This window comes from Pseudomonas sp. PAMC 25886, assembly GCF_000242655.1.
In the GTDB taxonomy this organism is placed as follows: Bacteria; Pseudomonadota; Gammaproteobacteria; order Pseudomonadales; family Pseudomonadaceae; genus Aquipseudomonas.
Genome location: NZ_AHHC01000050.1, coordinates 505,738 through 616,363, shown reverse-complemented (window position 1 = coordinate 616,363; position 110,626 = coordinate 505,738). Strand labels below are relative to the sequence as shown.

Here is a 110,626-nt window from a genome sequence, read left to right as displayed (position 1 = left end):
CACCGCACTTTTTCCCATTCTTCCGATCTATCTCTGTCCCGACCACACTAATTCCCGCGTGGACAGCAGACCCAGACCTGGTGCCGATGGATCGCACGTTACTTGTTTTTATCACCCGATGGATGCGCCAGCCGCTGTTGCTGGCGGCGGTTTTGATGCTGTGCGCCAACGGTTGCAGCCAGCAACAGGGGCGTGATATTGCCAAGCAGTTCAGCAACGGCAAGCCCGATGAATTCTTCCAGACCAGCGTCGATCGTATGGCCACCCTGGGCATGCGCGACAATCTGCAAAGCCTGTATTTGCTGATGAGCAAGCTCTACCTGCGCAACCCCAACCAATGGCGTCAATCGGGTTACACGGACGCTGTAACCGCCGCCCGGCAAATCCGTCAGGCCATCGAACTTCGCCAGCCGCTGCCCGCCCTTGGGGATCGCCGTGACCTGGTGGCGCTGAGTTACTCCTTGAGCCCGGAGTTTCGCGGCGATCGGGCGGGCGCCTTTATCTACGCGATTGGCAGCATGCTCGTGACTGCACACGGCGGGCGCACCGAGTTCTATATAACGGACTCGATCAACCCACAGTTCGTCAGCAATGCCGCGCGTAACATCGAGAAGGCAACCTGGCTGCTCAGCCAGCGCCAGGATGCCAATGGCTCGCTGTTGCTGTTCTCCAACGAGATCTCGGAGGCGGGCAGCAACCTCAGTTTCGCGGTCGAGTTCGGCAAGATCGTCGCGCGTCTCGACCTGTTGACCCAGATGCTCGACGAACGCTATCGACGCATTGGCCTCAACTACGCGCAGAGCCTGTTGCTGATGAATTTCCTGCCGGTGCAGTAACGCGCCGCGTACTCAACGACGCCCGGTCCGTGTGCTCACATCCACCCACACCGCCAGCACCAGGATGCTGCCCTTGACGATCATCTGCCAATAACTGTCCACGTCGAGCATCGACATGCCGTTGTCCAGGCTGCTGATCACCAGTGCACCGAGCAAGGCGCCGTACACGGTGCCCGAGCCGCCGCGCATCGACGTGCCGCCGATGAAGCAGGCCGCGATGGCGTCCAGTTCGCCCATGTTGCCCGCCGACGGTGAACCGGCGGCCAGGCGTGCAGTGTTGACCAGCCCGGCGAGGGCGCACATCACGCCCATGATTCCGAAGATCCACAGCTTGACCGCCTGCACGTTGATCCCCGACAGGCGCGTGGCTTCCATGTTGCTGCCCACCGAGTAGATGCGGCGGCCGAACACGGTCTGGCTGGTGACGTAGCTGAACACGCCCAGCAGCACCAGCAGGAGCAGCACCGGCACGGGAATCCCGTCGTAGCTGTTGAGGGTGTAGACGAAGCCGGCCAGTACGAAACCGATCAGCACCACGCGCACGCTGTCGCGCAGCATCGACGGCAGCGCCAGCCCGTGCAGGGCGCGGTTGTGGCGTTGGCGCCAGGTCAGGAATACCGCCAGCCCGAACAGCAACACGCCAAGAATCACCCCCACCACCGTCGGCAGATAGCCCTGGCCGATGTACACCAACTCGGGCGATACCGGTGCAATCGTGGTGCCGCCGGTAATGCCCAGCAGCACCCCGCGAAACGCGAGCATGCCGCCCAGCCCGACGATGAACGAGGGGATGCGCAGGTACGCGGTCATGTAGCCGTTACCCAGGCCGATCAGCAAGCCGCAGAGAGCGACGATGGCCAGGTTGAGCGGCAGCGGAATGTGATAGACCACATCCAGGATCGCCGCGACGCCGCCGAGCAAACCGAGCATCGAGCCCACCGACAGGTCGATCTCGCCACTGATGATCACCAGCACCATGCCGCAGGCCAGGATGCCGGTGATGGACATCTGCCGCAGCAGGTTCGACAGGTTGCGCGGGGTCAGGAAACCGCCTTCGGTCTGCCAGCTGAAAAACACCCAGATCAGCACCACGGCGATCAGCAGGGCGAGCATTTTGTAGCGGGTGAAAAGCTGTTTGACCTGATTCATTTACGCGGACTTCCGATCATTATTATTGTCATGCCCGTTCGGTTGGCTGAGGGCGGCGGCGAGCACCTGTTCCTGGGTCAGGCCCTGGTTGATGAAGTCGCCGCGTAACTGGCCTTCGCCGATCACCAGCACCCGGTCGGATACGCCCAGCACCTCGGCCAGTTCCGAGGACACCATGATGATCGACACGCCTTCGGCCGCCAGCGCGCCCATCAGTTTGTAGATCTCATATTTGGCGCCCACGTCCACGCCACGGGTAGGTTCGTCGAGAATCAGCACCCGGGGTTGGGTCAGGAGCATTTTCGCCAATACGGCTTTCTGCTGGTTGCCGCCGGAGAGGCTGGTGATCGGCAGGAACGGGTTGGCGGTCTTCAGGTGCATGCGTTTGATTTCCTGCTCGACGCTGCCCAGTTCTGCCTCGGCGTCGATACGCGTCAGGTGCGAGAAGCTGTCCAGCACCGCCAGGGTAATGTTTTGCCCCACGCCCAAATCCGGGACGATGCCCTGGCGCTTGCGGTCTTCCGGGACCATGCACAACCCCGCGCGAATCGACTTCAGCGGCGTGCGGGTATCGATGGGTTTGCCCTCCAGCCACACCTCGCCTTCATAGCGCCCGGGATAACTGCCGAACAGCGCCGACACCAACTCCGTGCGGCCCGCGCCCACCAGCCCGGCGATGCCGAGGATCTCGCCCCGGCGCAGGCTGAACGAGACATCGTCCACGCGCTTGCGGCCCGGGTTGTCGACGTCATAGCAGGTGATGTTGCGCGCCTCGAACAGCACCTCGCCCACCGTGTGAGGTTCGGTGGGGTAGAGGTTGCTCATCTCACGGCCGACCATCTGGGTGATGATGCGCGACACGTCCATGTCGGCCATGGGAGTGGTCGCGATGTGTTTGCCGTCGCGGATCACCGCGATGGTGTCGCAGATGGCCGAGACTTCATCGAGCTTGTGGGAGATGTACACGCAGGCAACGCCTTTGGCCTTGAGGCCGCGGATGATGTCCAGCAGCACCTCGATTTCCGAGCGGGTGAGGGCCGAGGAGGGTTCATCCAGGATCAGCAGGCGCGCCTGCTTGTTCAGCGCCTTGGCGATTTCCACCAGTTGCTGATAGCCGCCGCCGTATTGCGAGACGGGCAGGGCGACGTTCATGTCCGGCACTTTCAGTTCGCGCATCAGGGCTTCGGCGCGGTGCATCATGGCGGGGTAGTTCATGCGCCCGCCGGGCAGTGTCAGCTCGTGGCCCATGAAGATGTTTTCGGCCACCGAGAGGTCGGGCACCAGGGTCAGTTCCTGGTGGATGATCACGATGCCGCAGGCTTCGGTTTCGGCGATGGAATGTGCGCGCAACGGTTGGCCATCCCAAAGGATTTCGCCGTCCCAGGTGCCATGGGGATACACCGCCGACAGCACTTTCATCAGGGTCGATTTGCCGGCGCCATTCTCGCCGCACAACCCCACGCATTCCCCGGGTTTTACCTTGATGTCGATGCCATTCAGGGCTTTGACGCCACCGAAGGTTTTGACGATGTTGTTCATTTCCAGCAAGTAGTCGGACATGGCGGGCACTCATTCCACAGCGAAAAGGCGGGGTGGCATGCAGGAGCGGCCTCAAGCCGCTCCTGCAGTGAGCCGTACGCTTACTGCCCGGCGATTTGCGCTTTGGTGTAGAACCCGTCTTCTTCCAGCACGTTGACGTTGTCTTTGGTCAACGCGGTCGGCTTGAGCAGGATGCTCGAGACCTGTTTGCTGCCGTTGTCGTATTGCGAGTTGTAGGCCGGTTTCTCGTCCCGCACCAGTTGCACCGAGAGCTTGGCCGCCTCTGACGCCAGCAGCTTCAGGGGCTTGTAGACGGTCATGGTCTGGGTGCCGGCGATCACGCGCTTGATCGCGGCGAGGTCGGCGTCCTGCCCGGAGACCGGCACCTTGCCCGCCAGTTTTTGTGCCGCCAGGGCCTGGATCGCGCCGCCGGCGGTGGCGTCGTTGGAGGCGACGATGCCGTCGATCTTGTTGCTGTTGGCGGTCAGGGCGTTTTCGACAATGCTCAGGGCTTCGGTGGGGTTCCATTCCTTGACCCATTGCTGGCCGACGATCTTGATGTCGCCCTTGTCGATGGCAGGCTGCAGCACTTTCATCTGACCCTGGCGCAGGATCTTCGCGTTGTTGTCGGTAGGGGCGCCGCCGAGCAGGAAGTAATTGCCTTTAGGCTGTGCGTTCAATACGCCCTGGGCCTGCATCTCGCCGACCTTTTCGTTATCGAAGGAGATGTAGGCGTCGATATCGGCGTTCAAAATCAGCCGGTCATAGGACAGCACTTTCACCCCGGCTTTCTTCGCTTCGGCCACCACGTTGTTCAGCACCGTGGCGTTGAACGGCACGATCACAATCACATCGACGCCCCGGGAGATCAGGTTTTCGATCTGCGAGATCTGCCGCTGCTCGTTGGCATCCGCCGACTGCACATAGACCTTGGCTCCCAGTTGCTCGGCGGCGGCGGTGAAGTAATCACGGTCGCGGGCCCAGCGCTCAAGGCGCAGGTCGTCGATGGAAAAGCCGATTTTCGGATGGGCTGCGTCAGCCATGACCGAGTTGGAAAGCAGTGCCAGAACGCTGGTGAATAAGACAGTTTTCAGGTGTTTCATGATGGTGAGTCCCTTTTATTGTTGTTTAGACGCACTTCTGGACCTGGAGCGTGTTGCACACGAAACGCTAGAGCGTAGCGGTCATGGGTAGATAAAGCGATTCACCACGCCTTCGAGCATCTCCTGGCGGCCGCTGACCGCTTGCGGGTTGAGTTGGTGGCTGAAGGCATGCTCGGCCAACGACTCCAGGCTGAAGTCGCCGCCGAGCACGGCGCGGCCGAACGACTTGTCCCAGCCGGCATAACGCTGGGCCTTGAACTGCTCAAGGGCATCGTTCTGCACCATGGCGGCTGCGCGTTCCAGGGACAGCGCCAGCACATCCATCGCGGCCACGTGGCCATGGAACAGGTCAACTTCGTCGAGGCTTTGACGACGCACCTTGGAGTCGAAGTTGTAGCCGCCGCCTTTGAAGCCACCGGCCTTGAGCACCTCGTAGGTCACCAGGGTCAGTTCCTCGACGCTGTTGGGAAACTGGTCAGTGTCCCAGCCGTTCTGCGGGTCGCCACGGTTGGCGTCGATGCTGCCGAAAATGCCCAGGGAAGCGGCGGTGGCGATTTCATGGTGGAAGCTGTGGCCGGCGAGGGTGGCGTGGTTGGCCTCGATGTTGACCTTGATCTCTTTCTCCAGGCCGAACTGGTGCAGGAAGCCAAATACGGTGGCGGTGTCGTAGTCGTACTGGTGCTTGGTCGGCTCCTGCGGCTTGGGCTCGATAAACAGCTCGCCGGTGAAGCCGATTTTGTATTTGTGCTCGACCACCATGCGCATGAAGCGCCCGAGTTGCTCGCGCTCGCGCTTGAGGTCGGTGTTGAGCAGCGTCTCGTAGCCTTCGCGGCCGCCCCACAGTACATAGCTGGAGCCCTTGAGGCGGTGAGTGGCGTTCATCGCGCTGAACACCTGGGCTGCCGCATAGGCGAACACTTCCGGGTTCGGATTACTGGCGGCACCGGCGGCAAAGCGCGGGTTGCTGAAGCAGTTGGCGGTGCCCCACAGCAGCTGGATGCCGGTCTGTTCCTGATGGTGTTCGAGCTGGTCGACCATCCGTGCAAAGTTGTCGCGGTATTCCGCCAGGCTTGCGCCTTCGGGGGCAACGTCGGTGTCGTGGAAGCTGTAGTAATCGATGCCCAGCTTGGAGAAAAACTCGAACGCCGCCTCGGCCTTGCCGCGCGCCACCTGCAGCGCTTCCCCCGGTTGCTGCCAGGGCCGCTGGAAGGTGCCGGAGCCGAACATGTCACTGCCAGGCCAGACGAACGTGTGCCAATAACACGCGGCCATCCGCAGGTGCTCGCGCATCGGTTTGCCGAGGATCAGCTTGTTCGCATCGTAGTGCCGGAAGGCCAGGGGAGAGGTGCTATCAGGGCCTTCGTAGAGGATTTTTTCGACAGCGGGAAAGTAGGGCATCGCCAGATCCTTGTTGTTATGAGTACACGTTAACCTTGCCTCGATACTAGCAACGGCCCCCGGCCAATCGATTATGAAAATCACCAGAGCGGGGTTCGATTTTGAGTGGCTTTGGGCGCATAGTTGGGCGATACCTCGCCAGGAGCCGCCCCTGTGAAAACTGTCCCGCCTGTGCACCGGATCGCCCTGCTGTTCAATGGCAATAAGATCTACGATCGCGGCATCATCACCGGGATCGGCAACTACCTGAGCAGCACGCGGGTGTCGTGGGATCTGTTTCTGGAGGAGGATTTTGTGTGCCGGCTCAAGGGCATCGAGCGTTGGCATGGCGACGGCATCATTGCCGACTTTGATGACCCGGCGATGGGCCCGGCGTTGGCGGGGGTGCATTTACCGGTGGTAGCGGTGGGCGGGTCTTACGAGGATGAACGGGCTTACCCCCGGCATATCCCGTACGTGGCCACCGACAATTTCGCCCTGATCAGGCTGGCCTATGAACACCTGATCGAAGCCGGGCTGACGCGCTTCGCCTGCTTTAGCCTGCCGGAAGCGGATATCAACCGCTGGGCCCAGGAGCGCGAAAAAGCCTTCCGCCGCCTGCTGGAGCGCGATGGTTTACCCGTGGAGGTGTATCGCGGGTTGGGTACCAGCGCGCCGCTGTGGGACTCGGCGGTGGAGCAACAGATCGCCTGGCTGCACAGCCTGCCCAAGCCCATCGGCATCATCGCGGTCAGCGACGCCCGCGCCCGGCAGTTGCTGCAAGCCTGCCTCACGGCGGGCATCCCGGTGCCGGAGCAAGTGGCACTGATCGGCATCGACAACGACCCGCTGACCCGCACCCTGACCCGCGTGCCGCTGAGCTCGGTGATCCAGGGCACCGAAAAAATGGGCCGCACCGCCGCGCGCCTGCTGCATCAGATGCTGCACGGCATGCCCTCGGCAGGCAGCCAGATCCTGGTGCCGCCGGAAGCCGTCAACGTACAGACCTCAAGCCTGCACCAACCCCTCGGCCATCCCTACGTGATGCAGGCGTTGCACTTCATTCGCCAGTACGCCTGCCAGGGCATCAAGACCGCCCAGGTCGCCAACTACGTCGGCGTGTCGCGCTCATCCCTGGAAGCGCATTTTCGCAGCGAACTGAACCGCAGCGTCCACGACGAAATCCTGCGCTTCAAACTCGCGGCGGCGGTGGCCAGCCTGGAAAATACCGGGGCGGGCATCGCGGATATCGCCTACGACTGCGGGTTCAAATCGGCGCAGTACCTGCACACGGTGTTCAAGCGCGAGTTCGGGTGTACGCCGAGGGAGTATCAAGTGGGGCAGCTTGAACGCGATTCGAGCGATGTCATTTCTTTGTCGCCTTGAGTCCCTATTTTGTCCTGAGCCTCGCTCCAGAACTTCAAGGGATTGAATCGTCTTATGCCGACTCTTACACGCAGGACACTGCTGCAAGCCGCCGCTATCGGATCCGCCTACACCCTGTTGCCCGACTCCATTCGCCAGGCCCTGGCGATCCCCGCCAACAACCGCACTGGCACCATCATGGACGTCGAGCATGTGGTGATCCTGATGCAGGAAAACCGCTCGTTCGATCACTACTTCGGCACCTTGCCCGGCGTGCGCGGGTTCAGTGACCGCTTCACCATTCCACTGCCGGGCGGGCACCGGGTGTGGGAGCAGCAGGGCGTGGGGCGGCGGATTTTGCCCTATCACCTGGACAGTTCCCGTGGCAACGCCCAGCGGGTCAGCGGCACGCCTCATTCCTGGGTGGACGAGCACGCCGCCTGGGGCAGTGGCCGGATGCATGCCTGGCCGACGTTCAAGACGCCCACCTCGATGGGCTACTACCGCGAGCAGGAAGTGCCGTTCCAGTTCGCCCTGGCCAACACCTTCACCTTGTGCGATGCCTACCATTGTTCGGTGCACGCCGGCACCAATCCCAACCGGCTGTTCCACTGGACCGGCACCAACGGCCCGACCGGTGCGAACGTCGCGGCGGTGGTCAACGAGTGGGACGGCCCCGGTGCGGTGAGCGTGGGCTACACCTGGAAAACCTACCCCGAACGCCTTGAAGAAGCGGGCGTGAGCTGGAAGGTTTATCAGTACTTGCCGGATAACTTTGGCGATAATCCTTTGGCCGGTTTTCGCCAGTTTCGTGCGGCCAGCGTTGCGGCTGGCAACCCCGCGGTGCCACCGAAGGACTTCAAGGACTTCGTGCCCTACAGCGACCCATTGAATGCCCGCGTGCCGCTGTACAAGGGCAACGGCAACACACTGCCGGCGGTCAGCGGCAGCGACCTGGAAGCGATCATCCAGGGCTTTCGCAAGGACGTGAACGACGGTCACCTGCCGCAGGTGAGCTGGCTGGTGGCCCCGGCCGATTACTCCGAACACCCCGGGCCTTCCAGCCCGGTGCAGGGTGGCTGGTTCACCCAGGAAATCCTCAAGGCGTTGACCGCCAACCCGGAGGTCTGGAGCAAGACCGTGTTGCTGGTCAACTACGATGAAAACGACGGTTTCTTCGACCACGTGCCGTCACCATCCGCACCGTCCAAACGGCTGGACGGCAGCTTTGCCGGCAAGTCCACGGTGAAGTTCGACAGCGAGATCTTCACCCATCCGGCGCCACCCGGTTCAACCGAGCAACCCGCGCCCGACGGTGGGGTATACGGGCCCGGTCCACGGGTGCCGATGCTGGTGCTGTCGCCGTGGAGCCGGGGCGGTTGGGTCAACTCCCAGGCGTTCGACCACACCTCTGTGCTGCAATTTCTGGAAAAGCGCTTCCACGTGCGCGAACCCAATATCAGCGCCTGGCGCCGGGCCGTATGCGGCGACCTCACGTCAGCCTTCAACTTCGTCAACCCCAACACCGAAACCCTGCCGCCGCTGCACACCATCAGCCGCCAGGCCGCCGACACCCTGCGCCAACGCCAGGAACAACTGCCCCAGGTCGCCGTGCCAACCGTGGGCCAGCAACAGGCACCGTTCCAGGCCCGCATGGCGCGGCCCTCCCGGGCGCTGCCGTACCAGTTGAATGTCGAGGGTTCAGTTGACCGTCGCGCCGGTTCCGTGAGCCTGGACTTCTTCAACCATGGCGAACAAGGGGTGGTGTTCCACGTCTACGACCGCCTGCACCTGGATGACATACCCCGGCGCTACACCGTGGAAGCCGGCAAGCACCTCAGCGACACCTGGCAAGTCGCAGGGGCCTACAAGCTCTGGCTGTTGGGGCCGAATGGCTTCCACCGTGCATTCAAGGGGAATCTGCTGCGACGTGAGCCCGAGTTATCCCTGGCCTATCACGGCGATACGTTGCTGCTGACCCTGGTCAACCCTGGTAAGCGCACCGCGTCGGTGACCATCGAGCGCTGCCCCTACACCAAACAAGGGCCCTGGTTGCTGGAGATTGCCGGCGGCAGCACCGTGCAGCGCACGTTCTCGTGCCAGCCGAACGGTGGTTGGTACGACTTCAAGTTGCGTGACGAACACGGTTGGGTGCGGCGGGTGGCGGGGCGGATTGAAACCGGCGCGCACAGTATCAGCGATCCGTTGATGGGTAAGCGTGGGTAAGGGCGATTTCGTAAGCCCTTTCCCTGTTTACTGTAGGATCAGGGCTTTCCCCCCCAGCAGCGCTTGAAACAAAAACCACTCGGCCATAGCCTCACGCTTTTCCTGAAACTGAGGCCCTGCAGTGGGTAAGCGAAAAACGGTTTGGCCCACGGAGCGGGAAGTTCGACTGCGCTTTATCCTGCTGGCAATCATTGAAACCGCCTGCCATCGAGGCGTTCCCATCGAGCGGCTGTTGCTCTCTTACATCCTGCTGCGCAACAAGCCGAGCCCGGAGCAGTTGTGGGGGGCAATCAGCGACACGTTGCTGCTCGACGAGATGCGCGGCTTTCGCTTTGAGCCCGGGTCGGAAGCCGATCAGTTGATGCGCAAACTGGGCGATGATGCTGATGCTGCAACGAAAGGGATTGGAGCCTGAACGGTTCCAATCCCTTTTTGGTTTACGGCTTGCCCGCCACCAGCTTCGGCGTGCGCGGCGGCACCAACCGCTTGCTCCCTGTCGACTCATACGCCGACGCCAATTGCAGCAGCGCCGAATCGTCATACGCACGGCCGGCAAAGGTCAGCCCCACCGGCATGCCGATATCCGCCATAACGCCCATGGGCACCGTCACGGTCGGCACACCGAGGTGGCGGATGGCGAGGTTGCCGTTGGCCACCCACACCCCGTTGCTCCAGGCGATATCCGCCGAGGCCGGATTCACATCCGCATCCGCCGGACCCACGTCGGCGACGGTGGGGAAGATCACGGCGTCCAGCCCCAGCGTGTCCATCCAGTCTTCAAGGTCGATGCGTCGTGTCTGTTCCAGGCCGCGCAGGCCGTCGGGCACGGTGCTGATCTTGTCCCACGGCGTGATGCCGCGCTCGGCCATGCGCACGTACTCGTCCATGCCGGCGGCCAGGTCGTCTTCGCGGTTGGGCAGGGTGCCGGGGTCGTGGGGGAAGATTTTCGGGCCGTCGACATCGGCCAGGCGGTTCAGCGTGGGGTCGTTGTTGGCGCGCAGGAAATCATCGAACGCCCAGGCCGACAGTTCCCACAATTCATCGTGGAGAAATTCCTTGGACACCAGGCCACGGGTAAACACTTTCGGCGCGCCGGGGCGGTCGCCTTCGCAATTGGAGACCAGCGGGAAATCCACTTCGACCACTTGAGCGCCTGCTGTTTCGAGGGCTTTGCGCGCGGCTTCCCAGAGGTCAATCACCGAGGCCCGGGTTTTGATTTGCTGGCCGGTGGGGCCGCCGATTCCCGGGTTGTCGCTGGTGCCGGCTTCGGGGTCGGCGTTGATGTACATGCGCGGCACGCCGAAGCGTTTGCCGGCGAGTGCATCGCCGGTCGCGGCCAGGGCGCCATAGGACTCTGGGCGTACCGAGGCCACGCCGGGGATCGGCACCCAGGGTTGCATCCGCCACAGGTCGCCGCGTGTGTCGGGGTCTTCTGCGACTACCACGTCGAGCACTTCAAGCAGGTCGGCCATGGTCCGGGCGTAGGGCACGACAACGTCCATGGTCGGGGTCAGCGGCCAGTTGCCGCGCACCGAGATCACCCCACGGGACGGGGTGTAGGCGCACAGGCCATTGTTGGAGGCCGGGCCGCGTCCGCTGGACCAGGTTTCTTCCGCCAGGCCAAATGCCGCGAAGCTCGCCGCGGTGGCGGTGCCGGCGCCGTTGGAGGAGCCCGAGGCGAACGGTGCGGTGAGGTAGTCGGCGTTGTACGGGCTCTCGGCCCGACCATACACGCCGCGCTGCATGCCGCCGTTGGCCATGGGCGGCATGTTGGTCTTGCCCAGGCAAATGGCGCCCGCTGCGCGCAGCCGCTCGATGGTGAACGCATCGCGGTAAGCGGTCAGGTTCGCGAACGCCGGGCTGCCGGAAGCGGCGGTGAGGCCCTTGACCAGATAACTGTCCTTGGCTGTATAGGGAATGCCGTCGAGCGGCCCCAGGGTTGTGCCGCTGGCCCGGCGAGCATCGGCTGCCCGGGCTTCCTCCAGCGCTTGCGGGTTGCGCACCACTACCGCGTTGAGGGCGGTGGGCGTGTTGGGCGCGTCGTAGGCGTCGATCCTGGCGAGGTAGGCCTCTACCAGCTCCACCGCCGTGGTCTGGCCGGACTCGAGCGCGGCGCGCAGTTGGGCAATGGAAACTTCGGTTACTTCGATCACGTGGTTATCGCCGGGTGCAGAAAAGGGGAGGGCTTGAGTGCTGACTCAATCCGTTCAGTGAAAGTAGCTTACTGATAGATTTTTCGTAGCGCCAGAGCATGGCATCCCTTACTGTGGCCCCTCAATTCCCTTATCGATAACGGTGCTGTTTATGTCTGATGAAGTGCGGCTTGTCGTCATCATCAATACCCAGCCTGGGCGGGGCGCGGACCAGTTGGCCGCGTTTGCCGGGCTCGCTCCGCTGGTGCGGGCCGAAGCGGGTTGCATCCAGTACGACCTGCATCCGGTGGAAGGCAACAGCGACAGTTTTGTGTTGATCGAGACGTGGGCGTCAAAGGCAGCGCTCAAGGATCACCACGCAGCGCCCCACATGCTGGAAGCCGCGAAGCACAACCCGACATTTCGTGCCGGCCCCTCCAACGTTCTGGTGCTGGAACCCGCCGTCCAGACGCTCTGACTTCAATCCGGTGGCTCAAGGGTTTATCATGGCCCCTTCATTTTTTGCTGCCCGGAAAGATTTCGATGTTGTTTACAAGGACTGTCATGGCGAGCGCACTGCTCGCCGTTCTGGCCACCCAGGCCCACGCGTCCAACCTGGACCTGACCTACGAGGCCCCCGTCCTCAGCGCTGTACCCCTCACGCCGCAGGCTGAGCCCAAGCCACGTTTCCCGGTCAAAAGCCTTGCGCCGGTGACCGTGGAAAACAGCTGCACCGGCCGCGAGTGCACCTACGAAGGCGACATCAGCCTGCCCCGTGAGGAGCAGACTGTGCGGCGCATTTCCATCGGTATTCAGTAAGCCCTGCGGGCGCCTCAGACAATCCCGTACCGAGGTGCCGGTTTGCCCGTCTGCGTGGCCGCAAACAACGCGCCGCGCGCGGCATCGTAGGTATCCCATAACCCGCCATCGGCCACCGACGGCCAGGTGATCGACTCGCCCTGGTCAAGCCCGGCCAATGCCGCGTCCACCAGATTTTCAGTGGTCATGACCGACTCTTTTTGCAGTGCGGAAAGCGGAATGCCCGACTCGTCCCAAATCTCGGTGGCGGTGGACGCCGGCAACACGATCTGCACCTTCACTCCGGTTTCTGCCAGCTCTGCCTGCAAGCCACGGCTGAACGCCAGGACATAGCTCTTGGTGCCGCTGTAGACGGAACTGACCGGCAGCGAGTGCACGCCCAATACCGACGCCACGTTGATGATCACACCTTCCTTACGCACCAGCATGCCGGGCAGCGCTGCGTGGGTCAGGCGGGTGAGGGCGGTGATGTTCAGGGCGATCTGGGTCATGGAGTCCTCGACCGAGGACTGTGCCAGCGGGTGCAGGCGGGCCAGGCCGGCGTTGTTCACCAGCACCTGAATCGCCGGGTTGCCGGCGAGCAGGCTTTCTACGCGGGCCAGGTCCGCGGGGTTGACCAGGTCGGCGCCGATCGTCTGCACCTGACGTCCGTGGGCCTGGGTGATCTTCGCCGCCAGGGCTTTCAAACGGTCTTCACGGCGGGCGACCAGGATCAAATCGTAGCCGCGAGCCGCCAGTCGGTCGGCATACACCGCACCAATACCGGAGGACGCGCCCGTGATGAGGGCAACTTTTGTGGAAGCGGGGGTCGACATGAACGGCTCCAATAGATGAGTACTCAACCAATATTGTTGAGGGCTCAAGTTATAAGCTTGGGATTTGTCCTTGTCAATGGTTTAGTACTCAATCATTCTAGCGCCATGGAGGAGCTGAAAATGCCAACAGAGAAGATCAACACCGATAAAGCACGCGCCGACCTTTTGGATTTGCTGGGCGACGTGGCGTGCACCAACAACGCCCTGCGCCGTGCCGCCAGGCGCTTGGGGCAGCTGTATGACGAAGCGCTGGCGCCGATTGGCCTGAAGGCCACGCAGGTCGGCTTGCTGGGTGAAATCACGCGGTTGGCGGCGGTGGATGAGCAGGGTGGGCCGACGTTGCAGGAACTGGCCGGACGCCTGGCGATCCTGATGTCGGCGCTGACCCATGCCATGAAGCCGCTGGTGCGCGACGGGATTGTCGAGCTGCGCCCGGACGCCCTGGACAAGCGCACCAAACGTTGCGTACTCACACCCAAGGGCCAGGCGCTGTTCAGTGAGGCGCTGGTGTACTGGGCCTCAGCCAATAACCGGGTGGAGGACGTGTTGGGGCATGATTCGGCGGCGCAACTGCGGGGCATGGCGGATCATGTTGCCTCCGAAGAGTTTCTGGCGGACTACCACAGCCGGTCAGTCCCGGCATAAGCCAGATCCTTTCGTTATTAGACAGACGCCATTCGCCCATCCGATGCTGAGCCCCTCTCGATCAGGGGCTTTCCATGACCACTCCACGCCAACTGAAACTGGGTGCGTTCATGCGCCCGGTCAGCATCCACACCGGCGCCTGGCGCTATCCCGGCGCTTACCGCGACGCCAACTTCAACTTCACGCACCTCAAGCAGTTTGCGCAGACCCTGGAGAAGGCGCGTTTCGATGCCTTCTTCATGGCCGACCACCTGGCGCTGCTCAACATGCCCATCGAGGCGTTGAAGCGCAGCCACACGGCCACCTCATTTGAACCGTTCACCCTGTTGTCGGCCCTGAGCCAGGCCACCGAGCACATCGGCCTGGTGGCAACGGCCTCGACCACGTACGACGAACCGTTCCACATCGCCCGGCGCTTCGCGTCCCTGGACCATTTGAGCAACGGTCGCGCCGGCTGGAACATCGTCACCACTGCCAACCCGGATGCCGCGCAGAATTTTGGCCTGGAACAGGCCTACGCCCACGACGAACGCTACGCCCGGGCGCGGGAGTTCTACGATGTGGTGACCGGCCTCTGGGACAGTTGGGCCGATGACGCCTTCATCCGCGATGCCGACAGTGGCGTGTACTTCGACCCCGACAAGCTGCACACCCTCAATCACCAGGGCCGCTATCTCAACGTGCGCGGCCCGCTGCACATTGCCCGGCCGGTGCAGGGCTGGCCGGTGATCGTGCAGGCCGGTGCCTCGGAGCCCGGGCGGCAACTGGCGGCAGAAACCGCCGAGGTGATTTTTGTCGCGCCGGGCACGCTCGAGGAGGGGCGCAGGTTCTATGCCGATATCAAGTGCCGGATGCTGGCGGTGGGGCGGCATCCCGACCACCTGAAGATTCTGCCCGGGGCGTTTGTGGTGGTCGGCGATACACAGGAAGAGGCCCGCCGAATTCGTGCTCACCTCGACAGCCTGGTGCATTACGAAAGTGCGATTGCCTCGCTGTCGATAGCACTGGGTACCGACGCAACCCAGTTTGATCCTGACCACTACCTGCCGGCGATTCCCGAAACCAACGGAAGCCAAAGCTCCCGGGAGCGGGTGCTGGCGCTGGCTGATCGGGAGCAACTGACGGTGCGCCAACTGGCCCAGCGCCTCGGCGGGTATGCCGGCTTGTCGTTTGTCGGCACGGCCCACAGCATTGCCGATGAGATGCAGCAGTGGCTGGAGGAAGAGGGCAGCGATGGCTTCAACATCATGTTCCCGTGGCTGCCGGGCGGCCTCGATGATTTTGTCGCCAAGGTAGTGCCCGAGTTACAGGGGCGCGGGATCTTTCGACGGGAGTACGAAGGCTCTACCCTGCGGGAAAACCTCGGGTTGCCGCGACCGGCGAACCGATTTTTCGCCGGGTGACCGGGTATTTTTACCCTGGTTAGATCGTTTATTTCCTTCTGATTGGAGGCCATTCCCCAAACGCATATCCATCGCGCCGGTTCAGCCCCGATAACGGAGCTGTCCGGCGTGATCGCGTCATAGGGTCTGTTATCACGGAATTATCGGCTGCCTCGCTCCGATAAATCCCCATCCAGCATCTATTCTTGCTGCTGGGCCAGCGCCTTGCGCCGTTGTACGGCATCTCTAGAATCGGCCCCAGAACTTACTCATTTCCTGTCGATTACGGAGTTTCGAACATGATGAACGCCATGCAGATGCCAATGAACAACGCGATGCCTATGATGCCGATGATGGGCATGCCGATGATGATGGCCACCATGACCTGCAAGATGACCGACGAGGCCATGATGTGCACCATGAAGCCGGCCGCGGGCATGGACATGGCGATGTTCAAGAACAACGCCGAAATGATGGCGATGATGATGAACTGCGGCATGCCGATGATGATGCAGTGCGCCAACATGTCGATGATGTGCATGTCTGAAGACGGCATGGCGATGATGAACAGCATGTCTGCCATGAACATGCCGATGATGATGCCGATGGGCATGCCTATGCCGATGATGAAGTGCATCATGGAATGCAAGATGGAAGCAGACTGCATGACCTGCAAGATGATGCCGATGCCGGGCATGAGCATGGACATGATGAACAACTGCTGCATGCTGATGATGAAAATGATGAACGACTGCGCCATGCCGATGATGATGAGCTGCAACGGCATGCCGATGATGTGCTGCACCTGCTGATTCGTTTGGCGTGAAACCAGAAAGCCCCGGCGAGTGCTGGGGCTTTTTGCGTTTCAGTCCAGCCGTTCCGGGTAGGTGATCACCAGGAACGCCACCGCCTCACTGTCTGCGGGGTTTCGGTAGCGGTGGGGCTGGTCGGCGTAGAACAAAATCGAGTCACCGGTGGACAGCAGGTAGCGTTCTTCGTTGACGCTGACTTCCAGCACGCCCTGGGCCACCACCAGGTTTTCCTGGATGCCCGGCCCATGGCCCTCTGAAATCTCCTCGCCGAGGGCCTTCAGGCGTATCTCGTAGAACTCCGACTGGCGCGCCATATCGTAGGGAAACAGCGCGCGGCTGATAAAGGTGCCATCGGCACTCACCAGGCGTTTGCTCTGTTGCGCCGGCAGCAGTTCAACCCCTTCGAACGCACGGTTTTCCAGGAAGGCCGCCACCGACACTTTCAAACCCTTGGCAATCTTGCACAGCACTTTGATCGACGGCACGCTGCGCCCGGATTCAATCTGCGCGAGCATCGCCCGGCTCACGCCGCAGTTGCGTGCCAGGGCATCCAGCGACAGGTAGCGTTTACTGCGCAGGCGTTGCAGGTTATGGGCGACGCACTGGCCGATGGCGTCGTCGTCGCCGCTGTTGCAGTCTTTGGATTTGGAGGGGAGGTCGGGCACTTCGGGAATCGCATGCAGGAAATTCATCGCCTCACGCCCGGCGGGTATCGCTGGAGGAGGTGACTTGTGCGGTAAACACCGCGACCCCGGCCCGTGCCGCGTACATCGCCCACATCAACTCAGCCGCTGCGCGAGCCTGGCGGCGTTTGCGGTGGAGGGTGAAATCGATGACGGTGGCAGATGCTTGCATGACGTAAATCTCTGGGGACTCAATGGCCCTACAGTAATCCGTACTACTTATTTCCATAAATACTGAGTTTGCATTTGGTAATTCGATTTTGGACTTAACGCCGAATCACGGCTGTCCGTTCATTAGGGGTGACCCGGAGAGCCTCACCGGCATCCCACCACAGACCTTGCGCCGGACCAAGCCCGTCGCAAAAACGAATTCCAAGGATTTACCCCCATGCCCCCCGCGTTTCTGTTCCCCGCCCGAAAAGCCTGGCCCTTGCTCGGCTTTGGCGCTGCCCTGAGCTTCAGCCCGGTCTCCCAGGCCGACGACACGCTGCAACTGGCACCCGTCGAAGTCAGCAGCGCCGAACTCAGCGCCGATGAACTGGCTCAGGCTCAACTTAAAAGCGTGCCCGGCGCCACCAACTACATCGACATGGGCAGCGTCGACCAGGGGCGGGTGAGCACCAACGAGGACGTGTTCAAATACCAGGCTGGCGTGTACGCCAAGGCGGCGAACAACGAAGGGGTGAAACTTTCGATCCGTGGCTCGGGCATCAACCGTGGCCCGGGTGCCCACGCTTCCGGCCTGTACGAGACCTTCGACGGCCTGCCGCTGACCGGCCCGGGTGGCACGCCCTACGAGCTCAAGGACCCGTTGTGGCTCAGCCGCGTTGAAGTGCTGCGCGGCGCCAACGGGTTTGACCAGGGCGCCCTGGCCCTGGGCGGGGCGGTCAACTACGTGACCCATACCGGCTACGACGCCCCCACGTTGCAGGTGCGCTACGAAGCCGGCAGCCATGGCTACGGCCAGCGGGAAATCAGCTCGGGGCAGGTGCTGGGGGACGCCGACTACTACATCAGCCTTACCGACTCGCACTACGACGGCTTCCAGAACCACAGCGCCGGCAGCGGCAAAGGCATGGCGGCCAATTTTGGCTACCGCTTCAACCCCGACCTGGAAACCCGCTTCTACTTCCGCTACCGCGAAACCGACAACGATTCCCCCGGCAAGCTGACCCGCGACCAGATCAGCCACGATCCACGCGCCGCTGCCGCCCTCAACGTGGCGCGGGATTCGAAACGCACGCAGCCGGGCTCGACCTGGATCGCCAACAAAACCACCTTGCACCTGGACGACAACGCCCGGGTCGAGGTCGGGCTGGCGTATCACGATTACCCGATGGACCTGCGCGAGGGCACCAACCGCCTGAAGGTCGCGTACACCGACGTCAGTGGCACCGTGAATTACATCCGCCAGGACACGTTGTTCGGGCGCGACAGCAAGACCACCCTCGGCCTGCGCACCACCCAGGCGATGCCGAATAACGGTGGCTCGGAGTTCGTACGGATCCCGACCGGCAATACGGCTGGCTACGCGCCCGGCACCAAGACCCGCGACTACAGCTACCTGGGTTCCGACAGCGTGCTGCATATCGGCAATGACCTTGAGTTGGTGCCGGACCTTTGGCTGACCACCGGCCTGGCGGCGATCTACACCCGTCGTGAAACCGAAGTCAGCTACCCAGAGACCCACACACCGGTCAGCCAGCACGATTGGGATTACGCGCCACGGGTGGGCCTGCGTTATGACTTCAGCCCGCAACTGCAGGTGTACGGCAACCTGAGCCGTTCGGTTGAGCCGCCCCATGCGTGGTCGATGATCTGGGGTTCCAATCTGTATTTCCCCAAGGGCAGCGGCCCGGCGAGCGGCCTGCAACGTGAAGGCGTGAAACTGAAAAACCAGACCGCCACCACCCTGGAAGTCGGTGGGCGCGGTGAAGCGTGGTTCGGCCAGTGGGACCTGGCGCTGTACCGTTCCGAGGTGCGCCACGAACTGCTCAGCGTTGAAACCCAGGCCGCAACGTCCACCACGTCCGCAATCATCGCCGAATCCAACGCCAGCCCTACCGTGCACCAAGGCGTGGAACTGAGCCTGATCAGCCCGCTGTGGGAGGGTGGCCGCACCGGCCGGTTTGACTTGCGTCAGGCCTACACTTACAGCGACTTCCACTACCGCAACGACGACCGCTTCGGCGACAACACTTTGCCCGGCATCCCCAAGCACTACTACCAGGCGCAACTGCGCTACAGCCATCCGAGCGGTTTCTACACCAGCCTCAACGGCGAGCATTCATCGCGGGTGGCCGTGGACTACGCCAATTCCTACTACGCGGCGGCCTACACCCTACTCGGTGCGACGCTCGGGTATGACGCGCCGAAGCACGACTGGCAAGCCTGGGTCGACCTGCGCAACCTGACCAACCGGCGCTACGCGAATACGGTCACGCCGGGTTATGACGACAAAGGGATGGACGTGGCGCGGTCGACGCCGGGGGATGGCATGGGCGTGTACACCGGCGTTTCCTGGAGCTGGCGTTAAAGCAGGGCCTCGATTTGCGCCTGCTCCCAGGCACTCAGCAAGCTGACCGGATCGGTGCCGAAACGCTGCCAGTTCTCGGGGCTGCCGGTCCTGCCGTCGGGGGATTCGCAGGAGAGACAGCGGCGAAGTACGCCATCGTGCGCCAGCAGGGTGATCTGCCAGCCATCGGCGCGAAGCAGTGTCCCCTCGATCTCGATCGGGGACGCTGCAACCTGCACGGTGCGGGTGCCAAGGGCGATGTCCTTGAGCAACTGGTAAGCCTCCCGCGCAGAGACGGTCGAGGTGGATGGAGTCATGAAAATGAGCCTTTTTCGGGGGCGTGCAGTGTCGCGTTCCCGAGAGGGTGTTTCAAGTTCAGGGCCCCCGTCACGAGCCGGTTTTTTTTGCTTTTAGTGCTAGTTTTTTTGTAACAATTACCTGTATAAGATAAAGCCTGCTCCACTGAAAGATACTTTTTCAGGAGTAGTTAGTTCCTTGCGCCACCGGCGTGGGTACTTAAGCGGGTACGCACATGGAATGTCGCTGTACGCGCAAACACAGTTATCCAACTGTCAGCAATCAACTTGATAGTGTTGTCATTTCATCACGAAGTGGCTTTCGCACTGCCGGGATCAATTGCGCCCGTTTTATCGCTTTAAACTTAATTAATCGGTTGTAAATGGAGTATTACCATGCAAAGGAAAGCACTGTTCAAATACGTCGCGTTGTTGTGGGTGCCGCTGATGGCGGGCTGTATCAGCACCCAGCCTTCACGGGTGCCGGAGCGCGCCATCCAGGCGCCCGTGGAGCAGGCCGCCGCAGTCGATAACTGCTCCCAGGGCTGCCCTTCCGGCGGTGGGCCGCTGACGTTGAATCGCCAGGCCTACACCCTCAATAACAATGCCTCGACCAAGTTCGCCAACTGGGTGGCCTACCGGATTACCAAGTCCACGCCAGCCAGCGGAAAACCGCGCAATTGGCAGACCGATCCGGACATTCCTGCGGGCGAAACCCTTGACCCGGTTGACTATAATGGCGCCAACGTGGCGTTGAAGGTCGATCGCGGGCACCAGGCAAACCTCGCGTCGATGGCCGGCGTCGCCGACTGGCAGACCCTCAATTATCTGTCCAACATCACTCCGCAAAAGTCCGATCTGAACCAGGGACCGTGGGCACGCCTGGAGGATCAGGAGCGCAACCTGAGCCAGGACGCCGCAGTGGATGAAGTGTATGTGATGACCGGCCCGCTGTATGAGAAATTCATCGGCAGCTTGCCGGGGACTAATAAGGTCCACACGATTCCGAGCGGGTACTGGAAGATTGTTTCCGTGGGCAAGTCGCCGCAAGACGGACTTTATGCCTCGTTCATCATGAATCAGGAAACACCCAAGGGCGCCAACTTCTGTGACTATCGCGCAACGGTCGAACAGATTGAACAACGTTCCGGGCTGACATTCTGGAGCGCGTTGCCGCAAGCGGTGCAAACTGCACTTAAGTCAAAGCAGGGGCAACTGCCTCAGAGGATTGGCTGCAAGTAAGCGCCATGTTCTAAACGTTAGTCGTTAGTTATCATTCACCCATTAAGTTGGCAGGCACGGGAGTGCCTGCCAACTAAGGATTCTTTTAACCAAGTAAGGTATTAACAGCCCGTTATCGTCTACCCGCATCCGGCTCGCTGCACCTCACACACGGTGGCTTCGGTCGCCGGGCCTCTTGCTCCCCCTTCGTTTTACTGTCATCGTTCGCGCAATTGGTAATCTTTCTTGTTTGAGAAATTTTTGCGCATGCATGACTTTCCTGTAGCTGAGGGCGATACAGCCCGTCGCCAGCAGACCATCGCCACCCTCTACAGCGACCACCATTCCTGGTTGCACGGTTGGCTGCGCAAGAAACTTGGCTGTTCGCAACATGCGGCAGACCTGGCCCACGACGCTTTTATCCGCATTCTGCTGCTGGCCGAACCCCACACCATCAAGGAACCTCGGGCGTTTCTGGCAACGACGGCGGGGCGCCTGATGATTGATGGCGCGCGGCGGCGGCGGATCGAAAAGGCCTACATGGAAGCCCTGGCGATTCAGAGTGAAGACGCCGGCATGCCCGACCCGGCGGCGATTCATGTGGCGCTCCAGGCTCTGGAGCGCATCGCCGAGATGCTCACCGGCTTGCCCGCCAAGGCCCGCGAAGCCTTCTTGCTCAGCCGTCTCGACGGGCTGACCTACAGCGAAATCGCCGCACAACTGCAGGTGTCACCCAGCACTGTGAAGAACTACATTTCCAGCGCGCTGGTGCACTGCTATCACACCCTGCACGGGGCGGACCCGCTGTCGTGAGTTCCGAGCAGATCATCAGTGAAGCCGCCCGCTGGCTGACGTTGTTGCACGACGACCCCGTGACCGAGGCCGACCGCGCGGCCTTCGAGCGTTGGCGCCAGGCCGACCCACGGCATGCCGTCGCCATCGAGCGTATGCGCAGCCTGTGGGGCAGCCTCGACGAACTGCCCGCCGCGCCGGCGCGCATGGCCCTGAACCGTGCATTTGCACCGCAGAAAACCAGGTTTGCCGCCCGTGGCACCCAGGCCGTCGCGCTGCTGGGTGTGTTGTTGTGCGGCTGGGCCGGCTTTGAGCGGATGCCGGTGTGGATGGCCGACCAGCGCACCAGCGTGGGGGAGCGGCGCCAGGTGGCATTGACGGACGGTAGTCAGGTGCAACTCAACAGCAACTCGGCGCTGGACGTGAAGTTTGATGGCCATCAACGGGTGATCGACCTGTTGCAGGGCGAGATGTGGGTCGAGGTGGCCAAGGACGCGCAACGGCCGTTCGTGGTGCACACCGACCAGGGCACGGCCACGGCGTTGGGCACGCGATTCCTGGTGCGCAAGGCCGAAGACGGATCGACCGTGGTCACCGTGATCGAGTCCACCGTGGCCGTCAAAGGCAACCGTGCAGGCGAGGTGAAAGTGCCGGCGGGGCAGACGTCCACGCTCCGTGACGGACAGGCCGGCGAGCCGCACGCCATCGGCAATGCCGACCCGGATGCCTGGACCCGCGGCCTGCTCAAGGTCGATGACCAACCCCTGAGCGAGGTGCTGCAAACCCTCGCCGGTTACCGCCATGGCCTGGTGCGCTTTGACCCGCAGGCCCTGCAAGGGCTGCGCGTGTCGGGGGTATTCAAGCTCGACGACACCGGCGCAGCGCTGGCGTCACTGGCGGATAACCTGCCAATCAAGGTGGAGTACTTCACCGATTTGGTGGTGGTGATCAAGCCGCTGTAAAAAATCTGAATAAAAACCGCTCTCATTCATACCCGATTTTCCGACATGACCGTCATGACTAATAGAACCCCCATTTCCCAGGACTTCTCATGTCGCGCCTTGCTCGTCCCTTACCGCCACTGGCCCTTTCAGTGGCGATGGCATTTGCCGCCGTACCCCTGCTGACCCCTCAAGCGTCCTACGCGGCGCAAAGCGCTGCGTTCTCCATTCCCGCCGGCGACCTGAGCCGGGCCCTCAACAGCCTCGCCGAACAGGCAGGCCTGGTGTTGGCGTTTGATTCCAGCCTGACCCGTGGCAAGCACAGCAATGGCCTGAACGGGCAGTACAGCACCGATGCCGCCCTGGCCCAATTGTTGGCCGGCAGCGGCTTGCAAGCCCTGAAGATTGCCGACAACCGCTACCGCCTCGAAGCCATCCCGCCCAGCGATGGCGCCATGGAATTGCAGGCCACCACCATCAGCGGCGCCTATCAATCGGAAAGCCCCACCGGCCCGGTGTCCGGCTACGTGGCCACCCGCAGCCTGTCGGGCACCAAGACCGACACCGCGCTGATCGAAACCCCGCAGTCGATCTCGGTGGTCACCAAAGACCAGATGCGCGCGCAGAACGCCGAAAGCCTCAACCAGATTTTGCGCTACAGCGCCGCCGTGATTCCGGAAACCCGTGGCTCCACCGCCTCGCGCCTCGACCAGTTGACCATCCGTGGCTTCGCCCCGGCCACCTACCTCGACGGCCTGCGCATGCCCTCGAGCCGGGACGCCTTGCCGCAAAAAGACGCCTTTGACCTGGAGCGTGTCGAAGTGCTGCGCGGGCCGGCGTCGGTGCTGTACGGGCAGGGCACGCCCAGCGGTGTGATCAACATGGTCAGCAAGCGCCCCCTGGACACACCGTTCCATGAGGTCGGCGTGGAGTACGGCACCTTCAACAAGAAGCGCACCACCTTCGACTTGAGTGGCCCGCTGGACGATCAAGGCGTGTATTCCTACCGCGTCGCCGGCTTGTTCGACGATGCCGACGGGCAGATCGACCACACCGAAACCCGTCGCCAGTCCCTGTCCACCGCCTTCACCTGGCGCCCGGACGACAACACCTCGCTGACCTTGCTCGGGCATTTCCAGAAGGACCCCAAGGGCGCGTCCTACGGTTCGATGCCGGCCTGGGGCTCGGTGCTGCACAGCCCGACCGGGCGCAAGATCGACGTGGATTTCTACGACGGCGAGAAAAGCTTCGAGAAGAGTGACCGCGAGTATTACTCCATCGGCTACGCCTTCGAACATCACTTCAACGATGTCTGGACCGTGCGCCAGAACGCCCGGTACCTGCGCAGCGAAGGGCAGTACCGCAGCCTCTACAGCAACTACCTGGAGAGCGATTACCGCACCATTCGGCGCTCGACCACTGCCAGTGACGTGAACATCGACGCCTACGCCCTCGACAACCAGTTGCAGGCCAAATTCGACACCGGGCCGTTGCAGCACACCGTGCTGATGGGCGCCGATTACCAGAACACCAGCACCGACACCAAGTCGGGCAGCGGCGTGTACACCGCCGGGCCTACGCTGGATATTTTCGACCCGGTCTACGGTGCGGCAGTGCCGGTGCCGGCCTACACCAGCGACGCCACCTCGCGCAGTGAGCAAACCGGCGTGTACCTGCAGGAACAGATGAAGTGGGACAAATGGGTGTTGTTGATGGGCGGGCGCTATGACTGGGCTACCACCGACAACAGCACGCTGGCCATGACCACCCAGAAAAAGACCAAGTCGTCCCAGGACAGCAAAGCCTTCACCGGCCGCCTGGGCCTGGTCTACCTGTTCGATAACGGCCTGGCGCCGTATGTCAGCTATTCGGAATCCTTCCAGCCGCAATCCGGCACGGGCTATGGCGGTTCGACGTTCCAGCCTACCGAAGGCAAACAGACGGAAATCGGCATCAAGTACCAGCCGCCGGGCAGCAACAGCTTCATCACGGCGGCCATTTTCGACCTGCGCCAGACCAACGTGCCGACACTGGACCCGGACGCTTCCCACCTGTGCAACGGCTCGCGCTGCCAGGTGCAGGACGGTGAAGTGCAGTCCCGTGGCTTCGAACTGGAAGGCAAGGCCAGCCTGAACGACAACCTGGACATTACCGCGGCCTATGCCTACCTGGATAACCGCATCAGCAAATCCAACAACACCGTGCGTTATGCGCCCATCAGCGACATCGGCGTCGGCCCGGCCATCGCGGCCGAAGGCACCACCACCTACGCCGTACCGCGCCATACCGCCTCGGCCTGGGCGGACTACACCCTCCACGACGGCACGCTGAAAGGCTTCGGTGTCGGCGCGGGTGCGCGGTATGTCGGTTCGTCGTGGGGCGATACCGCCAACACCCTGAAAGTGCCGGGCTACACCTTGTTTGATGCGGCGGTGCACTACGACATTCCGCACATCAACCGCCAGGGTGACAACCTGCGCCTGGCGGTGAACGCCACCAACCTGGCGAACAAAGAGTACGTCGCGTCCTGCTATTCCTACTCGTGGTGCTGGTATGGCTCACAGCGCACCGTGCAGGCGAGTGCCACGTATCAGTGGTAAATAAAAAAGGCCTTGGCGAAAGGATTCGGGAGCAGCAGCGCCAAGGCCAAAAAACAGAGCGTTCGCCGATCAGGCCATGAGCGTATCCAGGATGCGTTTCCCAAGGGCCTCGGCGACGGCCTCGGATTCGATATTGGCAAAGCCCAGCAGCAGGCCGGGGCCGGTCTGCCCTTGAATATTCCAGTCGCTCAAGGCTTCTGCATAAATCCCGGCCTGCGCCAGGCGCGCCACGCACAGGCGGTCTGACTGTTGCGCGTTCAGGCGCAGGATCAGGTGCATTCCGCCCGGTTGGGCATCAATCGAAATATGCGCGCCCAAAGCCTTGCGCAGGCCCCTGGCGGTGGCTTCCCGACGCTCACCGTAGAGTTTGCGCATACGCTGGATATGCCGTGCAAAATGCCCTTCGGCCATAAACGTCGTGACGATCGCCTGGGTCAATTCCGGGCAGCCGCCGAGGAAGGTCTGGCTGACGTGTTCGAAGCGTTCCACCTGCGCCGCCGGCACCACCAGATAAGCGAGGCGGATACCGGGAAACAACACCTTGCTGAATGTCCCGGCGTAAAGCACCCGGCCGTCGCGGTCCAGGCTCTTGAGGGCCGGCAGCGGGCGGCTCACGTAGCGGTATTCGCCGTCGTAGTCGTCCTCGATGATCCAGGCCTGCTGGCGGCTGGCCCAATCCAGCAGTTCCAGGCGCCGGGGCAACGACAGCGAGACGCACAACGGGCTTTGATGGGCCGGCGTGACCACCACGGCGCGGGCGCCTTTGCCCGGTTGCACGGCCTGGGACACCTGCATGCCGTCCTGGTCCACCGGTACCGGTATGGCGTGGATATTCAGGTAATCCAGCAATGGTCGGGTGAACAGGTAGCCCGGGTCTTCCACCAGCACCCGGTCGCCCGGTTCCAGCAGCGCATGGGCGATCAGGCCCAGGGTGTTGCGGTAGCCCGAGGTGACGAAGACTTGCGCAGGCGAGCAATGGATACCCCGGGCGACCTGCAGGTAGCTGGCAATCGCCGTGCGCAGGGAGTTCAGGCCGTAGACGCAGGGGTTGGCCATGTCTGCGACCTGGGTGGCACGCACGCAGCGGGCGGCGATTTTCGACCAGATCTTGCGCGGGAACGCATCGAGTGCCGGCAGGCCCATTTGAAACGGCAGCACGGCGGCCTTTTGCCTCACGGCGTTGTGATCGCTGGCGGTGGCGGGGCGCTCCGGCAGGCTGGACTTGATCCCTTCCGCCACCACGGTGCCGGCCTGGCCACGGGCCTGGATATAGCCTTCGGCTGCCAGCAGCGAATACGCCGTGTCGATGGTGCCCCGGGCCAGACCCAGCTCCTTGGCCAGGGCCCGGGCCGCTGGTATGCGTTCCCCCGGCTTGAGCAGACCGTCGGCAATCGCGCTGCGGAACCGCCAGTAAAGTTGCCGGTAGATCGGCTCGGCAGAGCCGGCGTCCAGCGGTGAAAAGGCCTTGATCGAAGTGCTCATCCGGCGGCGGGTCCTGTTCAGGTGGCGAAGTAGTCGTGCAGCGCCTGGTCGGTCTGGAGGCGGGTCTGGGCCAGGGTTTCCGGGCGTGAAGCGGTGCCTTCGACGGTGAAGAAGGTCACGTCATGCAGGCCGATCATGCCCAGGATGGTTTTCAGGTACGGCGTCAGGAAGTCCGGCTGGTGCGCACGCTCCCCGGAAAATCGCCCGCCCGAGGCCACGGCGACGAACACGGGCCGGTCCTGCAACAAGCCAACCTTGCCCTGGGCCGAGATATCGAAAGTGCGGCGCACCCGCGCAATGTGATCGAGCCATAGCTTGAGGGCTGCGGGCACCGAGTAGTTATGCATGGGGGTGGCAATCACCACGATATCGGCCAGTTCCACTTCGCGAACAAACTGCTCGGACTGGGCCATCGAACCCTCTGATGAGACATCCACCGGCGACTGCTGGGACGTTGCATAAGGCTCGTCCAGCGGCGCCAGGGCATTGCCGGCGATAAGGCGCCGGGTCACCTCGGCAGCCGGGTGCCGCTGGCGCAGGCATTCAATGATCTTGTGGGAGAGCGCGGTGCTCTCCGACGCTTGCCCGCGAGGGCTGGCACTGACATGCAGAATATTCATGGGGCGGTGCTTCCTGGATGGATGGCCCTCAGTCTACGAACCTCATGACCCAGGCCAAAGGGCCAAGAATCAAGATTCAGAGTAGGCCATGCCGGCGCATTCATGGCCTGGTGTTCAATCCAGATCATGGATCTTTTGGAGTAGGCCATGGCGCCGCAAGATGGCGGCTTCATCCCACTGCTACAGGATTTCACCATGACAACGCGTCTCGACTACTCCAAAGCTTCCCCTGAAGGTTACAAAGCGTTCGGCGGGGTTTACGTCTACCTGCAGAACAGTGGCCTGTCCAAGGAACTGATCGACCTGGTCTACCTGCGGGTTTCCCAGGTCAACGGCTGCGCCTTTTGCATCGACATGCACTCGCGGGACCTGCTCAAGCAAGGCCTGGCCGTGGACAAGCTGGTGCTGGTGCCGGTGTGGCACGACGCTGGCGCTGTCTTCACCCAGCGTGAGCGCGTGGCGCTGGCCTTTGCCGAAGCCGTTACCGCCAGTGATGTGTCCGACGCGGACTACGCGGCGGCCGCCGCCGAGTTCAGTGACAAAGAGCTGGCTGATCTTACCTACGGCATCGCCTTGATGAATGCCTTCAACCGGCTGGGCATCACCTTCCGCACCACGCCAGCGGCTGCCGCCAAGGCCTAAGTCGAAGCGGATTCGCGGTGGCGAGGCGGCTGGGCCCCTCGCCACACACCCAATGAGTTTCCTGAGGGTTCACCCCATGGCATGGCTACTCCTCGGCTTGGCCGGCATCCTTGAAATCGCCTTCGCGTTCGCGATGAAGGCCTCGGATGGCTTCACCCGATTCACCCCCGGACTGCTCACCGTGGTGACTGGCGTTTCCAGCGTGATCCTGCTGTCGATGTCGCTGCGCACCCTTCCAGTGGGCAGCGCCTATGCGGTCTGGACGGGAATCGGCGCCGCCGGCACTGCGATCCTCGGCATGACGTTGCTGGGCGATTCCACCGCGCCGTTGCGGGTGCTGTGCATCGTGCTGATCCTGGCAGGTGTGATCGGCCTCAAGCTGGTCTCGGCCAATTAGTGCCGGTATGAGCAGGTATTTATCAGAGATGGCCTTTTAACATTGCGGCTCACTCTTTATCATCCGCCCCAGCACTCCGGCCATGGAGACGCTCCATTCACTAAGGAAGTCGTAATGCACATTGGAAAAATGCTGGGGTTGGCCCTGATCACGTTGTCGATGAGCGGCTGCGCCAGTTTCACGAAGGACGAAGTAGCACCGGTCACGCTGCCGTCGAAAGCCAGCTACGCCAACAAACCTAACGTCTACGTAGACTTCAAGTTCTACCAGGGCGAGCCGACCAACGCCGCCGCCGCCGAGGTTCCGCAAGCGCGGGAAATGCTCAAGCCTCAGCTGCAGAAAGTCTTGACCGACTCCGGCCTGTTTGGTCGCGTTACCCTGGATGAATTCCAGAAGCAGCCGGGCGATTACAACCTGCGCCTGAAGGTCTACAACCATCCACCGGGTGGCGGCCAACTGGCCCTGGCGTTTATCAGCGGCTTTACCTTCACCATCATCCCGGCGCTGGGGACTGATCAGTACACCATGAAGCTGGAGTCGGTGGACGCACAAGGCCAGACGCTCAGCACCGGCACCAACCATGACGCGATCAATACCTGGATGGGTATCTGGTTTATCCCGCTGATGGCCAACACGCCAAAAGACGCAGTGACCGACACCTTTACCCGCCAGGTCAATGCCTTGCTCAAGCAAATGGTCGACGGTAATAACCTGAAGTACTCGGCACTGGATGCCGGCGTGCCACGGGCGTGACACGTTGCAAGCAATAAGCTGAAACAGCAGCGAGGGCAGGGTGACCGGCCCTCGCTGCCCAGGCCTTACTTCAGCGCCTGAATAAACAGCGGGTCGCTGTACAGCGACTTGAGCAAATCCCGCACCATCGGGTTGTAGGCATTGGCAGCATTCGGGATCGCAATGAACCCGAAGAACGAACTGGACCAGGTGTGATTCACTTCCTTGGTCGCGTCGTACACCACGTCAGTCCCCTTGAGCAGCGTAAACCGTGCGGCCAGCGTGCCGTTGCCGGAGCCCATGCCTGCCGTCAGCGAATTCTTCACCACCAACACTTGCAGATGACGTTCGGCTTGCGGGTTCAGCAGGCCTGCCAATTGCAGTTCCTGAGTAATCGCAGCCTGGATATGCGCCGGGATACTGCCGCTGGGTGAGCGGATTGGATTGGCACGTACCGTCAGCGAACCTTCGCCCGAAGCAGCAGTGACTTGGGCATTGCTGACGGGTTGCAGCGGGGCTTTTTGCTTGAGGATCTGGACGTTGTCGAAGTTCGGCTCGTATTGCGTCATGGTGACGCCGCAACCTTGCAACAGCAGCGCGAGCAATGGGGTCAACAGTAGAAGCTTTTTCACGGCGTTTCCTTGCGTGAGTGTGGGAGAGCGCCGCGATTATCGTCAGGCAATGGCCGGTCGGCAACAAATAGTGGCAAAAGGCCTTAAAACTTGCGTAGGCGCTTGACCCGGTGCCCTGCCGGAAAAATCATCGAGAAGGCAATTTGCTGGCCCCTTTGTAACAAAATCCTCGCCAAAATCACTTTTATTTTCAGGTGGTTAGGCGGGATGCAAATGCGCAAGGTTGGAATCATGCTGATCGCCTGTTCCCTGGCGGGTGGGGCAGTTTCGGTTCAGGCACGGGAGCTGCGGGACAACGACAAATACATGTGCAGCTGGGGCGCGGGCACGGCGGCCCGGGCGCAGGAATTGAAGCTGTCGGGGGTGTCGCTGTATGCCGCGCGCCAGAAACTGAAGACCTACCAGTTCAAGAAACCCTGGATGCACATGATGGCCATGGGCATCACCGAGCAGACCTACGACAGCCGCTCGCGGGTCAAGCCCGAGGTGATTCGCCAGAGTTTTTATCAGGATTGTGTGCGCTACAAGCTGGCGCGCAAGTAACCCCTACTTGTCCAGCAGCGGCTGGAGCCGTGAGAACGACTGGTCGTACGTCGGCTCCCACGGAAAGCGCCCTTGCTTGTCCGGCCAGACCATTTGCAGCGCGGGGAAATCCGCCTGGACCGAACCGTAGAACCAGCCGGCATAACCGAGGTATTCGCGGTAGTGCTGGCGGGCGACAGGAATGAACGCGATGCGCATGCCTTCGGCAATATCGTCATAGGGCGTGTAGGTTTCATAGGCGGCTTTCGCGCCGGCAAAGCGGATCGCGGTGATGTTCAGCAACTGCTGTGCAATCTGCGGTGGCAGCCCGAATACGATGATTTCCGGCTGGCCGAAATTTGCGTAGAACCCCAGCGAGTAGGCAAACGACGGCTCCCCGTCTTCGGCACGCACATGTACATGATGCCAGCCGATTTTCTTGATATCCGCCAATAGCTGCTCGTCGTACTCCGAATCTGCCTTGGGCCACTGGAATCCCGGGAGCGGGGCGTTGGCCGACGTGTTCATCGAGAACAATGAGGCGGCGAAGAGGGCGACGGCGCGAATGATGTTCATCAGAGTCCTTTCTGCGGGATCGTTGGGTGAAAGCGCGATGAGGCTAGCAGCGTTGGGTTCGGTCGGCAAAGTGATCGATGCACCGCTCAGTGCAAAATCTGCGTAAGGCTGTCCAACTTCGCCCTGGCGCCAGTGCGCATACTGGCCCCAGGTAAACGAAGAGGCACCTGCCATGACCCGCTACGTCATCACTCCCAACGAAATCCCGTCCCTCGCCATCCAGGACGACGACGCTCGCTTCCCGCTGCGCCGGGTGTTCTGTGTGGGGCGCAACTACGGCGAACATACCCGTGAAATGGGCCACGACCCCGACCGCGAGCCGCCGTTCTTTTTCATGAAACCGGCCGATGCCGTGGTGCCCGCCGAGGGCGTGATCGCCTATCCACCGCTGACCGCCGACCTGCACCATGAAGTCGAGTTGGTGGTGGCCATCGGCAAGGGCGGGGTGGACATTGCCCCGGAAGATGCCCTCGCGCATGTCTGGGGTTACGGCTTGGGCATCGACCTGACCCGCCGCGACCTCCAGGCCCAGGCGAAAAAACAGTCGCGTCCCTGGGAATGGGCCAAGGCCTTCGATGAGTCGGCACCTTGCACGGCGTTGCAGCCGGTGAGCGCCGTCGGCCACCCGGGAACTGGGCGAATCTGGCTGAAGGTCAATGGTGAACAACGCCAGGTGGGCGACCTGGCGGACCAGATCTGGTCGGTGGCCGAGGTGATCAGCCATGCGTCAAAATCCGTGGCGCTGAAGGCTGGCGACCTGATCTTCACCGGTACTCCGGCGGGCGTCGGCACCTTGCAACCGGGGGATGTCGTGACCGCCGGAATCGACGGCCTGGCCGAGCTGGGCTTCACCCTCGGCCAGGGTTGACGCTACAGTGGTGCCCAGGCTTCCCGAGAATGACGTATGCCCGGCACCCGCATCACCACCTACGGCATGGAACAGCGCAGCGACCGCTCCGACTTCTACATCCGCGACAAGCGGGGCAGGGCGGCGCTGACCAGTCCCCATCGCCACGAATATTTCCAGATCCAGATCAACCTCGGCGGCGACACCGTGCAGCACATTGGCGGTGCGGTGCGCCCGTTCCCGAAAAAGGCCCTGGCCTTTATCCTGCCTCATCGCCTGCACGTGATCCCCCATCCCGAAGACGGCGACTTCATGCTGATCAATTTCAGCCAGGGGTTTTTCCTGCCGCAACTGACCTGCGACCCGCTGGACCTGGAAGACATTCCCATCGGCCAGGCCCCTGAGCTGTCGCCGTTCCGTTTCCAGGAACAACTGGATTTCATCCTTGAAGACGCGGCATTCGAGGAAGTCAAAACCTGGCTGGAACACATGCGCACCCTCGACGCCCACCGCAGCTTCGGCGCCCGGGAGCGGCTCAAGGGTTACCTGTTCCAGTTGATCGGGCTGGTGTGCCAACAGTACGCCGAACCGCTCCAGGCGTTCGCCGCCAACAACGCCACCCGCCGTGGCCGCAAGGACGCCCTGGCGCGGGTGCAAGGCTACATCCGTGAGCATCTGCACGAACCGTCGCTGAACCTCACCGAAGCGGCGGCGGCCGCCTTTCTGTCGCCCAACTACCTGACCCACCTGCTGCGCAAGGAAACCGGCAAGCCCTTTTCCCAACTGGTGCTCGACCGGCGCATGCAACTGGCGCGCACGCTGCTGCTCAACAGCCCGCAGAGGATCGGCGCAATCGCCGACCGTTGCGGGTTTACCGATGAAGCGTATTTTTCCCGGTGTTTTCGCAAGGCCCACGGGCTGGCGCCAGGGCAGTTCAGGCGGCGTGAGCAGGATTAACGCGTCATTCGGCTGACTGTTTTACAAATCCAACACAACCCATGTGTTTCAATTTACATACAATTGAGCGTCTCGGTGAAGCTGGGCGACGACGTTCGCTATCAGAAACACAAGGTGCAATGAGTGTATGAGTGAGCTGGAACCCCCTCCATCCAACGCCTTCCGCTATTTTGTTGTCGGGGTTCTGTGTGTGGCGGTGATGCTGGGGGCCTATTTCGTTCGGCTCAATGCCCAGGTTGACCGGCAGCGGGAAGAAGCGGCTGAGCGCTTGGCGTTGTGCCGTCAGGCGGCCGCCGTTTCGCGTTCCTCTCCTCAGGACGAATTGGTGCTGGTGGATCCGTGCAGACACGTGAGTGAGCATTACCTGAAGAAGCCCACGCACTTTTAATTAATAACCTTATTTTTATCGCGGAATTAAACAGCGCAAGTTTGTTTAATTTATGGGGTTATTGCACCAAAAAGTGGCATTTTTAATAATCGGATCCATTAAAAATGTGTGGTTATTGAATGACTTAGCGCTGTTTTAATCCGACGAAAGGTTGAAAATTATCTTGTTACAAGTTTTCCCGCTGGGTAATATAGCCGGGCGTTCACCTCCCACGGTTTATGCATTTTTAAATCCCAAGTTTCCATCAGCTACTTGGGATTTTTTTTGCCCGCGATTTGACCTTTGTATCAATTCGCCACGTCGGCAAACTCCGCGCGCATCCGGCCATTGCGCTTGGCCTGGTACAGCAGCTTGTCGACCGCTTCGACAAACTCCAGCGCCGCGCTGCCCGGTTTTACCGTGCAAGTGCCTACCCCAAGACTCAGCGTCAGCAGGTCGGACACCGCCGAATGCCCATGCCCGATCTGTTGCTGGCGTATCAGGTGCAGGCAGCGTTCGGCCACGCGCCGGGCGGATTCGGCATCGGTTTCCGGCAGCAACCACACAAACTCTTCACCGCCGATGCGCGCAATGAAATCCCGTGGCCGGTTGGCCGCCTGCGACAGCGTGCGTGCCACCTGGCGCAGGCACTCGTCGCCCTTGATATGGCCGTAGAGGTCGTTGTACTGCTTGAAATAATCGATATCCAGCAGGATCAACGACAGCGGCAATTGGCTGCGCTGGGCACTGGTCCATTCGCGCGCCAGCACGGTGTCGAACATGCGCCGGTTGGCGATGCCGGTCAGGCCGTCCTGGAAGGAATATTCCTCCAGCTGTTTCTGCAGGCGGATCAAGTGCTCTTCGGTCTTCTTGCGCTCGCTGATATCGAACATGAAGCCGATCAGCGCTTGCACCTCGCCGTCCTTGCGCTCCACGTGCACCACGTCGCGAATCCACACGTACTCGCCGCTGGCGGTCAGGGCCCGGTAATCGGCTTCGTGGTCGACCCCGGCGCGGGACTGCGAGACGCAGAAGTTGACCACGTATTCGCGGTCGTCCGGGTGCATGCGTTCCACCCAGTCATCGACGGTGGCCCAGCTCTGCGGGGTCCAGCCCAGCAATGTCTCGATTTGCGGGCCGATGTAGCTGAAGGTCATGGTTGCCCAGTCGATGCGCCAGGGAATGGCCTTGGTCGATTCCAGCAAGGTCTTGTACACGGCACTGTCGGGTTCGCTCGGCGGTTCGATGCTCATAGGGGGCGCTCTTGATGGCGGCAAAAACCCAGAGCATCTGGCCATCATCGACAGGAATCAAGTGCTTCACGCGGCATCGGATGAGAGGTCGTGGCGTGGTTTTTCTGGCGTCAGCCGGCCAGCGCTTTTAGCCAAAATGAGCACTGAGTATCACTTTTGACTTAATTCCCCGGCAGGTTGAAAAAGCTCATCTACCCTAGACGGATCACGTCCACCGAGTCTGGTCCAGCGAAGGGTGCCCGCATGGTCTCGATAGCCGAGTTTCGCCACATCATGGAGTCGGGCTTCCTGCCCCTTGCCTGTGACTGCTCGTTGAACAGCGACGGTTCGCTGCGCATCAATATCTTCGACCCGGTCTCCGGCCGCGTCGACCTGCTGTTGACCCGCGTCTCGCCCCAGGGTCTGGACAGCATCCGTTCCATCTCAAACCTGATTGGCGAACTGCGCACCGAGATCAAGGCCGGGCGCAGGGGGTTTGCGGCGGTCAGTTAGTCGATCAGGAGATCGCTTGTGCCGTAGGGGTCGTGACTACCCCGTAACCGCGCCAGCAGCAATGCTCGCGGTGCCCCGGCAGGAACACGCATCCGCCAAGGTTCATGAGCAGGACGGCGGCAACCAGCAGTGAAATTCGACGAGACATGGTGATTTCCTCAAGGTAGTGAACGTTGCCGCTCAACAGGCAGGCCTGCGGATTGCCAACGGTTAACCCTTGAACGCGACCGCCTGGCCAAATCCGTCGCGGCTTTTTGCATATTTCATCAAACCCCCGCAAACCCTGGGCAATACTGGCCCTGTCTGGCGTGCTCGCGCGTCGCGAAAAAAAATCATTTTTGACGCGACGGATTTCCCCGGCACCCGCCGTTCAACCCTGCAGCTGCGATCACTGGCGATCGCCGATGAAGGAGTTGTCATGAGAGTTGCACGACCGCTGGCCACATTACGTTATGCCTTGTTGCTCCCGCTGGCCCTGGCTGCCCTGGTCAGCACGCCGACCTTTGCCCAGACCGAAGTGATCATCCGCGATGCGCCGCCGCCGATGCGCGTCGAGGCGGTTCCCGTCGAGCGTCCTGGCTATGTCTGGGACCGCGGGCACTGGCGCTACGAAGGGCGTGGCTACGTGTGGGTGCCGGGCCATTGGCAGCCGGTGATGCGCAACGCCCGTTGGGAACCTGGCCACTGGGAGTCGCGCGGCCCCAACTGGTTCTGGATCGAAGGCCACTGGATTCGCTGACCCGCCCGTCAACCTGACCCTTAGCCACCGGACCGAGACTTGCCCTATTGAAAGACACTGATCCGGACGTTGAGCTGTTGGCCCGCATCGGTAACAACGAACCGGCGGCCATCAACGAAATGGTGACGCGCAAACTTCCACGTTTGTTGGCGCTCGCCAGTCGGATCCTCGGGGATGCCGACGAGGCCAGGGACGTGGCCCAGGAAAGCTTCCTGCGTATCTGGCGCCAGGCTGCGAACTGGCGCAGCGGCGAAGCGCGCTTCGACACCTGGTTGCACCGCGTGGTGCTCAACCTGTGCCATGACCATTTGCGTCGGCGCAAGGAGCGCCCGTTGAACGACGAGGAGGCCATGAACGACGTGGTCGACAGTGCGCCTGCGCCCGATGAGCAGCTCGAAGCGGTTGCCCGCAGCGAGCATATGGCGCGGGCGTTGGCGTCGCTGCCTGATCGCCAGCGCGAGGCGATCGTGCTGCAGTACTATCAAGAGCTGTCGAATATCGACGCCGCGGCGCTGATGAACATCAGCGTCGAGGCACTGGAGAGCCTGCTGTCACGGGCCCGGCGCAACTTGCGCAGTTACCTTGACGACACACCCGGGCCCGCCCGCCCAGGAAGGGGAAAACCATGACGCCCGAACGATTTGCCCAATTGGCCGAGGCTTACGGCGGCCACTTGCACCGTTGGCCCCGGGCCGAACAGGCCGAGGCCCAGGCACTGCTGGATGCAGGCGATTCCGGCGCTCAGGAGGTGTTGCATCAGGCACGCTGGCTCGATGGCCAACTGGATGGCTATCAACTGGCGCCGGTCGACCCGGCGCTGGCGCGGCAGATCCGCCAGTCGTTTCCCCAGCGCCCGTCCTTCTGGGCGCGCTACGCCGGCTGGCTGTCGCCCGCCGGTTTCGTCGGCGTGGGCATTGCCGGGATCGCCGCCGGAATCCTGGTGGCGTCCTTGAGCGTGCCGCTGCCCATGCTCGGCCCTGAAGTCCTGCCGAGTGTCTTCGACCAGGGCGACGCCGAAGTCGTCTTCACCGTCAACGCCGAGGAAAGCGAGCAATGACCCCGTCACCCAAATACCTGAAGCCGCTGCTGGTTGTGTCGGTGTTGTTCAACGTGTTTTTGATCGGCGGGGTCGGCGGTGGCCTGTACCACTGGCTGGCGAATACCAAACCCGCCGAGGCCGTGGTGAACCAGCATGGCTTGCGCCAGGCGATGGTCAAGCTGCCGCCGGAACGGCGCAAGGAATTGCGCCAACTGCTGCGTCAGAATCGCTCGGACAGTCAACCGCTGGTGCTGGCCGGGCGCGAGGCGCGGCTGGATGTGATCAAGCAACTGGAAGCGCCAACCCTGGACCGCGAGGCATTGGTGACCGACCTGGGCAAAGCCCGGGAAGCCGACATGGCGCTCCGGGCGTTGGTGGACAACACCCTAGCGCAGTTCGCCAGCACCTTGCCCCGGGACGAGCGCCAGCGGTTGGTGGAAGCGTTGTATCTGAGGGGGCAGGCGAAGGGCCAGGTCGCCAAAAAGAACTGAGACGGGCGACGGATGATCGTTCCCACGCTCTGCGTGGGAATGCCGCCTCGGACGCTCTGCGTCCCACTGGCGATGCAAGGATCAGCTCTTGCGCAGGGGTGACGCGGAGCGTCACGGGATGCATTCCCACGCTGAGCGTGGGAACGAGTTTGACGAGACCGGCGACGGATTTTCCCGGCTGACGACGTTTAACCCCGGTAAGCCCGCCACTCAGGCGACGGCTAGTCTCATTGGGGAACCGCACCATGTCCCGCCTATTCAAAGCCACGCTGACCGCCACGTTGATGGCGGCTGCGTTATCCGGTTGTATTGTCGAACCTGTTCACCCGCGTCGTCCGCCCCCCTTGGTTGAAGTGGTGCCGGTGGCACCGGCGCCGGGGTATCAGTGGGTGCGGGGGCACTATCGCTGGGGGAACGGGCAGTGGTTATGGGTGCCGGGGCATTGGCGGTATTGATCCTTCACCACTGTCAGCAACAACACCGGCTCCCACCTGTGGTAGGGGCTCCGTCAGCACTTTCCTGAACGTCTCCACCAACGGCCGCAAATTGATCCGGTGCCACGCCGCCCACAGCGGTGTGGTGTAGGTCAGCCACGGCAACTCCCGCAGCACCACGCCCGGTGGTGCATTGCGGCTCAAACCCTTTTGCACCATCGCCACACCCAACCCCGACGCCACCAGTCCTAGCGCGGTAAACGGCTCGCTGGCTTCCATCGGAATCTGCGGGGTGAAACCTGCCCGAATGCACGCCGCGACGAAGTCATCCGCCGGGTTTGCGCCGGGTTTGCGTTGTACGCCGATCCATTGTTGCTCGGCGAGGTGTTCGGGCAGCAGTTCGCTGAGGCTGGCCAGCGGATGCTGCTCGGGCAGCGCCAGCAACATCGGATCGTCCAGCACTTGCAAGGCAATCAGGTCCGGGTCATCTGCTGCCGGCGGTTCACCTACCAGGGCGATGTCGAGGCTGCGCTGGCGCAAGCCTTCCAGTTGCTCAATGGAGGGCAGGTTGTACAGGGCGATATGCACGTTGGGCCGGGCGTCACGCAGTACCTTCAGGGCGTTGGGCAGTACGCCCGCGTGCATGGCGTTTTCGATGTAGCCGATACACAACCCGCCTTCTTCGCCTTTGCCCAGGCGCCGACCCAACGATTCCAGGCGGTTGGCGTGGGTCAGCAGCGCCTTGGTTTCGGCGAGGAACGTCTGGCCATCGCGGGTCAGGCGGATGCGCTGTTGGCTGCGCTCGAACAGGGTCAAACCCAGGCGCTCTTCCAGTTGGGCGATTTGCCGGCTCAGGGGCGATTGGGAGATGTGCAACCGTTCGGCAGCACGCCCCACGTGTTCTTCTTCAGCGACTACAACGAAGTAGCGCAGTTGGCGAAAATCGATCATGTCAGACCTGTAAGGACTCAAGTTGGTCGCAGTATGTCTTGGACGGTCCGATCTCTGCAATCTACGATCTGCTCAACGGTCAACACAGCGACCTTGAACAATCTTGAGGATTTACCCCATGAGCTTGAAAGACAAACTGCCCGGCGTGCTGGGTTTTGGCACCGCCCCGTTGGGCAACATGTTCCGTGCAATTCCTGAAGACGAGGCGCAAGCCACTGTCGAAGCGGCCTGGAACCAGGGCGTGCGTTACTTCGACACCGCGCCGTTCTACGGTTCGGGCCTCTCGGAAATTCGCCTGGGCCAGGCCCTGTCGAAGTACAACCGCGACGACTACGTGCTCAGCACCAAGGTCGGCCGGGTGATCCTGGATGAAGTGGAAGAAAGCGCCCGCGACCTGGGCGAGAAAAGCGGCGTGTTCGAACATGGCCGGCCGAACAAGATGGTCAACGACTACAGCGCCGACGCCACCCTGCGTTCCATCGAAGACAGCCTCAACCGGCTGCAAACCGATCGCCTCGACATTGTGTGGATTCACGACATCGCCCAGGACTTCTACGGCGACCAATGGCTGGACTACTTCAATCAGGCGCGCACCGGGGCTTTCAAAGTGCTGACCCGCCTGCGTGAAGAAGGCGTGATCAAGGCCTGGGGCCTGGGCGTCAACCGCGTCGAACCGTGCGAATTGACCCTGGACCTCACCGAAGCCCAGCCCGATGGCTTCCTGCTCGCGGGCCGCTACACCTTGCTCGACCACGAACGTGCCTTGCAGCGCCTGATGGACGCGGCCCTGGCGCAGAACGTCGAGATCGTGGTCGGCGGCCCGTACAGCTCGGGGATCCTGGCCGGCGGTGCACATTTTGAATACCAGAAAGCCAGCCCGGCGATCATCAGCAAGGTCGAGCAGATCAAGGCGATTGCCGCTGCCCATGGCGTCAGCGTGAAAGCCGCGGCCCTGCAATTCTCCCTGGCCCACCCGGCGGTGGCGGCAGTGATTCCGGGTGCCAGTCGTCCGGGTCGAATTGCCGAAGACGTCGCGGCGTTGTCAGAGAAGATTCCCGCAGCCTTTTGGCAGGCCCTGCGCGAGGCCCGATTGATTTCGGCCCGTGCACCGCTGCCGCTCTAACCACAGGAACGCGAACGATGAAAATTGATATCAGTGGCAAAGTCGCAATCGTCAGTGGCAGCACCGCCGGGATCGGTCTGGGCATCAGCCAGGCCCTGGCCCAATCCGGCGCCACGGTGGTGGTGATCGGGCGTGAATCGGGCAAGGTCGACGAGGCGCTGGCGACGATTCGCCAGGCCGTACCCGGCGCCGAGTTGCGTGGATTGGTGGCGGACCTGGGCACGCTGGAGGGCGCTGAAAAACTGTTCGCCGCCGAGCCGCGGGCCGACATCCTGGTGAACAACCTCGGGATCTTCAACGACGTCGATTTCTTCGACGCACCCGACAGCGAGTGGACGCGTTTTTACGAGGTCAACGTGATCTCCGGCGTGCGGTTGTCGCGGCATTACACGCCGGGCATGGTCAAGCAGGGCTGGGGCCGGGTGATCTTCATATCGTCTGAATCCGGCGTGGCAACTCCCGCCGACATGATCAACTACGGCGTCACCAAAAGCGCCAACCTGGCGGTGTCCCACGGGCTGGCCAAACGGCTGGCGGGCACCGGGGTGACGGTCAACGCGATCCTGCCGGGCCCGACCTTTACCGATGGGCTGGAGCACATGCTCAAGGACGCCGTGGCCAAGTCCGGCCGCAGTGCGCGGGACGAGGCCGATGTGTTTGTGCGCAATGCGCGGCCGACGTCGATCATCCAGCGCGCAGCGAATGTGGATGAAGTGGCGAATCTGGTGGCGTACATTGCTTCACCGTTGTCCTCTGCAACCACCGGTGCCGCATTGCGGGTCGACGGCGGCGTTGTCGACAGCATGGCAATCTGATTTTTCTTGAATGGTTTGGAGTGTGAATCGTGGCAAAAGCATCTGCTGTTATTGAAATTCCGGTTTCGGCCGAACAGGTTTGGCAATTGGTGGGCGGCTTCAATTCGCTGCCGGATTGGCTGCCCTTCATCGTCAAGAGCGAGCCGAGCGAAGGCGGGCGTGTGCGTCATCTGCAAACTGCGGATGGCGGTGTGGTGGTGGAGCGGTTGCAAAGCTTTGATAACGTCGCACGCACCTACAGCTACTCGATCAGCGAGTCGCCGTTTCCAGTGAGTGAATACCTGGCGACCTTGAAGGTAGAAGGGCTGAATGCCCGTTCTGCCAAGGTGACCTGGTCGGGCGTGTTTACCCCGGTGGCCGGTGTGACGGACGCGGCGGTGGAGGAGTTGTTTGCCGGTGTGTACAGCGGTGGGCTGGAAGCGCTGCGGGGCAATTTCCCGGGTTAATAAGGCTCAACTGTAGGAGCTGGCTTGCCGGCGATCGCATCAGCTCGGTGTACCTGATGCACCGAGGTGTCTGCATCGCCGGCAAGCCAGCTCCTACATTGGGTTTGTGGTGTTCTTCAGGCTTCTGGCATCAGTTGTTGGCGGCATTCGAGGATGAGCTTTGCGCCGCCACTTTCGCTGCTGCCCACTTCCAGTTTGAAGCCGTGCAGGTTGATGATCGCGGCCACAATCGACAACCCCAACCCAAACCCGCCTTGTTGCTGATTGCCTTCGTCCACTCGGTAAAAGCGTTGGAACACTGCGGCACGTTCCGCTGCAGGAATCCCGGGCCCGGAGTCGAGCACTTCTATGCGGGTGCTGCCGGCATCGTTCACGCCCCGCAGGATCACTTCACCGCCCGGTGGGGTGAATTTGATTGAGTTGCTCAGCAGGTTGGCCAGGGCTTCGAACAGCAAGGCGCGGTCGCCGGTGATCCACGGTAACGAGGCCGGTACTTCCAGCAGCAATTCCATCTCGCCTTCTTCTGCCAGCGGCAGGTAGAAGTCGTGGAGTTCCTGCAGCAAGGGCAGGGGGTCGAGCACCAGGAAGCCGGAGCGGCGCTGGTGGTCTTCCAGTTCGGAAATCCGCAGCAGACCGCGAAAACGCGCCATCAAGGTGTCGGTCTCGGCAATGGCCGCGTCCAGTTGCAGGGCGTGGGGCGCGTCTTCATCGGCCTGCTGCTGGATCCGGTACAACTGGGCCCGCAGGCGAGTGAGCGGGGTGCGCAGGTCGTGGGCGATGTTGTCGCACACGCCCTTGACCTCGTTCATCAGCTTCTCGATGCGGTCGAGCATTGCGTTGACGATGGCCGCCAGCATGTCCAGTTCATCGCGTCGGTCCGACAGCGGCAAGCGGTGAGTCAGGTCGCCGGCCACGATGGCTTCGGCGCTGGCCTGGATCCCGCGAATCCGCCGTAACGGGCGTCGCCGGAGCAGGTGCCAGCCGGCCGCGCCGGGAATGATCGTCAGGGTGATCCCCCACAACAAGGCATGCAGGATGATCCGCGTCACGCCAAACAGCGAGCCGTTGGCGCGCACCAGGATCAGCCAGCGCCCGTCTTCGGTGTGGGTGGCCACGGCGTCGCAGCTGTCGCGGGGCAGTTTCGGGTCGTCGGAGTTGATGCAGTTGGCCAGGGCATGGATGTGCCCGTCCATCGGCAGGTCCGGCGGTATCACGCGGATCGGGCCGCTGATGGGGTTGAACTGATCGTCGAACAGCCCGTAGGCGTCCACGCCCTTCATGTCGAAGGTCATGCTGGTGGTCAGGGCTTCCACCAGTTCTTCACCGTCAAAACGCTGGAACAGGTGTTGGCGCTGCATCAACGAGTGGCGCGAGAGGTCGCCCAGGTAACCGGACACCTCGTAGTACAGCACGCCCATGAGGATGCAGCTCCAGGCCACGAACAACGAACTGTAGAGCGCCAGCAGCCGGCTGCTGGAGGAACGCCAGCCTTTAGAGGGGTTCAGCAATGACATACCCGGAACCTCGTACCGTGCGGATCAGCGGCGTGAGGCCCGGCGGGTCGATTTTTTTGCGCAGGCGACCGATGTGCACATCGATCAGGTTGGTGCCCGGGTCGAAGTGATACCCCCAGACTTCCTCGAAGATCATCATCCGCGACAGGATTTGCCCGGTGTTGCGCATCAGGAATTCCAGCAGTTTGTATTCCGTCGGCAACAGGCTCAGGGGCTGTTCGGCGCGGCTGGCTTCACGGCTGATCAGGTTCAGTTCCAGATCGGCCACGCGCAGCGCGGTTTCGAATTCCTTGACCGTGCTTTTGCGGCGCAGCAGCACTTCGACGCGGGCGGCCATTTCGTCGGAGGCGAACGGTTTGGTCAGGTAGTCATCGCCACCGGCCCGCAGGCCGCGTACCCGTTCATCCACGTCGGAGAGGGCGCTGATCATCAGGATCGGTGTCGACACGCCAATGGTGCGCAGGGTGGTGACGATGGCCAGGCCATCCAGTTCCGGGAGCATGCGGTCGAGGGTGATCAGGTCGTAATCACCGCTGACGGCACGGACCAGGCCTTCGCGGCCATTGTCTACCCAGTCTACGTCCAGTCCATGGCTACTCAGCTCGGCAACGATCTCGCGGGCCGTTACGGCGTCGTCCTCGATGGTCAAAATGCGGGTCATAAGGATTACCTGGTGAGCGATTCACACTGAAGTACGGGCATTTTGCCAAGAAATGATAGCCCGCTTCCTAAATAAAAATTTATGTAGGCATAAACGACACAATTCACCTTACCCCGGTGAATCTGAACGAATGCTGTGCGCGCAGGATTTTTTGCACTTCATCGCTGACGCACGGGTTGTTTCCTACGAGGAATGCATAACGCCCGCCGCGCCGGGGCGTTTCTTGCAAGTTGCATGGTTCAGATTAGTTCAAATTACTTAAAGCATTGAAATATATGAAGTTTTAATTTAATGGCTCCTGGCACGTCGCCTGCACTGTCCCTTTTGAGACTTGTAACACTATTTTTCATGCCTGGAGCAAAACAACAATGATCACATCCTCATCCACGCTGCAAGAGTCGAGCGCGCTCTCCGGGGTTTCCTGGGGGGCGATATTTGCCGGGGCCGCTGCTGCGGCTGCGCTGTCCTTGATATTGGTACTGCTGGGCTTCGGCCTGGGCTTTTCGGCGGTGTCGCCGTGGGCCGACAGTGGCATCAGCGCCAAGGGGCTTGGCATTTCCACCATTGTCTGGCTGGCGGTTACGCAAATCATTGCGTCGGGGATGGGCGGTTACCTCGCCGGTCGCCTGCGGGTGAAATGGGCCAACATGCACGGCGATGAGGTGTACTTTCGCGACACCGCCCATGGTTTCCTGGCCTGGGCCGTGGCCACACTGGTGACGGCGGTGCTGATCGTCGGTTCGGTCAGCAGTGTGGTCAGCGGTGGTGTAAAGGCCGGTGCCAGTGTGGCCTCGGGTGCTGCCAGTGGCATGAGCCAGGTGGCGGGTGCGGCGACCAAGGGTGAAGACTTCGGCTATTACGTCGACAGCCTGTTCCGCGATGATCGCCCGGCAGCCGTCAGTGATGACGCGGTGCACGGTGTCGTCGCCCGCATCTTTGCCCGTACCGTGAGCAACAACGGCCAGTTGGCACCGGAAGACCGTGCGTACCTTGCGCAGTTGATCAGCCAGCGTACCAACCTCAGCCAGGCTGATGCCGAGGCGCGTGTCGACCAGGTCTACGGCCAGGCTCAGAAAACACTGGATGACGCCAAGTTGAAAGCCAAGCAAGCCGCCGACACTGCTGCGAAGGTCGCTGCCTATACGTCGCTGTGGACCTTCGTGGCGCTGTTGATCGGTGCGTTTTTTGCCAGCCTCGCTGCGACTTTTGGTGGTCGTCGCCGGGACGCGGTGGTGTATCTGGAAACTGATGCGTACACCACTTCCACTTCGCTGCCACCTGTTCGTTAATTCAAGGAGAACGTCATGCGCTCATTACTGCTGTTTTTCCTCGGTGTGCCTATCCCGGTCATTATCCTGATCGCGATCTTCATGCACTGATCCTGCTGTCTGTTTGACCCAAGCCGCGCCTGCTCCAGCAGGTGCGGCTTTTTGTTGTTTGTTAATTGTTGCTTAACCGCCTTTTGGCTAAGCTCCCGTCCCATGAGCCGCTATCTGCGTTTTTTCCTGGTCCTGCTGTTGAGTCTCGCGCTTCCCCTGACCGGGATGGCGGGCGTGCCTTCGAGCACCGAGCCATGCCCGATGCAGATGTCCGACATGCAGATGATGAGCGACATGTCCCCGGACTGTTGCGCGGACGGTGCGGGCCACGCCGACCACGGAAAAAGCTGCAAGCCCGGCCAGGAATGCAAGACCGGCGGCATGCTGCAGCTGTCCATGCCCGTGCTCAAGTCACCCGTTGCTGTGTCCAGTCCGGTGGTTGCCGGCCTGGGTTCTGATTTCATCCCCGACCGCACGCCGTCCGGCGTCTGGCGCCCGCCCCGTACCTGAATCCTGTTGCACCTGAAGACTCGTCCCTGACCCGGGATGGCCTTGCTGTGGGCCGCGTAAAGCGGTGCGCAGCGCAACAGAACAGGAACCTTCAAGATGAATTCCCTATGCGTGCGTGCCCTGGTGGTGGGCGTGCTGGCGTGGCCGACGCTGGCGTCTGCGCTGACCCTGGATGAAGCCCTGCGCCTGGCGCAAAACAACGCGCCGTCGCTGGCGGCTGAATCCGCAAAATTGCAGGCTGCCACCCAGGCGGCGATTCCGGCAGGCGAACTGCCGGACCCGAAACTGGTGCTGGGCCTGCAAAATTTCCCCATTGGCGGGCCCAATCGCGGCACGCTGTATGGCGATGACATGACCGAGCAAATGATCGGTATCCAGCAACAAGTGCCCAGCCGCGACAAGCGCAAGGCGCGGGTGGCGTTGGCCTCGGCCAGCGTAGACACAGCGGCCGCCGAAGGCCGGATCGAACGCCTGAACGTGCGCCAGGCCACTGCCCAGGCGTGGATTCGCGCCTATGCGGTGGAGCGCAAGGAAGCGCTGTTCAAGGACTTCTATCAGCAGAATCGCCTGCTGCAAGACACCGTGCGGGCGCAATTGGCCGGTGGCCGTGGCCAGCCGTCCGACGCCGTGATCCCCCGGCAGGAAGCCGCCGACCTTGCCGAGCGTGAGGACGAGCTGACCCAGCAACGGGCCCAGGCTCGCGCAGCCCTCAAGCGCTGGATCGGACCCGCCGCCAGCGAAGCCCCCAGCGGCCAGTTACCGAACTGGACAATCGACACCCACGGCTTCACCCACAACCTGCACCAGCACCCGGAGCTGCAAGCCTTTGTGCCGCGTACCCGCGAGGCCGAAGCCCGGCTGAACGAGGCCAAGGCGCAGAAGACTTCGGACTGGAGTTGGGAGGTGGACTACCAGCACCGTGGCCGCGAATACGGTGACATGGTCAGCCTGCAATTCACCTTCGACCTACCGATCTTCCCCGGTCGCCGGCAGAACCCCGGCATCGCCGCCAAGCAGGCTCAACTCGACCAGCTGGACGCCGAGCGCGAAGCCAAGACCCGTGAACACACCCAGGAACTCGAAGACGACCTGGCCAACTATCAGCGCCTGGACCGCGCCGTGCAGCGCAGCCAGGACAGCCTGGTGCCGCTGGCCGAGGAGAAGGTAGCCCTGAGCCTGGCGGGTTACCGCGCGGGCAAGGGCGACCTGATGAACGTGGTCAGCGCCCGCCGCGAGTGGGTCGAGGCACGCTTCAAACAGATTGATGCCATTGAGCAGCGCGCCCTGACCGGCGCCCAGCTGTATTTCGCTTACGGGGAACCCGCCAATGAATAACCGAATCGTGAACGCGGCGCTGCTGGGCGGTGTGTTGCTGTTGGGGCTGGGTGGCGGCTACTGGCTGGCACAGAAACCGGCCATGACCGGCGCGATGCAGGCGCCGGACGAGAAAAAGGCGCTGTACTGGTACGACCCGATGTACCCGCAGCAAAAGTTCGACAAGCCGGGCAAGTCGCCCTTTATGGACATGCAGTTGGTGCCGCGTTATGGCGGTGAGCAGGGCGCGGCTGCGGATACGGCGGCGATCAGTATCGATCCGAGCCTGACCCAGAACATCGGCGTACGGCTGGTGAGTGTCAGTCGTGGCGTGTTGGCGTCGAGCCTTGAACTGTCGGGGATTGTTGCCTTCAACGACCGCGATGTGGCGGTGGTGCAGGCGCGCGGTGCGGGATTTGTCGAGCGGGTTTACGCCCGGGCGCCGGGTGATGTGCTTAAGGCTGACGCGCCCCTCGCCGACATTCTGGTGCCGGAATGGGCCGCCGCTCAGGAAGAGTTCCTGGCCCTGCGCCACAGCGATCCCGGCCTGTTGGCCGCCGCCCGCCAACGCCTGCGCCTGAGTGGCATGCCCGCCGGGTTGATCGCGCAAATGGAGCGCAGCGGCCGGGTGCAATCGGTGATGACCATTACCAGCCCGTTGGGCGGCGCGTTGCAAACCCTGGACGTGCGCGAAGGCATGACCGTCGCGGCCGGCCAAACCCTGGCGCGGGTCAATGGCCTGGGCACCGTGTGGCTGCAAGTCGCCGTGCCTGAAGCCCAGGGTGCAGAGCTGGCCGTTGGGCAAACTGTCGAGAGTCGTTTTGTCGGGTTGCCGGGGCAAGTCGTTAAAGGCACCGTCGCGGCGATTCTGCCGGCCACCGCCCTGGACAGCCGCACGGTGCAGGTTCGGGTCGAGTTGCCCAACCCTGACGGCCGGTTGCGGCCTGGCATGACCGCCCAGGTGCGCCTCGCTCAATCCACCGGCCAATCGGTGCTGTTGCTGCCGAGCGAGGCATTGATTCGCACCGGCAAACGCGTGCTGGTGATGGTGGCCGAGGAGGGCGGACGTTACCGCCCGGTGGAGGTCCAGGTGGGCGCGGAAAACCAGGACCAGAGCGTGATCGTCGCCGGCTTGCAGGAAGGCCAGCAGGTGGTCGCCTCGGGTCAATTCCTGCTGGATTCTGACGCAAGTTTGAGGGGAATTACCGCTCCGGCGTCCGACGGTTTTAAAAACGATGCCTCCATGGACGGCATGAGCCTGCAACCGGGAGCCCGGCCATGATCGCCCTGTTGATTCGCTGGTCGGTGGCCAACCGTTTTCTGGTGTTGCTGGCCACGCTGTTTGTCACGGCCTGGGGTCTGTGGTCGATCCAGAACACGCCGGTGGACGCCTTACCGGACCTGTCGGATGTGCAGGTGATCATCCGCACGCCGTACCCGGGCCAGGCGCCGCAGATTGTCGAGAACCAGGTCACCTACCCGATGACCACCACCATGCTCTCGGTGCCGGGGGCGAAGACCGTGCGCGGCTTTTCGTTCTTCGGCGACAGCTACGTCTACGTGCTGTTTGACGAAGGCACCGACCTGTATTGGGCGCGCTCGCGGGTGCTGGAATACCTGAGCCAATTGCAGGCGCGCTTGCCGGCGTCAGCCAAGCCGGCGCTGGGCCCGGATGCCACCGGTGTCGGCTGGATCTACCAGTACGCCCTGGTGGACCGCACCGGAAAACATGACCTGGCGCAGTTGCGCTCGTTGCAGGACTGGTTCCTCAAGTTCGAACTCAAGACCCTGCCCAACGTCGCCGAAGTGGCAACCATTGGCGGCCAGGTCAAGCAATACCAGGTGCAGATCGACCCGCTGGCCCTGGCCAGTCGCGCTATCACCCAGGCGCAAGTGGTGGAGGCCATCGGCAAGGCGAATCAGGAAACCGGCGGCTCGGTGCTGAACATGGGCGAGTCGGAATACATGGTGCGCGCCTCCGGGTACCTGAAAACCCTGGAGGACTTCCGCGCCATTCCCCTGCGGCTCGACGCCAACAACGTGCCGGTGACCCTCGGGGACGTGGCGACGATCCAGCTGGGCCCGGACATGCGCCGGGGCATCAGCGAGCTGGACGGTGAAGGCGAGGCGGTGGGCGGCGTGGTGATCCTGCGCAGTGGCAAGAACGCTCGCGAGGCCATCGCGGCGGTCAAGAGCAAGCTGGAGCAACTGAAAACCAGCCTGCCGCCCGGCGTGGAAATCGTCACCACTTACGATCGCAGCAAACTGATCGACCGCGCCGTGGACAACCTCAGCCACAAGCTGCTGGAGGAGTTCCTGGTGGTGGCGCTGGTGTGCGGGATCTTCCTGTGGCACCTGCGCTCCTCCCTGGTGGCGATCATCTCGTTGCCGGTGGGGGTGTTGATGGCTTTTATCGTGATGCGTTTCCAGGGGATCAACGCCAACATCATGTCCCTGGGCGGGATTGCGATTGCCATCGGCGCGATGGTCGATGGCGCGGTGGTGATGATCGAGAACGCCCACAAGAAGATCGAGGCCTGGCACCACGCGCATACGAACCAGGAATTGAAGGGTGAAGAACACTGGAAAGTCATCACCGATGCAGCGGTGGAGGTGGGGCCTGCGCTGTTTTTCTGCCTGCTGATCATCACCTTGTCGTTTATCCCGGTGTTCACCCTGCAAGCCCAGGAAGGCCGGTTGTTCGGGCCGCTGGCCTACACCAAGACCTACGCCATGGCCGCAGCGGCGGGGTTGTCGGTGACCCTGATTCCGGTGCTGATGGGTTACTGGATTCGCGGGCGCATTCCCGACGAGCAACGCAACCCGCTGAATCGCGGCCTGATCAGGCTCTATCAGCCGGCCCTGGAAGCCGTATTGCGCTGGCCGCGGATAACCTTGCTGGTGGCGTTGTTAATGGTCGCCAGTGCGCTGTGGCCGGTGTCGCACCTGGGCGGTGAATTCCTGCCGCCGCTGGATGAGGGCGACCTGCTGTACATGCCTTCGGCGCTGCCGGGGTTGTCGACGCAAACAGCCGGTGCCTTGTTGCAGCGTACCGACCGCCTGATCAAGAGCGTGCCGGAAGTTGCCCATGTGTTCGGCAAGGCTGGTCGCGCGGAAACCGCCACCGACCCGGCGCCGCTGGAAATGTTCGAAACCACCATCGAGTTCAAGCCGCGAGACCAATGGCGCCCGGGCATGACCCCGGAAAAACTGGTGAAGGAACTCGACCGTGTGGTGCAGGTGCCGGGGCTGACCAATATCTGGATTCCGCCGATCCGCAACCGCATCGACATGCTCGCCACCGGGGTCAAGAGCCCGATTGGCGTGAAGGTCGCAGGTACCAGCCTGATGCAGATCGACGCCGTGACCCAGGCCGTGGAAAAGGTCGCCAAGACGGTGCCCGGCGTCAGCTCGGCCCTGGCTGAACGCCTGACGGGCGGGCGCTACATCGACGTGGATATCGACCGCCCGGCCGCCGCCCGTTATGGCCTGAACATCACCGATGTGCAGTCCATCGTCTCCGGGGCGATTGGCGGTGAAAACATCGGCGAGACGGTCGAAGGGCTGGCGCGGTTTCCCATCAACTTGCGTTACCCGAAGGAATGGCGCGACTCGGTGAGCGCGCTGGGCAACCTGCCGATCTACACGCCGTCGGGCAGCCAGATCACCCTGGGCACCGTGGCGAGGATCAAGGTCACCGAAGGCCCGCCCATGCTCAAGAGCGAAAACGCCCGGCCTTCCGGGTGGGTGTACATCGACGTGCGCGACCGCGACCTGGCGTCGGTGGTGAAGGACTTGCGTGAGGCGATCAACCGGCAGGTGCAGTTGCAACCGGGCATGAGCCTCAGCTATTCGGGGCAGTTCGAGTTCCTGGAGCGGGCCAATGAGCGCCTGAAACTGGTGGTGCCGGCGACTTTGCTGATCATCTTCGTATTGCTGTACCTGACGTTCCGCCGGGTGGATGAAGCGCTGCTGATCCTCGCCACGTTGCCGTTTGCGCTGACCGGTGGGGTGTGGTTGTTGTACTGGCTGGGCTTCAATTTGTCGGTGGCCACCGGTGTCGGGTTTATTGCGTTGGCGGGGGTATCGGCGGAGTTCGGCGTGATCATGCTGCTGTACCTGAAAAACGCCTGGGCTGAACGCCAGGGAGAAGGGGACCAGGCGTTGCTGGACGCCATCACCGAAGGCGCCGTACTGCGCGTGCGCCCCAAGGCGATGACCGTGGCCGTGATCATCGCCGGCTTGCTGCCGATTTTGTTGGGCGGCGGCACCGGCAGCGAAGTCATGAGCCGAATTGCCGCGCCCATGATCGGCGGCATGCTCACGGCACCGCTGCTCTCACTGTTCGTCATCCCGGCGGCGTACCGCCTGATGCGCCGCCCCCGAACCTGATGGCTTACACATAACCTGATGGCTTACACATAACCTGTGGCGAGGGAGCTTGCTCCCGTTGGACTGCGCAGCAGGCCCATTTTTCGGGGCCGCTTCGCGCCCCAGCGGGAGCAAGCTCCCTCGCCACATTTAATCCTCTACAAGTTCAGACCTCCTCAATCCTTACCCAGCGTTCCTCCCGAGCCGCCAGGCGAATCGCCGTCGCCAGCCGCTCAACCTCCCACGCCGCCGCAAAATCCGTCCCGTCGCTGCCCTTGCCAGCCAACGCCATCAACAACTCATGCACCTCCAGGGTCTTCAACTCGTTGTACCCCAACTGATGCCCCGGCGCCGGACTGAACGCCGCGTACCCCGGCAACGAAGGACCCGCCAACAGCCGCTGAAACCCCTCCTGCCTAACCCGAAACAGCTGCAATTCATTCAACCGTTCCTGATCAAACAACAACGTGCCCCGCGTGCCACTGATCTCAAAGCTCAGGTGGTTCTTATACCCATGCTTGAGCCAACTACTGCTCACCGTCCCCCGCGCGCCATTGGCAAAGCGCAACAACGCATGCACCTGATCATCCACCGCAATCTCCCGCAGCGTCTCGCTCCCGGCGGTGGCAGGTCGCTGCCCATGCACCGTCTGCGTATCGGCACACACACTCAGCACATCCCCCACCAAATAGCGCGCCATGGACAGCAAGTGGCTGCCCAAATCCGCCAACGCACCGCCGGCATGCCCGACCTCACAGCGCCACGACCAGGGCGACGCTGCATCCGCCATGAAATCCTCGCTGAATTCCCCCTGGAAACTGATGATCTCCCCCAACTCACCGCTGTCGATCAACTGCCGGGCCAAGCCAATCATCGGGTTGTGCTGATAGTTGTAACCCACCCGCGTCACCACCCCGGCCTTGCGTGCGGCATCACGCATGGCGCTCGCCTGCTCCAGGCTGACCGCCAGCGGTTTCTCGCAATACACCGCCTTGCCCGCCGCCAGCGCCGCCATGGCCATCGGGTAGTGCAGATGATTGGGGGTGGTGATGGCGACCACATCCACCTTGGGGTCGTCGATCAATTGCTGCCAGTCGCCATGGGCCCGGGCAAACCCCCAGTCCGCGGCGCAACGGGTCGCGCGTTCGGTATCGGCATCGGCCAGAGCGGCCAGGGTGAGCTTCACCGGCAGCTCGAACACCGCCCGCGCGTTATTGAACGCCAGGGCGTGGGCACGCCCCATAAAGCCTGTGCCAATCAGGCCGATTCCGAGTTCGCGCATCGCCAGGTTCCTTCGAATTATTGTTGTCAGAAGCCTATTTATGGAATAAATATTCCCAATATTCAATAGATAGAATAAAAATTCATTCCCGAAGGTCACACTGCACTCCGTGGCGAGGGAGCTTGCTCCCGCTGGAGTGCGAAGCACTCCCAAGATATTGGGGCCGCTGCGCAGCCCAGCGGGAGCAAGCTCCCTCGCCACAACAGCCCCCTCCACGAATCACCGCTGCTGATAACGTTACATTCAGCACCGGCTTAACGGCCTCCAGTTAACAAAACATAACGTAGCGCCGATTGTCAGACGATTCCAAAGCCCGCTAGGATGGCCCAGCTTCCCCAAGGCGCTCTAGATTGCAGGTTTCAGGGCTCCGAACGGCAAGACGACCTAACAATAATAAATGGGAGAAAGGTCTATGAGTGAGCCTGTCATGGGTGTGGTGTTTTTCCGCCCGAAGGCCACGCGCAGGGTCGCATTGCTGGCCACAGCGCTCTCGTTGCTGGGGGCTGTCGCGTTGTCGACACCCGCCCACGCCGCCACCGAAACCACCGCCGCCGCGGTGTTTGCCATTGATTCCCCCAAGGCTGCCAAAAGCCTGATGATCGACGTGGTGCACGCAGGCAAACGCCTGGTGGCGGTTGGTGATCGCGGGCACATTCTCTATTCCGACGACCAGGGCGCCACCTGGACCCAAGCCAAAGTGCCCACCCGGCAACTGCTGACGGCGGTGTTTTTCGCCGACGACCAACACGGCTGGGCGGTGGGCCATGACGCACAGATCCTCGCCAGCACCGATGGCGGCCTGACCTGGACCCAGCAATTCCAGGACCTCAAGCGCGAAGCGCCGCTGCTCGACGTCTGGTTCAAGGACGCCAGCAACGGCTTTGCCGTGGGCGCCTATGGTGCGCTGATCGAAACCACCGACGGCGGCAAAACCTGGGACGACGTCAGCGACCGCCTCGACAACGAAGACCAATACCACCTCAACGCCATCGCCCACGTCAAAGACGCCGGGCTGTTTATCGTCGGTGAGCAGGGCAGCATGTTCCGCTCCCCTGACGAGGGGCAAACCTGGGAAAAACTCGAAGGCCCCTACGAGGGTTCGCTGTTCGGCGTGATCGGCACCGCCCAGGCGCAAACCCTGTTGGCCTACGGCCTGCGCGGCAACCTGTTTCGCTCCACGGATTTTGGCAGCACCTGGGAGCCGGTGGAGTTGAACGCCACCCGTGGCGCGCTGGAGTTCGGCCTGTCGGGGGCGACCCTGCTGGACGATGGCTCCATCGTGGTGGTGGGCAACGGCGGCAGCGTAGTGGTCAGCCACGACGACGGCCTGACCTTCAGCGTATTCAATCGCCCGGACCGCATTTCGCTGTCGGCGGTCACGGCGGCGGGCAACGGCAACTTGATTCTGGTGGGGCAGGGTGGCGTTCGCGTCGCAACGCCGACCGGTGCCGAGCTGATAAAACAATAAGAAGGCGGGGACAGCATGAGCAGTCATCACAACGACAAGGCCACGTTTCTCGAGCGCCTGATTTTCAATAACCGCCCGGCAGTGATCACCCTCTGCCTGTTGGTGAGCATTTTCCTGTTCTGGCAGGCGACGTTGATTCGCCCGTCCACCAGCTTCGAAAAAATGATCCCGCTGAAGCACCCCTTCATCGAGAAGATGATGGAACACCGCAACGACCTGGCGAACCTGGGCAACACGGTGCGCATTTCGGTGGAAGCCAAGGACGGTGACATCTTCACGAAGGAGTACATGGAGACCCTGCGCCAGATCAACGACGAGGTGTTCTACATCTCCGGCGTCGACCGCTCCGGGCTCAAGTCCCTGTGGAGCCCCAGCGTGCGCTGGACTGAAGTCACCGAGGAAGGCTTTGCCGGCGGCGAAGTGATCCCGCAGAGCTACAACGGCTCGCCGGAAAGCCTCGACCAGCTGCGCAACAACGTGCTCAAGTCCGGGCAGGTCGGGCGGCTGGTGGCCAACGATTTCAAGTCGAGCATCGTCGACATTCCGCTGCTGGAGTCCTACCCGGACCCACAGGACCAGGGCAAGTTGCTGGCCCTGGACTACCGCAAGTTCTCCCATGAACTCGAAGACAAGATCCGCGACAAGTTCGAAGCGCAGAACCCCAACGTCAAGATCCACATCGTCGGGTTTGCCAAGAAGGTGGGCGACCTGATCGACGGCCTGGTGATGGTGGTGATGTTCTTCGGTATCGCCTTCGTCATCACCCTGGTGCTGCTGCTGTGGTTTACCAACTGCCTGCGCAGTACCGTCGCGGTGTTGAGCACCACGCTGGTGGCGGTTATCTGGCAGCTTGGGTTGATGCATGCCCTGGGTTTCGGGCTGGATCCCTACTCGATGCTGGTGCCGTTCCTGATCTTCGCCATCGGCATTTCCCACGGTGTGCAGAAGATCAACGGCATCGCCCTGCAATCCAGCGATGCCGACAACGCCCTGACCGCGGCCCGGCGTACCTTCCGCCAGCTGTTCCTGCCCGGCATGATCGCGATCCTCGCCGATGCGGTCGGTTTTATCACGCTGCTGATCATCGACATCGGCGTGATCCGCGAACTGGCCATCGGCGCCTCGGTGGGGGTGGCGGTCATCGTGTTCACCAACCTGATCCTGCTGCCGGTGGCGATCTCCTATGTGGGCATCAGCAAGCGCGCCATCGCCAAGAGCAAGAAGGATGCGCACCGCGAACACCCGTTCTGGCGCCTGCTGTCGAAGTTCGCCAGCCCCAAAGTTGCCCCGGTGTCGATCGCCCTGGCACTGGTCGCCTTCGGTGGCGGCCTCTGGTACAGCCAGAACCTGAAAATCGGCGACCTCGACCAGGGCGCCCCGGAGCTGCGCCCGGACTCGCGCTACAATAAAGACAACAACTTCATCATCAGCAACTACTCCACCAGCTCCGACGTACTGGTGGTGATGGTCAAGACACCGCCGGAAGGCTGCTCGCGCTATGAAGCCATGGCACCCATCGACCAGTTGATGTGGAAGATGCAGAACACCGAGGGCGTGCAATCGGCCATCTCGTTGGTGACCGTGTCCAAGCAGATGATCAAGGGCATGAACGAGGGCAACCTGAAATGGGAAACCCTGTCGCGCAACCCTGACGTGCTGAACAACTCCATCGCCCGCGCCGATGGCCTGTACAACAACAACTGCTCCCTGGCGCCGGTACTGGTGTTTCTCAACGACCACAAGGCCGAGACCCTCGACCGCGCGGTGCATGCGGTGCAGGACTTCGCCAGGGAGAACAACAAGGACGGCCTGGAATTCATCCTCGCCGCCGGTAACGCCGGGATCGAGGCGGCCACCAACGAGGTGATCAAGGAATCCGAGCTGACCATCCTGATCCTGGTGTACCTGTGCGTGGCCACCATGTGCATGATCACCTTCCGTTCCTGGGCGGCGACCCTGTGCATCGTGCTGCCGCTGGTGCTGACCTCGGTGCTGGGCAACGCACTGATGGCGTTCATGGGCATCGGCGTCAAGGTCGCGACCTTGCCGGTGGTGGCGCTGGGCGTGGGGATTGGCGTGGACTACGGCATCTACATCTACAGCCGCCTGGAGAGTTTCCTGCGGGCCGGCCTGCCGTTGCAGGAAGCGTATTACCAGACCCTCAAGTCCACCGGTAAAGCCGTGCTGTTCACCGGCCTGTGCCTGGCCATCGGCGTGTGCACCTGGATCTTCTCGGCCATCAAGTTCCAGGCCGACATGGGCCTGATGCTGACCTTCATGCTGCTGTGGAACATGTTCGGCGCGCTGTGGCTGTTGCCGGCGCTGGCACGCTTCCTGATCAAACCCGAGAAGCTGGCGGGGCAGAAGGGCAATTCGTTGTTTGCCCACTGATCCATCGCTGTTTGCCAAAACGCCGTGGCCTGTGCCACGGCGTTTTGCATTGCGCGGGCTTAGGCCGATGCAACGATTTGACCTATCATGAGGTCTTTCCTCTTGATGATTGATGGTTATGACTGCCGACACCGCTACCTTGCTCAACGCGTTTGAAGACTGCCAGATGGTCGAAATCGATGGCCTGCATACCTTCGATTTCAGCCTGGATGACCAGAAGTTACTGATCATCTGCATGGACGGTCGTGCCGAGAAGCGCTGGAGTTTCAGCCTGGAGCAGGTCAAGGCGGCGACCTTTGATCAAACCTTGCAAAGCTGGACCCTTACCGGTGACTCGGGCGAACACCGCCTGGTCTGCATGAGCGGCGTCACCGGCAACAATAATGACGAGGATGAAGCGGATGATGATGCGTAAATTCTGGCCCCTGCTGATGGCCGGCAGCGTAGGTGCGATGTCGGTCCAGGCCGCGCCGGTAGACACCTTTGAGTTGCTGGTGGGCAGCTACACCGCCGGCACCAGCGAAGGTATCTACCGCCTGCAGTTCGACAGCCGCACCGGGCAGTTCAGCGGCCAGCCGGTGCTCGCCGCCAAGGCGGCCAACCCGTCGTGGCTGACCCTGTCCAAAGACCAGAAGCACCTGTTTGTGGTGAATGAAAACGGCCCGGGGCAAAAAGACCCGGTAGGGCGCGTGAGCAGTTACAGCATCGACCCGAAAAACCATCAACTGACCCTGATCAACCAGGTGCAGAGCCTCGGTAACGAGCCGACCCATTCCAGCCTGGCCAGTGACGGGCGCTACTTGTTCGTGGCCAACTATTCGGTGCTGGAAGACCCGGGCGGAAGCCTGGCGGTGTTGCCGGTGGACGCCGAAGGCAAGCTGTCGCCGCCGGTGCAACTGAGCGGGCACCCGGCCAGCCGGGTCAACCCTGAACGCCAGGCGTCCAACCATGTGCATTCGGTGGTGTCTTCGCCGGACGGCAAATACGTGTTTGTCCAGGACCTGGGTGCGGACAAGATCTTTGCCTACCACTACGACCCGAAGGCCAACCATGAACTGCCGCTGACCCCGGCCGACCCTGCGTTTGTGCAACTGCCTCCGGGCAGCGGCCCGCGGCACCTGCTGTTCACCGCGGATGGCAAGCACGCCTGGCTGACCACCGAGATGAGCGCGCAAGTGGCGGTGTTCGACTACAACGAGGGCAAGCTGACCCAGAAGCAACTGGTCAACTTTGCGGACGGCCAGCCGGTGTCCGACAAGGCTGGTGCCGCGTTGCACACCTCAAGCGACGGCAAGTTCCTCTACGTGAGCAACCGTGGCACCGCCAACCAGATGCTGGTGTTTGCCATTGACCCCGCCACCGCGCAGTTGAAGGAGATCCAGCGCCGCTCGGTGGAAGGTGATCATCCCCGGGAATTCGCCCTGGACCCCAGCGGCAAGTTCCTGCTGATTGCCAACCAGAAGAGCAACGAGATTGTGGTCGTCGAGCGCGACCCCAAGACCGGCCTGTTGGGCAAAACCGTGCAGAAACTGGCGATTGATGCCCCCAGCGACCTCAAGTTCCTGGTGCGACACTAAGCCACAGGCCCCGCCATGCGGGGCCTGACCCCTTGTATTAATCGTATTAATAGCGGCTAGTGGTTCAATGAATTTCTAAGGCTAACCCCTCGGGCGTAAGTTTGGTTCCAAGGCCAGCACAGGCCACCCAGCCAACCGAACACAAGGGTTACCGACATGAACTTCAATCTCTTCTCGATCATCGCCGCTTCTGCTGTTTCCGCCACTGTTGCGTTGCCTGCCAGCGCCAGCGTCGAGATCAGCAGCAAAAAAACCAGCACCAGTGCCTACACCCAGAAATACCTGCAACAAAGCGCCAACTTCTACGCAGCGCTGGACCACAAAATCCAGAACTGAGCGTTAGTTTCATCAAACGCTGAAGATCAAATGTGGGAGCTGGCTTGCCTGCGATAGCGGTTTATTAGTAACAGATTGGTCGACTGATGCACCGCTATCGCAGGCAAGCCAGCTCCCACATTAATCGTGTTAAGCCTGGGGTTTTGCCATCACCGCGACAAACAACGGCGACTCCAGAAACCGCTGCAACCACGCCTGCAACCGCGGATACGGCGCCCGGGCAAACCACTCCCGATCCACATGGGCGAACTGCCGCACAAACGGCGCCAGTGCCACATCCGCCAGGCTCAAGTGCCCGGCCAGCAAATACTCTCGCTCAGCCAGCAACCCCTCCAGCTTCAACAAAAACACCTCACCCTCGGCCCGATAAACCTCCATCGGCTGCTCCGGATAACGCTCGGCATACTTGTATCGATTCAATTGATACTTGAAACCCTGATCGTTCTCGTCAATCAGCGCCTGCGTCGCCCCATCATCCTCAAGCAACCACCCCTCAGGATCATGCTGCGCCAGCGCCCAGCGCATAATTGCCAGGCTCTCATCGATCACCCGGCCCTCCACACTCAGCACCGGCACCGTGCCCTTGGGTGACAACGCGAGCATTTCAGCCGGCTTGGCCTTGAGGCTGACCTCGATGATCTGCACCGCCACCCCCGAGTACCGCAGGGCCATTCGCGCCCGCATGGCATACGGGCAGCGGCGGAACGAATACAACACCACGTCGCTCACTTGACCTCCAGGGTGCTCAAGCCATTGCCCTGGCGCTTGACTTGAATCTGCACCGGAATCCGCTCGTGCATTTCCTGCACATGGGAAATCACCGCCACCTTGCGGCCCTGGGCCTGCAAGCCGTCGAGGGCATCCATCGCCAGTTGCAGGGATTCGGGGTCGAGACTGCCAAAGCCTTCGTCGATAAACAGCGATTCGATCTTCAGCGTGCTGGACGCCATCGACGCCAGGCCCAAGGCCAGGGCCAACGACACCAGGAACGTCTCGCCGCCGGACAACGAGTGCACCGAGCGCAGTTCGTCGCCCATCTCCGTGTCGAGCACCAGCAAACCCAGCATGCTGCCGCCGCGTTTCAGGCGGTAGCGGCGCACCAGTTGGCGCAGTTGCACGTTGGCGTGGTGCACCAGCAGGTCGAGGTTGTAGGCCTGGGCGATCTTGCGGAAGGTATCGCCGGTGGCCGAACCAATCAGCGCATTCAGGCGCGCCCAGCGTTGCCATTCTTCGTAAGCCTTGGCGATCTCGGCTGCCAACGCCTGGTTGGCATCCTGGCGACGCTGGTCATCGGCTTGTTGGGCGCGCAGTTCGGCGCAGTGTTTTTCGCCAATGGCCAGAGCGGCATTGAGTTCGGCCAATGCGCTGTCCAGTTGCCCGGCTTCAAGGTTGCCGTTGTGCAGCGCCTGGTGATCCTTGAGCCGCTGTTCGCGCTCCTGCAGCAACACCTTGGCCTGCTCGATGGCTTTTTCGCTGTGTTGCAGTTGCTGGCGCAGCTCGGCCACCTGCGGTTCATCGAAGGCCACCAGGCGTGCCAGGCCGGCGTCATCGAGTTCCGGGTGCAAGGCACGCCATTCGCTCAGGCGCGTGGTGAGGGCCAGATGCTCGGCATCCAGAGACTGTTGGCGCTCTTGCAGCGACTTGAGGTCGGCGGCCAGCTGGATCAGTTGGTTGCGGGTGTCCTGCAACTGCTGGTTGGCCTCGGTTTCATGCTGTCGCGCCTGCTCGACGGCCTGGTCCAGTTGCTGCTGCCAGTGTTCGGCGCTGGAGTTGTCCCCCAGCAGACCGGCGAGTTTTTCCTCGGCGGCCTGTTGCAGGGTGCTTTGTTCGGCGAGCTGTTTTTGCAAGGTCTCCAACTGCTGCTGGCGATGTTGCTGGCGGTCCTGTTCTTTGTCGATGGCCTGCTGGCGCTGTAGCTGCTCGGCCAGTTCTTCTTTCTGGTTATCCAGTTGCTCCAGGCGCTGGCTGACCTGCTGGTCGAGCAACATGAAGGTCGCCGCCGGCTCGCTGCGCAGGCCATCGAGGGTCTCGGCCGGCAACAGGCTGGCGAAGGCTTGGAGTTCTTCGTCCAGGCGTTCGCGGTCGTTGGACAGTTCCCGCTGCTGGTCGATCAGCAATTGGCGGGCCTGTTGGCTGGCGTCCTGGGCGGCTTGCAGTTGCTGCTGCATGCGCCCGGCGTTTTGTTGCAGGTTGAGCAGGGCGCCCTGGCGTTGTTCGTCCTGGGTGAGGCTTTGGCTGAGCTGGCTCAGTTGCTGGGCGAGCCAGGCATCGCGCTTGGCCGCGTCCTGGTTGAACAGCGAGGCGGACAGCGGATGGGCTTCAAGATTCGAAGAAGAGATTTTTTGTTGAGCTGCAAGTTGTTCCTGCTGGCTCAGGAATTCCTTTATTTGGCCGTTCACTCCTCCCAAGTCGCCTCGCAACTCAATGAGTTTGCTGTTGAGGGTGTCGACTAACTTCTGAGCCACGGCCTCTTCAATTTCATCGTGCCGATCCATGCTTTGCAGCAGGACTTCAGGTTGATGGTATGGATGTTCGTGACTGCCGCAAACCGGGCAAGGCTTATCGTCCTGTAGCTTTGCACGTAATTCTTCGACGCTTTCACTACGTGCGTGGCGCTGGCGATCGAGCAGTTGCTTGGTGACGGTCAGGGTTTGTTCTGCGGTTGTTAGCTCTGTTTTGGTTTGAAATCCAGACTGTATCAGAGCTTCCCGCTGCTGTTGGGCAACACTTAGTCTCTCACCCAATGCCTGTAGCTGCTTATCCAGTTGCTGATGGCTGTCCCACAGCCGCGCCAGGTCTTCAAACGCCCGATGCTGTTTGCGATTGTCCTGAAGCAGGCTGCCCAGCAACTGGATCTGCTCGGCCACCGCATGAGGCTCGGCGCCGGCTTCGTGGTACAGCAGGTCGAGGGCTTCACGTTGCTCGGTCCATTTTTCACCGAGACGGGTGGCGCGTTCTTCCAGTTGCGGCAGTTCAGCCTGGCCTTTATTCAGGCGATTGCCGATCAGCATCAGCTGTTGCAAGCGGTCGCGGTAGGCGTTCCAGGCGTCACTCAAGGGCGCGAGGGCGGCGCTGCGTTCAAGCTCTGCGGCCAGCCGGTTCAAGCGTTCGGCGACGACTTTTTGCTTGTCGAGCAGGCCGCTCAACGTCGCCTGGCCTTCCACGCAGGCGGCTTCGCCCCGCTGTTTTTCTTCACTGCGCCGGGCCAGCTCACGGGTCAGGTGGGCGAGGGTGGTTTGCTCCTCGAAAGCCTGGCGCAGCAGGGGCACGGCATCGGCTTGTTGCTTCAGGGCCTGGGCGAGGGCGGCGTGCACGTCCGTCTGTTGCTGTTGCAACTGAGTCTGGCGAGTGTGCAGCGCGGCTTGTTGCTCAAGGTGCTGCTGGATCTGTGCGGCGAGCGGCTGCAGTTGCGTCGTCAGTTCAGCCTGACGGGCGAAGTGGTGACGTTGCGGCGCCAGTTGTTCCAGGCGGCTGAGGTCCAGGCGTTGCGGGCCCTGGCTTTCCCAGTGTTGCTGGGCCTGTTGCAGTTGCTCGACGGCGCCTTGCTGGCGTTCCTGCCATTCCCGCAGTTCCTTGAGCCAGGTGTGCTGCAGCTCAAGTTGCTTGAGTTGCGCCTGCCGGGTCTTGAGCTGCTGCTGGGCGGCGGCCAGTTGTTCGTCCAGCTCGGCGCGGGCTTCCGGGGCCAGCGGGGTCACGCCGGTGGCCTGGTCTTGCAGGTGTTTGTGAGCGTCCCGGGCGTCCTTGGCCTTGTCGAAGGCGCGGCGGCCGAGTTGGGTGTAGAGCGCGGTATCGGTGAGCTTTTCCAGCAGTTCGCTGCGCTCGTTGTCGTTGGCCTTGAGGAACGCGCTGAACTCACTTTGGGCGAGCAACACGGCGCGGGTGAACTGCTCGAAGTTCAGGCCCAGGGCCAGTTCCAGCTGGGTCTTGTATTCGGTTTTCTGACTGGCCAGCAGTTGCTCGCTGTCCAGGTCAATCAGGCTTTGCCGGCTGGCTTGCAGCTTGCCGCTGGCCTTGTCCCGGGCGCGGTTGGCTTCCCAGCGGGCGCGGTAGCGACGGCCACTGACGCCGACAAAATCCACTTCGGCGTAACCACCACCGGTGCCCCGGCGAATCAGGGTGCGTGGGTCACCGATGGAAATATCGGTGTCGGCATCCGGCATTTTTGCCTGGCCGGTATCGCCCAGGCGCGGCACGGCGCCAAACAGCGCCAGGCACAGCGCATCGAGCAGGGTACTTTTGCCGGCGCCGGTGGGCCCGGTAATCGCGAACAGCCCGGCGCTGGCCAGGGGCTCGGCGGTAAAGTCGATTTCAAACGGCCCCGCCAGGGAGGCGAGGTTTTTCAGGCGAATGGCGAGGATCTTCATGGCTGTTCGCCCTCCTGTTGCACTTCCTGGAGCAGCACCGCGAAGTCCTTCAGGGTCTGTTCGTCCACCTCACTGCCGTAGCTTTCCTGCCAGGCGCGGCTGAACAATTCCTGGGGGGTGAGCTGGTCGAGTTCGATCAGGCGGTCTTCCTGGCTGTCTTCGCGGCTGCCGCTGCCGGCGTATTCGGCAGCGATGCGCACCAGGCGCACGGCCTTGCCTTGCAGGGCATTTTCCACTTGCTGGCGCAGGTCGGGTTGCGGCTCGTCGAGGCGCACCCGCACTTCCAGCCACGGCTGGCGCTGGGTTTCGGCCAGCAGGTCGATGTCGGGCAGGTCGCCCAGTTGTTTGAGGATGTCGGCCAGGGGCGCGGCTTCCAGGCGTTGCAGGTTGACCGAACGGGGGATCAGCCGGGATTCGACGCTGACCAGGGTTTCGCCGTCCAGCTGCACGTCGAGGACCTGGTGCTGGTAGCCGATTTCCGAGAATGACAGCGGAATCGGTGAGCCGCAGTAGCGAATCCGCTCCTCGCCATTTACCCGCTGGGGCTTGTGCAAATGACCGAGGGCCACGTAGCTGACGCTGGCGTCGAACAGGCTGGCGGGCAGTGCTTCGGCATTGCCGATGATCAGGCTGCGCTCCGAGTCTTCCGACACCGAACCGCCGGCCATGTGCGCGTGGCTGATGGCAACCAGCGCCTGGCCCGGCTGGCGCTTGGCGTTGGCGGCAGCGATCAGCCATTCATGCACCTGGCCGATGCCCCGCAGGTAATCGTCCCCCAGTTGTGCGCCGGTCACTTCGGCGGGGCGCAGGAAGGGCAGGGCCAGGCACCAGCCGGCGATGTCACCGTCGGCGCCGGGCAATGGAATCAGCAGCCGTTCCACATCCAGTTGCCCGTCATCCAGCCACAACACCCGGCCCAGGGCGTGAGTGCGCAGGCGACGCATCAATGGCGCCGGCAATTCGATACGCGAGCCGGAGTCGTGGTTGCCGGCGATCATCACGATGGTCAGTGCGGGGTTTTGCTCGTGGGCACTGATGATGAAGTCATACAGGCGCTCCTGGGCCTTGAGCGGCGGGTTGACCGTGTCGAAGATATCGCCGGCGATCAGCAGCACATCAGGGCGGTGCAGGCCCAGCTGGCCCAGCAGCCAGTCGAGGAAGCAGGCGTGTTCGAAGTCGCGTTCCTGGCCGTGCAGGTTTTGCCCAAGGTGCCAGTCGGAGGTGTGAAACAGACGCAAGGCGATCTCCGTAAAAAAGAGGGTGACCGCTCAAGACAGGATGGCGGTACGCAGAACCGCCAATTCTACTTTGCAAATGAACCTATTGCGCGTACGCCCTGCTTTTTGTGGCGAGGGAGCTTGCTCCCGCTGGGGCGCGAAGCGGCCCTTATCCGGCTGATGCGGTTTTCCAGGAAGAAGCGCATTTGGCTGTTTTGGGGCTGCTTCGCAGCCCAGCGGGAGCAAGCTCCCTCGCCACAATTAAGGTGTCTGGCGAAGTTAAACATCCCGCATCAAAAGCCCGAATCTCAGGTCCATTTCCGCCGGGATCGGCAGATACACCGTATGCCCGTCGCCCGGCGCGACGTCGATGGCGTCGCCCTTGGCGCTGTGCAGCGTGGCCAGGTCAAAGTGGAAATTCCCGGCCGGGGTCATCAGTTCCAGGTGATTGCCCACGGCAAACCGGTTCTTCACCTTGACCTCGGCCAGCTCGCCGCGTCGCTCACCGGTCAGCTCGCCGACGAACTGTTGGCGTTCGGACACCGAGCTGCCGTTCTGGTAGTTCTGATATTCATCGTGCACGTGCCGGCGCAGGAAACCTTCGGTGTAGCCGCGCTGGGCCAGGGACTCGAGGTTGGTCATCAAGCCCCGGTCGAAGTCGCGCCCGGCCACCGCATCGTCGATGGCCTGGCGATACACCTGGGTGGTGCGGGCGCAGTAGAAGTGGGATTTGGTGCGGCCTTCGATCTTCAGCGAATGCACGCCCATGCGCGTCAGCCGCTCGACGTGCTGCACCGCCCGCAGGTCCTTGGCGTTCATGATGTAGGTGCCGTGCTCGTCTTCGAAGGCGGGCATCTGTTCATCAGGGCGGTTGGCCTCCTGCAACAGGAACACCTGGTCGGTGGGGGCGCCGAGGCCCAGGGTCGGTTCGGGCGCGTACTGCTGCACGATGTCGCCCGTGGCGTTTTCCACGGCGGGAGTGGCCTGGTATTTCCAGCGGCAGGCGTTGGTGCAGGTGCCCTGGTTGGCGTCGCGCTTGTTCAGGTAGCCCGACAGCAGGCAGCGCCCGGAATAGGCCATGCACAGCGCACCGTGCACAAACACTTCCAGCTCCATGGCGGGCACGTGCTGGCGAATCTCGTCGATTTCCTCCAGCGACAACTCTCGCGACAGGATGACCCGGCAGATGCCTTGGGTCTGCCAGAACTCGACGCTGGCCCAGTTCACTGTGTTGGCCTGCACCGACAGGTGGATCGGCATGTGCGGGAAGTGCCGGCGCACCAGCATGATCAGGCCCGGGTCGGACATGATCAGCGCGTCCGGGCCCATGGCGATCACCGGGGCGAGGTCCTTGAGGAAGGTTTTCAGCTTGGCGTTGTGCGGTGCGATGTTGACCACCACATAGAAACGCTTGCCCTGGGCCTGGGCTTCCTGGATGCCGAGGGCTAGGTTGGCGTGGTCGAATTCGTTATTGCGCACCCGCAGGCTGTAGCGCGGTTGCCCGGCGTAGACGGCATCGGCGCCGTAGGCAAAGGCATACCGCATGTTTTTCAGGGTGCCGGCGGGGGCGAGCAGTTCGGGGGCGATGACGGGGGGCATGGGTTCGGGTCGCAAAAGGGCGGCAGGGTAGCTGTGCCTGCCGCGCCGTTTATTGATCCAGGTCTAAGAAGTAGGGCACTCGCAGGATTTGCGGTGGACTAAACATCAGGGTGCACATGAGTGTCCTGCGTTTATTGAGATGGATCGGCCATGAATCAAACCAACCTGCAATTCAAAACCCTGCTGTTACTGCTTGTTCTGGTGACCATCGCGTTTATCTGGATTCTGCTGCCGTTCTACGGTGCGGTGTTCTGGGCGGTGATCCTGGGGATCATCTTTGCGCCGATGCAACGGCGCTTCCAGCAACGTTTTGCCTGGAACCGCAACCTCACCTCGCTGGCGACCCTGATGGTGTGCCTGGTGATCGCGATTTTGCCGGTGATCATCACCAGCGCCTTGCTGGTGCAGGAGGGCGCCACGCTTTACAAGAACATCGAGAGCGGCAAGCTCGACGTTGCCGGGTATATCGAACAGTTCAAGAACTTCCTGCCACCGTACTTCCAGCACCTGCTGGACCGCTTTGGCATGGGCAACCTGGAAGGCCTGCGGGAGAAAATCGTCAAGAGCGCGATGCAGGGCAGCCAGTTTTTCGCGACCCAGGCGTTCAGCTTCGGCCAGGGCACGTTTGATTTCCTGGTGAGCTTTTTCATCATGCTGTATTTGCTGTTCTTCCTGCTGCGGGACGGTCCGGAGCTGGTGCGTAAAGTGCGTACCGCCGTGCCGCTGGCCGAACCGCAAAAACGGCGCCTGCAACTGAAGTTCAACCGGGTGGTACGGGCCACGGTGAAGGGCAACGTATTGGTAGCGGTGACGCAAGGCGCCTTGGGTGGCTTGATCTTCTGGTTCCTGGACATTCCCAGCGCGTTGCTTTGGGCGGTGTTGATGGCGTTTCTGTCGCTGCTGCCGGCGGTGGGCGCGGGGATTGTGTGGGGGCCGGTGGCGGCGTATTTCCTGCTTAGCGGGTCAATCTGGCAAGGGGTGGTGCTGGGGCTGTTCGGGGTGTTTGTGATCGGGCTGGTGGACAACGTGCTGCGGCCGATCCTGGTGGGCAAGGACACCCGGATGCCCGACTACCTGATCCTGATCTCGACCCTGGGCGGGCTGTCGGTCTTTGGCCTGAACGGTTTTGTGATCGGGCCGCTGGTTGCTGCGTTGTTTATGTCCAGCTGGGCATTGTTTGTCGAAACCAAACCGCGGGTGCAACTGCCTTAGGCATGAAGGCAATGCGCCATTCTGACCGACAGGGCCTGGGCGGCCGGCAACGACGTAATGGGGCCGCTGATAGGCTCGCCATTGCGTACCAGGTACCAGCAAGCGAGCAAGCCCAGCTCCCGGAGTGGGGCGGGAACAGCACTGCCAATGACAGACATGATTTGAATAGTGGGCATGACGACCTCCGATACGCTATGGAGGTGACATTACGGTGTGCAGGCCTTAAGGAAAAATTAACCTGCTTGATAGTCGACATCACTGTTATCGAGCGGTCCTTCAGTCGACAACCTGGTCCAGCATGTGCACCACTTCCTGTTCACTGAGCAGGCCCTTGCGCACCAGGTTTTCCGCCAGCAGCGACAGGAACTTGGCGTTGCGATGGCCTTCCAGGGCCTTGAGCTCGGTCAGTACGCTATAGACCTTGCTCGACGTGCAGAGGCCGGCGGTGCGATGGGGGTTTTGCGTGGGCATGGTCAGTCGTCCTTGTTGTTATTGGCTGGACAGGGGTGATAGTGGAAGCCTTTTGAGACACAAACATGACAGCGCAAGGCCCGTCCGGGCAAGCACCTATTGAGATCAATGATGTGGGATTTGGCCACAGGCATTGTCCTTATAACGACCTTGGCGAGATTTATTCAGACCTGCAGGCCAAAAAAAGGCCCCGCTTTTAGGGCGGAGCCTGTTCTGGTGTGTCAGTTCATGCTTACCAGCCGCGACCGTAATAGCCGTGTGGAGGGCCGTAGTAACCGCGCGGTGGGCCGTAATAGACCGGCGCCGGGCGGTAATAAACCTGTTGTTGCACATACACAGGCGGTGGCGGTGCGTAGTAGACCGGCGGCGGAGCGGCATACACCGGCTGCGGCTGGACATACACCGGCTGTTGCACATAGACCGGCTGCTGCTGGCTGGCAACGATCGAGCCGCCTACCACTGCACCGACAACGGCACCCAGTGCGAGCGGAGCACCCCAACCACCACCGTGGGCGGAGGCCTGTCCTGCTATAGCGAGTGCACCGATAAGCAAGGCGATCTTGGGGATTTTACGAATCATGGTCATTCCTCGGTTAGCCCCTGCGCTTGTGGTCTGCAATCAATAGACTCAAGGATTGTCGCGGGGATACTTTTAAGACAGCGTATTTCTAAAAAACAGCACAGCCGATAGGTAAAGGTTGTGTAAGGTCTGTATCGGCTGGCTTACACAAGCGGCCGGGCACAGTGCGTATGATCCACGATCACCCGCAGGCGCGGGTATTCCGTCTATCCGAAACCGCCTCTGGAAGGGCTTCAAGGAGTTACCGATGCAGATGAACCCCAACAAGGACACCCAACTGTGCATGTCACTGTCGGCACGCCCCGGGAATTTTGGCCTGCGCTTTCATAACCATCTGTACGAGCAGATGGGGCTGAATTTCTACTACAAGGCCTTCAGCAGCCAGGATTTGCCGGGCGCCGTCGGTGGTATTCGCGCGTTGGGCATTCGTGGGTGTGGCGTGTCGATGCCGTTCAAGGAAGCCTGCATTGCCCTGGTGGATGAACTGGACGATTCGGCGCGGGCCATTGCGTCGATCAATACCATCGTCAACACCCATGGGCATTTGAAGGCCTACAACACCGACTACATCGCTATTGAGCAACTGCTGAAGAAGCATGCAGTGCCCAAGGACTCGACCTTCGCCCTGCGCGGCAGCGGCGGCATGGCCAAGGCCGTGGCCAGTGCCTTGCGCGATGGTGGCTACGCCAATGGCGTGATCGTGGCACGCAATGAAGCCGCGGGCCGGGCGCTGGCCCAGAGCCTGGGGTATGAGTGGCAGGCGGAGCTGGGGGCTTTGCGCCCGCAGATGTTGGTCAACGTGACGCCGATTGGCATGACCGGCGGCGCCGAGGCGGATCAGTTGGCGTTTGAGGCCGAGGCCATTGATGGTGCCGAGACCGTGTTCGATGTGGTGGCCATTCCCTCGGAAACCCCACTGATCCTGCGAGGACGCGCCCAGGGCAAGCGGGTGATTACCGGTTTGGAAGTGATCGCCATCCAGGCGCTGGAGCAGTTTGTGCTGTACACCGGCGTACGGCCCACGGATGCGCAGTTTCAGGCTGCGGTGGCGTTTGCACGGGCGTGAACAGTGCGCATATCAAATGTGGGAGCTGGCTTGCCTGCGATGGCGGTGGGTCAGTCATCCTTTTAGTGGCTGATCCACCGCCATCGCGGGCAAGCCCGGCTCCCACAGGTTGATTACTCAAGCCGGGACAGGCGCTCTTCCAGCGCCGCAATCCGCGCTTCCAGCTCTTCGATACGCTCCAGCGAAACGCCACTTCCCGCGCCACGCTCCACTGGATTGCCACGTGCCGCCAGGATCGTCTCGATATCGGCAGGGTCCCCAAGGGAGTGCATATACCGGTCTTCCCGCTGCCCCGACTGACGCGGCACCAGCAGCGCCAGCCCACGGGCAATCAGGCGCTCCAGCTGATGCACCACCTGCTCGGCGTCTTCAAAGTCGTGCATGCGCCCGCTGCGGGTCAGCAGTTCGTTGACCGTCTGCGGCCCCCGCAGGAACAGCAAACCACTGAGAATCACCTGGGCCGGCACTAATTCCAGTGCCTTGTCGACCCGATGCTCCCAGCGATCGGCGCGGCTGCCCATCACCAGCCGGGTAAAACCGCGACCTTCCAGCGCCCGCAGGCTCTGGCCCACCTGGCCCTGGCTCAGGTTCATCACCGGCTCGCGGCTGGTTTTCTGGTTACAGGCAATCACCAGCGCGTTGAGAGTCAGCGGGTAGGTTTCGGGGCTGGTGGCCTGTTTTTCGATCAGGCAGCCAAGGATGCGGATTTCCGTGCTGTTCAGGCGCGGTTCTTCAGAAGTCGTGTCGTGCTCGGTGGTCATCGCGCTTTCCCTAATGCAGTGAGCCCACTAGCCTAATCCTGAAAAAATAAAAGACAAGCGGCGCCGGCTGCCGGCATGTCTATAATCGCCGCTGTTTCAAACCCTGCCACAACTGTCGAGACTGTCATGACTATTTCCCTGTACGCCGCTTCCCTCCCGGTCTTCAAGCAAATGCTCAACGCCCTGAGCGATGTGCTGAACAAGGCCGAAGCCCACGCCACCGCCAAGAACATCGACCCGAACGCGTTTCTGCAAGCGCGCCTGTACCCGGACATGTTCCCGCTGGTGCGCCAGGTGCAGATCGCCGTCGACTTCGCCAAAGGCGTTTCTGCCCGCCTGGCTGAAATCGAAGTCCCGAAATACGACGACACAGAAGTCACCTTCGCCGACCTGCAAGCGCTGATCGCCAAGGTCCTGGCGTTTATCGACACCATCACCCCGGCCCAGGTCGACGGTAAAGAAGGCATCGAAATCGTCACCCGCCCTGGCACCCCGAAAGAGAAGCGCTTCAGCGGCCAGTCCTACCTGCTGACCTACGGCCTGCCGCAGTTCTTCTTCCACGTCACCACCGCTTACGCCTTGCTGCGTCACAACGGTGTGGAAGTGGGCAAGCGCGACTACATGGGCGCGTTCTAAGCCTTCAGGCGAAAAAAAGCCCGGGGCGGTTCATTCAAGAACCGCCCCGGGCTTTTTTGTGCGCGTAATGTTTACGCGGCTTGCTCTTCCTTGCCCAGGCACGCGGCCGCAGTGAACAACACGTCGGTGGACGAATTCAGCGCGGTTTCCGCCGAGTCCTGCAACACCCCGATGATGAAGCCTACGGCCACCACCTGCATGGCGATTTCGCTGGGAATGCCGAAGAGGCTGCAGGCCAGCGGGATCAACAGCAACGAGCCGCCGGCAACGCCTGACGCGCCGCAGGCACACACCGCAGCGACCACGCTGAGCAGCACGGCGGTGGGGATGTCCACGGCAATGCCCAGGGTATGCACGGCGGCCAGGGTCAGCACGGTGATGGTGATGGCCGCGCCGGCCATATTGATGGTGGCGCCCAGCGGGATCGACACCGAGTAGGTGTCTTCATGCAGGCCCAGGCGCTTGCTCAATGCCAGGTTGACCGGGATGTTGGCCGCCGAACTGCGGGTGAAAAACGCGGTGATGCCACTTTCCCGCAGGCACATCAGCACCAGCGGGTAGGGGTTGCGGCGCAGTTTCCAGAACACGATGGCCGGGTTGATCACCAGCGCCACGAATAGCATGCAGCCGATCAACACCAGCAGCAGGTGCGCGTAGCCCAGCAGGGCGCCGAAGCCGGAAGTGGCCAGGGTGGAGGCCACCAGGCCGAAGATCCCCAGGGGCGCGAAGCGGATCACCATGCGAACGATCAGCGTGACGCCGTTGGACAGGTCGTCCAGCACCGTGCGGGTGGTGTCGCTGGCATGGCGAATCGCTATGCCCATGCCGATGGCCCAGGCCAGGATACCGATGAAATTGGCGTTCATCAGCGCGCTGACCGGGTTGTCCACCACGCTGAGCAACAGGCTTTGCATCACTTCGCCAATGCCGCCGGGGGCGCTGACGGCCACATCGTGGGTGGCCAGCACCAGTGAGGAAGGGAACAGCGTGCTGGCGATCACCGCGACCACGGCGGCCGCAAAGGTGCCCAGCAGGTACAGGAACAGGATTGGCCGGATATGGGTTTCCTGGCCGTGCTTGTGGTTGGCGATCGAGGCCATCACCAGCACAAACACCAGGATCGGCGCGACAGCCTTGAGCGCCGAAACAAAGACTTTGCCGATAAACCCGGTGGCCTGCGCGACGTCGGGTAACAACAGGGCCAGCAGGATACCGGCGGTCAAACCGATGACGATTTGAGTGACCAGGGTGACGGACATCAGTCGTTGGAAAAGGGAAGGGGCAGCAGTCATAAAAAGGTTGTCTCTAGTTTTTTTAATAGATGCAGCTAAGGCAGCGTGAATCTGGCAGGGGCGAAGTCTAGCATCTGTAGGAAACGTCTAATTCGGGTGCGGCGTTCCGTCGCCACGCTGCGACACATTCTGTTAACATTGCCCATCCTCTTATTTCTTCTCTATCAGCGGGCCTTCCGGGCTTTCGTTGATGTCGCTGTTTTCTGGAGTTTTTAATGTTGTTTCCGATCCTGCTGCTGTCAGCCGCCGGTTTTACCGTGCTGACCACAGAATTCATCATCGTCGGCCTGTTGCCTTCCATCGCCCGGGACCTCGACGTGAGCGTGTCCCAGGCCGGGTTGCTGGTGACCCTGTTCGCGTTCACGGTGGCGGCGTTTGGCCCGTTCCTGACCGCGTATTTCGCGCGGTTCGAGCGCAAGCGGCTGTTTATCACGATCCTGATCATGTTCGGCCTGGCCAATACATTGGCGGCACTGGCGCCGAATATCTGGGTCATGTCGCTGGCCCGGTTGATCCCGGCCCTGGGGTTGCCGGTGTTCTGGGCCCTGGCCAGTGAGACCGCGGTGGACATCGTGGGCCCGGATTACGCCGGCCGCGCGATTGAAAAGATTGGCTTCGGCATCGTGTGTGCCACCGTCTTCGGGATCCCGGTAGGCACGCTGATTTCCGATATGTTCGGCTGGCGCACCGCCTTTGGCATTCTCGCGGTGGTGGCGTTTGCCAAGGCCTTGCTGCTGTTTATCTACCTGCCGAAGACCCGTGCGAAGAACGATCAGGTGAGCTTGCGCTCGCAGTTCAAGATCTTGCGCAGCCCCTTGATGCAGGGCCATATCCTGCTGTCGATCCTGGTGTTCAGCGGCATGTTCACCGCTTATACCTACCTGGCGGACATTCTTGAGCGCCTGGCGGGTTTTGACGGAACCGTAGTGGGCTGGTGCCTGATGGGCTTTGGCGCTGTCGGCCTGATCGGCAACTCATTGGGCGGGCGCATGGTCGACCGTCATCCGCTGATCGCGTCAATGGTGTTCTGCGGGTTCATGATTGCCGGCATGGTGGCGTTGGTACCTGCGATCCACTCCACCGTCGGGCTGGCGGCGGCGATGGCCGTATGGGGCGTGACCCAGGCGGCGTTGTTTCTGGTCAGCCATGTGCGGCTGATGAAGGCCGCACCCCATGCGCCGGCATTCGCCGCGTCGCTGAACATTGCCGGGGCCAACCTGGGGATTGGCCTGGGGGCGTTGGTGGGTGGGCATGTGATCGACACCCTGGGCCTGGGCAGCCTCGGTTTTGCCGCCGCCGGTTTTATCCTGCTGTCGATCCTGCTGGCGCTGTGGCTGATGACTGCCAAGACCCGCGCCGTCTGCGCCTGAGTCCTCAGGGCAGGGTGGTGAACAGCTCCCGTCTTGCACCTTCGGTAATCGCCACGATGCCGGGGTGCTTGACCTTGCGCTCCACCGAGATCGCATAAAACGACTCGGTCACCGCATCGGTCTGGCCGATCAGCGCCACGCCGTACTGGCGTTCCACCTCGTCGGCAATCACGCTGGGCGCGATAAAAATCCCGCTGCCGGATTGGCCGAAGGCCTGCATCAACGCGCTGTCATCGAACTCTCCGACAATCCGTGGCTGAATCTGCTGCTCGGCAAACCAGCGCAGTAAACGGCTGCGCACCACCGTCTCTGCCCCCGGAATCAACAGCGGCGCGCCCTGCAGGCACTGTGGGAAATCACCGCGATGCTGGTCAGCCAATGCCTGGGTCGCGAAAAAACTGATCCCACATTCCCCCAGTTTCTGGCTGTAGCCCTTGATGTCCAGGTGCGAGGGCATCGGGCTGTCGGAGATCACCAGGTCCAGGCGCTGGATCGCCAGGTCCGCCAACAAACGCTCAAGCTTGTCTTCACGGCAGGTGATGCGGATCGGCTCGCTCAATTCCATGGTCGGCGCAATCAACCGGTAGACGATGGACTTGGGCACCACGTCCGCCACGCCGACCCGGAACAGGATCTGCTGCTCATTCGGCTGGGTGCGCAGCATCGCCTCAAGCTCATTGCCCAGCTGGAACATCTGCTCGGCATAGGGCAGCGCCTGGCGCCCGGCTTCGGTCAGTTCCAGCTGGCGCCCGACCTTTTGAAACAGCGCCACACCGAATGTCTGCTCCAACAGGCTGATCTGGCCGCTGATGGTCTGCGGCGTGAGGTTCAGTTGCTCGCAGGCACGCACGATGCTGCCGGTCTTGGCGACGACCCAGAAGTAGTGCAGTTGTCGGTAATTGAGCATGGCGGCCAACACTTCGTGAAAACCGAAGTATAAACGAAAAAAATACGAATTTTCCTGAAGTGTTTGCCTGCATAGAATGCGTCGCTATCGAGGGGCCACTACTTGGACCCAACGGTTCTAACGAGGAACGCATCATGAAACTCAATTCCCTGGGCGCAACGGCGTTGCTTGCGCTTTCATTAGTCATGCTCAGTGGCTGTGACCAAGCGGAAAAAAGCGCGCAACAACTGCTGGGTAAGGCCACCGAGTCGGCCAAGCAAGTGATTGACGACACCCACCAGGCTGCCGAACAGGCATTGAGCGACGCGACCAAGGGCTTGATCGCGCCGCCGGAAGGCAAGCAGGACAAGGAGGAACAGGAAGGCAACAGACCTGAGTCCACCTCGCAAGAAACCTAATACCGGCACATCACACCAGGACTGACCTATGGATTACCTTTTACAACTGGCCGCCAGCCCGACCGCGTGGATCGCACTGGCCACCCTGATCGTCATGGAGATCGTGCTGGGGATCGACAACCTGATCTTTATCTCGATTCTCACCAACAAGTTGCCGCTGAAGCACCGGGCCAAGGCCCGCCGCATCGGCATCAGCATGGCATTGATCCTGCGTCTGGGCCTGTTGAGCACCATTGCCTTCATCGTGCAGTTGACCGAGCCGGTCATCGATATCCTGGGGCAGTCGTTCTCCTGGAAGGACATGATCCTGATCGCCGGTGGCCTGTTCCTGGTGTGGAAGGCGACCACCGAGATCCATCACAGCATGGACCCTGAAAAGGAGCATGTGGACACCGGTGCGCCGAGCGTGACCCTGGGCTTCGCTTCGGCGATTGGCCAGATCCTGCTGCTGGACATGGTGTTTTCCATCGACAGCATCATCACCGCCGTGGGCATGACCGAGCACTTGCCGATCATGATCATTGCCGTGGTAGTCTCGGTGATCGTGATGCTGGTGGCGGCCGAGCCGTTGGCCAAGTTCATCAACGACAACCCGACGATTGTGATGTTGGCCCTGGGCTTCCTCATCATGATCGGTATGACGCTGATCGCCGAAGGTTTCGGCGCCCATGTTCCAAAAGGCTATGTGTATGCGGCCATGGCGTTCTCGGCGGCTATCGAGTGCCTGAACATGATGCGACGCAACCGGCATAAACGGCTGGCTGCCAAACACTAAGGGCTGAACCAAAAGGCCGACTGCATGCAGTCGGCCTTTTGCTGTCTGTTAGACTCCCGCCACTTGACGCCTTGAGGGACACCCATGAACGAGCCGATTCGCCTGACCCAGTACAGCCATGGTGCTGGTTGCGGTTGCAAGATCTCACCTCAGGTGCTGGAAGTGATCCTCGCCGGCAGTGGCGCACAGAACCTCGACCCCAAGCTGTGGGTAGGCAACGCGTCGCGCGATGACGCCGCCGTGTATGCCATCGACGACGAGCGCGGTGTGGTTTCCACCACCGATTTTTTCATGCCGATTGTCGATGATCCCTTCGACTTCGGCCGCATTGCCGCCACCAACGCCATCAGCGATATCTACGCCATGGGTGGCGACCCGTTGATGGCCATCGCCATTCTCGGCTGGCCGGTCAATGTGCTGGCCCCGGAGATTGCCCGGGAAGTGATCCGCGGCGGTCGCTCGGTGTGTGATGCTGCCGGGATTCCCCTGGCCGGCGGTCACTCCATCGACGCCCCCGAGCCGATCTTCGGCCTGGCCGTCACCGGGCTGGTGGAGAAGCGCCACATGAAGCGCAACGATACCGCCACCGCCGGCTGCCAGCTGTACCTGACCAAACCCCTGGGTATCGGCATCCTCACCACCGCTGAAAAGAAGGGCAAGCTGCGCGAGGCGGATGTGGGCCTGGCCCGTGACTGGATGTGCACCCTCAACAAGCCCGGCAGCCGTTTTGGCAAGCTGGCCGGTGTCACGGCCATGACCGATGTCACCGGTTTCGGCCTGTTGGGCCACCTGGTGGAAATGGCCGACGGCAGCCATCTGACCGCCCGCATCGAATACGAAAAAGTCCCACGCCTGCCCGGGGTGGAGTACTACCTGGAGCAGGGCTGCGTACCCGGCGGTACCTTGCGCAACTTCGACAGCTACGCCAGCAAGCTGGGGCGCCTGAACGAACTGCACAAGCGCGTGCTGTGCGACCCGCAGACCAGCGGCGGCCTGCTGGTGGCGGTCACCGCCGAAGGCAATGCGGAATTCCTCGCCGTGGCGGCGGAACTGGGCCTGAACCTTGAGCCGATCGGCGAGCTGGTTGAGCGACAGACCAACGCGGTAGAGGTGTTCTGATGCCTGTCGACATCACCGATTACCGCGACATCTTTCTCAACGACCGGCCGATGATGGATACCCGGGCGCCGGTCGAATTCATCAAGGGCGCCTTTCCCGGCGTGATCAACTTGCCGTTGATGACCGACGATGAGCGCCAACGAGTGGGCACCTGTTACAAGCAGCAGGGCCAGCAAGCGGCGATCGTCCTTGGCCACGAGCTGGTGTCGGGGGCGATCAAGGCCGAACGTATCGAGCACTGGGCACGCTTTGCCCGGGCCAATCCTGACGGGGTGCTGTACTGCTTTCGCGGCGGGCTGCGCTCGCAGATCGTCCAGCAATGGCTGAAAACCGAGGCGGGTATCGACTACCCGCGGGTGGGGGGTGGCTACAAGGCCATGCGAACCTTCCTGCTCGATACCGTTGAAAAGGCCACCGCTCAGTGCGACTTCGTGTTGCTGGGCGGCATGACCGGCACCGGCAAGACCGAAGTGCTTGGCCAATTGAGCAACGCCCTGGACCTGGAAGGCCACGCCAATCACCGCGGTTCCAGCTTTGGCAAACGCGCTACCGCGCAACCCTCCAACATCGACTTCGAAAACCGCCTGGCGGTGGACCTGCTGAAAAAACGTGCCGCCGGTGTCGAACAGTTCGTGGTCGAGGATGAGAGCCGCATGATCGGCAGTTGTGCGCTGCCATTGCCCTTGCACAAGGGCATGCAGGGCTTCCCGATGGTCTGGCTGGAAGACAGCGTTGAAGGCCGTGTGGAGCGTATCCTGCAGGATTACGTGGTGGACCTCTGCGCCGAATTCATCGCCGTATTTGGCGACGCCGGCCAAGACGTGTTTGCCGAGCGCCTGACCCAGAGCCTGGGCAATATCCACAAGCGCCTGGGCGGTGAGCGGTTTGCGCGGTTGCACGCGATCATGCAGGACGCCCTGGCGGAACAGGCCCGCAGCGGTGCGGTGGATTTGCATCGAGGTTGGATCGAAGGGCTGTTGCGTGAGTATTACGACCCGATGTATGCGTTCCAGCGGGAGAGCAAAGGGGCGCGTATCGAGTTTGCCGGGGAGCAGGGCGCAGTACTTGAGTACCTGCGTGAGAGGGCTGCTCGGCGGGAGTAATGGGTTGGTTTTCCGGCCCCTTCGCGCTCCCACAGCAGACCGCGTTTATCCTGTAGGAATACGGTCAGAATGTGGGAGTGGGCTTGCTCGCGAAGAGGCCCTCAACCTCACCCAAAACTACAGGATAAGCGCCCCGATCAGCCCGCACACCACGCCCATCAGCATGGTCAGGCCGGCCACGGTCACCAGCACCCGCGCATCGAAATCCTTGCGCAGCATCAGCAGCGACGGCAGGCTCACGCTCGGCAGGGTCATCAGCAAGGCCACCGCCGGGCCGGTGCCCATGCCGAGGGTCATCATGGTTTGCACAATGGGGATTTCGGCGGCGGTCGGGATCACAAACAGCGTGCCGACTATCGCCAGTGGCACCAGCCACACCAGGCTGTTGGCCATCGCGCCGTCAACGTGGGGAAACAGCCAGACCCTCGCCGCGCCCAGGACCAGCACCGCCAGGATGTACACCGGAATCGTGCTCCAGAACAGCTGCCACAAGGTGCGCAGCCAGCGGCTCAGGAACGGTTCGGTCTCGCTCTGGCTGGCTTGGGCCACGGCGTCCAGCGCGGCTTCCGGCACTTGCTCTGGCCGCGCGATGCGCTGCGCCACCAGCGACACGCCCACCACCAGCACGACACCGGCCACCAGCCGCAACGCGGTAAAGCCCCAGCCCAGCACGAAGCCCATGAACACCAGTGTCGCCGGGTTCAGCACCGGGTTGGCGATCCAAAACGCCAGCGCCGCGCCGACCGACACGTTTTGCCGACGCATACCGGCGGCCACCGGTGCGGCGCAGCAACTGCACATCATCCCCGGCAAGGCGAACAGGCCTCCACGCAGGGTGGAGCCCAGCCCGGCGCGGCCAAACAGACGCAGCAGCCAGTCCCGCGGGATCAGGACCTGCAGCAATGAGCCGAGGATGACCGCCAGCACGGCGGCTTTCCAGATCGCCAGGAAATACACCTGGGCATAGGCCAGCGCGGCAGCCAGCGGTGAGCTTTGCTGATCGTTGAGAATCGAGGCGCCGATACTGTGGTTATCCGCCGCGATAAACGCCTTGGCGTAGTAGGGCGACCATTTCACGTAGTAGAGGCCGATACAGGCCACCAGCAGGAACAGGGCTGGTTTCCACCAGAAGGACCAGCCCCGGGCGGGCTGGGAGGAGGCGAGGTTGGACATGTGGATGATCCGCAGGTGAGTCAATAGCGCCGCATCATACGCTGTGGAACTCAGATCTCCGCACTGACCTGTGTTGCATCCGGGCACGTCTGCTGGCCGTTATCCAGGCCTTGCTTGTAGTTACGGCTGAGCAGGCTGGCCTTGCCGTTGTGCCAGGTGAGCGTCAGCACGTACAAGGTATCGAAATCGTTGCCGGACCAATCGTCGGTAATGACGTGTTTTTCGCCGACGGCCTCACTCGCCACCTTGTTGATCAGGTCCGGCAGGTAGCCGTGGGACCAGGCGGTGTAGATGACGGCGTTGTGGTACTTGTCTTCCACCAACTCGTCCGCGAGGGCACTGGTGTCATTGGCCGAGAATTTGATGTTCACCGGCAACCCGAGTTTGATGGCGCTGGGGCTGATGGTCATCAAGGGGCGGATATAACTGTAGGAGTTGTCTTTCTCGCCTTCCTCGACATTGCGGGTCGGGTTGGGCGCGAACACGAAATTGGCCTTGCCGAATTTTTCGGGCAGGACGGTGGCCAGGTTCATCGCGCGGTTCAGGCCCTGGCAGTTGAGCTGGCCGAGGCCTCCGACGGGTTTTTCGGCGTGGCGCAGGAAGACCAGGGTTTGCACGCCGTCGACCTGTTGGGCGCGGCTGATTCTGGATTCGAGGGTAAGGCCGACAGCGGTGCCTACCAGCAATACCGGCAGCATGATGTAGGCGTAGCGTTTAAGGCGTTTCGCAAGGCACAGAGGCTTGATAGTCATGATGGTTCTAAGTCTCGGTGCGGGGAATCAGGGCGAACAAGCCCAGCCATCGGGCGCTTTCTAAGAGTGCGCCCAGGCAGTTTGGTTCGTTTCTCAGGGGTGATGGGGCGGCATCCTTGCCGTTTGCAGGAGATTAACCGGCTGATGTTGCGGATTTAAGACGGATGCAGGACGCGCATCGAGCCACTACTATCAGGGTTTTTATCAGGGCCTGTTTCAAGGCGCTTATCAGGAGTTTCACGATGAACTCACTTTCCGACTTCCCCATCACCGCCAAATGGCCGGCCCGGCATCCCGAGCGCCTGCAGCTCTACTCGTTACCGACGCCCAACGGGGTCAAGGTGTCGATCATGCTGGAGGAGCTGGGGCTGCCCTACGAGGCACACAAGGTCAGCTTCGAGACCCAGGACCAGCTCTCCGCCGAATTCCTGTCGCTGAACCCCAACAACAAGATCCCGGCGATCATCGACCCCAATGGCCCGGGCGGCCAGGCACTGGGGTTGTTCGAGTCGGGGGCGATTCTGATTTACCTCGCCGAGAAGAGTGGCGAGTTGCTGCCCGAAGACCCGGCCATGCGCTATGAGACGATCCAGTGGCTGATGTTCCAGATGGCCGGTATCGGGCCGATGTTCGGCCAGGTGGGGTTCTTCAACAAGTTCGCCGGTGCGGCCTACGAGGATAAACGTCCGCGTGACCGCTACGTGGCCGAGTCGCGCCGCCTGTTGGAGGTACTGGAGAAACGCCTGCTGGGCCGCACCTGGATCATGGGCGACGAATACAGCATCGCCGACATTGCTACCTTCCCGTGGGTTCGCAACCTGATTGGCTTCTATGAGTCCGGCGACCTGGTGGGCATTACCGACTTCCCGAACGTACTGCGGGCACTGGACGGGTTCGTCGCCCGGCCAGCGGTGATCCGTGGCTTGAACATCCCTGCATAAGGACCCGCATGCCTTCCTTCGACTTCAAACAGCTGGACGTTTTCAGCAGCGTGGCCCTCAAGGGCAACCCGTTGGCCGTGGTGCTGGGCGCCGACAGCCTGAGTGACCAGCAAATGGCGGATTTCGCCAAGTGGACCAACCTCAGCGAAACCACGTTCTTGCTCAAGCCTCGTGATCCACGGGCCGATTATCGCGTAAGGATTTTCACCACCCTGCAGGAACTGCCGTTTGCCGGCCATCCAACCCTCGGCAGTTGCCATGCCTGGCTGCAGGCCGGTGGGCAGCCCGCTGGCGAGGAGATCATCCAGGAGTGTGAAATTGGCCTGGTGCGCATCCGCCGCCAGGGCGATGAGCTGGCGTTTATCGCGCCACCTCTGCTGCGCTCCGGCCCGCTCGAGGTCGAGTTGCTTGAGCGCGTGCGGCGGGGGTTGGGCCTTGAACCCGGAGCGATTTTGCGTAGCCAGTGGGTGGATAACGGTGCGGGTTGGCTGGCGGTGATGCTGGCGGACCGGGAACAGGTACTGGCGCTGCGTCCGGACTACTCGCAATTGCTGGGGTTGGCCGTGGGCGTGATCGCGCCGTGGGACCCCGCGCGGGACGGTGACGAGGCGCAATTTGAAGTGCGTGCCTTTATTGCAGGCGACGGTGCGCCGGAGGACCCGGCCACCGGCAGCCTGAATGCCGGCGTCGCCCAGTGGCTGCTGGGCGAAGGCCTGGTGCCCAGCCGCTATGTGGTCAGTCAGGGCACCGCCATGGGCCGCGCCGGGCGCATCCGCGTGGAGCGCAGCGGCGAGGAAATCTGGATCGGCGGCGCAGTGGCGCTGTGCATTGAAGGGCGACTACAGCTCTAGATCAATGCAATTGTTACCGGGCCTGCAATAAACTGTTCCGCACTTGGCGTTTGTGCTCGGCGGTGCACGAGGCATAAGCTTTCGCCCCAACGATTTTTGGCCTGCCTTTTTCAGGAGCATCAATGTCCAGCCAGTTCCCCGAAGCCCGTCCACGCCGCCTGCGCCGCTCCCCGGAGTTGCGTGGCCTGTTCCAGGAAACCGAATTCACCCTCAATGACCTGGTGCTGCCGATCTTCGTTGAAGAAGAAATCGACGACTTCGTGCCGATCACCAGCATGCCCGGGGTGCAGCGCATTCCCGAGTCGAAGCTGGCCGGCGAGATCGAACGCTATGCCAACGCCGGGATCAAGTCGGTGATGACCTTCGGCGTGTCCCACCACCTGGACGCCTCGGGCAGCGACACCTGGCAAGAACGCGGCCTGGTGTCGCGCATGTCCTCGATCATCAAGGACGCGGTGCCGGAGATGATCGTGATGTCCGACACCTGCTTCTGCGAATACACCGACCACGGTCATTGCGGCGTGATGCACGGCGCCGAGGTCGACAACGACCGCACCCTGGTCAACCTTGGCAAACAAGCCGTGGCCGCCGCCCGTGCCGGTGCCGATGTGATCGCGCCGTCCGCCGCGATGGACGGGCAGGTCCAGGCCATCCGTCGGGCTTTGGATGAAGCAGGTTTCAGCCATATTCCGATCATGGCCTACTCGACCAAATTCGCCTCGGCCCTCTATGGCCCGTTCCGCGAAGCTGGCGGCAGCGCGCTCAAGGGCGACCGCAAGAGCTACCAGATGAACCCGATGAACCGCCGCGAAGCGGTGCGTGAATCGTTGCTGGATGAGCAGGAAGGCGCGGACGCGCTGATGGTCAAGCCGGCGGGCGCGTACCTGGACATCATCCGCGACATCCGCGAAGCCTCGCGCTTGCCGGTGGCGGCGTACCAGGTGAGCGGTGAGTACGCGATGATCAAATTCGGTGCCCAGGCGGGCGCCATCGATGAAGCCCGCGTGGTCCGGGAAACCCTGGGTTCGATCAAGCGCGCCGGTGCGGACCTGATCTTCACCTACTTTGCGATGGACCTGGCACTGGCCGGGATCTGAGTAACCTGTGGCGAGGGAGCTTGCTCCCGCTGGACTGCGCAGCAGGCCCCTTTTTCAGGGCCGCTTCGCGCCCCAGCGGGAGCAAGCTCCCTCGCCACAAAAAGCCGATATCTGCTGCCCGGTGACTTACCGCTGTGCAAACGCCAGGTTCAGCCCCAACCCCGCAAACGTCGCCGCAAAACTGCGGCGCAGCCAGTTCTGTACGCGTGGCGACTCGATCACCGCACGGCGGAACACGTTGGCCAGCAGGCCATAAATCACAAACACCGCAAACGTCATTGCCATGAACACACTGCTCAGCAACAGCATTTGCAAGGCCGGTGCGCTTGCGCCCGGGGTGACGAACTGCGGCAGGAACGCGAGGAAGAAGATCGTCAGCTTGGGATTCAGGATATTCAGCAACAGGCCCCGTACCATCAGGCTGCGGGCGCTGGAAATCGTCGGTGTGTCGTTCATGGCAAAGGCCGATCGGTCCCGCCAGGTGGCGTAGGCGAGGTACAGCAAGTAGGCGGCGCCAGCATACTTCAGGGCTTCGAACGCCAAGGCGCTGGTGTGTAGCAGGGCCGACAGGCCAAGTACCGAGGCCAGCAAGTGCGGGACAATCCCTGCGGTGCAGCCCAGCGCCGCGAATACGCTGGCGCGCTTGCCGGCGGTAAGGCCCGTGGATACGGTGAAGATCACGCCGGTGCCCGGAATCAGCACGACGATCAGGCAGGTGATGAGGAAGTTCAGGCTGAGCATGGCATTCAAACTCCTTGTAGGAACGACGGGTGCCTGATCCTTTCATGTTCTGCATTTATTGGCGAGTGCAGCAGGTCGGCGAACCCCGGTTAGACTTATCGGTCGATATCTGCCAAGACTGGCCCATCGTCGCCCAAGGAAGCCCCATGCATTCATCCCGCCTGATCCTGTGCCTCACCACCTTGCTGGTGCTGGCTGGCTGCTCCAGCCAGCGCACCGAGCAATTGCCCGAGCGCAGCGAAGCCGAGGTGAAGGCGCAGATCGTGCGGCTGATGCCCACCAGTGTGTCGGACCGCAACGGCTGGGCCCAGGACATCTACACCGCCTTCAACACGCAGAACATCTACCCCGGCACCGAAAACATCTGCGCGGTGCTGGCCGTGACCGAGCAGGAGTCCACCTATCAGGTCGACCCGCCGGTGCCGAACATGGGCAAGATCGCCCAGGACGAAATCCTGCGCCGCGCCGCTAAAGTCCACGTGCCGGCGGTGTTGGTGCGCACGGCGCTGCAACTGCGCTCGCCCACGGGCAAGTCCTACGCCGAGCGCCTGAGTGCTGCGCGTACCGAGAGGGACCTGAGTGGGATCTTTGACGACTTCATCAGCGTCGTGCCGCTGGGCAATACCTTGTTTGGCGGTTTCAACCCGGTGCATACCGCCGGGCCGATGCAGGTCAGCATCGACTTTGCACAGAAGCAGGCCCGGGATTATCCCTACACCGTGGATGGCAGCATCCGTCGGGAAGTGTTTACCCGCCGAGGCGGCATGTACTTTGGCATCACCCATTTGCTGGGCTACCCGGTGCACTATGACCAGATGCTGTACCGCTTCGCCGACTTCAACGCCGGTTGGTACGCCAGCCGTAATGCGGCATTCCAGGCAGCGGTCAGTCGGGTCTCGGGCACCACGCTGGCGCTGGACGGTGACCTGATCAACTACGGCTCGTTCCTGCCAGGCACCACCGAACTGGCAGTACGCTCCCTGGGCAAGGCACTGGACATGCGCAACCCGAGCATCCGCAGTCAGCTGGAGCAGGGCGAGCGCCTGGATTTTGAAGACACCACCCTGTACCAGCGTGTGTTTGCCCTGGCCGACAAGGCCGCCGGCAAACCGGTGCCGCGGGCAATCCTGCCGGGCATCGTGCTGAAAAGCCCGAAGATTACCCGCAACCTGACCACGGCCTGGTTCGCCAAGCGCGTGGATGAGCGTTATCAGCGCTGTATGAAGCGATAGGCTTATCGTAAGGGATTTGCGGCTCTGATCTTGGTGGCCGAGGGGGGGAGCGTGAGTTACACATGACGTTTGATCCCAAGGAAGACTCCGCCATGACCGCCCATGCCATCCCTGAAGGTTTTACCGCGCTGCGTCGCAGCAGCCCATTGCTGGATTTGCTGGGGCCGGTTTACTGCCGGGGCGAAGGGCTGCAATTGGAGATCGGCCTGCGCGCCGACAACCGCCACGCCAACGGGCGTGGCACCGTGCATGGTGGCGTGTTGGCCACCCTGGCGGATGTGGGCATGGGTTACGCCATGGCATTTTCCAGCGAACCGCCGTTGCCATTGATTACCGCGAGCATGACCCTGGATTACCTGGGCGCCGTGCAGGTGGGCGAATGGATCGAGGTGCGGCTGGAGCATCACAAGCGCGGGCGGCAGATGGCGTTTGCCACGGTCAGTGTGCAGGTGGGGGAGAAGGTGGTGGTACGCGCGAACGCGGTGTTCGCGGTGCCCCAGGCGCGGGACTGACCGATCGCAGTCCTGTGGCGAGGGGGCTTGTCCCCCGTTGGGCCGCGCAGCGGCCCCTAAAACCCGCGATGAAGTTCTACCTGAACCACCAAGGTCAATGTAGTGGGGCTGCTACGCAGCCCAACGGGGGACAAGCCCCCTCGCCACAGCCGGGCCTTCTCCCTGTTGCTCTTGGAAATCAGCTGCGCTCAAGCGCTAGCGCTACACCCTGACCACCACCGATGCACAGGGTGGCCAAGCCTTTCTTCGCGTCACGCTTGATCATTTCATGCAGCAGGGTCACCAGCACGCGGCAGCCTGACGCGCCAATCGGGTGGCCGATGGCAATCGCGCCGCCATTGACGTTGACCTTGGCTGCATCCCATTCCAGCTCTTTGCCCACCGCCAGTGACTGTGCGGCAAAGGCTTCGTTGGCTTCGATCAGGTCCAGGTCGCCCAGGCTCCAGCCGGCTTTGTCCAGGCAGCGGCGGGTGGCCGATACCGGGCCAATGCCCATGATTGCAGGGTCGACACCGGCGTTGGCGTAGCTGGCGATGCGTGCCAGTACCGGGAGGCCCAGGGCCTTGGCTTTATCCGCGCTCATCAGCAGCACAGCAGCCGCGCCGTCGTTGAGGCTGGACGCATTGCCAGCGGTCACGGTGCCGTCTTTCTTGAAGGCCGGCTTGAGCTTGGCCAGGGCTTCGGCGGTGGTGCCGGCGCGTGGCTGTTCGTCCACGGCGAAGGCAATCGGGTCGCCCTTGCGCTGGGGAATCAGGATCGGCGTGATCTCATCGCTGAAACGCCCGGCTTCAATGGCCGCCGTGGCTTTTTGCTGGGAGGCGGCGGCGAAGGCGTCCTGGGCTTCACGGCTGATGCCGTACTTGTCCACCAGGTTCTCGGCGGTGATGCCCATGTGGTAGTCGTTGAACGCATCCCACAGGCCATCGGTGATCATGCTGTCGATCATCTTGGCGTGGCCCATGCGCAGGCCGGTGCGGGCGGCCGGCAATACGTACGGTGCCAGGCTCATGTTCTCCATGCCGCCGGCGATGATCACCTCGGCGTCGCCACAACGGATCGCTTGCGCGCCGAGGTGCAGGGCCTTGAGGCCCGAGCCGCAGACCTTGTTCAGGGTCAGGGCCGGTACGGCGTGGGGCAGGCCGGCGAGGATCGAGGCCTGGCGGGCCGGGTTCTGGCCGCTGCCTGCGGTGAGCACCTGGCCAAGGATCACTTCATCCACCAGCGCGGGGTCGATGCCGGTCTGCTCCAGCAGGCGACGGATCACTGCGGCGCCCAGCTCCGGGGCCGGGATGCTCGCCAGCGAACCTTGAAAGCTGCCCACGGCGGTGCGGGTGGCAGCAACAATCACGACGTCTTGCATGGAATCTGTCCTCACTGGAAGTGCATTTCTGGAACGTGGTCCGGGACGATCAGTTTACCGGCTGTCTTGCTGACGATCTCTTCAACACTGACGCCAGGTGCGCGTTCCTTGAGGACAAAAGCGCCATCTTCGATTTCCAGGTAGGCCAGGTCCGTCAGCACGCGCTTGATGCAGTTGGCGCCGGTCAGCGGCAGGCTGCAGCGGCTGAGCAACTTGGATTCACCGTCCTTGGAGGCGTGGGTCATGATCACGATGATGTTCTCGGCACCGGCCACCAGGTCCATCGCGCCGCCCATGCCCTTGACCAGCTTGCCGGGAATCATCCACGAGGCGATGTTGCCTTGCACGTCGACTTCGAAGGCACCGAGCACGGTCAGGTCGACGTGGCCGCCACGAATCATCGCGAAGGATTCGGCCGAGGAGAAAATCGATGCGCCAATGCGTGCAGTGACGGTCTGTTTGCCGGCGTTGATCATGTCGGCGTCGATGGTTTCTTCCGTCGGGAACGGACCCATGCCCAGCAGGCCGTTTTCCGACTGGAGCATCACTTCCATGCCTTCGGGGATGTAGTTGGCCACCAGGGTCGGGATGCCGATACCGAGGTTGACGTAGAAACCGTCCTGCATTTCGCGGGCGACGCGTTGAGCCATTTGTTCGCGGGTAAGAGCCATTGCTTGTCTCCTTATTATTTGGGCTGGTGGATTATTTGCGGAGGGTGCGCTGTTCGATGCGCTTCTCGAAGGTGCCGCAAATGATCCGGTCGACGTAGATCCCTGGGGTGTGGATATGCGCCGGGTCCAGCTCGCCCGGTTCGACGATTTCTTCGACTTCGACCACGGTGATCCTGCCGGCGGTGGCCGCCAGCGGGTTGAAGTTCTGGGCGGTGTGGCGGTAGATCACGTTGCCGAAGTGGTCGGCTTTCCAGCCTTTGACGATGGCGAAGTCACCGGTGATGGACTCTTCCATCAGGTACGGGCGGCCGTTGAATTCACGGGTTTCCTTGCCTTCGGCGACGGGCGTGCCCACGCCGGTGGCGGTGAAGAAGGCCGGAATGCCGGCACCGCCGGCGCGCAGTTTTTCGGCGAGGGTGCCTTGGGGGGTGAGGACCACTTCGATTTCGCCGCTGAGCAGTTGCTTCTCGAACAGCGCGTTCTCACCGACGTAGGAGGCGAAGACCTTGCTGATCTGCTTGCCTTCCAGCAACAGGCCCAGGCCGAAGCCGTCAACGCCGCAGTTGTTGGAAACCACGGTCAGGTTGCGGGTGCCTTTGCGCTTGATTTCGGCAATGAGGTTTTCCGGGATGCCACACAAGCCAAAGCCACCGGCCAGAACCGTCATGCCGTCTTCCAGGCCTGCCAGCGCCTCTTCATAGGACGCTACGCGTTTATCGAAACCTGCCATATGCACCTCTTTTATTGTTTGTGGGCCAGCCATATGAGCCGAGTGTTGCGCCGACGGATTGATTTGTTAAGTTGTTTTTTAAGGTTGATTGATTTAAAAAACAGCACAGTCGCCAGCCGTTGGGAGAAGCTTCATGACAGTTAAACAGATGCGCGCCTTTCTTGCCGTGGCCCAGACCCTCAGTTTTGCGGCGGCCTGTGAGCGCCTGCATCTTTCCCAGTCGGCCTTGAGCCTGACCATCAAAGGCCTGGAAGAGGGCCTTGGCGGGCGCTTGTTCAGCCGCAATACGCGCAATGTCGCGCTGACGCCCGAAGGCGAATCCCTGTTGCCCCTGGCCCGGCGCCTGATCGCCGATTGGGAAAATGCCGAGGATGAGTTGCGCCAGCGTTTCACCTTGCAGCGCGGGCGGGTGACGGTGGCGGCAATGCCGTCGTTTGCGGGCAATTTGCTGCCGCCAATCCTGAAGATTTTCCGGGCGCGCTATCCCCATGTGAATGTCACGGTGAATGACGTGATCAACGAACAGGTCCTGGAGATGGTCCGGGATCGCCAGGTGGAGTTGGGCGTGGCGTTTGAGCCTTCGGAAAGCGCGTCGCTGGCGTTTACGCCGCTGTATGTGGACCGCTTTGTGGCGGTCGTGCCCGGTGACTCGCCGTTGGCGCGCCGGTCTGATATAGACTGGCAAACCCTGCTCGAACAACCGTTTATCACGTTGCAGCGACCGTCCACGGTGCGGGTGATGCTGGAAGAACACCTCAAGGCACGGGACATGAAGCTGCCCGTGGCGCTGGAGAGCCATCAATTGGCGACGGTGGGCAAGATGGTCGCCAGTGGGTTGGGTGTGAGTGCGGTGCCGGCGTTGTGCGCGCGGCAAATGCAGGAGGCGGGCGCCCACTGCATCACGTTGAGCGAACCGGTGATTGAACGACCGATTGGTGTATTGACCAAGCCGGGGCACGAACTTTCGGCGGCGGCCCAGGCCATGTTTGATATTTTTCGGGATGAAGCGGGGAAGGGGCGATTTCCGGCGTTGTTGCAATAACGACCGACAATAAAAAAGCCTGCTCGTTTAAGCGAGCAGGCTTAAGTAATAAGTGCGTAGTTATCAGCAGTATCTGTCGATCACTTTAACCTGCGAATGGCCTTTGAGGTTCTGCCACTCGGTATTAAGTGTATGAAAGACCTGCTCGATAAAGTTGCGATCGGCGGCGGCTTTCTTGCCGACATAACCCTGGCCGCGGCGGTACATCTTCAGGCGCGCTGCCAGTTCACGGTTATTCCTGTCGAACTCTTCTTCCACGGTGTGGGGCGCCAGGCAGTCAATATGGACCTGGCCCGATTTACCAATCCAGAGGATATGGTCGTCGAGCGTGTCTTTCTGCGCTGCGAACATCTCAGCCAATTCATCGATAGTTGGTTGGTTGTTCAGATTCATGTGTAAGCCCCTTGACCAGTTGGCGATCTTTAGTTGATCCGTTAAAACTACTAAGTTGTCTCCGGCTCAGAAAACCGGGCGTCAGCGACTGTCTGCCGAATACGGGCAGGGTCTTGAACCTGATGCATGTAGTCTTGCTGATGACCTGCTACGCAATGGTTTCATAACGAAGACAAGCAGCGTTTGAGCTCCTTGTACCGATCCTTTCGGGCCGGTCAGCTTCATCAATCTGCCTTGTGGGCAGTGCACATCCGGGAAAAACAGCTCGGCGGTCAGACGAGCTTGTTCAAAACGCTTGTTACCAACGCTCCCGATCCGGGAGACGCTTGAATCATGCAATTACAAAATGGTTACGTCAACGATTATGTAGTGATTATTTTTGAGCACTACATAAATCCTTGCAGGGCGGGGCTGAAGCCGGAAACCGTGACTTGGGCGTCATTTTTTGTTCGGGTTGGTCGAGGGTTTGGCGGTTCTTTGGTGGCGAGGGAGCTTGCTGTGGTGAGGGGGCTTGTCCCCCGTTGGGCTGGGCAGCGGCCCCACGAAAAGCGGGAGCGCTGCGCACTCCAACGGGGGGCAAGCCCCCTCACCACAGACAACTCCTCTCACCAGGGGGGGCGTGTTAGCCCAGGCGTTCTACCAGCAGAGGCAACAACCGCTCGCAGGAGGCTTCGATCTTCAGCTGCAGCAACTCATCGCCCCGGGTCTTGCCCAGGTTGATGGCAATCACCGGTTTACCCTGGTCAACCATCGCCTTGCACAGGCGAAACGCTGAATAAGCCATCAACGACGATCCCACCACCAACAGTCCTTCAGCGTCGTTCACGGCCGCCATCGCCTTGGCTGCGGTGCCCTGGGCGACGTTCTCGCCGAAAAACACCACGTCCGGCTTCAGCCGTTGCCCGCCGCAGTGCGGGCAGCGGGGCACCTGAAAGCGCCCTTCAAAGGCCGGGTCCAGCAAGGTATCGCCGTCTGGCGCCTGGACCGCGTCCACTCCCGCCAGGTAGGGATTTTCGGTCTCCATTTGATGCTGGATCAGATCCCGCTCGCTGGTTTGCTGGCAATCCAGGCACAGCACCCGGTGCAGGCTGCCGTGGAGTTCGATCACATCATGGCTGCCAGCCTGGTCGTGCAGGGTGTCGACGTTCTGCGTGATCAGCCCGGTAATGCGCTGGCGCTGCTGCAAGGTAGCCAGGGCGATGTGCGCGGCGTTCGGCTGCGCGATACGCACCCTCGGCCAGCCGAGCATCGCCCGGGCCCAGTAGCGGCGGCGGGCCTCCGGGGTGGCCAGAAACTCCTGGTACATCATCGGCGCCTTGCCCCGGCGCACACCTTCGCTGTCGCGGTAATCGGGAATGCCCGACGAGGTGCTGATACCCGCACCGGTGAGCACCAGGAAGCGCCGTTCGGCCATGGCCCGGTGCAGGCTGTCGAGGTGGTCATCGACCGGATGTTGCAGGGTATCGAGCATGGGGTCCCCAATGATTATTCGCCGCGAATGTACTGCTCCAGCTGTTTGATCAGGTCGGCCTGTTCGGCAATGGCTTCCTTGACCAGGTCGCCGATGGACAGCAAGCCAAGCAGCTCGCCGTTCTCCACCACAGGCAGGTGCCGCAGATGTCGGTCAGTCATGATAGTCATGCAGGTCTCGACAGTTTGGTGAGTGTCGACGGTGATTACCGGTGAATTCATGATCTCGTGGGCTTTGGTTGCCACCGAGGACAATCCATGGAGGATGACCTTACGGGCGTAGTCTCGTTCGCTGATGATGCCCACTACCTTCCCGTCCTGGAGCACCGGCAGGGCCCCGACGTTTTTCGACGCCATCACGATAAGCGCCTCGAACACCGTATGGTCGTGGGGGATGGTATGGACTTGCTGGTTTTGCTGGTCTTTGGACTTTAACACTTGGGCAACGGTTTTCATGGAGGCCACTCCGGTGTTGTTATTGTTGGGAGGTTAGCAGTCCCTACAGAATCCTAGACGGCTCACGGCAGGGCAAGGTCCAAAGCGGCGTATATCTGCTCGAAAAACGTCATTGTCGCGACTTTTACTGCCTGTCACCCCTTGTTTGCCGGTTTTGCCGCGCGTTTCGGGCTGGCGGCGGTCTTACGCTTGGCCGGCTTGCGCTTGTTTTTCCACGGTGTGGCTCCCCGTCCTGCCGGGCTGGCGGGGCCGCTGATGGTCAGGCGCATGCCGGTGCAGCGGGTGACCTGTTTGCTCATCCACGCCGCCTGTTTGGCGACGAACTCTTCCAGGCTCATCTCACCGCTTTGCACCATGTCCAGCGCCTGTTCCCAGATAGCCGTGGTGCCGGGATCGGCGATTGCCCGTGGTACCGCATCGATCAGGCTGAACGCGGCAGGGGTTGCCGACAGCGCCTTGCCGTTTTTCACCAGGTAACCGCGATCCAGCAGGCCCTGGATGATCCCGGCCCGGGTGGCTTCGGTGCCGATCCCGGTGGTGTCCTTGAGTTTTTGCTTGAGCAGCGGGTCTTCCACCAGTTTGGCGACGTTTTTCATTGCCTTGATCAGGTCACCCTCAGTGAAGGGCTTGGGCGGCTGGGTCCACAGGTCCTTGAGGTTGACCTTGGCCACGGCGTAGTCCTGGCCCTGCACCAGTTTCGGCAAGGACTGCGGTGCAGGCGCTTCGCGGCCCTTGGCCGGCGCCAGCGCTTCCGGCAAGGCGCGTTTCCAACCGGGCTCGACGATGACCTTACCGACAGCCCGCAAGGCTTCACCGGCGCAGTCGAAGTCTGCCTGGGTGCGGTCGTATTCGTGGTTGGGCAGGAACTGCGCGAGGTAGCGGGCGCGAATCAGGGTGTACACGGCGCGATGCTTCCCCGTCAGTTGCCCGAGGTCCTTGCCCGCGCCGGTGGGGATGATGCCGTGGTGAGCGCTGACCTTGGCGTCGTTCCAGGCCCGGGAGCGACGCGTAGGGTCCATGTGCGGCATCAACGCGTTGACTGCCGGGTCGGCGCGACCCAGCGCCGCGAGAATGTTCGGCGCGTCGCCGTGCTGGCTCAGAGGCAGGTAGCCGCAATCGCTGCGCGGGTAAGTGATGACCTTGTGGGTTTCGTACAGCGACTGGGCAATATCCAGGGTTTCCTGGGCGCCGAGGCCGAGTTTTTTCGAACAGATTTCCTGCAAGGTGCCGAGGTCGAAGGGCAGGGGCGCGACGTCGCGCATCCGTTCGGTGCGCAGCTTCACCAGCCGCGCACTGGCGGCATTGCCCATGGCGTCGGCTGCGTCCCGGGCGAGCTGCGGATTCAGGCAACGGCCCTGGTCGTCACAGGCATCGTCGGTGGCGCGCCACTGCGCGGTAAAGGTGATGTTGTCGTGGAGCAGGTCCACATCGATGGCCCAATACGCGATGGGTACGAAGTCGGCAATGCTGCGGTCGCGGTCGACCACCAGGCGCAGGGTCGGGGTTTGCACCCGGCCGACCGGCAACACCCCCTGATAACCGGATTGACGACCCAGCAGGGTAAACAGCCGGCTCATGTTCATCCCGATCAACCAGTCTGCGCGGGAACGGCCGAGGGCCGAATGGTAGAGGCTGAAGGTTTCGGTGCCGGGCTTCAACGAGGCCAGGGCCTTGCGGATCGACGAGTCATCGAGTGCCGAGAGCCACAGCCGCTGGATAGGACCGCGATAACGGCAATGCTCCACCAGCTCCCGGGCGATCATCTCGCCTTCACGGTCGGCATCCGTGGCGATCACCAGTTCCTGGGCTTCCCCCAGCAGGCGCTTGACCGCCTTGAACTGGCTGGCGGTCTTGGGTTTGACCAGCATCTTCCACTTCTCGGGGATGATCGGCAGGTCAGCCAGCACCCAGCGCTTGTACTTGGCGTCGTAGCTGTCGGGCGGGGCGGTTTCCAGCAGGTGACCGATGCACCAGGTCACGGTAACGCCTGCACCCAGCCAGCAACCGTCGCCACGCCGGGTCGCGCCGAGCACGGCGGCGATATCCTTGGCCTGGGACGGTTTTTCACAGAGGAACAGCCGCATGGTCACCACATTCGCTACGTAATTGAATGGGGAGCAGGATGCGCAACAGAAGGGAATTGATCAACCTTTATCTGTATGGATGTACAGCAAAAGGTTGCGCTGCCGGTCGGGCGACCGGCAGCGACGGCAGACTCAGTTATTGTCGATATCGACGTTCTTGGTCTCTTTCAGGCAAATCAGCCCCACGATCAGGCTCACCCCGGTGATCACCACCGGGTACCACAGGCCATAGAAGATATCCCCGGTGTACACCACCAGCGCAAATGACACGGTTGGCAGGAAGCCACCGAACCAGCCATTCCCGATGTGGTACGGCAGCGACAACGAGGTGTAGCGGATGCGTGTCGGGAACAGTTCCACCATCAGCGCCGCCAGCGGGCCGTAGCACATGGCGGCGATCAGGATCAGTGCCACGATCAGCACCACCACCATGGTTTTGTTGACCTGCGCCACGTCAGCCGACTGCGGATAGCCCGCCAGGGTCACGGCGCCTTTCAGGGCAGCTTCGTCGTAACCGTCGATACGCACATCACCTACGCTCACCTGCACCGCGCTGCCAGCCGGGGCGGCGGCGCTTTCGTACGGCAGGCCCTGTTTCACCAGGAAGGTCTTGACCTTGTCGCACGGGCTGTCAAAACGCGCCTTGCCCACCGGGTCGAACTGGAAGGTGCAGGTGGCCGGGTCGGCCAGCACGGTGATCGGCGACTGGCGGCTCGCGTGGTCCATCGCCGGGTTGGTGTAGTGCGCCAGGCCCTTGAAGATCGGGAAGTACAACGCGGTGGCCAGCAGCAGGCCGACCATCAACACCGGCTTGCGCCCCAGCTTGTCCGAGAGCCAGCCGAAGAAGATAAAGAACGGCGCACCGATCACCACGCTGATGATCAGCAGCATGTTGGCCAGGGCCGGGTCCATCTTCAAAAACTGTGTGAGGAAGAACAGCACATAAAACTGCGCGGCATAGAACGTCACCGCTTGCCCGGCGTTGATGCTGAACAGCGCAATCAGCACGATCTTGAGGTTTTCCCATTTGCCGAAGGACTCGCGGATCGGCGCCTTGCTGGCCTTGCCTTCCTCTTTCATTTTCAGGAACGCCGGCGACTCGTGCAGGCTCAGGCGGATCCAGGTGGAGATGCCCAGCAGCACGATCGACAGCAGGAACGGCAGGCGCCAGCCCCACACTTCGAATTGGTCTCCGGTGAAGTAACGGCACGCCAGCACCACCAGCAACGACAGCAGCAGGCCGAGGGTCGCGGTGGATTGAATCCAGCTGGTGTGAAAGCCCCGTTTGCCCGCCGGGGCGTGCTCGGCCACGTAGGTGGCTGCGCCGCCGTACTCACCGCCCAGCGCCAGGCCCTGGAGCATGCGCAGCGCCACGAGGATGATCGGGGCGGCGATGCCGATGCTTGAGTAGGTTGGCAGCAGGCCCACGCAGAACGTGGCCAGGCCCATCAGGATGATGGTGGCGAGGAACGTGTACTTGCGTCCGATCATGTCACCCAGCCGACCGAACACCAGCGCACCGAACGGGCGCACCACAAAACCGGCGGCGAAGGCCATGAGGGCGAAGATAAACGCCGTGGTGTCGTTGACCCCGGCAAAGAACTGCTTGCTGATCACCGCCGCGAGGGCGCCGTAGAGGAAGAAGTCATACCATTCGAACACCGTCCCGAGGGAGGAGGCGAAGATGACTTTCTGTGTGTCGTTGCTCGAGCGTGCGCCGAGCGCCGGGTCCAGGGGTTGAGCGTGTTCTGACATTTGGGTAGCCCTCACAGTGATTATTTATTGTTGTTCCACTGTCGGCGCCGAATCGGCGCCGCTGTTCCCCTGTAGGAGCCGGCTTGCCGGCGATGGCGCTCTCAAGCTGTGCACAACACTTGAAAATGCCATCGCCGGCAAGCCAGGCTCCTACAGGTCAAGCCGGTAAAGTCAGTTCTTTCTCCGGGGCGAGGCTCCTTGTGTTCGGCGAAAGGATTAGCTGCGCGGCTTTTTCCGCGATCATCAGCGTGGGCGAGCAGGTGTTGCCTGAAGTGATGCGGGGCATGACCGACGCGTCGGCGATGCGCAGGCCGGGAACGCCGTGCACCCGCAGTTGAGCGTCGACCACGGCGTCTTGGTCGGTGCCCATGCGGCAGGTGCCCACCGGATGGAAAATCGTGGTGCCAATGCGGGCAGCGGCCTCTTGCAGCTGTTCGTCGGTTTGCAGTTCGGCGCCGGGCAGGTATTCCACCGGGTTGAACTGCTTCAGGGCCGGGGCCGAGACGATGCGCCGGGTCAGGCGGATGGCGTCGGCGGCGACGCGCAGGTCTTCCGGATGGCTGAGGTAGTTGGGGCGAATCAGCGGCGCGTCTGCCGGGTTGGCCGAGCGAATGTCGATGCGGCCGCGGCTTTGCGGGCGCAGGTCACACACCGAGGCGGTGAAGGCCGGGAACCCGTGCAGCGGCTCGCCAAAGCGCTCCAGGGACAGCGGTTGCACGTGGTATTCGAGGTTGGCCGACGTCTGCTCCGGCCCGGAGCGGGCAAACGCGCCCAACTGGCTGGGCGCCATGGACAGCGGGCCGCTGCGGTCGTACAGATAACGCAGGCCCATGCCCATCTTGCCCCATACCGTACCGGCGATCTGGTTAAGGGTGCGCGCGTTTTCCAGCTTGTAGATCAGGCGCAGTTGCAGGTGATCCTGCAGGTTGCCGCCGACGCCGGGCAACTCGTGCAGCACATCGATGCCCAACGGTTTGAGCACGCTGGAAGGGCCGATGCCGGAGCGTTGCAGGATGCCGGGTGAACCCACGGCGCCGGCGCACAGGATGATTTCCTTGCGTGCCCGCCAGGTGACGGGTTGGCCGTGCTGGCGAGCAACCACCGACGTGGCGCGGCCGTTCTCCAGCAGCACGCGGTCGACTTCAACGTCAGTCATCACCGTCAGGTTGGGTCGCTGGCGGACCGGCTTGAGAAACGCCTTGGCCGCGTTCCAGCGCACTCCGGATTTCTGGTTGACCTGGAAATAGCCGCAGCCTTCGTTATCGCCCTGGTTGAAGTCACTGATGCTGTCGATGCCGCTCTGCTGCGCCGCATCGCGAAACGCATCGAGGATCGGCCAGTGCAGGCGCTGCTGCTCAACCCGCCACTCACCGCCGTCACTGTGAAATTCCGAGGCGCCGGCAAAATGGTTTTCGCTTTGCTTGAACAGCGGCAGCACGTCCTTCCAGGCCCAGCCGGGATTGTCTTCGGCCCAGCCGTCGTAGTCCCGGGCCTGGCCGCGCATGTAGATCATGCCGTTGATCGATGAGCAACCGCCCAGCACCTTGCCACGCGGGTAGCTCAGGGCACGGCCTTGCAGGCCTTCCTGGGCTTCGGTCTTGAAGCACCAGTCGGTGCGCGGGTTGCCGATGCAGAACAGGTAGCCGACGGGAATATGGATCCAGGGATAGTTATCGCGACCGCCGGCTTCAAGCAGCAGCACGCGATGGGCAGGGTTGGCGGACAGTCGATTGGCCAGCAGGCAGCCTGCGGGGCCGGCGCCTACTACCACGTAATCGTATTCAGCAGCTGCAATGGGCATCTGAGGTCTCGCTTGTTTTTCTTATTGGCTCCATCCTAGTTGTTAGTTTTCGTCTTAAAAATGTTAGTTTTTACCCAGCTGCTGTGCGTTTTTAGACAGCGATGCTTTCAAGGTGGAGAGCGGAGGCGACATGTTCGACTGGAATGACCTGCGGTTCTTTCTTGAGTTACAGCGTAGCGGACGCTTGCTCACGGCCGCGCAACGCCTGAAAACCACCCACGCCACCGTGGCCCGGCACATCGAGGCCATCGAGAAAAGCCTGGGCACCGCGCTGTTCGTGCAGCACGCCCAGGGCTACGAACTCACCCCCTCGGGCGAAGCGCTGCTCAAGCATGCCGAAGCCATGGAAAACGTGGCGCTGCTGGCCGAAGAAGAACTGACCCATTCGGCTGCGCCCCTGGGCAAGATTCGCCTGGGTGTGGCCGAGGGTTTGGGCGTGATGTTCCTTGCCAGCCGCATGGGTGGCCTGTTCGAGCGCTACCCGGGCCTGGAGGTGGAGCTGCTGGCGGTGCCACGGTTTGTCAGCATCCTCAACCGCGAAGCAGAAATCAGCATCCACCTGGAACGCCCCAGCGTCGACCAACTGGTGACCCGCAAACTCACCGACTACCGCCTGGCGCTCTACGCCAGCCGCAGCTACCTGGACCGCACGCCGCCGATTGAAAAGCGCGAGGATCTGGCGGTGCACGCCTGGATCGATTACGTCGACGATTTGCTGTTCAGCCAGGAACTGAAATTTCTCAGCAGCTTTTGCCGCAACCCCAAGGTGGTGTTCCACAGCACCAGCGTGATCGCGCAGCACCAGGCGGCGCGTTCGGGATTGGGGATTGCCGTGTTGCCCTGCTTCATGGCCGCCAGCGACCCGGACCTGGTGCCGCTGCTGCCGGGGGAGAGCATCCAGCGCAGCTACTGGATCAGCTCCCGCCGCGAGTTGCACAAGTCGGTAAGGTTGCGGGTGTTGTGGGATTACCTGGTGGAACTGTGCGCGCGGGAGCAGGGGGTTTTGTTGGGTGAGGGTTAGAGCTTCACCACCTGATGCACCTGCTCCCCACAGGCACGGATTTCATTGATCATCTTTTCAAACGGCGCGCTGACAATTTCATCGTGGGTCAGCCAGCGTATCTTCTGCGTCAGGACGTAGTGATAACGCCAGTCGCCCTTTACGCGTTCACCCGTCAGGTCCAGGTCGTACCACGGCGAGCGTACCTGGCAGGCCTTGATGTCCTTGTCGATCTGCCCACCCGACAGGGTGATGGTGTAATCCAGCGTCTCGGGATTGCCTATATACAAGTCGGCCAATTGCCCATTGCGGCGGTAGTTGAGCAGCCCGTCCCATTTCTCTTGCAGCACCGCATCGTTGTAGACGTGGTCGTTGCCCAGCGGCTCCAGCGGCCGCATGTCGGTCAGGGTGGCGCTGACCTTGTAGCTGGCCGGGATCAAAAAGGCCGTGGCAGGGCGCTCGACCTGGCAGTCGGTGATCTGTTTGCCGAAGTTATCGCAGATGTTCTGGTCGCTGGCGGTCGCACCTTGCTGGCGGTCGGCGACGCTCAGTTGCATCAGCGGCATGCCGCGAAAATCAACGGTGGCCGAGACGCGGGCGGTGCCATGGGCGTCGAAGCGTTCCTGCTTGTCGAGGATTAGCGTGGCGGCGGCGGGTTGCAGCGGGATGTGTTCTTCACGCACCTGGCCCTGGGCGTTGGTCACGAGCACCCAGCGGTCCTGGATGTCGGGCAGGGTCTGTCCTGGGGCGAAGATCGGGTTGGTCGGGTCCAGCCACCACACCTGGCCATCGACTTCGGCGCGAACGATCGCGTGGTTCGGTGCGCCGGTGCCGGGAATCAGCAGCGGGTAAGCCACGTCGCCCCGGCTGACCCACGCGGGTTCGGCCTTGATTCCGCTGGCCTTGAGCATGGCGGCCAGCAACGTCGAAAGGTCTTTGCAGTCGCCATAGCCGTGCTGCTCGATCTCCGCGAGGCTGAAGGGCACATAGCCGCGATCCGAGGCGCGCCAGTCGCCCAGGTAACGGTAGTGATCGTTGACGTGCTGCATCAGGCCGGCCACTTGTTGCGCAGGCGGCAGGCCGCGAACTGCGGCCACGGCTGCGGCGCCCTGGGGCGGCAGGCTGGCGCCGAGGATCTGGTTGTAGCGTTCGGCGAAACCGCCGAAGTACTGCTGGCGGTCCAGGGAACTGCCGACTTCAATGCGCGGGGCGCGGCGTATGTAGGCGTTGCCAGATTCGTTGATGTAGCTGAGGTAGGTCGGGGCCTTTTGCACCACGTCCAGGGTCTTGCGATTGGCGGATGGCGTAATGCTGAAACCTTCCATCAAATCGCTGCGCCACTCGATGGGCCGCTCGGCGGTGAACCGTGCCTTGAAGCGGTCACGCCGTGCGGCGTTGGGGCCGAACTGCAAGGCGTAGTAGAACTCGGTCATCAGCGGTTTGGCGGGGTGGTGTTCGCGCACTGTGTAGCGGATTTGCGTGCCGACCCGCAGGTTGGGGAACGCCAGCGAGGTCTGTTTTTCCCGGGAGAAACCCTGGTCAGGGTTGGGGGCGGTGCGGGTGTCGATCTGCGTCGCGTCCAGGGGCACCGGTTTGCCACCAGGCTGGGTGGACTCGGCCTTGATCAGCTCGAAGCCGTCCTCTTCCTGGTAGCTGAAGTCGATCCGCGAGAGCATTTCCCGGCCGCTGGGCTTGAGGATGGTGTAGTGGAAGCGGGTGGTGCAGTCGACGCTGGCGTCGCGATTGAAGTGGCAATGCAGCTCGGTGTCGCTGGCCAACGGCGCTTCGGCCATCGGTTGCAGGGCGGCAAACGCGCTGTGGCTGGCAAGCCCCCAGCTGATGCAGATCAGGGGACGGTAAAACGAAAAACGGTGCATGGGCGCCTCAGGTGGAACATTGACACAAGTACCCAACGGGTACCGAGAAGGCGCCAGATGATAATTGATCGCAATACGAATTTCCAGCATTGTCCGACAATTAATTCGTCTGAAAGGTCCGAAATAGAGCCTTCGTTAACGTTTTAAGGATTATTTGGCGAGTTCAAACTCGACACTGCCCAACCGCTCCCCATTCACCAACACGTGCACCGCGTGCTTGCCGGGATAGTGCTTGCGCGTGGTCAGTTCACGGATATGTTGGCCACGGCTAATCGAGTGATGTTCACCCGCGCCGAGGGTAAACGCCTTGAGCTTGAACACTTTCGACGCGCTGTGACCGGCGCTTTTTACGTAGTCGATGGCGTAGTCGACCACCAGTTTCTGCGACGTGTCGGCCGTGGATTCCAGACTGAAAGACAGGTTGATCCGCTCCCCGAGACTAATCACCGCAGGCTCGACCTTGAGCTGATGGATCTTCACCTCGGCCCTGGCTCCCGCCCCCATGATTGTCAGCGCCCGGGTATTGCCTTGCTTGATCAGGCTGCGCAGCGCGTGACGGGCGATCCACGCGGTGTGGGGATTCTCCAGGGACCAGCCTTCGATCAGGCTCAGTACCCAATCCGGGTGGTCCTTGGTGATGTCGTTGAGGTGGTTGGCCACCGATTTGCGCACGTACAGGCTGCTGTCCGCCTTGAGGTTGTCGAGGATCGACGCGCACAGGCTCGGGTCGGCCTGCACGCTGGCCAGGCGAAACGACCAGGGCAACCGTGGTCGTGAGCCTTCGCTGGCGAGGCGGCGAACGTGCTCGTTGTCATCCTGCGACCACTCTTGCATCACCGCCAGGGTGCGCTTGAAATCCCGCTGCAGAAAATGCCGCACGGCAAACTCGGCAGAGCCGAAGGTGGTGAAGTACTTGAGCGCGGCCATGGAGCGCTTGAAGTCTTCGCCGCCGTAGCTGGCAACGTAGTGGGGCAGGAACAGGCTGACAAAGGCGCTGTTCAGCCGGGGTGCCAGGGCATACAGCAACTTCAGCGTCTGGGGGTAATCCAGCGGGATCACGGCGTGCAGGCTTTCGCTGACCCGAGCCATGCGCTGCATCACCGACAGGTCCGCCAACCCGGCCTTGGCGTGCTTGAGGAAACCCTTGGCGTCGAACGCCGGGTACACCGCCGTCATTTCAGTGGCGATGTGCTGCAGGCGTTCGGCGTTGAAGATTTCCTTCAGGGCCGGGGCGCTTTGGTCGGTCATGGGCAAGTCCGCGGGTAGCCAGAGATGCCCAAGAGGCTAACCATCAGCGTCTACAGATACCAGCGATATTCCCGCGCATGAATCTCCTGCTGGAACGCCAAATGGTCCTGGCGTTTGTTTTCGCAATACACGTCGACAAACTCCGCGCCCAGGCCTTCTCGCAGCGTTGGCTGATGCTGCATGGCGCGCACGGCTTCGAGCATTTCCAGGGGGAAATCCGCGCCGCTGTTGCGGTCGTCGTTCAGCGGTGCGATAGGTTCTTTGGCCGCTTCAAGGCCATGCTCAAGCCCCACCAGAATCGCCGCCAACACCAGATACGGGTTGGCATCGGCACTCGCCAGGCGGTGTTCGATACGCAGGTTGCGCGGGTCCGATTCGGGGATTCGCACGCACGCGTCGCGATCCTCAAAGCCCCAGCACGCGCGGGTCGCCGCGTTCACCGTGCCGCCCAGGCGGCGGAAGGCGTTGTGGTTGGGCGAGAAAATCGGCATGCAATGGGGCAGCAGCTCCAGGCAGCCGGCCACCGCGTGACGCAACGGTTGCTGCTGGTGGGCCGCCAGCAGGTTGTTGCCCGCCGCGTCGTACAGGCTGACGTGCACATGCATGCCGCTGCCGGGGTGTTGCAGGTAAGGCTTGGCCATGAAGCTGGCGCGGTAACCGTGCTTTAGGGCCACGCCGCGCGTGCTGCGGCAGAACAGGGCGGCCCAGTCGGCGGCACGCAGGCCGTCCTCCAGGTGACCGAAATTGATTTCGAACTGGCCGGGGCCCAGCTCGGCAGTGATCACCGTGATGTCGATGCCCTGGGCCTTGGCGGTCTCGACCATGTCATCCAGCACCGGCGCGAAGCGCGACAGGCGCTCGATGTGCAGGTTGGGCTGGTCATCGGCGTCATCGCTCAGCGGGTCGCGGGCAAATTGCGGCAGGCCGTCGCTGAGCTTTTTGTCGAACAGGTAGAACTCCAGCTCAAACGCCACCACCGGGTGAATGCCTTTGCGCTGCAGGCGTTCCAGCACCTGGGCCAGCACTTCACGGGGTTCGAATTCAATCGGCGCTTCGGTGCCGTCGGAGGTGATCAGCATCTGCCCCAGGGGCTGCGCTTCCCAGCTCACCGGCTTGAGGGTGCCGGGCACCAGGCGGCGGTTGGCGTCCGGGTCACCGTCGTGAAAGCAGTAGTCGCCGATCTTGAACAGGCCGCCCTGGGCACCCAGCAACACGGCGTTTTGCGGCAGCTTCAAGGGGCTGCCGGCGGCGACCTTTTCCAGCATGTCCACCGGGTAGCGCTTGCCGTAGAAGTGCCCGGGAATGTCCAGGGCAATCAGGTCGACATAGCGCACATCGGGGTGGTTCTGGCGAAAGGTCCGGACTTCGGCCAGCAGCGTGGAGGAATGGCTTTTCACGGGTGTTGCTCCTAGTTGTAGACCCACAGCACGCGGGCCGGCAGGTCGGTCAGGTTGCCGTAGCGGCAGTGGGCAAAACTGGCCAGGTGGAAGCTGTCGCCGGGGCCCAGGGTGACGGAGTCAGCCTCGCCCTCGACCCACAGCGTCAACTCGCCCTCCAGCACGTAGCCGGCCTGTTCGGCGCGGTCACTCATGGTCTGTTCGCCACTGTTGGCACCGGGGGCCAGCAGGCTGTCGAGGATCGAGAACGCGCCGTGCATGGTGGGCGACACCAGGATGTCGGTGATGCCATTGGCGTAATACACCGTGCGCCGCTCATTGGGGCGTGTGACCCAGTCCACCGCCTTGGGTTTGGACAGGCTGTAGAAATAGGTGGTGGGCACACCGAGGGCGTGGCTGATGGCAGTCAAGTCGGCCACGGTGGGGCGCGACAGGCCGCGTTCAACCTGGGACAGGAAACCCACGGAGCGCTCGATCTTTTGCGCGAGTTGCGCCAGGGTAAGCTTCTTGTGCTTGCGCAGGTCGTGGATCAGGATCGCCAGGGCGTCGAGTTCTTCTTGCTTGTCCATGGGTGGTTCGTGAAATTCTTATCAAGAAATTTCATGAAAAATTACAGGATTAATTTCATGGAGGCAATGGGTATGGAGTTGTCGGAGCATTTACGCAGCCTTGAACAAGAGCTGCATCAATGCACCACCCGTGCGGATGCCGCGCGGTTGTCGGTGTTGCTGGCGGATGATTTCGTGGAATTTGGTGCCAGCGGCAATGTGTGGGGCAGCAAGGCCGAGGTGATCGAGGGGCTACAGGATGATGTGTTTTCAGCCCGTAGCATCGGTGACTTTGCGTTGAAGATACTGGCCGAAGGCGTGGCGCTGGTGACCTATCGTTGCCAACGGGCGGCGACGGAGGCCAATGCGGCAGGGGAGTCGTTGCGCAGTTCGGTGTGGCGCGAGAGCGGCGGGCAGTGGCAGATGGTGTTTCATCAGGGCACGCCGACGCGTCAGCGTGCACCTGTGTAGGCGTCGGCGAGTTCAGACCGTACGCTTGACCTCAAACCCCGACAGGCTCGCATCGTCACGATGCCCCAGCAGTTCAGCCACTACCGACGTCGGCGACTTGTGCTTGTAGGTGTTGTAGTTGTTGACCGAGTCGTGGAACAACTGGCGGGTGAACGCGACACGGCTTTCCAGGCCGGCGATTTCCGCGCCGGGTGACGGGGCGCTTTGAGCCGCCGCCAATTGTTGCTCGGCGTCCTTGAATTGGCCGAAGGCTTTTTTGCAACGATCGAGCAGCGCCACCAGTTCCCGGTAGGTGCCGAACACGTACAGCGCGAGCAAGGTGACAACGGTCACGAAAATGATGATGACGTGGGTACCAGTCATTGGACGTCCTGGGCAGCTGGAAAAAAGAACCAATCTTATCTGATTAATCGTCGGCCCGGTCGCTGGCTGTCCATCCATCTGCCGCTTCCATCACTGCGCTGAATGATTCCCCGCGGCTGCGGTCGGAATCTTTACGCGTCATTCATTGAAGGAAGTGCCCATGAAGTCCAAGTCCCTTGTTGCCTGCCTGCTGGTTGCCGCGAGCCTGTGCGCCGCGAGCTTCACCGTCCAGGCCGCTGATACCCCGCAAAAAACCGTGCAGCCTTCAAACATCAATACCCGCGACCTCAAGACCGGCGACCGCGCGCCGGACATCCTGATGCGCAAGGAATCCGCCATCGCCGACTGGAAAAAACATGGCCTGAAGCAGCCGGAAGAAGACAGCCAGTGGGCCCGTGTGAACGACAAGTACGTGTTGCTCAAAACCACCAATGGCACGATTCTCGACATCACGCCCGTTAAAAAATGACCCCGGCAGCGGGATGAGCGATCCCGAGCTCATCCCGCTGCATTTGATTTTTGCATAAATGCATAAATCAGCATTTTTTGCCTGTTGTTTTGCGTTAAGGTAGATCCGCTTGCGGGCTGCAATGGCCCCTTTACCTTGATCAGAATGAGAGCAGGATGCTTGCCACAATAAGAAATTACCCGCGTACCGTGAACCTGCTGTTGTCGGCCACGTTGATCCTCACCCTGGCCAAGGCCATCACGTTTCCGTACCTGGTCATCTACCTCACCAACCACTTTGCCCTGGACATCAGCCAGGTCGGCCTGGTGATCGGCAGCTCGCTGATCGTCGGTTCGCTGCTCAGTGTGTACGGCGGCTTCCTGGTAGATCGCATCAACAGTTATCGGCTGTTGCTCAGCCTGAGCGTGGTGTTTGCGCTGGGGTTTGTCGGCACGGTGCTGGCCCGGGAAATCTGGTCGTTCTACAGCTGCCTGATCCTGATCAACCTGGCCTATGCGGTGATCGACATCGCGATCAAGTCCGGGTTTGCCAGCCTGCTGCCGGAAGATGAGCGCAGCGAAGCGTTTTCCATCAAGTACACCCTGACCAATATCGGTTACGCCGTAGGCCCGTTTTTTGGCGCGATGGTGGCCAAGCTCGATATCAGCTTGCCGTTTATTCTCTCGGCCGCTCTGGGCCTCGGGTTTTTCCTGCTGTATTGGCGCTGGGGCGACCGCACCCTGGCCACCGTCGACACCACGCAAAAGCCGGTGTCGTTCCTCGCCGTGGGCCGCGTATTGCTGCGGGATCACCGGCTGGTGTGCTTCACCATCGGCGGCTTGCTCAGTGCCGTGGTGTTCGGCCAGTTCACCGCGTACCTCTCGCAGTACCTGGTGACCACCACCACCGCCGAGTACACCTACACCATCATCAGCGCGGTCCTGACCACCAACGCCGTGTTGGTGATCGCCCTGCAATACGCGATTGGCCGACGCATTTCCCACCGCTACCTGAGCCAGTGGCTGATCTTCGGCCTGGGCATGTTCATGCTGGGGGTGATTGGCTTTGCCCTGGCGAGCAACGTGTGGTGGTGGATCCTGGCGATGGCGATTTTCACCGTGGGCGAAATTGTGGTGTTTCCCGCCGAATACATGTTTATCGACCGCATCGCCCCGGACCACCTGCGCGGCATGTATTACGGCGCGCAAAACCTCTCCAACCTCGGCGCTGCCCTGGGGCCGGTGCTGTGCGGGCTGGTGCTGGCCAGCCTGCCGGCCCACTACATGTTCTACATGTTGGCAGCGTTCATTGTCGGGGGAGGGGTGTTCTATTTTATCGGGGCGTCGTTGAAGGCGCGTTCAGTGTAGAAGCGAGCAAGCTCGCTCCTACAATGGGCGCAGTGGCAGATCATCCAGAGTGACTTTGCCGACCGTGTTGCTCTGCAGTTCGTAGCGCAACTCGTCGACCATTTTTTCCACTTCCTGCGGGGTCTGCAGCTTGTTGACGCTGATCCCGGTGACCACCAGGTCTACCCGGCCACTTTCGGCATCGAAGACCTTGAGGGTCAACGAGGCGTCACGGCACAGGGTGAACTCGCAGGTCAGGGGCGACAGGGCCTCTTCGATGCAGTTGCGCAGTTGGGAGAGCGTAAACATTTGGGCTCTCCTCAGCGACGACGCAGCAACAGGCCCAGCAGCAGGCCGACACCGGCGACAATCGCAACCGTCGCCAGGGGTTTTTGCTTGGCAAAGTCGCCGACGGTGTCCAGCGCGTCACCGTAGGTTTGCTGCAATTGGCCAGCGGCCTGACGGGCCACACCTTCGGCCTGGAGCTGTTCGTCACCGGTCAGATCACCCAAAAAACCTTGAGCCTTGCCGGCCACTTTCTCGACGGCACCTTTGACTTGTTCGCTTTTCATGATGGATTCCTTAAAGGGCATGACATCTCAACAGCACAGGACCCAAAGCCCTGTGCCCACCCTTCAAGGTTAAGCAGTGCACCCCCGTGCAATAAGGCGAATTTGCACCGGTCACACTAGTGCATTTGCACTCTATTTCGGTTTTTTAACCCGCAATTCGCCAGCAAACAGCCCGCGCTCACGGGCCCAGACGATGGCTGCACTACGGCTGTGCACCCCCAGTTTTGAGTACACCGTGGCCACATGGTTACGCACGGTGTTGGGCGCCAGTTTCAGGCGCGAGGCGATCTCCTTGTCGGCCAGGCCTTCGCAAATCAGGCCCAGTACATCGCGCTCCCGGGCGGTGAGGTCGGTAAAGGAAATGTTCGGCACGTTGGGGCTGTTGACGCTCTTGGCGTTGGCCAGTTTTTCAATCAGCGTCTGGCTGAACCACGAGGCGTCCTGCATCACTTCCTCGATCGCCGCCACCAGTTCCAGCTCGGAGCGTTTGCGCTCGGTGATGTTCATCAGCACCAGCAGGTAGCAGGGTACGTCCTGAATGCTGACCGTGTCGGCAGACAGCACGCAGTCGATCACCTCGTTGCCTTTCTTGCGGATCTTCAGGTCGAGGCCGTCGAGGTTGCCGGCCTTCTCCAGGGTGGTGAACAGTTGCGTACTCGCCTGGGGGCTGTCGATAAAGTCGATGTCTTCGATGGATTTACCGATCAGTTCTTCACTGATATAGCCGGTGATGTTCATGAAGGCTTCGTTGATGTCCACCACCTGCCGGTTGGCCGCGTTGCACACCAGGGTCGGCACGGGCGTCAGCCGGAATGACTTGGCAAAGCGTTCCTCACTCTGGCGCAGGGCAGTTTCGGCCTTGCGGCGGGGCTCAAGGTCGGTGAAGGAAAACAGCATGCAGTCTTCCTCGTTCATGTCCAGCGGCTGGCCGGCCACGATCACCAGTTTGCTGCCGCCTTCGGGCAGTTTCAGTTCGGCTTGCATCTGCGGGATGGTCGAACCTTCGCCCAGGCGCTTGACGGCAAGGTCCTTGTTTTCGGCCTGCTCCAACACGTCCAGTTCGTACACCGAACGGCCGATTACCTGGTCACGGCTGTAGCCGGTCATCTCCAGAAAGCCCTGGTTGACCTTGATATAGCGCAGGTCGCTCAAGCGGCAGATCACTGCCGGGGCCGGGTTGGCATTGAAGGTTTTTTCGAAGCGTTGTTCGGCGCTGGCCCATTCGGTGGCGTCGCTCAGGATCAGCACCAGCAACTCCGGCTCGCCGGATGCGTCGGTGAGTACCAGGCTGCGCAGGCGGTGCACCCAGGTTTTTTCCTCGTCGCCGGTGGGGGTGACTTCCACCACCACGTCGCTGAATTCTTCACCGTCCGCCACCCGGCTCAGCGGGTAGTTCTCCAGCACCAGCGGGTGGTTGTTGCGATAACGCAAAGCAAAGCGGGCGGCGTATTCCTGGGTATTGGCACCCAGCTCTTCAACTTTCTCCACGCCGTGCATCAGCAGCGCGGCTTCGTTGGCCCACAGGATGGTTTGGTCGACCTCGGCAAGAATCACTCCATCGGACAAGCCGGAGATGATCTGCTGCAGTTGGCGGCGGTTGGTTTCTTTGGCGAGGACGGCCTGGCTCATGGTTTCTCCAATATTGAGGGCACCTGCGCCCCCTGTAGGAGCTGGCTTGCCAGCGAAAAGCTCAACAGCAACGCGGACCTCCAGGATGTGCGCGTCATCGTTTACGACCATCGCTGGCAAGCCAGCTCCTACAGGGGAGCGGTTTCAGGCGCATAGGGAGTACGACACCTGGGGCTCAGGATAGTGCAGAGAAAGTACCCGGCGCGGGGTGCGAATGCACCAGTGCGCCTAGTGCAATTGTGCCGAGACCGCAGGGGAGGGCCTCGCCAAACTGAGCGCCTACTCACTGTTCAAAGGATCGATCATGACCACTGTCTATGAAACCAACCGTTCGCTGTTTCGTGTCTCCTGGGGCTCGGTATTGGCCGGTAGTGCAATTGCCCTGGTGACCTACCTGGTGCTGAGCGTGCTGGGCACCGCGATTGGCGCGAGTGCGGTGAACCCGATGGCAGCCGGTAACCCGCTGAGCGGTTTTGGTACCGGTGCCGGGATCTGGCTGTTTGTGTCTACCTTGCTGGCGATCGGCGCCGGTGCATTTGTAGCCGGGCGTACTGCGCCGGATCGCGGCGGCCTGCACGGCGTGCTGAGCTGGACCATCACCACCTTGTTGACCACCTGGCTGCTGGCAGCGCTGGCCACCAGCGTGGTGGGTGCTGCGGGGAATGTCGTGGGCAAAGGCCTGTCGGCGGCCGGTAGCGGTATCGCCGCAGTGGCGCCGGGCATCAGCGACAGCGTCAAGCAGCAGCTGGATGAGCAAGGTATCAAGCTGGACTGGAACAGCCTGCAAGGCCAGCTCGACACGCTGCTCAAGCAGAGCGGCAAGCCTGAGCTGGATCCGGCCAACGTTGAGCAAAAAGCCGACCAGGCAAGCGCCGACGGCAAGCAATCGGCCAACGATGCCGCGACAAACCCCACCCAGGCCGGTGATGAACTGAAGCAATGGTTCGAACGGGTCAAGGCGTCCGGCGAGCCCGCGTTGAACGCAGCGGACAAGCAGGCGCTGGTCAACATCGTCGCCGCCCGTACCGGCAAGAGCCAGGCTGAAGCCACCCAGATCGTCGACAACTATGCCCAGGCTTATCAGCAGGCCATGCAGAAGGTTGAAGAACTGAAGCAACAGGCTGAACAGAAAGCCCGTGAAGCCGGCGAAGTGGCCGCCAAGCAACTGTCCCATGCGGCGTGGGGCACCTTGTTGATGTTGCTGCTGGGTGCGGCATTGAGCTTCGGCGTAGGTCGCCTGGCGATTTCCACCCGTCGTGTGCCGTTGGCCTGATCATGACTTGAGGTGCTTTATGGGGTGAGGGAGCAAGCTCCCTCATCCCAATGCTTGGCTGGCACCAAACATGCTAGTGTCAGCACTCCAACACCCACCGGCAGTGCATGGCGATGCGCGAAATCTACAGCGTCTTCAACTCCAACGGCGCCTATGAAACCGGGGCTCACGCCCATGACGAATTCATGCTGATGGTGCCCGAGCACGGCCTGTTGCGCTTCAAGGACGAGGACAGCGGACGCACCACCTCGGTGATCGACCGCCAGTTCGTCCTGGTGCCGCCGCAATGCAGCCATTCCTCCTCGTCACTCACCACCCGCCAGGGCCACGTAGCGTTCTACGTCGACCCCGACTACATGCACTACGCCTTGCGTGACCTCTCCGGTGACGCCAATCGGCTGCTCCGTGTGCCCACCCTGGGCATCTGGCAAACCTCTGCACCGTTGCACCATCTGCTCCTGGCGAAAAAAGCCTTCAGCCAACCCGACCTGTACGTCGACCGCCGCCGGCAAGTTGCCCAGGCCGATCACTTGCTGCTGCTCGAATGCCTGGCGATTTCCCTCAGCCAGCCGAGCCTGCAACGCTCCTCCACCGAGCGCCACGGCGCCATGCTGGTGCGTGACGTGAAGGCCTACGTGGAGGGCAATCTCGAACATGCGCCGGGGCTGGATGAGATCGCCGAAACGTTCCACATGTCCCGCCGTCACTTGACCCGGCTGTTCGCGCTGCACACCGGCGAGACGGTGCTGGCGTACGTCCAGCGCCTGCGCCTGGAGCGGGCCCAGACCCTGTTGCGGCACACGCGCATGTCGGTGCTGGAGATCGCCAATAACGTCGGCTATGAATCACCTTCCCATCTGGCCCATGTGTTCCGCCGGGTGCTGGGTGTTTCGCCGGATGAGTGGCGCCGAGGCTGATACCGCTTCAACTTTTTTGATGTCCCGATCCCGCGCATGATCCGGCCCGATCCCGTGCGCCACAAATTTGTCATCCGTTCATCCTCACTCCGTCAACAACAAACAAGTCCGGCCTACCGGACGAGGAGGGGCGGTGAGTGCAAAACCCTTTATCAGCTTCGCTGGGGTGCAGAAAAGCTTCAAAGTCGAGGGCCGCCAGTTTGTGGCCGTGCGCAATGTGACACTCCAGGTTCAACGGGGTGAAATCATCACCCTGGTGGGCCCTTCGGGCTGCGGCAAGTCCACCTTGCTCAACATGACCGCCGGGCTCTTTGGCCCCACTGAAGGCCAGGTGCATTACGACGGCGCCGAGGTCAAAGGCGTCAACACCCGGGTCGGCTACATGACCCAGGCCGACCACCTGCTGCCGTGGCGCACCGTGGCCGGCAACATCGCCGTGCCGTTGCAAATCCGCCGCATGCCCAAGGCCCAGATCGACAGTCGTGTCGAGGAACTGATGGCGTTGGTGGGCCTCACCGGTTTCGGCGAAAGCTACCCCAACCAGCTTTCCGGAGGCATGCGCAAACGCGCGGCCATGGCGCGCTTGATGGCCAGCGATCCGGAAACCCTGTTGATGGACGAACCCTTCGGCGCCCTTGATGCGCAGATGCGTTTGACCCTGCAAACCGAACTCTTGCGCCTGTGCCGCAAGCTGAACAAGACCGTGCTGTTCGTCACCCACGACGTCGACGAAGCCATCGCGCTGGCCGACCGTTGTGTGGTGTTCGCCGGCCGCCCCGGCACCATCGACCATGTGCTCGATATTCCCCTGGCCGGCGAACGCAACCTCGTGCAATTGCGCTCCGACCCACGCTACGTGGAACTCTGCGCCGCCCTCTGGAAACGCCTGGCGCCGGATGTGGCCGGTGCGGCGGATCCTTCCTCATTGGCCCACTCGCTGGAGGTCGTATGATCCAGGTCTATCGCTTGCTGTTCCTGGTGTTCCTGCTGGTGTTCTGGGAATGCGTGTCGCGCTGGTTCGGTGTGGAATTCTTCATCAGCCGGCCTTCGGCGGTGGCGCAAAGCTTGTGGAAAATCCTCATGAACGGGGTGTTTTTCTACCACGCCGGCATCACCACGCTGGAAGCGGTGCTGGGCTTCTTCTTCGGCTCCCTCGCTGGCTTGATCGCCGGTCTGGTATTGGGCCGCGCCAAGCTCTTGGCCGACATCCTCGACCCGTTTCTGACCGCGTTCTACAGCTTGCCGAAAGTCGCGCTGGCGCCGCTGTTCATCCTCTGGTTCGGCATCGGTTTGCCGATGAAAGTCATCCTCACCGCCGCTGTGGTGTTCTTTCTGGTGTTCCTCAACACCTACAGCGGTGTGCGCAACGTCTCCCGCGAGCAACTGACCATCCTGCGCCTGATGGGCGCCAAGGAGCGCGACCTGCTGACCATGGTGGTGATCCCGTCGGCCTTCACCTGGGTGTTCACCGGCCTGCGCTTGTCGGTGCCCTACGCGCTGATCGGCGCGCTGGTGGGCGAGATCATCGCCGCCAACCGTGGCCTGGGTTACCTGCTCTCGGATGCTGCCTCGCAGTTCGACACCGCCGGTGTGTTTGCCGCGCTGGTGGGGATCATCGCCCTGGCGCTGATCCTGAACACCGCGGTGAAGCTGGCCGAGCGCAGGTTGATGCCGTGGAAAGCCAACGAAGCGGAACGTGAAGTCGCGGTTTAACCCCCAAAATCTGTGGAGCCTGATCATGTTGAAACCACTGTTCATCGCCAGCGTTTTACTCGCGTCATGTATGCCCACCGCACAGGCCCAGGACCTGACCAAAGTCACCCTGGCGTTCCCCAGCGAAGGCTTCCTCTACGTGCCGATCTACGTCGCGCAGAAGCAAGGTTACTTCGCCGATGAAGGCCTGAACGTCGACGTCATCGTGTTCCAGAAAGGCGGCTCGGCAGCACTCACCGCCGTGCTGGGGCGTGATGCCGATGCGTACGTCGGCCTGCCCGCCGTCGCGGTGCGTGCCCGTACCAAGGGCCAGGACGTCCAGGCGTTTGCCGCCGTGCAAACCCA

112 protein-coding genes (1 of these 112 cut by a window edge) are annotated in these 110,626 nt (G+C 61.9%); 62 read left to right on the top strand and 50 right to left on the bottom strand.

The genetic code is table 11. From position 1 onward, the window contains the following. Window positions 1-86: 86 nt before the first annotated feature. Entirely contained in the window at window positions 87-836 is a 750-nt protein-coding gene (locus MUM_RS0118420; RefSeq protein ID WP_029615988.1) for a hypothetical protein, read from the top strand. A 12-nt stretch (window positions 837-848) separates the two neighbouring features. Here the strand turns inward: MUM_RS0118420 and MUM_RS0118415 are convergent, their stop codons facing one another. The 4 genes from MUM_RS0118415 to xylA all read right to left on the bottom strand — a co-directional run bounded on the left by MUM_RS0118415 (window position 849) and on the right by xylA (window position 6,025). Further along, a complete protein-coding gene (locus tag MUM_RS0118415; protein ID WP_010172446.1) occupies window positions 849-1,985 on the bottom strand; it encodes a sugar ABC transporter permease in 1,137 nt (378 codons plus the stop codon). Continuing rightward, complete coding sequence (xylG, locus tag MUM_RS0118410; protein ID WP_010172444.1) at window positions 1,986-3,545, bottom strand: D-xylose ABC transporter ATP-binding protein; 1,560 nt, start codon at window positions 3,543-3,545, stop codon at window positions 1,986-1,988. Between the two features lie 80 nt (window positions 3,546-3,625). After that, window positions 3,626-4,627, bottom strand: a complete 1,002-nt coding sequence (xylF, locus tag MUM_RS0118405; RefSeq protein ID WP_010172442.1) for a D-xylose ABC transporter substrate-binding protein — start codon at window positions 4,625-4,627, stop codon at window positions 3,626-3,628. Window positions 4,628-4,708: 81 nt separating this feature from the next. Beyond that, a complete protein-coding gene (xylA, locus tag MUM_RS0118400; protein WP_010172440.1) occupies window positions 4,709-6,025 on the bottom strand; it encodes a xylose isomerase in 1,317 nt (438 codons plus the stop codon). Window positions 6,026-6,178: 153 nt separating this feature from the next. On the opposite strand from xylA, the gene MUM_RS0118395 reads away from it, so the two are divergent. From MUM_RS0118395 to MUM_RS0118385, 3 genes are all read left to right on the top strand, one after another. After that, window positions 6,179-7,390: a XylR family transcriptional regulator gene (locus MUM_RS0118395; RefSeq protein WP_010172438.1), complete on the top strand. Its 1,212-nt coding sequence runs from the start codon at window positions 6,179-6,181 to the stop codon at window positions 7,388-7,390. A 54-nt stretch (window positions 7,391-7,444) separates the two neighbouring features. Continuing rightward, entirely contained in the window at window positions 7,445-9,595 is a 2,151-nt protein-coding gene (locus tag MUM_RS0118390; protein WP_010172436.1) for a phosphocholine-specific phospholipase C, read from the top strand. 121 nt (window positions 9,596-9,716) lie between these two features. After that, a complete protein-coding gene (locus tag MUM_RS0118385) occupies window positions 9,717-10,010 on the top strand; it encodes a hypothetical protein (RefSeq protein ID WP_010172434.1) in 294 nt (97 codons plus the stop codon). 22 nt (window positions 10,011-10,032) lie between these two features. Here the strand turns inward: MUM_RS0118385 and MUM_RS0118380 are convergent, their stop codons facing one another. Continuing rightward, a complete protein-coding gene (locus tag MUM_RS0118380; protein WP_010172432.1) occupies window positions 10,033-11,748 on the bottom strand; it encodes an amidase in 1,716 nt (571 codons plus the stop codon). A 151-nt stretch (window positions 11,749-11,899) separates the two neighbouring features. On the opposite strand from MUM_RS0118380, the gene MUM_RS0118375 reads away from it, so the two are divergent. Beyond that, entirely contained in the window at window positions 11,900-12,205 is a 306-nt protein-coding gene (locus tag MUM_RS0118375; protein ID WP_010172430.1) for a putative quinol monooxygenase, read from the top strand. Window positions 12,206-12,291: 86 nt separating this feature from the next. Next, on the top strand, window positions 12,292-12,546 hold the full coding sequence (locus tag MUM_RS0118370) for a hypothetical protein (protein ID WP_010172429.1): 255 nt from the start codon (window positions 12,292-12,294) through the stop codon (window positions 12,544-12,546). Window positions 12,547-12,560: 14 nt separating this feature from the next. Here MUM_RS0118370 and MUM_RS0118365 read toward each other — a convergent pair whose 3' ends face one another. Further along, on the bottom strand, window positions 12,561-13,361 hold the full coding sequence (locus MUM_RS0118365; RefSeq protein WP_010172427.1) for an SDR family NAD(P)-dependent oxidoreductase: 801 nt from the start codon (window positions 13,359-13,361) through the stop codon (window positions 12,561-12,563). A 120-nt stretch (window positions 13,362-13,481) separates the two neighbouring features. Here MUM_RS0118365 and MUM_RS0118360 point away from each other — a divergent pair, with 120 nt between their 5' ends. Then, window positions 13,482-14,006 carry a MarR family winged helix-turn-helix transcriptional regulator gene (locus MUM_RS0118360; protein ID WP_010172425.1) on the top strand — a complete coding sequence of 175 codons (525 nt, stop codon included), beginning with the start codon at window positions 13,482-13,484 and terminating at the stop codon, window positions 14,004-14,006. A 74-nt stretch (window positions 14,007-14,080) separates the two neighbouring features. Beyond that, window positions 14,081-15,409 (top strand): LLM class flavin-dependent oxidoreductase, encoded by a 1,329-nt coding sequence (locus tag MUM_RS0118355; RefSeq protein ID WP_010172423.1) that lies wholly within the window; start codon window positions 14,081-14,083, stop codon window positions 15,407-15,409. A gap of 262 nt (window positions 15,410-15,671) precedes the next feature. Here MUM_RS0118355 and MUM_RS1000000134620 read toward each other — a convergent pair whose 3' ends face one another. From MUM_RS1000000134620 to MUM_RS1000000134615, 3 genes are read right to left on the bottom strand one after another with little or no spacing between them, the layout of a single operon-like run. Next, a complete protein-coding gene (locus MUM_RS1000000134620; RefSeq protein WP_010172421.1) occupies window positions 15,672-16,193 on the bottom strand; it encodes a hypothetical protein in 522 nt (173 codons plus the stop codon). A gap of 60 nt (window positions 16,194-16,253) precedes the next feature. Continuing rightward, window positions 16,254-16,892 carry a helix-turn-helix domain-containing protein gene (locus MUM_RS0118345; protein WP_010172420.1) on the bottom strand — a complete coding sequence of 213 codons (639 nt, stop codon included), beginning with the start codon at window positions 16,890-16,892 and terminating at the stop codon, window positions 16,254-16,256. A 4-nt stretch (window positions 16,893-16,896) separates the two neighbouring features. Next, window positions 16,897-17,055: a hypothetical protein gene (locus tag MUM_RS1000000134615; protein ID WP_177325004.1), complete on the bottom strand. Its 159-nt coding sequence runs from the start codon at window positions 17,053-17,055 to the stop codon at window positions 16,897-16,899. A gap of 216 nt (window positions 17,056-17,271) precedes the next feature. Between MUM_RS1000000134615 and MUM_RS0118335 the strand changes: the two genes are divergently transcribed. Continuing rightward, a complete protein-coding gene (locus tag MUM_RS0118335; RefSeq protein WP_010172416.1) occupies window positions 17,272-19,419 on the top strand; it encodes a TonB-dependent receptor family protein in 2,148 nt (715 codons plus the stop codon). Here MUM_RS0118335 and MUM_RS0118330 read toward each other — a convergent pair. Then, entirely contained in the window at window positions 19,416-19,715 is a 300-nt protein-coding gene (locus tag MUM_RS0118330; protein WP_029615986.1) for a DUF7693 family protein, read from the bottom strand. The genes MUM_RS0118335 and MUM_RS0118330 overlap by 4 nt on opposite strands. A gap of 375 nt (window positions 19,716-20,090) precedes the next feature. Between MUM_RS0118330 and MUM_RS0118325 the strand changes: the two genes are divergently transcribed. The 4 genes from MUM_RS0118325 (at window position 20,091) to MUM_RS0118310 (ending at window position 25,248) form a co-directional block, all read left to right on the top strand. Then, window positions 20,091-20,936: a DNA/RNA non-specific endonuclease gene (locus tag MUM_RS0118325; protein WP_010172413.1), complete on the top strand. Its 846-nt coding sequence runs from the start codon at window positions 20,091-20,093 to the stop codon at window positions 20,934-20,936. A gap of 246 nt (window positions 20,937-21,182) precedes the next feature. After that, window positions 21,183-21,728 (top strand): sigma-70 family RNA polymerase sigma factor, encoded by a 546-nt coding sequence (locus tag MUM_RS0118320; protein WP_010172411.1) that lies wholly within the window; start codon window positions 21,183-21,185, stop codon window positions 21,726-21,728. Then, entirely contained in the window at window positions 21,725-22,669 is a 945-nt protein-coding gene (locus MUM_RS0118315) for a FecR family protein (RefSeq protein WP_010172409.1), read from the top strand. The genes MUM_RS0118320 and MUM_RS0118315 overlap by 4 nt, the downstream gene beginning before the upstream one ends. Before the next feature lie 89 nt (window positions 22,670-22,758). Beyond that, a complete protein-coding gene (locus tag MUM_RS0118310) occupies window positions 22,759-25,248 on the top strand; it encodes a TonB-dependent siderophore receptor (protein ID WP_029615985.1) in 2,490 nt (829 codons plus the stop codon). A 69-nt stretch (window positions 25,249-25,317) separates the two neighbouring features. Here MUM_RS0118310 and pdxR read toward each other — a convergent pair whose 3' ends face one another. Continuing rightward, window positions 25,318-26,730: a MocR-like pyridoxine biosynthesis transcription factor PdxR gene (pdxR, locus tag MUM_RS0118305; protein WP_010172405.1), complete on the bottom strand. Its 1,413-nt coding sequence runs from the start codon at window positions 26,728-26,730 to the stop codon at window positions 25,318-25,320. Between the two features lie 17 nt (window positions 26,731-26,747). Then, entirely contained in the window at window positions 26,748-27,350 is a 603-nt protein-coding gene (locus MUM_RS0118300) for an FMN-dependent NADH-azoreductase (protein ID WP_010172403.1), read from the bottom strand. Between the two features lie 195 nt (window positions 27,351-27,545). Here MUM_RS0118300 and MUM_RS0118295 point away from each other — a divergent pair, with 195 nt between their 5' ends. From MUM_RS0118295 to MUM_RS0118285, 3 genes are all read left to right on the top strand, one after another. Continuing rightward, window positions 27,546-27,992, top strand: coding sequence for a carboxymuconolactone decarboxylase family protein (locus MUM_RS0118295; protein ID WP_029615984.1), 447 nt, complete (start codon window positions 27,546-27,548; stop codon window positions 27,990-27,992). 76 nt (window positions 27,993-28,068) lie between these two features. Further along, window positions 28,069-28,389 (top strand): DMT family transporter, encoded by a 321-nt coding sequence (locus MUM_RS0118290; RefSeq protein WP_010172399.1) that lies wholly within the window; start codon window positions 28,069-28,071, stop codon window positions 28,387-28,389. Window positions 28,390-28,503: 114 nt separating this feature from the next. Then, window positions 28,504-29,142: a hypothetical protein gene (locus MUM_RS0118285; RefSeq protein WP_010172397.1), complete on the top strand. Its 639-nt coding sequence runs from the start codon at window positions 28,504-28,506 to the stop codon at window positions 29,140-29,142. Between the two features lie 65 nt (window positions 29,143-29,207). On the opposite strand, the gene MUM_RS0118280 is transcribed toward MUM_RS0118285, so the two are convergent. Next, a complete protein-coding gene (locus tag MUM_RS0118280) occupies window positions 29,208-29,753 on the bottom strand; it encodes a hypothetical protein (protein WP_010172395.1) in 546 nt (181 codons plus the stop codon). A gap of 213 nt (window positions 29,754-29,966) precedes the next feature. Here MUM_RS0118280 and MUM_RS0118275 point away from each other — a divergent pair, with 213 nt between their 5' ends. Beyond that, on the top strand, window positions 29,967-30,296 hold the full coding sequence (locus tag MUM_RS0118275) for a hypothetical protein (RefSeq protein ID WP_029615983.1): 330 nt from the start codon (window positions 29,967-29,969) through the stop codon (window positions 30,294-30,296). Between the two features lie 3 nt (window positions 30,297-30,299). Here MUM_RS0118275 and MUM_RS0118270 read toward each other — a convergent pair whose 3' ends face one another. Next, window positions 30,300-30,851, bottom strand: coding sequence for a DUF4262 domain-containing protein (locus MUM_RS0118270; protein WP_010172391.1), 552 nt, complete (start codon window positions 30,849-30,851; stop codon window positions 30,300-30,302). Window positions 30,852-31,023: 172 nt separating this feature from the next. Between MUM_RS0118270 and MUM_RS0118265 the strand changes: the two genes are divergently transcribed. From MUM_RS0118265 to MUM_RS0118255, 3 genes are all read left to right on the top strand, one after another. Next, window positions 31,024-31,719 carry a fumarylacetoacetate hydrolase family protein gene (locus MUM_RS0118265; protein WP_010172389.1) on the top strand — a complete coding sequence of 232 codons (696 nt, stop codon included), beginning with the start codon at window positions 31,024-31,026 and terminating at the stop codon, window positions 31,717-31,719. A gap of 36 nt (window positions 31,720-31,755) precedes the next feature. Continuing rightward, a complete protein-coding gene (locus MUM_RS0118260; RefSeq protein WP_010172387.1) occupies window positions 31,756-32,655 on the top strand; it encodes a helix-turn-helix transcriptional regulator in 900 nt (299 codons plus the stop codon). A 127-nt stretch (window positions 32,656-32,782) separates the two neighbouring features. After that, window positions 32,783-33,043 (top strand): hypothetical protein, encoded by a 261-nt coding sequence (locus MUM_RS0118255; RefSeq protein ID WP_010172385.1) that lies wholly within the window; start codon window positions 32,783-32,785, stop codon window positions 33,041-33,043. Between the two features lie 287 nt (window positions 33,044-33,330). Here MUM_RS0118255 and MUM_RS0118250 read toward each other — a convergent pair whose 3' ends face one another. Continuing rightward, window positions 33,331-34,275: a sensor domain-containing diguanylate cyclase gene (locus MUM_RS0118250; RefSeq protein ID WP_010172383.1), complete on the bottom strand. Its 945-nt coding sequence runs from the start codon at window positions 34,273-34,275 to the stop codon at window positions 33,331-33,333. Between the two features lie 243 nt (window positions 34,276-34,518). Between MUM_RS0118250 and MUM_RS0118245 the strand changes: the two genes are divergently transcribed. Beyond that, the gene (locus tag MUM_RS0118245) at window positions 34,519-34,767 is read left to right on the top strand and encodes a DUF1652 domain-containing protein (RefSeq protein ID WP_010172381.1); all 249 of its coding nucleotides are present in this window, start codon (window positions 34,519-34,521) and stop codon (window positions 34,765-34,767) included. A 4-nt stretch (window positions 34,768-34,771) separates the two neighbouring features. On the opposite strand, the gene MUM_RS1000000134610 is transcribed toward MUM_RS0118245, so the two are convergent. Then, a complete protein-coding gene (locus tag MUM_RS1000000134610) occupies window positions 34,772-34,915 on the bottom strand; it encodes a hypothetical protein (protein ID WP_166742173.1) in 144 nt (47 codons plus the stop codon). A gap of 270 nt (window positions 34,916-35,185) precedes the next feature. Here MUM_RS1000000134610 and MUM_RS0118240 point away from each other — a divergent pair, with 270 nt between their 5' ends. The 5 genes from MUM_RS0118240 to MUM_RS1000000133360 all read left to right on the top strand — a co-directional run bounded on the left by MUM_RS0118240 (window position 35,186) and on the right by MUM_RS1000000133360 (window position 37,491). Continuing rightward, window positions 35,186-35,506, top strand: a complete 321-nt coding sequence (locus MUM_RS0118240; protein WP_010172379.1) for a YXWGXW repeat-containing protein — start codon at window positions 35,186-35,188, stop codon at window positions 35,504-35,506. A 47-nt stretch (window positions 35,507-35,553) separates the two neighbouring features. Further along, window positions 35,554-36,135 (top strand): RNA polymerase sigma factor, encoded by a 582-nt coding sequence (locus MUM_RS0118235; protein ID WP_010172377.1) that lies wholly within the window; start codon window positions 35,554-35,556, stop codon window positions 36,133-36,135. Beyond that, entirely contained in the window at window positions 36,132-36,563 is a 432-nt protein-coding gene (locus MUM_RS0118230) for a hypothetical protein (protein ID WP_010172375.1), read from the top strand. Before MUM_RS0118235 ends, MUM_RS0118230 begins: the two co-directional genes overlap by 4 nt. Next, window positions 36,560-37,036, top strand: coding sequence for a periplasmic heavy metal sensor (locus MUM_RS0118225; RefSeq protein WP_010172373.1), 477 nt, complete (start codon window positions 36,560-36,562; stop codon window positions 37,034-37,036). The genes MUM_RS0118230 and MUM_RS0118225 overlap by 4 nt, the downstream gene beginning before the upstream one ends. A gap of 245 nt (window positions 37,037-37,281) precedes the next feature. Further along, on the top strand, window positions 37,282-37,491 hold the full coding sequence (locus MUM_RS1000000133360) for a YXWGXW repeat-containing protein (RefSeq protein ID WP_081480101.1): 210 nt from the start codon (window positions 37,282-37,284) through the stop codon (window positions 37,489-37,491). On the opposite strand, the gene MUM_RS0118220 is transcribed toward MUM_RS1000000133360, so the two are convergent. Beyond that, complete coding sequence (locus tag MUM_RS0118220; RefSeq protein ID WP_010172371.1) at window positions 37,462-38,421, bottom strand: LysR substrate-binding domain-containing protein; 960 nt, start codon at window positions 38,419-38,421, stop codon at window positions 37,462-37,464. The genes MUM_RS1000000133360 and MUM_RS0118220 overlap by 30 nt on opposite strands. Before the next feature lie 118 nt (window positions 38,422-38,539). Here MUM_RS0118220 and MUM_RS0118215 point away from each other — a divergent pair, with 118 nt between their 5' ends. Genes MUM_RS0118215 through MUM_RS0118205 form a run of 3 tightly spaced genes read left to right on the top strand, consistent with a single transcriptional unit; the run spans window position 38,540 to window position 40,805 of the window. After that, entirely contained in the window at window positions 38,540-39,544 is a 1,005-nt protein-coding gene (locus MUM_RS0118215) for an aldo/keto reductase (RefSeq protein WP_010172369.1), read from the top strand. Between the two features lie 17 nt (window positions 39,545-39,561). Continuing rightward, on the top strand, window positions 39,562-40,359 hold the full coding sequence (locus MUM_RS0118210; protein WP_010172366.1) for an SDR family NAD(P)-dependent oxidoreductase: 798 nt from the start codon (window positions 39,562-39,564) through the stop codon (window positions 40,357-40,359). Between the two features lie 29 nt (window positions 40,360-40,388). Next, the gene (locus MUM_RS0118205) at window positions 40,389-40,805 is read left to right on the top strand and encodes an SRPBCC family protein (RefSeq protein ID WP_010172364.1); all 417 of its coding nucleotides are present in this window, start codon (window positions 40,389-40,391) and stop codon (window positions 40,803-40,805) included. Between the two features lie 116 nt (window positions 40,806-40,921). Here MUM_RS0118205 and MUM_RS0118200 read toward each other — a convergent pair whose 3' ends face one another. Further along, entirely contained in the window at window positions 40,922-42,319 is a 1,398-nt protein-coding gene (locus MUM_RS0118200; RefSeq protein WP_010172362.1) for a sensor histidine kinase, read from the bottom strand. After that, a complete protein-coding gene (locus MUM_RS0118195; protein ID WP_003219726.1) occupies window positions 42,297-42,980 on the bottom strand; it encodes a response regulator transcription factor in 684 nt (227 codons plus the stop codon). Before MUM_RS0118195 ends, MUM_RS0118200 begins: the two co-directional genes overlap by 23 nt. Window positions 42,981-43,348: 368 nt before the next feature. Here MUM_RS0118195 and MUM_RS0118190 point away from each other — a divergent pair, with 368 nt between their 5' ends. The 5 genes from MUM_RS0118190 to MUM_RS0118165 all read left to right on the top strand — a co-directional run bounded on the left by MUM_RS0118190 (window position 43,349) and on the right by MUM_RS0118165 (window position 50,515). After that, window positions 43,349-44,269, top strand: a complete 921-nt coding sequence (locus MUM_RS0118190) for a hypothetical protein (RefSeq protein ID WP_010172358.1) — start codon at window positions 43,349-43,351, stop codon at window positions 44,267-44,269. Between the two features lie 192 nt (window positions 44,270-44,461). Continuing rightward, window positions 44,462-44,809 (top strand): hypothetical protein, encoded by a 348-nt coding sequence (locus MUM_RS0118180; protein WP_010172354.1) that lies wholly within the window; start codon window positions 44,462-44,464, stop codon window positions 44,807-44,809. 96 nt (window positions 44,810-44,905) lie between these two features. After that, entirely contained in the window at window positions 44,906-46,144 is a 1,239-nt protein-coding gene (locus MUM_RS0118175; protein WP_010172353.1) for a TolC family protein, read from the top strand. Continuing rightward, window positions 46,137-47,405 carry an efflux RND transporter periplasmic adaptor subunit gene (locus MUM_RS0118170; protein ID WP_010172351.1) on the top strand — a complete coding sequence of 423 codons (1,269 nt, stop codon included), beginning with the start codon at window positions 46,137-46,139 and terminating at the stop codon, window positions 47,403-47,405. Before MUM_RS0118175 ends, MUM_RS0118170 begins: the two co-directional genes overlap by 8 nt. Next, window positions 47,402-50,515 (top strand): efflux RND transporter permease subunit, encoded by a 3,114-nt coding sequence (locus MUM_RS0118165; protein ID WP_010172349.1) that lies wholly within the window; start codon window positions 47,402-47,404, stop codon window positions 50,513-50,515. Before MUM_RS0118170 ends, MUM_RS0118165 begins: the two co-directional genes overlap by 4 nt. 145 nt (window positions 50,516-50,660) lie before the next feature. Here the strand turns inward: MUM_RS0118165 and MUM_RS0118160 are convergent, their stop codons facing one another. Further along, window positions 50,661-51,776, bottom strand: a complete 1,116-nt coding sequence (locus MUM_RS0118160; protein ID WP_010172347.1) for a Gfo/Idh/MocA family protein — start codon at window positions 51,774-51,776, stop codon at window positions 50,661-50,663. Between the two features lie 427 nt (window positions 51,777-52,203). Here MUM_RS0118160 and MUM_RS0118155 point away from each other — a divergent pair, with 427 nt between their 5' ends. The 5 genes from MUM_RS0118155 (at window position 52,204) to MUM_RS0118135 (ending at window position 57,548) form a co-directional block, all read left to right on the top strand. After that, window positions 52,204-53,244, top strand: coding sequence for a WD40/YVTN/BNR-like repeat-containing protein (locus MUM_RS0118155; RefSeq protein WP_010172346.1), 1,041 nt, complete (start codon window positions 52,204-52,206; stop codon window positions 53,242-53,244). 15 nt (window positions 53,245-53,259) lie between these two features. Next, complete coding sequence (locus MUM_RS0118150; protein WP_010172344.1) at window positions 53,260-55,635, top strand: efflux RND transporter permease subunit; 2,376 nt, start codon at window positions 53,260-53,262, stop codon at window positions 55,633-55,635. Window positions 55,636-55,753: 118 nt separating this feature from the next. After that, window positions 55,754-56,050: a DUF5629 family protein gene (locus MUM_RS0118145; protein ID WP_010172342.1), complete on the top strand. Its 297-nt coding sequence runs from the start codon at window positions 55,754-55,756 to the stop codon at window positions 56,048-56,050. Beyond that, on the top strand, window positions 56,037-57,212 hold the full coding sequence (locus MUM_RS0118140) for a lactonase family protein (protein ID WP_010172340.1): 1,176 nt from the start codon (window positions 56,037-56,039) through the stop codon (window positions 57,210-57,212). The genes MUM_RS0118145 and MUM_RS0118140 overlap by 14 nt, the downstream gene beginning before the upstream one ends. A gap of 156 nt (window positions 57,213-57,368) precedes the next feature. Then, entirely contained in the window at window positions 57,369-57,548 is a 180-nt protein-coding gene (locus tag MUM_RS0118135; protein WP_003211212.1) for a hypothetical protein, read from the top strand. Window positions 57,549-57,677: 129 nt separating this feature from the next. Here MUM_RS0118135 and MUM_RS0118130 read toward each other — a convergent pair whose 3' ends face one another. The 4 genes from MUM_RS0118130 to trhP form a co-directional block, all read right to left on the bottom strand. Beyond that, the gene (locus tag MUM_RS0118130; protein ID WP_010172336.1) at window positions 57,678-58,277 is read right to left on the bottom strand and encodes a glutathione S-transferase; all 600 of its coding nucleotides are present in this window, start codon (window positions 58,275-58,277) and stop codon (window positions 57,678-57,680) included. After that, a complete protein-coding gene (locus tag MUM_RS0118125) occupies window positions 58,274-61,912 on the bottom strand; it encodes an AAA family ATPase (RefSeq protein WP_010172334.1) in 3,639 nt (1,212 codons plus the stop codon). Before MUM_RS0118125 ends, MUM_RS0118130 begins: the two co-directional genes overlap by 4 nt. Further along, window positions 61,909-63,150: an exonuclease SbcCD subunit D C-terminal domain-containing protein gene (locus tag MUM_RS0118120; RefSeq protein ID WP_010172331.1), complete on the bottom strand. Its 1,242-nt coding sequence runs from the start codon at window positions 63,148-63,150 to the stop codon at window positions 61,909-61,911. The genes MUM_RS0118125 and MUM_RS0118120 overlap by 4 nt, the downstream gene beginning before the upstream one ends. A 258-nt stretch (window positions 63,151-63,408) precedes the next feature. Further along, window positions 63,409-64,728, bottom strand: coding sequence for a prephenate-dependent tRNA uridine(34) hydroxylase TrhP (gene trhP / locus MUM_RS0118115; RefSeq protein ID WP_010172329.1), 1,320 nt, complete (start codon window positions 64,726-64,728; stop codon window positions 63,409-63,411). 150 nt (window positions 64,729-64,878) lie between these two features. Between trhP and MUM_RS0118110 the strand changes: the two genes are divergently transcribed. Further along, complete coding sequence (locus tag MUM_RS0118110; protein WP_010172327.1) at window positions 64,879-65,940, top strand: AI-2E family transporter; 1,062 nt, start codon at window positions 64,879-64,881, stop codon at window positions 65,938-65,940. On the opposite strand, the gene MUM_RS1000000134775 is transcribed toward MUM_RS0118110, so the two are convergent. The 3 genes from MUM_RS1000000134775 to MUM_RS0118095 form a co-directional block, all read right to left on the bottom strand. Next, entirely contained in the window at window positions 65,937-66,116 is a 180-nt protein-coding gene (locus tag MUM_RS1000000134775) for a hypothetical protein (protein ID WP_010172325.1), read from the bottom strand. The genes MUM_RS0118110 and MUM_RS1000000134775 overlap by 4 nt on opposite strands. A 100-nt stretch (window positions 66,117-66,216) precedes the next feature. After that, window positions 66,217-66,411 (bottom strand): hypothetical protein, encoded by a 195-nt coding sequence (locus tag MUM_RS0118100; protein WP_010172323.1) that lies wholly within the window; start codon window positions 66,409-66,411, stop codon window positions 66,217-66,219. Window positions 66,412-66,643: 232 nt separating this feature from the next. Continuing rightward, window positions 66,644-66,997: a hypothetical protein gene (locus tag MUM_RS0118095; RefSeq protein WP_010172321.1), complete on the bottom strand. Its 354-nt coding sequence runs from the start codon at window positions 66,995-66,997 to the stop codon at window positions 66,644-66,646. 241 nt (window positions 66,998-67,238) lie between these two features. Here MUM_RS0118095 and MUM_RS0118090 point away from each other — a divergent pair, with 241 nt between their 5' ends. Continuing rightward, the gene (locus tag MUM_RS0118090; protein ID WP_010172318.1) at window positions 67,239-68,057 is read left to right on the top strand and encodes a shikimate 5-dehydrogenase; all 819 of its coding nucleotides are present in this window, start codon (window positions 67,239-67,241) and stop codon (window positions 68,055-68,057) included. Between the two features lie 113 nt (window positions 68,058-68,170). Here MUM_RS0118090 and MUM_RS0118085 read toward each other — a convergent pair whose 3' ends face one another. Continuing rightward, window positions 68,171-68,818 carry a YceH family protein gene (locus MUM_RS0118085; RefSeq protein ID WP_010172316.1) on the bottom strand — a complete coding sequence of 216 codons (648 nt, stop codon included), beginning with the start codon at window positions 68,816-68,818 and terminating at the stop codon, window positions 68,171-68,173. A gap of 126 nt (window positions 68,819-68,944) precedes the next feature. Between MUM_RS0118085 and MUM_RS0118080 the strand changes: the two genes are divergently transcribed. Beyond that, a complete protein-coding gene (locus tag MUM_RS0118080; protein ID WP_010172314.1) occupies window positions 68,945-69,454 on the top strand; it encodes a DUF1993 domain-containing protein in 510 nt (169 codons plus the stop codon). Window positions 69,455-69,525: 71 nt separating this feature from the next. Here MUM_RS0118080 and sstT read toward each other — a convergent pair whose 3' ends face one another. Next, a complete protein-coding gene (gene sstT / locus MUM_RS0118075) occupies window positions 69,526-70,746 on the bottom strand; it encodes a serine/threonine transporter SstT (RefSeq protein WP_029615982.1) in 1,221 nt (406 codons plus the stop codon). Window positions 70,747-70,961: 215 nt separating this feature from the next. On the opposite strand from sstT, the gene MUM_RS0118070 reads away from it, so the two are divergent. Beyond that, a complete protein-coding gene (locus MUM_RS0118070) occupies window positions 70,962-72,116 on the top strand; it encodes an MFS transporter (protein WP_010172310.1) in 1,155 nt (384 codons plus the stop codon). A 4-nt stretch (window positions 72,117-72,120) separates the two neighbouring features. On the opposite strand, the gene nhaR is transcribed toward MUM_RS0118070, so the two are convergent. Further along, window positions 72,121-73,023, bottom strand: coding sequence for a transcriptional activator NhaR (nhaR, locus tag MUM_RS0118065; protein ID WP_010172308.1), 903 nt, complete (start codon window positions 73,021-73,023; stop codon window positions 72,121-72,123). Window positions 73,024-73,157: 134 nt separating this feature from the next. On the opposite strand from nhaR, the gene MUM_RS0118060 reads away from it, so the two are divergent. The 4 genes from MUM_RS0118060 to mnmH all read left to right on the top strand — a co-directional run bounded on the left by MUM_RS0118060 (window position 73,158) and on the right by mnmH (window position 76,418). Next, entirely contained in the window at window positions 73,158-73,421 is a 264-nt protein-coding gene (locus tag MUM_RS0118060; protein WP_010172306.1) for a hypothetical protein, read from the top strand. 28 nt (window positions 73,422-73,449) lie between these two features. Continuing rightward, window positions 73,450-74,196, top strand: coding sequence for a TerC family protein (locus MUM_RS0118055; RefSeq protein ID WP_010172304.1), 747 nt, complete (start codon window positions 73,450-73,452; stop codon window positions 74,194-74,196). 84 nt (window positions 74,197-74,280) lie between these two features. After that, complete coding sequence (gene selD / locus MUM_RS0118050; protein ID WP_010172296.1) at window positions 74,281-75,315, top strand: selenide, water dikinase SelD; 1,035 nt, start codon at window positions 74,281-74,283, stop codon at window positions 75,313-75,315. Beyond that, entirely contained in the window at window positions 75,315-76,418 is a 1,104-nt protein-coding gene (mnmH, locus tag MUM_RS0118045; protein ID WP_010172293.1) for a tRNA 2-selenouridine(34) synthase MnmH, read from the top strand. The genes selD and mnmH overlap by 1 nt, the downstream gene beginning before the upstream one ends. 117 nt (window positions 76,419-76,535) lie before the next feature. Here the strand turns inward: mnmH and MUM_RS0118040 are convergent, their stop codons facing one another. Together MUM_RS0118040 and MUM_RS0118035 are read right to left on the bottom strand one after the other, a co-directional pair. Continuing rightward, a complete protein-coding gene (locus MUM_RS0118040; protein ID WP_010172290.1) occupies window positions 76,536-77,591 on the bottom strand; it encodes a permease in 1,056 nt (351 codons plus the stop codon). 50 nt (window positions 77,592-77,641) lie between these two features. Next, window positions 77,642-78,343, bottom strand: coding sequence for a hypothetical protein (locus MUM_RS0118035; RefSeq protein ID WP_010172287.1), 702 nt, complete (start codon window positions 78,341-78,343; stop codon window positions 77,642-77,644). 242 nt (window positions 78,344-78,585) lie between these two features. On the opposite strand from MUM_RS0118035, the gene MUM_RS0118030 reads away from it, so the two are divergent. The 3 genes from MUM_RS0118030 to hemB all read left to right on the top strand — a co-directional run bounded on the left by MUM_RS0118030 (window position 78,586) and on the right by hemB (window position 81,232). Further along, on the top strand, window positions 78,586-79,284 hold the full coding sequence (locus MUM_RS0118030; RefSeq protein ID WP_010172284.1) for a glutathione S-transferase N-terminal domain-containing protein: 699 nt from the start codon (window positions 78,586-78,588) through the stop codon (window positions 79,282-79,284). Window positions 79,285-79,292: 8 nt separating this feature from the next. Then, window positions 79,293-80,135, top strand: coding sequence for a PhzF family phenazine biosynthesis protein (locus tag MUM_RS0118025; protein ID WP_010172282.1), 843 nt, complete (start codon window positions 79,293-79,295; stop codon window positions 80,133-80,135). Between the two features lie 122 nt (window positions 80,136-80,257). Beyond that, window positions 80,258-81,232, top strand: coding sequence for a porphobilinogen synthase (gene hemB, locus MUM_RS0118020; protein ID WP_010172281.1), 975 nt, complete (start codon window positions 80,258-80,260; stop codon window positions 81,230-81,232). 126 nt (window positions 81,233-81,358) lie between these two features. Here hemB and MUM_RS0118015 read toward each other — a convergent pair whose 3' ends face one another. After that, a complete protein-coding gene (locus tag MUM_RS0118015; RefSeq protein WP_010172279.1) occupies window positions 81,359-81,973 on the bottom strand; it encodes a LysE family translocator in 615 nt (204 codons plus the stop codon). A gap of 146 nt (window positions 81,974-82,119) precedes the next feature. Between MUM_RS0118015 and MUM_RS0118010 the strand changes: the two genes are divergently transcribed. Then, on the top strand, window positions 82,120-83,205 hold the full coding sequence (locus tag MUM_RS0118010; RefSeq protein WP_010172276.1) for a DUF1615 domain-containing protein: 1,086 nt from the start codon (window positions 82,120-82,122) through the stop codon (window positions 83,203-83,205). Window positions 83,206-83,297: 92 nt separating this feature from the next. Then, a complete protein-coding gene (locus MUM_RS0118005; protein ID WP_010172275.1) occupies window positions 83,298-83,717 on the top strand; it encodes a PaaI family thioesterase in 420 nt (139 codons plus the stop codon). 178 nt (window positions 83,718-83,895) lie between these two features. On the opposite strand, the gene MUM_RS0118000 is transcribed toward MUM_RS0118005, so the two are convergent. Genes MUM_RS0118000 through MUM_RS0117990 form a run of 3 tightly spaced genes read right to left on the bottom strand, consistent with a single transcriptional unit; the run spans window position 83,896 to window position 86,478 of the window. Continuing rightward, the gene (locus MUM_RS0118000; protein WP_010172273.1) at window positions 83,896-85,077 is read right to left on the bottom strand and encodes an acetyl-CoA C-acetyltransferase; all 1,182 of its coding nucleotides are present in this window, start codon (window positions 85,075-85,077) and stop codon (window positions 83,896-83,898) included. A gap of 11 nt (window positions 85,078-85,088) precedes the next feature. Further along, entirely contained in the window at window positions 85,089-85,748 is a 660-nt protein-coding gene (locus MUM_RS0117995) for a CoA transferase subunit B (protein WP_010172271.1), read from the bottom strand. 31 nt (window positions 85,749-85,779) lie between these two features. Beyond that, complete coding sequence (locus MUM_RS0117990; RefSeq protein WP_008435892.1) at window positions 85,780-86,478, bottom strand: CoA transferase subunit A; 699 nt, start codon at window positions 86,476-86,478, stop codon at window positions 85,780-85,782. A 133-nt stretch (window positions 86,479-86,611) separates the two neighbouring features. Between MUM_RS0117990 and MUM_RS0117985 the strand changes: the two genes are divergently transcribed. Continuing rightward, a complete protein-coding gene (locus tag MUM_RS0117985; protein ID WP_029615981.1) occupies window positions 86,612-87,520 on the top strand; it encodes a LysR family transcriptional regulator in 909 nt (302 codons plus the stop codon). Window positions 87,521-87,583: 63 nt separating this feature from the next. Here MUM_RS0117985 and MUM_RS0117980 read toward each other — a convergent pair whose 3' ends face one another. From MUM_RS0117980 to MUM_RS0117955, 6 genes are all read right to left on the bottom strand, one after another. Then, window positions 87,584-87,913, bottom strand: coding sequence for a hypothetical protein (locus tag MUM_RS0117980; RefSeq protein WP_003211618.1), 330 nt, complete (start codon window positions 87,911-87,913; stop codon window positions 87,584-87,586). 622 nt (window positions 87,914-88,535) lie between these two features. Then, entirely contained in the window at window positions 88,536-89,384 is an 849-nt protein-coding gene (locus MUM_RS0117975) for an NAD-dependent protein deacetylase (protein WP_010172264.1), read from the bottom strand. 14 nt (window positions 89,385-89,398) lie between these two features. Further along, entirely contained in the window at window positions 89,399-89,839 is a 441-nt protein-coding gene (locus MUM_RS0117970; RefSeq protein ID WP_010172262.1) for a CBS domain-containing protein, read from the bottom strand. A 134-nt stretch (window positions 89,840-89,973) separates the two neighbouring features. After that, complete coding sequence (locus MUM_RS0117965) at window positions 89,974-91,923, bottom strand: DNA topoisomerase III (protein WP_010172260.1); 1,950 nt, start codon at window positions 91,921-91,923, stop codon at window positions 89,974-89,976. 132 nt (window positions 91,924-92,055) lie between these two features. Then, window positions 92,056-93,678 (bottom strand): MFS transporter, encoded by a 1,623-nt coding sequence (locus MUM_RS0117960; RefSeq protein ID WP_010172258.1) that lies wholly within the window; start codon window positions 93,676-93,678, stop codon window positions 92,056-92,058. 157 nt (window positions 93,679-93,835) lie between these two features. Beyond that, on the bottom strand, window positions 93,836-95,479 hold the full coding sequence (locus MUM_RS0117955; protein ID WP_010172256.1) for a GMC family oxidoreductase: 1,644 nt from the start codon (window positions 95,477-95,479) through the stop codon (window positions 93,836-93,838). A 130-nt stretch (window positions 95,480-95,609) separates the two neighbouring features. Here MUM_RS0117955 and MUM_RS0117950 point away from each other — a divergent pair, with 130 nt between their 5' ends. Continuing rightward, entirely contained in the window at window positions 95,610-96,500 is an 891-nt protein-coding gene (locus tag MUM_RS0117950; protein WP_010172253.1) for a LysR family transcriptional regulator, read from the top strand. Here MUM_RS0117950 and MUM_RS0117945 read toward each other — a convergent pair. The 4 genes from MUM_RS0117945 to MUM_RS0117930 all read right to left on the bottom strand — a co-directional run bounded on the left by MUM_RS0117945 (window position 96,497) and on the right by MUM_RS0117930 (window position 101,570). Beyond that, window positions 96,497-98,356: a DUF3857 domain-containing transglutaminase family protein gene (locus tag MUM_RS0117945; RefSeq protein WP_010172251.1), complete on the bottom strand. Its 1,860-nt coding sequence runs from the start codon at window positions 98,354-98,356 to the stop codon at window positions 96,497-96,499. The genes MUM_RS0117950 and MUM_RS0117945 overlap by 4 nt on opposite strands. Before the next feature lie 150 nt (window positions 98,357-98,506). Beyond that, window positions 98,507-99,604 (bottom strand): DNA alkylation repair protein, encoded by a 1,098-nt coding sequence (locus MUM_RS0117940; protein ID WP_010172249.1) that lies wholly within the window; start codon window positions 99,602-99,604, stop codon window positions 98,507-98,509. 50 nt (window positions 99,605-99,654) lie between these two features. After that, a complete protein-coding gene (locus MUM_RS0117935; protein WP_010172247.1) occupies window positions 99,655-101,001 on the bottom strand; it encodes a glutamine synthetase family protein in 1,347 nt (448 codons plus the stop codon). An 11-nt stretch (window positions 101,002-101,012) separates the two neighbouring features. After that, window positions 101,013-101,570, bottom strand: a complete 558-nt coding sequence (locus MUM_RS0117930; RefSeq protein ID WP_010172245.1) for a helix-turn-helix domain-containing protein — start codon at window positions 101,568-101,570, stop codon at window positions 101,013-101,015. 57 nt (window positions 101,571-101,627) lie between these two features. Between MUM_RS0117930 and MUM_RS0117925 the strand changes: the two genes are divergently transcribed. Further along, on the top strand, window positions 101,628-102,020 hold the full coding sequence (locus tag MUM_RS0117925; RefSeq protein ID WP_238535545.1) for a nuclear transport factor 2 family protein: 393 nt from the start codon (window positions 101,628-101,630) through the stop codon (window positions 102,018-102,020). Window positions 102,021-102,032: 12 nt separating this feature from the next. Here MUM_RS0117925 and MUM_RS0117920 read toward each other — a convergent pair whose 3' ends face one another. After that, on the bottom strand, window positions 102,033-102,383 hold the full coding sequence (locus tag MUM_RS0117920) for a LemA family protein (RefSeq protein ID WP_010172241.1): 351 nt from the start codon (window positions 102,381-102,383) through the stop codon (window positions 102,033-102,035). A 160-nt stretch (window positions 102,384-102,543) separates the two neighbouring features. On the opposite strand from MUM_RS0117920, the gene MUM_RS0117915 reads away from it, so the two are divergent. Both MUM_RS0117915 and MUM_RS0117910 read left to right on the top strand, forming a co-directional pair. After that, window positions 102,544-102,852 (top strand): RcnB family protein, encoded by a 309-nt coding sequence (locus MUM_RS0117915; protein WP_010172240.1) that lies wholly within the window; start codon window positions 102,544-102,546, stop codon window positions 102,850-102,852. Between the two features lie 155 nt (window positions 102,853-103,007). Continuing rightward, complete coding sequence (locus MUM_RS0117910; RefSeq protein ID WP_029615980.1) at window positions 103,008-104,198, top strand: MFS transporter; 1,191 nt, start codon at window positions 103,008-103,010, stop codon at window positions 104,196-104,198. Between the two features lie 18 nt (window positions 104,199-104,216). Here MUM_RS0117910 and MUM_RS0117905 read toward each other — a convergent pair whose 3' ends face one another. The 3 genes from MUM_RS0117905 to MUM_RS0117895 all read right to left on the bottom strand — a co-directional run bounded on the left by MUM_RS0117905 (window position 104,217) and on the right by MUM_RS0117895 (window position 106,378). Further along, window positions 104,217-104,486 carry a DUF1652 domain-containing protein gene (locus tag MUM_RS0117905; RefSeq protein WP_010172236.1) on the bottom strand — a complete coding sequence of 90 codons (270 nt, stop codon included), beginning with the start codon at window positions 104,484-104,486 and terminating at the stop codon, window positions 104,217-104,219. 11 nt (window positions 104,487-104,497) lie between these two features. Further along, window positions 104,498-104,749 (bottom strand): CsbD family protein, encoded by a 252-nt coding sequence (locus MUM_RS0117900; protein WP_010172234.1) that lies wholly within the window; start codon window positions 104,747-104,749, stop codon window positions 104,498-104,500. Between the two features lie 132 nt (window positions 104,750-104,881). After that, window positions 104,882-106,378, bottom strand: a complete 1,497-nt coding sequence (locus tag MUM_RS0117895; protein WP_010172232.1) for a PAS domain S-box protein — start codon at window positions 106,376-106,378, stop codon at window positions 104,882-104,884. A gap of 304 nt (window positions 106,379-106,682) precedes the next feature. On the opposite strand from MUM_RS0117895, the gene MUM_RS0117890 reads away from it, so the two are divergent. From MUM_RS0117890 to MUM_RS0117870, 5 genes are all read left to right on the top strand, one after another. Further along, window positions 106,683-107,651, top strand: coding sequence for a hypothetical protein (locus MUM_RS0117890; RefSeq protein ID WP_010172230.1), 969 nt, complete (start codon window positions 106,683-106,685; stop codon window positions 107,649-107,651). A 113-nt stretch (window positions 107,652-107,764) separates the two neighbouring features. Next, window positions 107,765-108,568, top strand: coding sequence for an AraC family transcriptional regulator (locus MUM_RS0117885; protein ID WP_010172228.1), 804 nt, complete (start codon window positions 107,765-107,767; stop codon window positions 108,566-108,568). Window positions 108,569-108,701: 133 nt separating this feature from the next. Beyond that, the gene (locus MUM_RS0117880; RefSeq protein ID WP_010172225.1) at window positions 108,702-109,520 is read left to right on the top strand and encodes an ABC transporter ATP-binding protein; all 819 of its coding nucleotides are present in this window, start codon (window positions 108,702-108,704) and stop codon (window positions 109,518-109,520) included. Continuing rightward, window positions 109,517-110,281 carry an ABC transporter permease gene (locus MUM_RS0117875; protein WP_010172223.1) on the top strand — a complete coding sequence of 255 codons (765 nt, stop codon included), beginning with the start codon at window positions 109,517-109,519 and terminating at the stop codon, window positions 110,279-110,281. The genes MUM_RS0117880 and MUM_RS0117875 overlap by 4 nt, the downstream gene beginning before the upstream one ends. A 25-nt stretch (window positions 110,282-110,306) precedes the next feature. After that, window positions 110,307-110,626, top strand: partial view of an ABC transporter substrate-binding protein gene (locus MUM_RS0117870; protein ID WP_010172221.1) — the beginning only. It continues 721 nt past the right edge of the window; the window shows 320 of its 1,041 coding nt (coding positions 1-320); its start codon is at window positions 110,307-110,309; its stop codon lies beyond the right edge, outside the window.

Bases quoted from the DNA above. Each gene is read 5' to 3' on its own strand.
- MUM_RS0118420 (WP_029615988.1), top strand. From the start codon at position 87: ATGGATCGCACGTTACTTGTTTTTATCACCCGATGGATGCGCCAGCCG.
- MUM_RS0118415 (WP_010172446.1), bottom strand. From the start codon at position 1,985: ATGAATCAGGTCAAACAGCTTTTCACCCGCTACAAAATGCTCGCCCTG.
- xylG (WP_010172444.1), bottom strand. From the start codon at position 3,545: ATGTCCGACTACTTGCTGGAAATGAACAACATCGTCAAAACCTTCGGT.
- xylF (WP_010172442.1), bottom strand. From the start codon at position 4,627: ATGAAACACCTGAAAACTGTCTTATTCACCAGCGTTCTGGCACTGCTT.
- xylA (WP_010172440.1), bottom strand. From the start codon at position 6,025: ATGCCCTACTTTCCCGCTGTCGAAAAAATCCTCTACGAAGGCCCTGAT.
- MUM_RS0118390 (WP_010172436.1), top strand. From the start codon at position 7,445: ATGCCGACTCTTACACGCAGGACACTGCTGCAAGCCGCCGCTATCGGA.
- MUM_RS0118375 (WP_010172430.1), top strand. From the start codon at position 11,900: ATGTCTGATGAAGTGCGGCTTGTCGTCATCATCAATACCCAGCCTGGG.
- MUM_RS0118370 (WP_010172429.1), top strand. From the start codon at position 12,292: ATGGCGAGCGCACTGCTCGCCGTTCTGGCCACCCAGGCCCACGCGTCC.
- MUM_RS0118365 (WP_010172427.1), bottom strand. From the start codon at position 13,361: ATGTCGACCCCCGCTTCCACAAAAGTTGCCCTCATCACGGGCGCGTCC.
- MUM_RS0118360 (WP_010172425.1), top strand. From the start codon at position 13,482: ATGCCAACAGAGAAGATCAACACCGATAAAGCACGCGCCGACCTTTTG.
- MUM_RS0118355 (WP_010172423.1), top strand. From the start codon at position 14,081: ATGACCACTCCACGCCAACTGAAACTGGGTGCGTTCATGCGCCCGGTC.
- MUM_RS0118345 (WP_010172420.1), bottom strand. From the start codon at position 16,892: ATGAATTTCCTGCATGCGATTCCCGAAGTGCCCGACCTCCCCTCCAAA.
- MUM_RS1000000134615 (WP_177325004.1), bottom strand. From the start codon at position 17,055: ATGCAAGCATCTGCCACCGTCATCGATTTCACCCTCCACCGCAAACGC.
- MUM_RS0118335 (WP_010172416.1), top strand. From the start codon at position 17,272: ATGCCCCCCGCGTTTCTGTTCCCCGCCCGAAAAGCCTGGCCCTTGCTC.
- MUM_RS0118330 (WP_029615986.1), bottom strand. From the start codon at position 19,715: ATGACTCCATCCACCTCGACCGTCTCTGCGCGGGAGGCTTACCAGTTG.
- MUM_RS0118325 (WP_010172413.1), top strand. From the start codon at position 20,091: ATGCAAAGGAAAGCACTGTTCAAATACGTCGCGTTGTTGTGGGTGCCG.
- MUM_RS0118320 (WP_010172411.1), top strand. From the start codon at position 21,183: ATGCATGACTTTCCTGTAGCTGAGGGCGATACAGCCCGTCGCCAGCAG.
- MUM_RS0118310 (WP_029615985.1), top strand. From the start codon at position 22,759: ATGTCGCGCCTTGCTCGTCCCTTACCGCCACTGGCCCTTTCAGTGGCG.
- pdxR (WP_010172405.1), bottom strand. From the start codon at position 26,730: ATGAGCACTTCGATCAAGGCCTTTTCACCGCTGGACGCCGGCTCTGCC.
- MUM_RS0118300 (WP_010172403.1), bottom strand. From the start codon at position 27,350: ATGAATATTCTGCATGTCAGTGCCAGCCCTCGCGGGCAAGCGTCGGAG.
- MUM_RS0118295 (WP_029615984.1), top strand. From the start codon at position 27,546: ATGACAACGCGTCTCGACTACTCCAAAGCTTCCCCTGAAGGTTACAAA.
- MUM_RS0118290 (WP_010172399.1), top strand. From the start codon at position 28,069: ATGGCATGGCTACTCCTCGGCTTGGCCGGCATCCTTGAAATCGCCTTC.
- MUM_RS0118285 (WP_010172397.1), top strand. From the start codon at position 28,504: ATGCACATTGGAAAAATGCTGGGGTTGGCCCTGATCACGTTGTCGATG.
- MUM_RS0118275 (WP_029615983.1), top strand. From the start codon at position 29,967: ATGCGCAAGGTTGGAATCATGCTGATCGCCTGTTCCCTGGCGGGTGGG.
- MUM_RS0118270 (WP_010172391.1), bottom strand. From the start codon at position 30,851: ATGAACATCATTCGCGCCGTCGCCCTCTTCGCCGCCTCATTGTTCTCG.
- MUM_RS0118265 (WP_010172389.1), top strand. From the start codon at position 31,024: ATGACCCGCTACGTCATCACTCCCAACGAAATCCCGTCCCTCGCCATC.
- MUM_RS0118260 (WP_010172387.1), top strand. From the start codon at position 31,756: ATGCCCGGCACCCGCATCACCACCTACGGCATGGAACAGCGCAGCGAC.
- MUM_RS0118255 (WP_010172385.1), top strand. From the start codon at position 32,783: ATGAGTGAGCTGGAACCCCCTCCATCCAACGCCTTCCGCTATTTTGTT.
- MUM_RS0118250 (WP_010172383.1), bottom strand. From the start codon at position 34,275: ATGAGCATCGAACCGCCGAGCGAACCCGACAGTGCCGTGTACAAGACC.
- MUM_RS0118245 (WP_010172381.1), top strand. From the start codon at position 34,519: ATGGTCTCGATAGCCGAGTTTCGCCACATCATGGAGTCGGGCTTCCTG.
- MUM_RS1000000134610 (WP_166742173.1), bottom strand. From the start codon at position 34,915: ATGTCTCGTCGAATTTCACTGCTGGTTGCCGCCGTCCTGCTCATGAAC.
- MUM_RS0118240 (WP_010172379.1), top strand. From the start codon at position 35,186: ATGAGAGTTGCACGACCGCTGGCCACATTACGTTATGCCTTGTTGCTC.
- MUM_RS0118230 (WP_010172375.1), top strand. From the start codon at position 36,132: ATGACGCCCGAACGATTTGCCCAATTGGCCGAGGCTTACGGCGGCCAC.
- MUM_RS0118225 (WP_010172373.1), top strand. From the start codon at position 36,560: ATGACCCCGTCACCCAAATACCTGAAGCCGCTGCTGGTTGTGTCGGTG.
- MUM_RS1000000133360 (WP_081480101.1), top strand. From the start codon at position 37,282: ATGTCCCGCCTATTCAAAGCCACGCTGACCGCCACGTTGATGGCGGCT.
- MUM_RS0118220 (WP_010172371.1), bottom strand. From the start codon at position 38,421: ATGATCGATTTTCGCCAACTGCGCTACTTCGTTGTAGTCGCTGAAGAA.
- MUM_RS0118215 (WP_010172369.1), top strand. From the start codon at position 38,540: ATGAGCTTGAAAGACAAACTGCCCGGCGTGCTGGGTTTTGGCACCGCC.
- MUM_RS0118210 (WP_010172366.1), top strand. From the start codon at position 39,562: ATGAAAATTGATATCAGTGGCAAAGTCGCAATCGTCAGTGGCAGCACC.
- MUM_RS0118200 (WP_010172362.1), bottom strand. From the start codon at position 42,319: ATGTCATTGCTGAACCCCTCTAAAGGCTGGCGTTCCTCCAGCAGCCGG.
- MUM_RS0118195 (WP_003219726.1), bottom strand. From the start codon at position 42,980: ATGACCCGCATTTTGACCATCGAGGACGACGCCGTAACGGCCCGCGAG.
- MUM_RS0118190 (WP_010172358.1), top strand. From the start codon at position 43,349: ATGATCACATCCTCATCCACGCTGCAAGAGTCGAGCGCGCTCTCCGGG.
- MUM_RS0118180 (WP_010172354.1), top strand. From the start codon at position 44,462: ATGAGCCGCTATCTGCGTTTTTTCCTGGTCCTGCTGTTGAGTCTCGCG.
- MUM_RS0118175 (WP_010172353.1), top strand. From the start codon at position 44,906: ATGAATTCCCTATGCGTGCGTGCCCTGGTGGTGGGCGTGCTGGCGTGG.
- MUM_RS0118170 (WP_010172351.1), top strand. From the start codon at position 46,137: ATGAATAACCGAATCGTGAACGCGGCGCTGCTGGGCGGTGTGTTGCTG.
- MUM_RS0118165 (WP_010172349.1), top strand. From the start codon at position 47,402: ATGATCGCCCTGTTGATTCGCTGGTCGGTGGCCAACCGTTTTCTGGTG.
- MUM_RS0118160 (WP_010172347.1), bottom strand. From the start codon at position 51,776: ATGCGCGAACTCGGAATCGGCCTGATTGGCACAGGCTTTATGGGGCGT.
- MUM_RS0118155 (WP_010172346.1), top strand. From the start codon at position 52,204: ATGGGTGTGGTGTTTTTCCGCCCGAAGGCCACGCGCAGGGTCGCATTG.
- MUM_RS0118150 (WP_010172344.1), top strand. From the start codon at position 53,260: ATGAGCAGTCATCACAACGACAAGGCCACGTTTCTCGAGCGCCTGATT.
- MUM_RS0118145 (WP_010172342.1), top strand. From the start codon at position 55,754: ATGACTGCCGACACCGCTACCTTGCTCAACGCGTTTGAAGACTGCCAG.
- MUM_RS0118140 (WP_010172340.1), top strand. From the start codon at position 56,037: ATGATGATGCGTAAATTCTGGCCCCTGCTGATGGCCGGCAGCGTAGGT.
- MUM_RS0118135 (WP_003211212.1), top strand. From the start codon at position 57,369: ATGAACTTCAATCTCTTCTCGATCATCGCCGCTTCTGCTGTTTCCGCC.
- MUM_RS0118125 (WP_010172334.1), bottom strand. From the start codon at position 61,912: ATGAAGATCCTCGCCATTCGCCTGAAAAACCTCGCCTCCCTGGCGGGG.
- trhP (WP_010172329.1), bottom strand. From the start codon at position 64,728: ATGCCCCCCGTCATCGCCCCCGAACTGCTCGCCCCCGCCGGCACCCTG.
- MUM_RS0118110 (WP_010172327.1), top strand. From the start codon at position 64,879: ATGAATCAAACCAACCTGCAATTCAAAACCCTGCTGTTACTGCTTGTT.
- MUM_RS1000000134775 (WP_010172325.1), bottom strand. From the start codon at position 66,116: ATGCCCACTATTCAAATCATGTCTGTCATTGGCAGTGCTGTTCCCGCC.
- MUM_RS0118100 (WP_010172323.1), bottom strand. From the start codon at position 66,411: ATGCCCACGCAAAACCCCCATCGCACCGCCGGCCTCTGCACGTCGAGC.
- MUM_RS0118095 (WP_010172321.1), bottom strand. From the start codon at position 66,997: ATGACCATGATTCGTAAAATCCCCAAGATCGCCTTGCTTATCGGTGCA.
- MUM_RS0118090 (WP_010172318.1), top strand. From the start codon at position 67,239: ATGCAGATGAACCCCAACAAGGACACCCAACTGTGCATGTCACTGTCG.
- MUM_RS0118085 (WP_010172316.1), bottom strand. From the start codon at position 68,818: ATGACCACCGAGCACGACACGACTTCTGAAGAACCGCGCCTGAACAGC.
- MUM_RS0118080 (WP_010172314.1), top strand. From the start codon at position 68,945: ATGACTATTTCCCTGTACGCCGCTTCCCTCCCGGTCTTCAAGCAAATG.
- sstT (WP_029615982.1), bottom strand. From the start codon at position 70,746: ATGACTGCTGCCCCTTCCCTTTTCCAACGACTGATGTCCGTCACCCTG.
- MUM_RS0118070 (WP_010172310.1), top strand. From the start codon at position 70,962: ATGTTGTTTCCGATCCTGCTGCTGTCAGCCGCCGGTTTTACCGTGCTG.
- nhaR (WP_010172308.1), bottom strand. From the start codon at position 73,023: ATGCTCAATTACCGACAACTGCACTACTTCTGGGTCGTCGCCAAGACC.
- MUM_RS0118060 (WP_010172306.1), top strand. From the start codon at position 73,158: ATGAAACTCAATTCCCTGGGCGCAACGGCGTTGCTTGCGCTTTCATTA.
- MUM_RS0118055 (WP_010172304.1), top strand. From the start codon at position 73,450: ATGGATTACCTTTTACAACTGGCCGCCAGCCCGACCGCGTGGATCGCA.
- selD (WP_010172296.1), top strand. From the start codon at position 74,281: ATGAACGAGCCGATTCGCCTGACCCAGTACAGCCATGGTGCTGGTTGC.
- mnmH (WP_010172293.1), top strand. From the start codon at position 75,315: ATGCCTGTCGACATCACCGATTACCGCGACATCTTTCTCAACGACCGG.
- MUM_RS0118040 (WP_010172290.1), bottom strand. From the start codon at position 77,591: ATGTCCAACCTCGCCTCCTCCCAGCCCGCCCGGGGCTGGTCCTTCTGG.
- MUM_RS0118035 (WP_010172287.1), bottom strand. From the start codon at position 78,343: ATGACTATCAAGCCTCTGTGCCTTGCGAAACGCCTTAAACGCTACGCC.
- MUM_RS0118030 (WP_010172284.1), top strand. From the start codon at position 78,586: ATGAACTCACTTTCCGACTTCCCCATCACCGCCAAATGGCCGGCCCGG.
- MUM_RS0118025 (WP_010172282.1), top strand. From the start codon at position 79,293: ATGCCTTCCTTCGACTTCAAACAGCTGGACGTTTTCAGCAGCGTGGCC.
- hemB (WP_010172281.1), top strand. From the start codon at position 80,258: ATGTCCAGCCAGTTCCCCGAAGCCCGTCCACGCCGCCTGCGCCGCTCC.
- MUM_RS0118015 (WP_010172279.1), bottom strand. From the start codon at position 81,973: ATGCTCAGCCTGAACTTCCTCATCACCTGCCTGATCGTCGTGCTGATT.
- MUM_RS0118010 (WP_010172276.1), top strand. From the start codon at position 82,120: ATGCATTCATCCCGCCTGATCCTGTGCCTCACCACCTTGCTGGTGCTG.
- MUM_RS0118005 (WP_010172275.1), top strand. From the start codon at position 83,298: ATGACCGCCCATGCCATCCCTGAAGGTTTTACCGCGCTGCGTCGCAGC.
- MUM_RS0118000 (WP_010172273.1), bottom strand. From the start codon at position 85,077: ATGCAAGACGTCGTGATTGTTGCTGCCACCCGCACCGCCGTGGGCAGC.
- MUM_RS0117995 (WP_010172271.1), bottom strand. From the start codon at position 85,748: ATGGCTCTTACCCGCGAACAAATGGCTCAACGCGTCGCCCGCGAAATG.
- MUM_RS0117990 (WP_008435892.1), bottom strand. From the start codon at position 86,478: ATGGCAGGTTTCGATAAACGCGTAGCGTCCTATGAAGAGGCGCTGGCA.
- MUM_RS0117985 (WP_029615981.1), top strand. From the start codon at position 86,612: ATGACAGTTAAACAGATGCGCGCCTTTCTTGCCGTGGCCCAGACCCTC.
- MUM_RS0117980 (WP_003211618.1), bottom strand. From the start codon at position 87,913: ATGAATCTGAACAACCAACCAACTATCGATGAATTGGCTGAGATGTTC.
- MUM_RS0117975 (WP_010172264.1), bottom strand. From the start codon at position 89,384: ATGCTCGATACCCTGCAACATCCGGTCGATGACCACCTCGACAGCCTG.
- MUM_RS0117970 (WP_010172262.1), bottom strand. From the start codon at position 89,839: ATGAAAACCGTTGCCCAAGTGTTAAAGTCCAAAGACCAGCAAAACCAG.
- MUM_RS0117965 (WP_010172260.1), bottom strand. From the start codon at position 91,923: ATGCGGCTGTTCCTCTGTGAAAAACCGTCCCAGGCCAAGGATATCGCC.
- MUM_RS0117960 (WP_010172258.1), bottom strand. From the start codon at position 93,678: ATGTCAGAACACGCTCAACCCCTGGACCCGGCGCTCGGCGCACGCTCG.
- MUM_RS0117955 (WP_010172256.1), bottom strand. From the start codon at position 95,479: ATGCCCATTGCAGCTGCTGAATACGATTACGTGGTAGTAGGCGCCGGC.
- MUM_RS0117950 (WP_010172253.1), top strand. From the start codon at position 95,610: ATGTTCGACTGGAATGACCTGCGGTTCTTTCTTGAGTTACAGCGTAGC.
- MUM_RS0117945 (WP_010172251.1), bottom strand. From the start codon at position 98,356: ATGCACCGTTTTTCGTTTTACCGTCCCCTGATCTGCATCAGCTGGGGG.
- MUM_RS0117940 (WP_010172249.1), bottom strand. From the start codon at position 99,604: ATGACCGACCAAAGCGCCCCGGCCCTGAAGGAAATCTTCAACGCCGAA.
- MUM_RS0117930 (WP_010172245.1), bottom strand. From the start codon at position 101,570: ATGGACAAGCAAGAAGAACTCGACGCCCTGGCGATCCTGATCCACGAC.
- MUM_RS0117925 (WP_238535545.1), top strand. From the start codon at position 101,628: ATGGAGGCAATGGGTATGGAGTTGTCGGAGCATTTACGCAGCCTTGAA.
- MUM_RS0117920 (WP_010172241.1), bottom strand. From the start codon at position 102,383: ATGACTGGTACCCACGTCATCATCATTTTCGTGACCGTTGTCACCTTG.
- MUM_RS0117915 (WP_010172240.1), top strand. From the start codon at position 102,544: ATGAAGTCCAAGTCCCTTGTTGCCTGCCTGCTGGTTGCCGCGAGCCTG.
- MUM_RS0117910 (WP_029615980.1), top strand. From the start codon at position 103,008: ATGCTTGCCACAATAAGAAATTACCCGCGTACCGTGAACCTGCTGTTG.
- MUM_RS0117905 (WP_010172236.1), bottom strand. From the start codon at position 104,486: ATGTTTACGCTCTCCCAACTGCGCAACTGCATCGAAGAGGCCCTGTCG.
- MUM_RS0117900 (WP_010172234.1), bottom strand. From the start codon at position 104,749: ATGAAAAGCGAACAAGTCAAAGGTGCCGTCGAGAAAGTGGCCGGCAAG.
- MUM_RS0117895 (WP_010172232.1), bottom strand. From the start codon at position 106,378: ATGAGCCAGGCCGTCCTCGCCAAAGAAACCAACCGCCGCCAACTGCAG.
- MUM_RS0117890 (WP_010172230.1), top strand. From the start codon at position 106,683: ATGACCACTGTCTATGAAACCAACCGTTCGCTGTTTCGTGTCTCCTGG.
- MUM_RS0117885 (WP_010172228.1), top strand. From the start codon at position 107,765: ATGCGCGAAATCTACAGCGTCTTCAACTCCAACGGCGCCTATGAAACC.
- MUM_RS0117875 (WP_010172223.1), top strand. From the start codon at position 109,517: ATGATCCAGGTCTATCGCTTGCTGTTCCTGGTGTTCCTGCTGGTGTTC.